Raw genomic sequence first — 114428 nt, 5'->3', positions numbered from 1 at the left:
GGGCGACCGCACGCATATGCCTGCCGGCAAATTCACTGCGATCGTTCGCAAGGTGTCGGAGCACGTCAAGCTCGATGGTTCCGCCAAACTCACATTCGAGGTGAGCGACGGCGTGCAGCCCATGCAGCTCTATTGCGCCGGAACTCTGCAGTTGCTGGAAAATCAATGGCATGTCCAGCTTGAGCCCAGACCTGCAAGCTGCAAACCACGCGACCGTTGGCTTGCCGAGCAGACCGCTGCCAGCGCCGGATGCTGTGGATCGAATGTTCACACTTCGGATGTTGAAGCAAAGTGCTGTGGGTGAGGCGCAGCGTCAGTTCACAATTAGCTAGACTTTTAACGATCTCGTCACCGGACCGTTAAGAGCGGGTGGCTAATACTTGGTGATCATCAATCCTCGAAATGGGGCCGGCGATGGCGCTTTCCACTCCTGCTCTTATCCTGCTGATTGCCAATCTCGGCCTGATATGGCTGCTGCTGGCCGCACCTATCGGGGTGCGGACAATCCGCATGCGCCGGCTTTTTGATGCGAGCCCCGAGCGAATCTGGAGCATGGTCTATCCCTTGGGCCGCGACAGGCTGTGGTTTCCCTCTGTGCTGTCGAGCGAACCTGGGGCGCAGAAGGGCAGGGTAGTGCAGCGCTTCGCCCATTCCGACCGGCGTGGCAACCCAATCAGCCGTACGCTGGCCATCGACACAGAAGAAGCCGCCGGCCATCATGCCTATGAGGCGCGGGTGGTGGAGGACAGCGCGCTCGATCCGCGCTTCTGGGTCAATTACCGCGAGCGCCGCATCGTCGAGGCGAGCAGTGCCGGCACCGAACTCATCGTCGAGCAGACCGACCGCTATCGCGGCCTGGCCTTCATCATCTTCCGGTTTTTCATGTTGCGCCGGGAGATGAACCAGGCGGATGTCTTTCTGCGAACCGGCAAGGCGGAGCGCTCGGGTGCTTTCGAGCATCCGCTGACGCAGGCGGCGCTGGCCGTGTTCTCGACATTGCTGCTCTGGCCGTTCTTCGGGCTGACAGCCTGGGGTCTGGCGCTATCCACCATGCTGACGTTGGTGATCGCCTTGCATGAACTCGGCCATCTCACGGCCTATCGCGCTTTCGGCCACAAGACGGTGCGAATGATCTTCATTCCGCTGCTGGGTGGCGTGGCGATCGGCGGGCGCCCTTATAACAGCCATTTCGAGGTTGCCGTCTGCGCCCTGATGGGCGCGGGTATGTCGACATTTCTCGTGCCGATCCTGATCGCCATCAACACGGCGGGACAGGGCACGTGGGTCGCGGGGTCGGTGATGGTGTTCCTGCTGATCCTGGGCGCCTTCAATTTTCTCAATCTGCTGCCGATGTCGCGCTTCGATGGCGGCCAGGTGCTCAGGCAGGTGTTTCCAGCCCACGACGCGCTGATGGGCGCCACCTTCCTGGTAACGGCTGGAATTCTGTGGACGGGGTGGCGCGCGGGCATTCCGGTCGAAGCGCTGTTCGGCGGTCTGGCGGTTATGGCGCTACTAAGCTTCACCGGCAGTGGTTCGGTCAAGCCGCGCGAGGCACTTGACGAAATGTCGGGCACCGAGCGGCTGGCAGCAGGGCTCGCATACTACGCTACCCTTGCTATTCACGCCTACGCGGTGATCTACGCCTGTGACCGGATCTTTATCCTGCACTGATCAGAAGGCGAAATAGCCCGCAACCGGCACGTGATCCGATGGCTTTTCCCAAGCCCGGACATGCTTTTCGATCGCCGTCGAGGAAAGCTTGTCGGCCGCTTCCGGCGACAGCATCAGGTGATCGATGCGGATGCCCCAGTTCTTCTGCCAGGCGCCGGCCTGGTAATCCCAGAACGTATAGACTGGAACGTCGTCCGTCGTTGCACGCACCGCATCGGTGAGGCCGAGATTTTCAATGCGCCGGAAGGCGTGGCGGGTGGGCGGCAGGAACAGCGCATCGCGCTCCCAGACCTTGGGATCCCAACAGTCATGCGGCTCGGGGATCACATTGTAGTCGCCGGCGAGAATCAGCGGTTCTTCGAGCGCCAGCCGTTCGCGGGCATAGGTTTCGAGACGGGCCATCCAGGACAATTTGTAGGGGTACTTGACCGGATCTTCAGCCGGATTGCCGTTGGGCAGATAGATGCTAGCAACGCGGATCACGCCACCTTCGACGGAGAAAACCGCTTCGATAAAGCGGGAATGCTCATCTGTGTCATCGCCGGGAAGACCCCGCATGACCTCGTCCGGCTTGATCTTCGACAGGATGGCGACGCCATTGAAGCCCTTCTGACCATGCGTCTCGGCGTGATAGCCGGCCGCTTCGATTTCCGCGCGCGGGAACGCGTCGTCCTGGCATTTGATTTCCTGGAGACATACGATGTCCGGGCCGGATTCCTTGAGCCAGGCAACAAGATTGTCGATCCGCGCACGCACGCCGTTGATGTTCCAGGTGGCGATTTTCATGCGTGCGTGGCCTCTCGGTCAGGTCAATGATTAAACGGCAAAACTCGTGCCGCATCCGCAGCTTGCGACGGCATTCGGATTCTTTATCTGAAACGACTGGCCCATCAGGTCATCGACGAAATCGATCTCCGAGCCTTCCATATAGACGACCGACATCGAATCGATCAGCACGCGGGCATTGTTCCTTTCGATCACCAGATCGTCGTCGGCGCGGTCATTGACCAAGTCGAACTTGTAGGAAAAGCCCGAGCAGCCGCCGCCTTCGACGGAGACGCGCAGTGCAGTCTTGGTCTGGTCCCTGGAAACAATTGCCGCGATTCGGCGCGCTGCCGCTTCGGTCAGCGATATGGTCTGTGTCGTCATAGTCCTCTCCAGCCGGGTTCAAGGTCCGTGGGGCGGTTATATCATGGCTAGATTTAAGCGACTGACAACGTCATGCTTTCACTAACCTTCCTCTATAGGTATGAAGACCGCAACGTGGCGTCAATGGGTGGAATGATCTGGAATGACGATTGACAAGAGTGCATTGGGTTTTGGTGTTGGCGAATTGGCGGTCTATGCCGCTAATGCGTGGCAGACGCGCGGCCGCCTTTATCCGGAGGGATCGAGCCCGACACGCTCCGATTTCCAGCGCGACCGCGACCGCATCGTCCACACCACGGCCTTTCGCCGCCTCAAGCACAAGACCCAGGTTTTCATTGCCGCAGACGGTGATCACTACCGCACGCGACTGACCCACACGATCGAGGTGGCGCAGGTCGCCCGCGCTCTGGCGCGTGCAATGAAGCTCGATGAGGATCTGGCGGAAGGCGTGGCTCTTGTGCATGATTTCGGCCACACGCCCTTCGGCCACACCGGTGAGGACGCATTGCATGCGCTGCTCGAACCCTATGGGGGCTTTGACCACAATGCCCAGTCGCTGCGCATCGTCACCAAGCTCGAGCGCCGCTATGCTGAGTTCGACGGACTGAACCTTACCTGGGAGAGCCTGGAAGGCCTCGTCAAGCACAATGGGCCGCTGATCGGCCCGGACGGAGAGGGCGTGCGTCACCCGGTTCCGCAGCCGATCCTCGATTACTGCGCCCTCCATGATCTCGAACTGCAGAACCATGCAAGCCTCGAAGCGCAGGTTGCAGCCATTGCCGACGATATCGCCTATAACACCCACGACATCGATGATGGCCTGCGCTCCGGCTACCTGACTTTCGAGATACTGGAAGACGTTCCGTTCCTATCCGCCCTGATGCGCGAGGTGCGTGACCTCTATCCAGGCCTGGAGCCCAGCCGCTTCACCCACGAAATCATGCGTCGGCAGATCACCCGTATGGTCGAGGACGTCATCGGCGTCACGCAGGAGCGGCTGCGCAGGGTCCAGCCACAAAGCGCCGACGATATCAGACAGGCCGGCCTGACATTCGCGGGGTTCTCCGAGGAATTCGCGGTCACCGACAAGCAGATCAAGCAACTGCTGTTCACCCATATCTATCGAAACGCCGATATCATGCGCATCCGTGCCGGTGCCGCCCAGATCGTCACCGATCTCTATCATGCCTTCATGGCCGAGCCGAAGGAGATGCAGAGCCACTACTGGTTCGACACGATCGGCAGCATGCCGGAGCATGTCAAGGCGCGCCATGTCGGCGACTATCTCGCCGGGATGACCGACACCTACGCAATCGCTGCCCACAGGCGGCTGTTTGACCATACACCCGATTTGCGCTAGGCACCGCCAAACTCACATGAATGCGACTGACAGGACCGGGGCGACGGATGCTCGGGGCTCCGCCAGCCGGAAGGATAGCGCCATGAACCTTTTTGCGGAATTCGAATCCCGGATCAAAGCGACGCTGACCGAGAAGGTCATCCCCGAAGACAAGCGCGAATCCGCCGATCTGACCCGCATCGTCGTCGAGCCGCCGCGTGACGCCTCGCATGGCGATCTGGCGACCAATGCCGCCATGGTGCTGTCCAAGCAGATGGGCATGGCGCCGCGGGCGCTGGCCGATGAAATCGTGCCGCACCTGCAGGCCGATGCCGACATCGCTGAGGTGACGGTTGCCGGACCCGGATTCATCAATATCCGCCTCTCGTCGAGCTACTGGCAGAAATTCCTGGGCGGCATGATCCGTCTGGAAGGCGCTTATGGCCAGTCGTCGCTTGGTGGCAGCCGCAAGGTCAATGTCGAATATGTCTCTGCCAACCCGACCGGACCGATGCATGTCGGCCATTGCCGTGGTGCCGTCGTGGGTGATGCGCTCGCCAACCTGCTCAAGGTTGCTGGCTACGACGTCACCAAGGAATACTATATCAACGATGCCGGCTCGCAGATCGACGTGCTGGCAAAATCGGCTTTTCTGCGCTATCGGCAGGCGTTGGGCGAGCAGATCGGCGAGATCCCGGAAGGTCTCTATCCCGGTGACTACTTGATCCCGGTTGGCGAGGCGCTGAAGGCCGAATTCGGCTCCAAGCTGCGTGGCATGACCGAGGCTGAATGGATGCCCATCGTCAAGGACCGGACCATCGACGCGATGATGGCGATGATCCGCGAGGATCTTGCTGCGCTAAACGTCCATCACGACGTGTTTTTCTCCGAGCGCACCCTGCACGCAGGCAATTCCGGCCCGATCCTGGAGGCGATCAACGACCTCACGTACAAGGGTCACGTCTACAAGGGCAAGCTTCCGCCGCCGAAGGGCCAGCTTCCCGAGGACTGGGAAGACCGCGAGCAGACGCTGTTCCGTTCTACAGAAGTCGGTGATGATATCGACCGCCCGCTGATCAAGTCCGACGGCAGCTATACCTATTTTGCCGCCGACGTTGCTTACTTTAAGGACAAGTTCGATCGCGGCTTCTCCGAGATGATCTATGTTCTGGGCGCCGATCACGGTGGATATGTCAAACGGCTGGAGGCTGTCGCGCGTGCCGTGTCGGAAGGCAAGGCAAAGCTGACGGTGCTGCTTTGCCAGCTTGTAAAGCTCTACAAGAATGGCGAGCCGTTCAAGATGTCGAAGCGCTCGGGCAACTTCGTCACGTTACGTGACGTGGTGGACGAAGTTGGTTCAGATTCCGTCCGCTTCATGATGATTTATCGAAAGAATTCCGAGCCGCTTGACTTTGATTTTGCCAAGGTCACCGAGCAGTCCAAGGATAACCCGGTCTTCTACGTGCAGTATGCGCATGCCCGTTGCGCGTCTGTCTTCCGGCAGGCCATGGAGGCATTCCCGGACCTCGATACATCGACTGAAAATCTCGCCGATTTGGCCGGAAAACACATTGATGATGTGAGTGAGTTGCAGCTTGTCGCAAAACTGGCAGAATACCCCCGGGTGATCGAATCAGCTGCAGGTGCAATGGAGCCTCACAGGATCGCATATTACCTGTATGATCTGGCAAGCGAGTTCCATAGCCACTACAACAAAGGCCGGGATAATCCGGAGTTACGATTTGTTAAGGCTAACAACAGAGAATTGACGCAAGCCAGGCTTGGGCTGGTGCGTGCTGTCGCTGCGGTATTGAAATCCGGTTTGTCAATAACCGGAACTTCTGCTCCGGAAGAAATGCGATAGTTGTCACCATTTCCCCACAATGCTCTGGCACTTGGGCCCCTAGAGCGTAGTTGAGTGGTATAGATGGCAGATAACCAGCTTTTGCTGAAGAAGAACGCCGATGAAGGTTTCTTTGCGGACGATGATCCGCTCGCGGAGCTTGCCCGCATCGTCGGTTTCGAGCCTTCCACCGAAAACCAGGTTCGCCCCGCCACCGTGCGGCGCGAACCGGAATTCGATCTCGAGGACGAGTTGCTCAAGGAATTCGAGCAATACGATGCGCCTGCGCGTCAAGATGCGCCTGAGCCCTACGAAGCGCCCGAACAAATCGAAGCATCACAGGAACCTGAAGTCGCTGCGTCGGAACTGCCGGCCGAGCAGCCCTTCGTTGCGCCTCTAGAACCGGAACTGCTTTACGTTGCCGAGGCCGTCGAGGAAATTGCTCCCGCCGAGGACGCCGCACCTGCCTATGCGGCGCCCGCCATCGAGCGACCCGTGTTGGAAGCCGTGACAGCCGCTCCTGTCATCGCCGATCCGGTTCGTCCGGCGTCGCATCCTGTTTTCGAGCTTGAAGACGAAATTCTCCGCGAATTCGCCGCTTTCGACGCTCGCCGCCCCAGTCAGGTGGCAGAGGCGCCGGCGCCCCAGAGCGCTGATCTGATAGACCAGCTGATTGCGGAAATCGTGCCGCAGAGCGCGGTTCCGGCACAGGTTGAGCCTGAGTCTGTCGCGATTCCAACGCTCCACAACGACGAGTCCGTTGCCGACACCATTCGTTTCGCCGATCAGCCAGAAGACGCGCATTTTGCCGATCAATGGCAGGAAGCCAACCAGGAAGCCGAGACGAGCGCCGCAACAGCTCCGTTCGGGAGCGACTTTGACGAGTTCATGGGCGAGCCCGTGCATGTCGAGGCTGATTTTTCCGCCGAGCAGGGCTGGAATGACACCGCAACGGCACCGTCGGCGCACGACGATGCCACGGCTGTGGCGGACGAGCACTTCCATCAGAACGAGGAATTCGAAGCGGAGCAAGATGCCGCTGTCGCCTACGTAGCGGTTGAGCCCGAAGCCGTTGCGACGCCGGCCGTCGAACCTATCCATGAACATGTGAGGGACCGGGACTACGGTCTCGACGAATTGCTGGGCGAAGTCGAGCGTTATCCGGTTGGCGGCCCTGTCGTGCAATGGCCGCGCAGCACACCAACGTTGGTCGAGCCCAAGGCCGCAGTCACCCAGGAGCCGGAAATCGTTGCCCCGACTGCCGCCGAGCCCGAATTGCCGCTGGTCGAGCCGCTCGAACTCACCGTCCCGGCCATTGCCGAAGCAGAAGAAACCGCACCCAACGCTGAGGATGTTCACGCCCACGAAGCGTTCGACGAAGGTGCGTTTGAGCTGGACCTCAGCGAGATCGAACTTGATCTCCTCGAAGTCGAAACCCTGACCGACACGATCGCTCATGCCGACGCCGTATCGGCCAGTGCTGCCTCCATGGCTGCGATGGCCGAGACGGTTGTTGCCGAAAAGCCCATCTCGGCAAGCGAAAGGGCAGCCGAGCCGTTCGTGTCCGACGTGCGGTTGGTCGAGGACTATTCTGCACTGCCGTTTGATCCAACCCAGATTGCTGGCGAAGAAGATCCGGTCGAAGCAATTGCCGACATGGACGTGCCTGAAATTCCGCAGGATCACTCCGCGGTGCCGCCGACCGTCCAGCCCGACTATGACATCGATATCGACGCCGAAATGGCGCATCTGTTCAACCGCGGGGCCCCGGCGCCGGGCCGCTCGTCGGCTGCCCAGGCAGTTGCTGCTGCCCCGGCAAATCCTGCGTCCGTTGCACCGGCGTCAACGCTGACGGATCTCGACGATTTCGAGCGTGCGCTGGAAGAAGACTTCCGCAAGTCGATGACCGAAAACCGCGCTGTCCCCAATCCTGACAGGGTTGCGTTGTCGCCGGCAGGCTATCCCATCAACGGCAATGATAATTCGGCGAGCCGACGCTTCATGATGCTGGCGGCCTCGGTTGCTGCCATCGTTCTGCTCGGCGCTGCCGGCGTCTATGCCTTCATGGGCGGCAGTTCCTCCGCGCTGCAGACGGCGAGCGAGCCGAAGATCATCCTGGCCGACAAGGATCCGGTGAAGATGGTTCCGGAAGACAAAGGCGGTCAGCAGGTCCCGAACCAGGACAAGGCGGTCTATGACCGCGTTTCCGGCGAGAAGGCCGATCTGGGCAAGCAGGAACGTCTGGTGACCTCCAACGAGGAGCCGGTCGACGTCGTCCAGAAGACCCTGATGCCCGAAAACATACCGATGGATGACGAGGAAGGCGCAAATACCACCGATACGTCTGACACATCGGATCCGCGTCTGCTGCCGGACGGTGCGGACAAAAACGTATCGACCAGCGAAAAGGTGACGAGCGGCGTCGCGCCGCGCAAGGTCCGCACCATGGTGGTCCGCGCCGACGGTACGCTCGTGCCGCGCGAAGAGCTTGCCGACGACCAGCCCGTTGATGATCAGCCTCAGCTGAAGGAACGTTCCGTCGAGGTCGCCAAGGTCGAGCCGGTCGTGCCGGAACGCCTCGCTGAAAGCGCCACCGATTCCATCGCCTCGCAGATCAACGCGGCCCAGCCGCTGGAACCTGTAGCGCAGGAAAAGGCGGCTGATCCCGTTGTTGAGAAACCTGTCGTCGCTGAAGAAAAGCCGGTGGTGGCTGAACAGCCGGTGGTAGCTGCCGAGCCCGTTAAGGTCGAGGACGCTGTCGTAAAGTCGGAGATCAAGCCGGCCGCTAGCGTTGACGATACGGAAGACACCGCTGCCGCGGCAAAGCAATCCGCTGCGGACACTGAGGCAGCGCTGGCCAATGCCGCCAATGCCGAGGTGGATGCGCCGGTGCGGTCGGTCAAGACGACCAAGATCGTCAATGCCAACACGCCGATCCCGGAAAATCGTCCTGTCGAGCAGCCCGTCAATGTCGTCGGCACTGTCAGCGACAAGGGCAAGGTCCAGCAGGACGCGAACAAGACGCAGGAAGTCGCCGCTGCCGATCCGGTTGTCAAACCAGAAAAGGTCAGCGCGGTTCCTGCCGGCTCCTATGTGATCCAGATTGCCTCGCTGCCGTCGGAGGCCGAAGCACAGAGCTCCTACGACAAGCTCTCGTCTAAGTTTTCCAGTGTCATCGGCGGCAGGGGCGTCGATATTCGCCGCGCCGAGATCAAGAACAAGGGCACCTACTACCGTGTCCGCATCCCGGCCGGCACCAAGCAGGAAGCCGCTGCTCTTTGCGGCCAGTACAAGAAGGCCGGCGGCAGCTGCCTTGTTTCCAAGTAAAGCGATTTTTCGTCTGATATGAGCGGCAGGGCCTATTCGGCCCTGCCTTTCCTGTTGGTGGCTGCGCTGTAGTCATCGCCTTTTCAACCCATTCTCCTATCATCAGAGCCATGAGCGAATCAAAAGCAGTCATCCTGGGTGTCGGCGGCCTTGAACTTACCGCCGAAGAAAAAGCCTTCTATCGTGGCGAACAGCCCTGGGGCTTCATTTTGTTTGCCCGCAACATCGGCGAACCGCAGCAGATCGCCGACCTCGTCGCGTCGTTGCGCGAGACGGTGGGCGGCCGCAATGCGCCCGTGCTCATCGATCAGGAAGGCGGCCGCGTCCAGCGCATTCGCGAGCCTATCTGCCCGCGCTATCCATCAGGCGCAGACTTGGGGGCGATTTATCGCGAGGATGCGGCGAAGGGCAGGCGGGCCGCCTGGCTGATGTCACGTCTGCATGCCTTCGATCTTCTGAAATTCGGCATCAATGTCGATTGCCTGCCGGTGCTCGACGTGCCGGTGGAGGGCGCGAGCGATGTGATAGGCAGCCGCGCCTATGGCAAGCAGCCCGGCATTGTCACGGAAATGGGCCGCGCCGCCGCTGATGGCCTCAAGGCTGGCGGCGTTCTGCCGGTCATGAAGCATATTCCCGGCCACGGTCGTGGTTTTGCAGACTCCCACCATGAGTTGCCGGTCGTGGAAACGCCGCTCAGCGAGCTGATGGCGCATGATTTCCCGCCCTTCAAGGCGCTTGCCGGCGAGCTGATGGCGATGACGGCGCATGTCGTCTACACTGCGATTGATCCGACCAGCCCGGCCACGACGTCCTCCAAGGTGATCAGAGAGATCATCCGCGGCGAAATCGGATTTGATGGGCTGTTGATGTCGGACGATTCCTCCATGAACGCGCTGGCGGGCACACTTGGCGAGCGGGCGCGCGCAATCGCCAACAATGGCTGCGATATCGTCTTGCATTGCAATGGCAAGATGGACGAGATGATCCAGGTCGTCGCCGAGGCCAAGATGCTAGCGGGCAGGGCGCTTGAACGGGCACGCCGGGTCGAAGCGGCCTTCGGCTCGGTCGACAAGCTTGAGGAGGCGGCTGTGCGTGCGGAATTCAATTCTCTCTTGCCCAGCGTATGAGGAGCTGAATGGCGGGACCGTCGAACAACACTCCTGCTGCATCTGCGCCCCTTGAAAAACTCTGGGGCGAGGCGGAAATCCGTGCCGTCGAACCCGACGAGCCTTCGCTGGTCATCGACGTCAGTGGTTTTGAAGGACCGCTCGACCTGCTTCTGCATCTTGCCCGTAACCAGAAGGTCGATCTCGCCCGCATCTCGGTGCTGGCACTGGCTGAGCAGTATCTTACCTTCATCGAGCAGGCGCGCCGCGTGCGGCTGGAACTGGCCGCCGACTATCTCGTCATGGCGGCCTGGCTCGCCTATCTCAAGTCCCGCCTGCTGATCCCGCAGGCTCCGAGAGATGAGGGTCCATCGGGCGAGGAACTGGCTGCGACGCTAGCGTTCCGGCTACGGCGGCTGGAGGCGATGCGCGATGCGGCGAGCCGGCTCGTCAATCGTGACCGGCTGGGCCGCGATTTCTTCGCTCGAGGCGCGCCGGAGCTCATTCCGGTCGAGAAAAATTCTGACTATGATGCCAATCTCTATGACTTGCTATCGGCCTATGCATCTCTGCGCCAGCGCCAAGCCGTCACCAATGTAACGATTGCCCGCCGCAGGGTCTGGTCGCTCGCTGAAGCGCGGCTGATGCTGGCCCGACTGGTGGGTGATCTCCCTGAATGGACGGCGCTCGACCGCTTCCTGGTGCGCTACATGAGCGATCCGGAGGAGCGGCCGACGGCCATAGCCAGCTCGTTTGCCGCGACGCTGGAACTGGTGCGGGAAGGGCGGATCGAAATCCGTCAGGATGGCGCATTCGCAGACATCTATATGCGCACCGGTGCCAAGCCTTTGACCGAAGCCGATATTGTGGCGATGGAGGCGGGCATTGACTGACGAGCCCAACGCTTCGGCCGACCTCGGCGCCCTGCTGGCAAGCGATGTCGCGCGGGCAGCGGAGGCGCTGATCTTCGCCTCCGCCACGCCCGTGTCGGAAGCCTACATCGCCGAGCGCGTGCCGGCGGGCTCGGATCTTCCGGCTATCCTGAAGGCGCTCAAGCTGTCCTATGAGGGCCGTGGCATCAATCTCGTCGTTGTCGATGGCCATTGGGCGTTCCGCACGGCGTCCGACTTGTCTTTCGCTTTGCGGCAGGATGAGCATGAGGTCAAGAAGCTGTCGCGCGCCGCACTCGAAGTGCTGTCGATCATTGCCTATCATCAGCCGGTGACTCGCGCTGAGATCGAGGATATTCGCGGCGTGCAGACGTCGAAGGGCACGCTCGACGTGCTGCTCGAAGCGCACTGGGTGAAATTTCGCGGCCGCCGCCGGACGCCGGGCCGGCCCGTGACCTTCGGCACCACGCGGGATTTTCTCGATCACTTCGGCCTCGAGGACATTCGTGATCTGCCGGGCGTCGAGGAACTCAAGGCCGCAGGCATGCTCTCCGGGCGCATCCCGGCCGGTCTGTCCGTGCCGATCCCCAAAAGCGACGACGATATGGGGCAGGAAGAAGACCCGATCACCCAGCTCGATCTCGAGGAACTCGGCCTTCTGACGCCGGGCGGAGGCGACGAGGAATAGGCGATTGCACTATTTCGCCATGCGACCTGGCGTCGCCATTCCATGCGCAGAGGCGGGAAAACGCCGTATTGCCGGACCATCGGGATTGCGGGGCGGCGGCGTTTCAGCTAACGAACATGACATATCGCATTTGAAAAAGCCGCAATAAATGACTAAATCAGGTCAGGCGTGAAATCTGGGAGTATAAAAGTATGGGTTCTCTAAGCGTATGGCACTGGCTGATCGTCCTCGCCGTCGTCCTGATCTTCTTTGGCCGTGGCAAGATTCCCGAATTGATGGGTGATGTTGCCAAGGGCATCAAGAACTTCAAGAAGGGCATGGCTGAGGAAGAAACCGCCGATAAGTCCACGACCGTCGATCACAAGGTTGATGAAGTCAAGTAACCCCGAGATCGCAGCTCAAGCAGCCTCAGGGCCGCTTCCGGGCGCAGGAATAGTGCGAAATGCTTGAAGTCGGCTGGAGCGAGATCCTTGTTATCGCGCTCATTCTGATCATTGTCGTGGGGCCGAAAGAGCTTCCTGGCATGCTGCGAACCTTTGGGCGTTTTGCCACGAGACTGCGCGGCATGGCCAACGAGTTCAAGGGCCAGTTTGACGAGGCCCTCCGCGAGGCCGAGCTTGACGATGTCCGCAAGGGCATCAGTGAAGTCACCAAACTCAATCCGACCAATTCGCTGCGCGAGGCCATCAATCCGCTCCGCCAGCTCGGTCAGGACATCAAGACCGACCTGCAGAAGGCGTCCGATATCAGCCTGAAGCCGGATGCCCCGATGGTTGCTGCGGCGGAAGACAAGGTCCCGGAAACGACCACCACCCTGCAGCCCGCGGAACCCATTGTTGCTAAGGTCGAAACACCTGCCGTGGCACAGCCGCTCGCGTCGCCTGTTTCCGAGCCCGCAAAGCCTAAGGCTACTCGTAAGAAGGCCGCCGCCGCAGTGGTGCCGGAACCGGTCGTTGCCGAAGCCGCACCTGTCAAGAAGCCGGCCACGCCGCGCAAGAAGGTCGCCGAGCCTATCGTTGTCGCTGAAGCGCCGAAAGCGGTCGCGAAGCCCAAGGCTGTTACGCCCACGGCCATCGAGCCCAATAAAGCCGCCCCGCGGAAGAAGGCCGTGAAAGCGGGTGATGCATGAGCGCCGATATTGAAGACAAGCCGCAGCCGCTGATCGAGCATCTCATCGAGTTGCGCCGTCGGCTGATCTGGGCCGTCGTTGCCTTCTTCGCTGCATTTCTTCTCTGCTTCGCCTTCGCCAAGCAGCTTTTCAATGCGCTCGTCATTCCCTATCAGTGGGCAGTGATCTGGTCCGGCATGGATCCGGAAAAGGCGCAGTTGATCTATACTGCCCCGCAGGAATTCTTTTTCACGCAGATCAAGGTGGCGATGTTCGGCGCCTCGGTCATCGCCTTTCCGGTGATCGCCACGCAGATCTACAAGTTCGTTGCGCCTGGTCTCTACAAGAACGAGCGCGCGGCATTCATGCCGTTCCTGGTGGCGTCGCCCGTGCTCTTCCTCATAGGCGGCGCGCTGGTCTATTTCTTCTTCACGCCGATGGTCATGTGGTTCTTCCTGTCGATGCAGCAGGTCGGTGGCCAGGGCCATATTGCCATCTCGCTGATGCCGAAAGTGTCGGAATATCTCGGCCTGATCATGATGCTGATCCTGTCCTTCGGACTGGTGTTCCAGCTGCCGGTCGTCACCTCACTGCTGGTTCGCGTCGAGCTTCTGACGTCGCAGGGGCTTGCCTCGAAGCGCAAGTATGCCATCGTCATCGCGTTCGTGGTCGCGGCCGTCCTGACCCCGCCCGATCCGATCTCGCAGCTTGGTCTCGCCCTGCCGACGATCCTGCTTTACGAAATCTCGATCATCACCGCGCGGATGATTGAAAAGACCCGATCTCGCACCGCGATCGAAGACCAGGCCGCCTCTGCCGAGTGAGGCGGTCGCGGGCGCGATCGATTGCGGCTTGTCTTTGCACGCGCTTCGCGTCAAAACCCTTCAAATGACGGGAATCGTCCAGAGATTCCCGCTCTCCCTGTTTTAGATCAACGGTGTTCCGATGCTCGATATCAAATGGATTCGCGACAACCCCGCGGCTTTGGATGCCGCTTTGCTCAAGCGTGGGGCCGAACCGCAATCTGCCGCTCTCATCGACCTTGACGAGAAGCGGCGCGCCATCGTCCAGAAGGCGCAGGACATGCAGTCGCGCCGCAACACGGCTTCCAAGGAAATCGGCGCCGCCATGGCGCAGAAGAATTCCGAACTGGCTGAAAAGCTCAAGGCCGAAGTCGGCGATATCAAGACCTTGCTGCCTGCCGCCGAGGAAGAAGAGCGCAAACTCAGCGCCGATCTGACTGACGCCCTGTCGCGGCTGCCCAACGTTCCGCTCGACGACGTGCCGCAGGGCAAGGACGAGCACGACAACGTCCTGAAGCATGCGGTCGGCCTGAAGCCCGGCTGGAACCATCCGGCCCGCGAGCATTTCGAGATTGGCGAAGAGCTCGGCTGGATGGATTTCGAGGGCGCGGCCAAAATCGCCGGCGCACGCTTTACCATCCTCAAGGGCCAGCTCGCCCGGCTTGAGCGCGCGCTCGGCCAGTTCATGCTCGACACGCACACGATGGAGCACGGCTATCTCGAAGTCCAGCCGCCTTTGATGGTACGCGACGAGGCCGTCTTCGGGACTGCACAGCTGCCGAAGTTCGCCGACGACCTGTTCCGGACAACGGACGGCCGCTGGCTGATTCCGACGGCGGAAGTGCCGCTGACAAATCTCGTACGCGACGAAATCCTCGACCAGGAGAAGCTGCCGCTCCGCTTCACCGCGCTCACACCTTGCTTCCGGTCGGAAGCGGGTTCGGCCGGTCGCGATACACGCGGCATGCTTCGTCAGCACCAGTTCATGAAGGTCGAGCTCGTCTCGATCACCGATGCCGAAAGCGCGATCGCCGAGCACGAGCGCATGACCGAATGCGCAGAAACCATCCTGAAAAAGCTTGGCCTGCATTTCCGCACCATGACACTGTGCACCGGCGACATGGGCTTCGGCGCCCGCAAGACCTACGACATCGAGGTCTGGCTGCCGGGGCAGGACACCTATCGCGAAATCTCGTCGTGCTCAGTTTGTGGCGATTTCCAGGGGCGCCGGATGAACGCGCGCTATCGTGACAAATCGGATAGGAGCCTGAAATTCGTCCACACGCTCAACGGTTCGGGCACCGCTGTCGGCCGCGCACTGATCGCCGTTATTGAAAACTATCTCAACGAAGATGGTTCGGTCACAATTCCGGATGTGTTGCTGCCCTATATGGGCGGCATGACCAAGATCGAAAAGGCGAGCTGACACGTGCGAATCCTGCTGACCAATGACGATGGCATCCATGCCGAGGGGCTTGCGGTTCTCGAGCGCATCGCCCGGACGATCTCCGACGATGTCTGGATCGTGGCGCCCGAGACCGACCAGAGCGGCCTCGCCCATTCCCTGACGCTGTCGGAGCCGCTTCGCCTTCGCAAGGTCTCGGACAAGCACTTCGCGCTGCGCGGCACGCCGACCGATTGTGTCATCATGGGCGTCAAGGAAGTGATGAAGGATCACAAGCCCGATCTGGTCCTTTCCGGTGTCAACAACGGCGCCAACATGGCCGACGACGTCACCTATTCCGGCACGATCGCCGGCGCCATCGAGGGCACGCTGCAGGGCATCAAGTCCTTCGCGATTTCGCAGGCTGCGATCTATACCGAAGGCGAACGCGCCATTCCCTGGGAAGTCACGGAAATGCATGCGCCCAAGCTGCTCAAGCAATTGCTCGATGTTGAGATGCCGGACTGGTCGTTCATGAATCTCAATTTCCCGAACTGCAAGCCGGACGAAGTGCAGGGCATTGCCGTCACCGCGCAGGGTAAGCTCGATTTCGGCATTAATGTCGAGCAACGCAGGGACGGTCGCGGGCTACCCTACTTCTGGCTGAAATTCGATGGCCGCACCGGCGACTTCCGCGAAGGCACGGATATCCACGCGGTGAGGGAAAATAAGATCTCGGTGACGCCACTGAAGCTTGACCTTACCGATCATAGCCTGCTTGATCGCATACAACAGGCTGTGGCTTAGCGACTCAGGGGGCTGGAATGCCGCAAAACAGGATCGGCAAGGAAGGTTTTGCAGCACTTTGCCTGAGGCTCCGCGCCCGCGGCATCAACAATGCCGATCTCTTGAACGCAATAGAACAGACGCCGAGGCATCTGTTCGTTCCTGCCGAGTATGCCGCGCAGGCCTGGTCGTCCCGAACCCTGCCGATCGAATGCGGCGCGCTGATCGAGGGCGTCGATCTCGCCGCTCGTATCCTCGACGCCATGAAGCTCAAGCCCAGTCATCGTGTGCTCGAGATTGGCACAGGCAGTGGCTTTACCGCCGCTGTCATCGGACGGCTCGCCGAGCGCGTGCTGACTGTCGACCGCTACAAGACGCTGGTCAATCTGGCACAGGAGCGCATGGACAAGCTCGCGCTCCGTAATGTCATCGTCCGCCAGGCCGATGGCAGCAACGGATTGCAGGGCGAGGGGACGTTCGATCGCATCCTGGTCACGGCAGCCTTCAGCAGCTTTCCGCGCATTTATGCCGAGCAACTCGTGTCCGGCGGCGTCATGCTGGCGCCGGTCGTCGGAGAGGGCGGCGTTGCGAAGATGATGAAGCTCACCAAGTCCGGCAGCCGCTTCGAACGCGAGGATCTGTTTGAGACGCCGTACCAGTCCATGGTGCCGCAAGTCGCTCTGATGCTGTGAGCACGAGACGCCACTTTTGGTAAGGTGTCGTTAAGGTTATCATTTTTCAGCTTATTTTTGCGGTTTCGCATGTGCGTTAACCCGGCAGTAACTCTAACGCGCTTTAATCTCATCAAGTAAATGCGTTGGGTAACAGTCATGCGTAACTTCGAAATCATCAAATCCAGAGTCTCGCCTCTCCGTCTCGTCTCCGCATTCCTGCTCGCAGGCGCGGCGTCTGGATGTAGCTCAGATGTCACCCGTTTCGACGGGATCTTCTCCTCAAAAACCGATAATCTGACCACCAACTCCGTTCCTCATCGGGCGAACGAGGTGAACGGCAAGTTGCCGGTGCCGCGTGCGAATATCGCCAACGCGGACACGGATGTTTCCGGTGATCAGGCACTCAATCAGCCTTATCCCGCGAACGATCCGCTCAGCACCTCGACAGTGTCGGATGCGACCCCGATCCGGGTCCAGCGCACAGAGCTCTCGACGCCTTCGGTCAAGGTTCAGGAAAAGGTGGCGCTCGCCCAACCTTTCCCGACCAAGGCAAAGGTCAAGTTCGAAGTTGGTGCCGACCCGATCAACACCGGCACGATCAAGGGTGCCTGGCGGATTTCCGACAGCTCGCCACGCATACAGATCAAGAGCGGCGAGACGCTTTCGGGCATCTCCGTTCGCTACGGGGTGCCGCAAGCTGAAATCCTCAAGGCCAACAAACTCAGTTCGGCTGCCGACCTGAAATACGGCCGCACGATCGTCATCCCGGTCAAGGGTGATCTGAAGGGCAAGTCGGTCCCGATGGAACTTGCCACCAACAGCAAGAAGAAAATCCCGACACCGGATAAGTTGCCGGACGACAAGGCGATCCTGCCAACGGCTTCTGCCCGCGACAAGGCAAAGGGCGATGCTTCCAAGCTCGCCAGCAGCGATGCCGAAGGCTCGAGCTACGTCGTCCAGCCCGGCGACTCGCTTGCAAAGGTCGCCAGGACCCACAAGGTCAGCATCGAGAGCCTGAAGCAGGCCAACGGCATGAACACAGCTTCGATCCGCATTGGCCAGAAGCTGGTCATTCCCGGCCAGGACAACATCAAGACAGCGTCGATCCCCAAGGAAAGCGCGATTAAGCAGGTTGCCGACGCCAAGCCGAAGACCTACACGCCGCCGGTCGCCGACAAGAGCGTCGATGAAGTGCAGAAGACGGCCGACAGCGGCGAGGACGCACCCGACGCCACCGGCATCGGCAAGTATCGCTGGCCGGTTCGCGGCGCGGTGATTGCCGGCTACGGCCAGAATGTCGAAGGCACCCGCAACACCGGCATCGACATCTCCGTGCCGGAAGGCACGGCGGTCAAGGCTGCGGAAAACGGCGTCGTCATCTACTCGGGCTCCGGCCTCAAGGATCTCGGCAACACGGTGCTGATCCGTCACGACGACGGCACGGTCACCGTCTACGGCAATGCTGCCTCGCTCGACGTCAAGCGCGGCGACAAGGTCACCCGTGGCCAGGTGGTCGCAAGCTCTGGCATGACCGGCGCGGCCAAGCGTCCGAAGCTGCACTTCGAAGTGCGCAAGAACGCGGTTGCCGTCAACCCAATGACTTTCCTCCAGTAAGTAGTGCGTCTGGGGGAGACACGAAAAGCCCGGCGGAAGTCGGGCTTTTTGTCATTTAGCCTTGCGGCTTTCCTCCAGCTCTCGCAGTCTTTGGATTTGGCTGGGGAACTGCTGATGCGGCAAATAGGATCTATGTTAACGACTGTCGCGTTGGCTTTGCTTTGCATTGCGCCGAGTGTCGGCGCCTGGGCAATGTCGGCCAAGGAAAGAGTCTATCTCGGCTCAAGTACATATATTGCCAAAGCTTTTCTATGCGAGGTTGGCACCGGCAACCGCTCGTACCTGCCCAAGGCGGTCGAAGATAGCCGCCAGCGAATGATACGCGCCGGCTATTCCAAGACGGATGCAGATGACCAGATCAACAACCTGCTCAAGAAGTTGACTGCAAATAGGAAGAAACTCGGCATCGTTCCCGTGGATGATAGTCTTTGCCGGAAGATGCTCGCGGAACACAGTGAGCATTGAGATCGACCGTTAGATCGCCTGCCTGAGCCGTCCCGCTAGATCCTGGATATATTGCCAGGCGACGCGACCGGAACGGGAGCCGCGGGTGGTTGCCCATTCCAGCGCCTCGAAATGCAGCTTCTCGCGATCGATCTTGAGCTTGAAATAGTCGCTGTAGCCATCGACCATCGCCAGGTAGTCCTCCTGGCTGCATTTGTGGAAGCCGAGCCACAGGCCGAAGCGGTCAGACAGGGACACCTTTTCCTCAACGGCTTCTGACGGATTGATCGCGGTCGACTGCTCGTTCTCGATCATGTTGCGCGGCAGCAGGTGCCGGCGGTTGGACGTGGCGTAGAAGATAACGTTATCCGGCCGGCCTTCGATACCGCCGTCGAGCGCTGCTTTCAGCGACTTGTAGGACGTATCGTCATTGTCGAAAGAAAGGTCATCGCAGAAAAGGATGATCCGGTGTGGCGCCGCCTTGAGGAGGTCCATCAGCGTGGGCAACGTCTGGATGTCCTCGCGATGCACCTCGACCAGCTTCATGGCCGACTTTCTGATCTCGTTGATATCGGCGTGGATCGCCTTGACGAGCGAGCTCTTGCCCATGCCACGCGCGCCCCAGAGCAGTACATTATTGGCGGCAAAACCTGCGGCAAAGCGGTCGGTATTGTCATGCAGGATGGTTTTGACATGGTCGACGCCGCGGATCAGCGAAAGATCGACCCGGTTCGGCCGCTTGACCGGCGTCAGCGTTTGCCGTTCCGGACTCCAGACGAAGCAGTCCGCCGCGTTCCAATCGATAGGCAGGGGGGCGGGACCGGCCGTGCGATCGGCGGCATCGGCCAGTCGTTTCAGCTCGCCAAGGATGGATTTCAACAGGTCTTCAGTCATGGCAATGTCCTCGCATATTCCGATTGAGGTGCGGGTAACATGAGGCCGTCGGGTCGAAAAGGTCGGATCGCGCCCTAAACGGTGGTTTCAGTGGCAAAAATTCCAATGCGCTGTTGCAAAGGATAGGCATATTCCTATATTCCCCCGGCCAGAAAGCGGCCTGGAGTCTGCCGCGCCATAGAATTGTCCGGGAGTAACTTATGTTCTTCACTGAAGCCTTTGCCCAGTCGGCAACGCCATCTTCGTCGCCGCTCGGTTCGGGATTTGACATCGTCATTCTCTTCGTGCCGATGCTGGTGGTCTTTTACTTCCTGATCTTCCGGCCGCAGCGTCAGCAGGCCAAGAAGCGCGAAGAGATCTTGAAGAACATTCGTCGCGGCGACCAGATCGTTCTCGGTGGCGGCCTGATTGCCAAGGTCACCAAGGTGATCGATGACAATGAGCTGGAAGCGGAAATCGCAGACGGCGTTAAAGTGCGCGTTGCGCGCGGCATGATTGCCGAAGTCCGGGTCAAGGGCGAGCCGGCCAAGGAACCCACGGCCGCCAACAAGCCCTGATTTCATGATATGCGGCCCTTGGAGGCCGCATTTGTCCGTCTGACGCCTGACCAAAACGCGCATCGAGAACACCATGCTCTATTTTTCACGCTGGAAAGCAACCCTGATATGGCTGGTGACCGCGGTCAGCATCCTGGTCGCCGCACCGAATTTCTTTCCGAAGTCTGTTCTCGACAAACTTCCGTCCTGGTTTCCGCACAGCACCATGACGCTGGGCCTCGACCTTCAGGGCGGCTCACATATCATGCTGAAGCTGGAGCGGAACGACATCATCACCGAACGCCTCAACACGGCGCTTGATGATGTTCGCAGCAATCTGCGCAAGGCGAATATCGGCTACACCGGCCTCAATGGACAAGGCCAGAAGATCACCTTCAAGCTGCGCGACATCACGCAGATTGATGCCGCCAAGACCGCGCTCAAGGATTTGACGGCACTCGTCAGCACCGGCGGTCTCACCGGCGGGACGTTGCAGGAAGCCACGATGTCGAGCACGTCGGATGGCGCCTTCGAGATCCTCCTGACCGACCAGGGCATCAACTATCGCGTCCAGTCAGCCGTTTCCCAGTCGATTGAAGTCGTTCGCCGCCGCGTTGACGAACTCGGCACCACCGAGCCGCTCATCCAGCGCCAGGGCTCCGACCGCATCATCGTTCAGGTGCCGGGTCTTCAAGACCCGCAGCGCCTGAAGGCGATCCTCAACCAGACTGCAAAGCTGACGTTCCACCTCGTTGACAATTCGATGCCTGCGCAGGAAGCCGTCAATGGACGTCCGCCGGCCAACTCCGAAATCGTCTATTCCAACGACGATCCGCCGGTGCCGTACTTGCTGGAAAAGCGCCCCATTCTCTCGGGCGACAACCTGGTCGATGCGCAGCCCGGATTCAATCAGACCAATAACGCGCCGATCGTTTCCTTCCGCTTCGATTCCGCCGGCGCCCAGAAATTCGGTCGCGTAACCCAGGAGCATGTCGGCGAGCCCTTCGCCATCGTGCTCGACAAGCAGGTGATCACCGCACCGGTCATCAACGAACCGATCCTCGGCGGTGCCGGCCAGATTTCCGGTAACTTCACGGTTCAGTCCGCCAATGACCTCGCGGTCCTGCTGCGCGCCGGTGCGCTGCCGGCGACGTTGACGGTGGTCGAAGAACGCACGGTTGGTCCGGGCCTCGGCGCCGACTCCATCCGCGCCGGCTTCATCGCTTCCATCATCGGTCTGCTCGCCGTTGTCGCGTTCATGGCCTTCTTCTACGGCACGCTCGGCATGATCGCCAATGTTGCCATGGTCATCAACGTCGCCATGATCTTCGCTGTTCTGTCATTGCTGGGGGCAACCCTGACCTTGCCGGGCATCGCCGGTATCGTGTTGACCATCGGCCAGACGGTCGATTCGAACGTGTTGTTCTACGAACGTTTCCGTGAAGAAGTGAAACAGGGCCGTCCTATCATCCAGGCGATGGAGGCTGGGTTCCAGAAGGCGTTTGGCACAATCATTGACGCCAATCTCACGCACTTCATCGCGGCCGCTATCCTGTTTTATATGGGCTCGGGCCCGGTCAAGGGCTTCGCAATCACGCTCTGCATTGGTATCGTCACCACCGTCTTCACGGCCTACACCGTGTCGCGCCTGCTGATTTCCATCTGGCTCCGCCGGACACGTCCAAAGACACTGCCGAAGGGTGTTCGTACGGGCTTCTTCGATTTCGCCCAGATCCGGTTCATGGCGATCAAGAACTACACGTTCATGGCCTCCGCGGCGTTCGCACTCATCTCTGTCGTCGGCTTCGCAACCATCGGTCTCAACCTCGGCATCGATTTTACCGGCGGTTCAATCATCGAGATGCGGGCCAAAGAGGGTGCGGCTAATCTGAGCGACATCCGTGGGCGTCTCGAAGGGCTGAACCTTGGGGCTGTCCAGGTGCAGGGCTTTGGCGATCCGAGCGACGTGCTGGTGCGCGTTCAGGCACAGGGCGAGGGTGAGAACGGGGAGCAGTCGGCCGTCACCAAGATCCGCAACGATTTCGGCGCACAATATGACTTCCGCCGCGTTGAAGTCGTCGGCCCGTCTGTGTCGGGTGAACTGGCGATGACCGGTATCATTGGCATTGGTCTCGCGCTGCTGGCGATCATGGCGTACATATGGTTCCGCTTCGAGTGGCAGTTTGCAGTCGGCGCCATCACCGCGACTTTGCACGACGTGCTTCTGACCATCGGCTTTTTCGTCTTCACACGTATTGAGTTCGATATTACCAGTATCGCGGCGGTGCTGACCGTTGTCGGCTACTCACTCAACGATACGGTTGTGGTCTACGACCGAATGCGAGAGAACCTCAGGCGTTATAAGAAGATGCCGCTGCCGCTGCTGATCGACACCTCGATCAACTCGACGCTTTCGCGTACCATCCTCACCTCGATGACGACGATGATCGCCATCCTGGCACTGGTGTTGTTCGGCGGAGAAGTCATCCGCGGCTTCACGATCTCGATGCTGTTCGGTGTTGCTGTCGGTACCTTCTCGTCAATCTACATCGCGGCACCGGTATTGATCCTCTTCAAACTCCGTTCGGATACGTTCGACAAGGACAAGGATGAGAAGAAGCGTGCGCCCGAGATCGAAAGCCCGGCGGTGTAATGGCCAAGGGGATCGTCATTCGGGAACAGCATTTCCCGGGCAGGGCGCCGATCGACACCTATGGCAATGGCGGCTTTCGTTTTGCCGATATGAGCCATCGCGGCTCCATCCTCTGCCTGCCATCCGGCATCTACGGCTGGCATGCGGAGGAGGGCAGGCAGCTGACGCTCGCCGACTTCGAACGGGTGATTGCCGAAGCCGGCGATATCGAGGTCCTGCTCGTCGGCACCGGCAGTTCGATGCAGCTTCTGTCGAAGGAATTGCGAACGGCCTTCCGTGAAGGCGGCATTTCGGCGGATTCCATGACTACCGGCGCTGCGGTCAGGACGTTCAACATCCTGCTCGGCGAAGAGCGCGCGGTTGCGGCAGCATTGATCGCGGTGGAGTAGGGGCTATGGCGATGAGCCGCGGCGAGGCCTATGAGGCCTGCCTCACGACCCTGAAGACCACGGACATCGACCGCTACCTCGCGTGCCTGCTGATGCCCGAGGCTAAGCGCGGCGCGGTCGCAGCACTCTATGCCTTCAATGCCGAGCTCGCCCGCATTCGCGACATCATCCACGAACCGCTGCCGGGTGAAATCCGCCTGCAATGGTGGCGTGATGTGCTGGAAGGCGGCGGCGAGGGCGACAGCATGGCCAATCCCCTAGCCGCCGGTCTCGTCTACGCCATCACCGAACATAGCCTGCCGCGCGCAGCGCTGATCGCCATGACCGAGGCGCGTATTTTCGATCTCTACGATGATCCTATGGGCGATATCGCGATGTTCGAGGGCTATGCTGGCGAGACGGCCTCGACGCTGATCCAGCTTGCCGCGATGATCCTCGATCCCACCAACTCGCAGAAGCTCGCCGATGCTGCGGGCCATGCCGGCATCGCCCAACTCACAGCCGGCTGCCTGCTGTTGCTGCCGCTGCATACGCGCCGCCGTCAGGTCTATATCCCGCAGAGCATCCTTTCCGCCACGGGCCTGAACGCCGGCGCCTTTCTAAAGGGCGAGGATCGCGCCAGGATAGAGGCGACCCTGGCGGCCTTCATGGGCTTTGGCCGCGACCATCTCGCCAAGGCGAGGGCTGCCGCCAAAGGCCAGCTCACTACCGAGACGAACCTCGCCTTCCTCGGCGTTTCCCTGGCGGAAGGTATCTTCGATCGCGCAGGCAAGGCAGGTGCCGGGCTGATGACACGTTCCATCCAGGCCTCCCAGCTTGTCCGTCAATGGCGGCTCTGGCGGGCATCCCGCCGGCAGATGTTCTGATACAAAACGCCCATTGGTCTGATACTGCTAATTTTACGCTTCGCTAACCAATCGCACTTTAGAGTGGCTGCTGGATAACCGGCTTTCCGGGAAGTGTGGCCAATGAGTATTGCGTTTGGTATCCGGCGGGCCGTCCTGCCGTCTCTGCTGACATTGGCGCTTGCCGCTTGTTCCGGACCGATGACGCCGCCTGCTGACGTGGGCGCCGATGAGACCGTTTCCTCCATCCGCCCGATGCGCGAAACCCAGACCGCCAACTACCCCGCGCCCGAAGACCAGACGACACAGTCGTCAGAGAATGTCGACACCAGTCTCGACAATCCCAATCTCGCCGGTGTTGACGCCGAACAGGCCCAACAGCAAAAGTTGCCCACCATTGATGGCGAGCCTGTTTCGCGCCTCGACCAGCAGCAGACAGCGTCCAACCAGAGCGACATTCCCGAAGATGGTGTCAATATCGATTCCGCGCTTGGCGTCGCTCCTCAAGAGGAGCTGGCGACGATCGATGGCGAGCCTGTGACGCATATCGAGCAGAATGAAACCGGCAATCGCCCGGTCGGCCTTGCGGAAGAGCAGGCGCGCGATATCGCCGAGGGCAATACGGATCAACCCGTTGTCGACAATATCGGCATGGAGCAACCGGTCGGGCGCCAGCAGAAGGCCGCCAATCGCAACAACGATATCACCTTCGACGCGGCCGACACAGCGGACGAGGTCACGCTCCCGACGCGCCGCCGCGCGACCGAGGACGAGACCAAGGTCGCCTTCGTGCCGCGCTTTTCCAACCCGGAACAGGTCCCTGAGAGTTTTGGTGGATTGACCTCGGCCGATCGCGCCTGCCGTGCCGAACTGACCAAGCTCGGCGTACGTTTCCGCGAACTCGAACCGATTTCGCAGGGGCCGAGCTGTGGTATCCCGCATCCGATCGAGGTCACGGGCTTTGCCGGCGGCATCCAGCTGAAGCCGGCCGCCAAGCTCAATTGCAACATGACCCGCGTCTTTGCCAAATGGGTGCGGAACGAACTCGTACCTTCCGCCCAATACCGTTACTTCTCCGGCGTCAAGACCATCTACCAGATGTCGTCCTATTCATGCCGCAAGATGAATTCGCGCTCCAACAATCCTTGGTCGGAACACGCCAAGGGCAACGCTATCGATATCGGCAAGTTCGTGCTGAAATCCGGCAAGGAGATCGACGTGCGTAAGAAGGGTTTCTTCGCCTTCCGCGAGAAGGGAATGCTGAAGGCCGTGCGCGCCGATTCCTGCAAATATTTCAATACGGTGCTCGGCCCGGGTGACGCCTATCACGGCAATCACTTCCATTTCGATCTTCGTTATCGGAAGTCAGGATACAGGCACTGCAGTTTGTAGGAGCAACGGCTGGTTGCTCCCACTGCTCTGTTTCGGGCGTTGCGATTAGCCGTTCCGCATGCACTCAAGAACCGACAGCAGAGCGGAAGAACGAGTCCAGCTGATTCCGATCTGGGATCTGGCCCTGCGGTGTCAGTTTGTCGACGACACCGGGAAGCACGCGCGACAATTGCTCGAGGAGCTCAGACTCGCTGACACCGGCCTTGCGGGCGAGGTCACTGATGGTCTGAGACCCCAGCGCATCCTGTAGCTGGCCGGGCGCTATTGGCTTGTTCTCGCCGGGACGCACCCACGAGTCGACGGTGTTCTGGTGGCCGTTTGCGCCAAGCTTCTCGAGCAGGCCGCCCAATCCACCCATCAGTCCGCCGTCATCGGCGGTGTTCGTCTGCGTCGATTGCGTGGGCGTTTGTGGTTCCGCCGCCCCTCCGAGCCCGCCGAACATCTTGCCGACCAGCAAGGCGCCAAGCGCGATCATAATTGGCTTTGCGATATTTCCACCTGGTACTGCATCATCGAACAAACCCATGGAAGCCTCCTGTGGCAATTCGTGGATCGAGCGTTAGCCTGGCTGCAGCCATGACGATACATCTTGATTTATTGATATGCAAAACTAATAGTGAGGTGTGACGGCAATTTGCAATCAATGAGGAGTGCGTGGCATGTCTGTTATCGCGTGGATCATATTGGGGCTGATCGCAGGTTTCATCGGCAGCAAGATCGTCAACAAGTCAGGTCAAGGGATGATAATCGACATCGTTCTCGGCATTGTCGGAGCGGTCGTCGGTGGCGTCATCTTCAACTTTTTCGGCGCGTCCGGCGTGACGGGCTTGAATATCTACAGCCTGGTGGTGTCCGTTATCGGGGCGATCATTGTGCTGTGGGTTTATCATCGGGTTGCCGGTCGGGCACGATAGAGGCAGGCATCGACAACCCTATAAATGCCATATCGCTGGAGGCAACGACGCAGATGAGCGCGTCACATGCGGAATGGTCGGCAGCAGCGCGTGGAGGCAGTCGTCGCGGTGCTTTCGTGTGGAATTTGCCCCATAGCGACTCCCTCCAGGCTTGTGAGAAGATTGCACCACCAAAATACGGGATTTGATATCTAGCGCAGAGAGCTATGTGCTGACCAATGGTCTGCGATCGCGCGTTCTCGCAAAAAAAGAGGGCCACGAGAAAACTCGGGCCCTTGGTAAGTGTGAAGGTAATTATACCTCCAGAGGGGAACAGTTGACACGGTGGCACTGGGAGGAAAGCCACCATCTGCATCAACTGACTGACATATGATGATTGTGCTAGCGGAATTCAAGGATGCTCGATGCATGCCTGCCGCACATTGCACATCAGCGGTATCGCGCATCGATTTCAAGCCTTGGATTGGGACTGCAATGCGACGATCACCCGATCGGCCATGGACACACATCGGGCACCATCGAAGGGAAATAGGGCGGAGAATGCTCCGGTAAGTTGCCTTTCGATGGCGGCCCGCATCAGCTTTCGCGCCCTGTGCAGGCGGGTCTTGACCGTCTCGATCCTGATATCGAGATGTGTGGCGGTTTCCTCAGTGCTCATGCCTTCCACATCGCGGAGAACGAAGACGGCGCGGAAATCGACCGGTAGCCCGTCGACCGCATGCTCCAGCAATCTTCGAACCTGGCTGCGTGAAAGTTCCGTTTCAGGGTCGGATACCGAAGGCGACATTGGAAACTGCAACACCTGGCCTCCATGGTTGTTCAGTTGCATGTCGATATCCTCAAGCCCGGTGGTCTTCCGCTGCCGGCGTATGCGCCCGAGCGCTTCGTTAAGGGTTATTCTCGTCAGCCAGGTGGACAGCTGCGCCTCACCTCGAAATGACGCCAGGTGCGTGAAGGCCTGAACATAGGCCGCCTGCACGACATCCTCTGCCTCTGCGTCGTTGCGAACGATAGCTCGCGCCGTCCGGAACAGGCGCTGATTGTAGCGCTGGATGATCATGCGGGTGGCGCTCTCGCTGCCCTCCCGTGCAAGGTCGACGAGCTGGGTCTCGCTGAGCGCAGCCGTTTCGACACCTCGTCGTCCGGCCGTAGCCGATGGTGCAATCATGACTTTTCCACTTTTCACCTGCCTCAAGGCAACGCCCAGCTTTATGGCTGGACGTCCAGTCTTCCCACCATCGCAGGGTGGAAGCGGCAATAGAACTCGACCGCTCCGCCCTGCTTGATGGTCATTCGGCTCTCCGACTTCGGCGGAAGATCGACGTCGAAGCTCTTGTCGCGCGCCGTCGCCGTATGGCGGAAGATATCATCGTTTCGCCAGACGATCACGTCGCCCACATGAAGCACCACGGACGGGATGCTGAATTTCATCTTGGCGATCGCGACCTGATATTCTGCTGCCAATACGGCAGGCGATGCCAGGGCGAATGATGTCGTGACTGCCACGGCGAGCAACACTGTTCTGAGTGCCGAGCCCATCACTGTGCCTATTTGATCATCGAGGCCAGGTGCTCGGCATGCATCTTGTGCTCCTTGAACAGGGTCAGGCCGGTTTCCAGCAACGCCTTGAGTTCGGCATTTTGTGCGGATGGGATCAGCGCGTCTGCCAGTGCACCGTTGACTGCCTTGTGATAGGCGACCTCGTTTTCGACATAGGCCTTGTCGAAGGCGGCGCCATCGAGCGCGTCGAGAGTGGTCAGCTCCTTAGCAGCCCGCGTCGACAGGGACTGGCTGATGGCGTTGTCTTCCGGGGTGACGTTCAGCTTCTTGACCAGCGCCAGCGCCTGGTCGTTGACCGCCTTGTGATCGCGTTCCATGACCTTCGCGAATGCGATGACATCCGCATTCTTGCTCTTTTTCAGAGCCTGCGCGGCGGCGGTCACGTCGATCTGCCCTGCAGTGTAGGCGATGTGGGCGATTTGCGGATCGGTCGGCTTGGCATCGTCAGCCATTGCTGTTGTGCCCAATGATGCTGCCAAGAAGGTTGCTGCCAGAATTTGTTTCAACATGACTTAACTCCCTGAGGTCCAATTGTCGCGTAATCGCGCTGAAACAGGTGACGCCTGCGTTCAGAGACGGATATTGGATGCAGCATCCTCAGAAAGGTTCCCGGAAAAATTTGACAAGATCCGCGCAGCGGCATCGTGGCCGCGACCAACTGGTCACCATGCGCCGTCATATGCCAGTTCTTTGCATTCAGTGGGCGAGTTGAACCGCGACTGCGGCGATCAGCCGAACTTCTGCATTTCCAGCTGGACGGAGGCCTGGAACGAAAGGATTTCGGCACGGACGCGCTCTTCAGGCCAGCCGATCGCGAAAAGCGGATCTGCGATCGATCGGATCGCCGCTTTCCAGTAGGTAGCTGCGGCGTCGCCATGCGTGTTGTATAGCGTCTCCGCAGCGGCGCGCACCTGTGACACACGGCGGCTAACCGGAAACAACGCGGGCTTGGCCTGTTGTGATGACATCTCTCGCTCCCCCGGTATCACTCCGAATCCGCCTGGAGCGGAGGCGCGAAGCTAAGCCCAGGAGGGTTAATAAAGGCTTTCTGTCATGGCGCACACCGTTTGCTCAGGGAGTGAACCAGTAGCGCGTGATGTGGAAAAACAGCGGTGCGGCGAAGGTGATGGAATCCAGGCGGTCGAGCACGCCGCCGTGGCCTTCGATCACATAGCCCCAATCCTTGGCCTTCAAATCACGCTTGATGGCGGAGAGAACGAAGCCGCCGAAGAAGCCCGCAACAACGATGACGGTGCTGACGCCGGCCGATTGCAGCGGTGAGAACGGGGTGAGTGGATAGAGCAGCGTTCCGACCAGGATCGCCGAGGCGCCGCCGCCGACCAGCCCTTCGACCGTCTTCGACGGACTGATATTGGGCGAGAAGCGGTGCTTGCCGATCAGCTTTCCCCAGACATACTGGAAGACGTCGCTGAGCTGCACGACGATCACCAGATAGACCAGCAGAAGCGTTGGCGAGGTCTTCGTGTCGAGCATCAGCAATGCAGGTGCGTGGCTGATCGAATAAACCGTCAGCATCAACCCCCATTGCACTTTTGCGCTGCGTGCGAGGAACTCAGTCGTATCGCCTGCCACTGTCGCCACCGCCGGCAGGATCAGGAAGGCGTAGACCGGAATGAAGATCGAGAACAGGCCGTACCATGCGGTGCCGACCAGCACATAGTGCAATGGCAGGACGACGAAAAACGACAGGAAAAGTGCGAGGTGATCGCCGCGGTTCGACGGCGTCAGCGTCCAGAATTCGCGTAGTGCCATGAACGACAGCAGCGCAAACAGCACCGTGGTCTCTGTCCGGCCGAGCAGAATTGCGCCGCCGAATATCACCACCATGATCCACCAGGATCGTATTCTCGCGTTGAGGTTTTCGACCGTCGCAATAGCCGCTGCGTCGGTTGCGCGTTGTTGCAGGACAAAGCCGATCAGCGATGCTGCGGCAAGCAGGACAAGAATGCTACCCAGGACAATGGAGAACGTACTGGTCATGATGCTGCATTTCCGTCGGCCAGAGAAACCACTGCCTCGCGTGCACGTGACAGGAACGCGTCTTTTTCCTCGCCGGGTCCGACGCGCAGTGGTGTTCCGAAACGCGCCGTGCAGGTGATCGGCACGATGAGCCAGCTTCCCTTGGGCAGGATGCGGCTGAGATTGTCGAGATAGATGGGTACCAGTTCGACATCGGGGAAGCGGGATGCCAGCCGAAAGATGCCGCTGCGGAAGGGCGCGATCTCGTCTGTACTGCCGCGCGTGCCCTCGGGAAAAATCAGGATCGAGCGGCCCTGCTCAAGCAGACCTTCAAGCGGAGCAAGCGGGTCGCTATTTGGCGGCGGCTTCCGGTCGATCAGAACCGCCCGCAGGCACTTCTCCGCGATAAACCTGCGCAAGGGGCTGATGCCCCAGTAATCGCGCGCGGCCACTGGATGGGTCAGGCGGCGAACTTTCCAGGGCAGGGCTGCCATCACGGCCACGGTGTCGAAATGGCTGCTATGGTTGGCGAAATAGATGCGGCGATGGGTATCGGGCTCACAGCCCCGCCAGTCGCTGCGCGCACCAACGAGGATGCGAACGATCAAGACAAGCAAGCGGCGGATGAGCGCGATCATGTTCGCTCCAGTGCGCGTGCGATGGAGATCGTGCGGGTGGCGCAGGTGATCAGACTGCCGACAGCAATGATGGCGCAGGCAATGATGAGCGACCAGTGGCTGCCGAACAATGGCGCCTCGATGCTCTGGGCGACGAGGCCGACCGTCAGCGTGGCCATGCGGCGCTGCTTTGCCATGACGCCGCTGAAATCCTGCGGCAGCCCGACAGATCCACCGAACACCCTGACATAGGCCGTCAATGCCGCCAGCAATGCGCATATCCAGCCGAGCCACGGGATGCCGGCCGCATAGCCTGCCGCGATGAGGAGAAGGCTGTCTGCTATCCGGTCCGGGAACTCGTTGTAGAGGGCGCCGGTCTTGGTTTTTTTACCGCCTTCGATCGCCACCATGCCGTCGAGAAGATTGCAGATGAGGCGAAGCTGTATGCACGCCGCTGCTGCAAGCCACGCAAGTGGATGCGCCATGAATGCCATCAGCGCGCCGCCGATCCCGGCGAACACGACCGAGGCCACCGAGATGCTGTTTGGCGTCACACCGGCGCGGCCGAGATATTTGGCGGTGCCGATCGCCCAGAATGATGATCGGCTGGCGATCGGCCGGCGCACGCCGTCACCGTCTGTTGAATTCATATGCATCCCCGAATGACCAATTTCACACACAGCGCCTTCTTCAATTGATGTAAGGACGTGTATTGTCTAGCACTTATTCGAGCGGAAGCGTTTCTCGGGACTGTTCACCAGGAGTGGTTGTCACCAGGCGGCGCGACGCCGGCTGCTGGCGCAGCGAGATATTGCGTGCAGACCCCACAGCCGATTCAGCCCGGCCTTATTTCCGACCTCGATCGGCCGCGCTATTTCGAAGATTGAGCATCAGGGAAGGGGAGCGGATGTCGAACGCACCCTCTTCCCCTTCTGGTTCCAGGTTTCGGGCCGTCTATTTCGCTCTAAATTGGATTGTAGTGGCAGTATTTGCTCAGGTGAGAGAAAACTGAAGCACAAAATAGAGCAAATTGCGACATTTCTAGTCAAGCGAGTCCGGACGTGACGTTCGCGTCGTACGGGTTGGTCGCAAATTCATTCCTGTAGCCGCAGTTGCGGCCGTTCGAAACCCGCTTACTGCATATCAGCGCTTGATAAATTAGGTTAGCAGGTAAGGTTACTTTGCTAAACGGTTTGCATCAGCAAGTGCTAAAGCGCTAAATCCTCGCATCCGGGCGGTGGTGATTTCTTCGCCGCGATCGCCAGGCAGGCGCCCCTAATCGCCCGCCGCCATAAGCGGCCGCCCGGAACCTATCGCGGTCGGGGTGTGGGGGCGGACGGTACCTGCGACGGCAGCGCCAAAGCCGCCCAGAGGAGACGCTGACGTCCCAAAAAGGATGTGAGCTGCCCGGCTCGCCCAAAATCAGAATAAGAAATCCCGCGCCGTCAAATCTGAAACGTGAACGTCGCTGAGTACAATTTGGCCCGTGCCATCCTTTATCACCACATCCTCTCCGACCTGATGCATGTGATGCTGCTTCAGATCCGAGAAGCTTGTGATTGCTGTTACGTCGGCGAGGTCCACGATATCATGTTTGGAGCCTTTCGTTGCGAAGTCAGTAATCGTGTCGGAACCGTGTCCATTCGCAAACACGAAGACGTCGCGCGCTCCACCCCCGGTCAGTTGATCATTGCCGCTGCCACCAGAAATGTGATCTCGACCTGCACCGCCAATGACAAAGTCTTGGCCAGCCCCTCCCGAAATCGCATCGGCGCCCGCGTCGCCATGAATCATGTCGTTTCCGGCACCGCCACTGACAACGTCATTGCCTGCACCCGCCAAAATTTCGTCACCTCCACCCAAGCCCGTGAGAGTGTTTCCAGTTGAATTGCCTGTAAGCGTATTGCTGAGCTTGTTTCCATGCCCATCGATCGCGGTGGAGCCTGTGAGGGTCAGGTTTTCGAAGAAGTCCCCGAGGCCGTAACTGGCAGAACTGAAGACGGTGTCCGTACCGCCGTTCTGAAGTTCCACAAGATTGAGGGGGGTCGCATCTATGTGGAAGACATCGTTTCCATTGCCCCCGAAAACGCTGCCGGTAACGGTGCCGCCGTCCGATATGAAAGTATCTGCACCGCTGCGCAGATAAACATCACCGACAAACTGGCCCTCATTCCGTATGTGTTCCGAGGCATCATTTCCCACATAAGCGTACTTTGGTCCCTCGATAGTGCCGGTGTTCAGGAGATCGAAACGACCGGAATGCGCGTTAACTGCCACACCAACAAGCCCGACAATTGTTCCATCGTTCACCACTTTGCTTTTAGCGCCGCCGAATGTGACGGCGGTATGGTCCGACGTTATCGATCCATCGTTGAGAAGGTAGCCGCTTTCTCCGTAAATCCGCACGCCGAAATTCACCGCATCAATCGTTCCACTGTTGAACACCTTGCAATGATCGCCCAGCATATGGATGGCGTCCTTGACAGATTGGATCGCACCGCCGCCTGCAACAGTCACATTTGTATGGTCCGCTTTCAGAAGAAACGTGTGGAAATTTCCGGTGGTCTCGACGGTGCCGTTCACTATGAATGAACAATGCTCGAAAGACTTCACACCAAAAAAAGCATTGCTGTTGGCGACATTGACCGTGACGCCGGCAAAAACCACCCATCGATCATTGTCGGCAAGCGTGACAGTCCTCACCGTCTTGTCGGTTGTGATATTGTGCGTGGTCATCTACAAATTCTCCTCGGTCAGGCGAAGACACTGCGGTGAGAGGATTGTGCTGGATGCGCTGCTATCTTGACTGGAATTCTACGCCCATACAGTCCCTAGGGGCAAGCCGCATCCTGGACGCGCAGTATTAGATGCACTTCCCCGTTGATTATCTTTGCAACCGAGAATATTGTATAATACGATGCAGTACATCTCCGTATTTGTCCATTGGACAATTGGGTTTGAGCATCACGGGCGTCCGCGGTACACTGTTGATTCAGCCTCACCGCCTTGTATCGACTGGCACTGGACGGCTGATCTGCAGATCGTGTTTATAAATATACGCACGCCGGATGTCCTCGATACCCGTATGCCGTTGTTTTTTGCTACCGCAATTTGTGTCCGATCTTCGAGGCGTTGACGCCACTCCTGTCGCCCAGCATCGCCATCATCCCTAGGTCTTACTCGACAGAATCCACCCACTCCAATATATGCATTTTCAGATAATGGAGGGGAGGTTCTCTTGGTGACAGGCAGCGGTAGACCGGTCGTTTTGGTCACGGGTGGCGGAAGTGGCATAGGTGCTGCGACCGCGTTGCGGCTGGCGCGTGAGTATGACGTCGCCATTTGCGGTCGGCGCAGCGAAGCACTGAACGCGGTCGCGAAGCGGGCTCAAGGCATCCATCCCTTCGTCGCCGACATCGGCGATCCAGCGGTCGCCAGTGAATTGATTGGCAATATCGTGGCACGGTTCGGCAGGCTGGACGCGCTGGTGCTGAATGCCGGCATCGTCATTACCAAGTCGTTCGCGGAGACCTCGCTCGACAACTGGAACCAGCAGATTGCGATCAATCTCACGGGCCCCTTCGTGCTGGCGCAGACGGCCCTGCCGCATTTGCTCGAAGGCAAGGGTGCCATCGTCTCGGTCAGTTCGGTCGGCGCGGTCCAGACCGGTCCGGGACTTGCCGCATACTCCGCTTCCAAGGCCGGCCTCACCCTGATGACCCAGGCGATCGCCTATGAACATGCCCGGCACGGGCTGCGTGCCAACATCGTCGCTCCGGGATGGATTCGCACCGAGATGGGCGACGAGGAAATGGCGACCATGAATATCGCCGAGGATCTAGAGGCTGCCTATGCCAAGGTGAGCGAGGATGTTCCTCAACGTCGGGCTGGAACGGCCGAGGAAGCCGCCGAAGCGATCGCCTGGCTGCTGTCACCCGCAGCATCCTTCGTCAACGGTGCCGTGCTGGCAGTGGACGGCGGATCATTGATCGCCAATGTGGGCATGACCTTCTTCGACAAGATCTCATAGCGCAGAGTATCGTCGGCGCCTTCTGTCAGAGATTGAGGAGTGACGATCTGCCGCCGAAGTCGCGGTGCACGGCCGCCAAGCTCGCCCTTCTGCCACTAGGCAAACTCATGCGGCGCCCTGAGCTCCCTTGTAGTAGGAAATGATCGCTCTCGGCTTCATGGGCTCATGTGATTTTCGGCCGTAGAAGAACACACCGCTTGCGCCATCTTGCGCATAGGCCGGTGGAATGAAACGGTCGAGGTATTGCGTCCAGAAGAATGCAAATTTTGCAACCTTTCCGGCTGTTGTTGAGCGGAACACGCCTCTGACCAGATGGTCGATCGACCACATGAACTGAACGCCGGGTCCACCGTTTGGACCGGACGCGATGCCCTCGAAATTGCGGAAAAGATATCTATGACCGCTCTCGGTAAAGCGCGTGAAATCGAAGGCACCCTCATGAACCTGCTGCATGAAAGGTGTTTCAGCGTAGACGAGGCCCGCATCGCGCAATACTCGCCAGATCTCGGACACGACTTGAGAGGGTTGAAGCACGTGTTCCAGCACTGCCTGGATCACGACGCCGTCAAAGAAATCGTCCGGTAGCGGAATATGATGGCCGTCGGCGATGAACTGGACATGGGGTGAATCGTAGACATCGAAGCTATAGATCCGAATATCCGGGTGGTCGTACAACTCATCCATTCCTTGGCCGATGCTGCCGCCGCCTACCATCAGGAGCCGTGCGGGCCGGCCTAATTTTTCCAGGTCAGCAATCAGACGCCGCACGTTTTCCAGGGTGTCTTTCTTCTGCGGGGACAGTATTCTTTTGATGCGCCCCTTAAGACCGCTATAGTTGTGTCGGACGATGGGGCTGTCAGCCTTGGATTTGAGGATTTCATCCTCAGAAAGCACGGAGTCGGAGAAATCGACCAATACCGGCTTGCCATGGACAATGGGGTACTTGTGGCCAGCGACACACGTTAAAGTCTCAGGCGTTGTTCTTTCGAGTAAATCTTTCGTACGCGGGCAACGAAGATCTGGAATGCAATCCTGCACGGCAACCAACATAGCATTGCTCCTTCGGGAGAGCTAGGTCATCATCAAGTAATACTAGACGTTTCATAATTTACATTCAACTGATTTGCACGACGTCCTTCAATTCTGATCCCTGTCGTGCGAGGTAAATCGCGCGGAATTCGTTGACCGGTGCGACGAAACGCTCAGGGACGCTCTACCTATCTTGGCATTCGGTTGCGCGCGCGCCGCGGCTTATAAACGAACTCGGCCAATTGCTCGCGCCAGCCCCTTGTGTCGCTATTCCCTGGCAATCTCGAATTCAATCTACGTGTTGTTCACTATAAAGGGTCGCAACCACTTTGGCGAACGAAAGCTATCCTGGCTGCCAAACTGATGTATACTGTCGTATCTAATCGGACGCCATTTATGAATCTGATCGCACAACAAGAATGGCCTTGGTTCTCTAAGTGCAAAGATCTGCTGTTCGGATCTGTGCCCGAACGGCTGATAGCGTTTTCCAGGCTGATTTTTTGGTGCTTTGCTCTCTTCGCAGTCTACATTGACCCAACAAAACCAGCAGCCTATCTCGATGAAACATTTGACCTTCTGATCATATACCTGATTTATTCCGTGCTGATATTGTATGTTTCCTCAACACGGAAGCTCGGTTTTCCGATACAGTTCTTGATACATATCATCGATATAGCCGTGTTATCTCTCGCGGTAATTTTGACGGACGGCGTAGCAAGTCCCTTTTTCACATTCTACTCGTTCACCGTCTTTACCGCGACGATGCGCTGGGGCTGGAGAGGCGCTTTCTCGACTGCAGCTCTGCTCGCGGTTCTTTTCGTGGCACTGAGCTGGGACGACATAGAGTTCAGTTTTTCCCGGGATTCGCGGATGAACATCCTTATCATACGGGGGGCGTATCTTTTTGTCACCGCGGCGATGCTTGGATACTTCGGTGCCTACATGGAGCGAAGCCGACGGCGGCTTTCACGCCTTGCCGCATGGCCTGTCGAAGATGGTGCAGTAAGCACTCCTTCTCCCGTAGGCCCGCTTCGACATGCGGCAAACGTTCTTGGCGCACGTCTGGTGCTTGTCGTCTGGTGGGATAATCTCACAAGGGCGAAGCGGGCGGCCTACTGGTCTCGAGAGGCCAGCGGGGTCGCCGAAATTGAGAGGCCAACGGCGTGGATTGTTTTTGCCGAACGGCAGGTTCGTGCGAACTTCTTTTCTCTGGATGCGATGGATGGAGGAGATTGGACGGGCTCGCTCGCCGAACTTACCTCACGCATTGAACTTCATCACGAGAATTCGCCCCGCGAAAAGCCTCGGTCCTATGCCGTTGCACCATTTCGCGGGCTTCATTTTTCAGGCTGCGTTATAGTGGTCGATCCTCGGTATCATAGCGAGGATATCGTTTCGCTGACGGAAATCGTGGCAGCGCGCATCGGCTCCGATCTCGAGCGGGATGCGCTCACCCGGGAAGTTGCGGAAGCGGCCATTGCGCAAGAGCGCGCCCGCATGGCGCGCGACATGCACGACAGCGTCCTCCAGGATCTTACTGCAGCGAGCCTCATGCTCAAGTCGGCCACAGCGCATGCGGACGACGGTTTGAATGCGCCTCTTAAAGAGATTGGATGGCTTCTTGCGAACCAGCAGAAGCGAATCCGGAACTTTATCGAAGGAACGAACAGCGGCACAAACGCAGTTCCTCAGGTGCTGTCGGAGCAGCTCGGCGTGCTTCTCGCAACCCTGGAGCGCCAATGGCGTTGCAAGCTCAACACCACGATCGTGCCCCCGGAGCTTCGCCTGGATGGGGCGATGTCGACGGAGATATTCCAGCTCGTTTGTGAAGCAACCGCGAATGCGGTTCGCCACGGCAAGGCCCAAACGATAGACATTGAGATCAGCGACACCCTGGATGGATTGCAGATCCATATTGATGACGATGGCATAGGCCTGCTGAGAGATAATGACGGATCGATACTGGTCGAGCCGCGTTCGATTGGCCGGCGCGTTGCCGATCTCCACGGCACACTCAGTCTTGAGAGTACCCAGGTTGGTGCGCACCTTTCAATCTGGATCCCCGCCCAATGACGGGCGCCCCCACTTCAGTGGTTCTGGCTGATGATCATCCTCTCGTCCTGCGCGGGCTCGTGGATTTGCTGTCAACCGAAGAAGACTTCGCCGTCGTCGGAACTGCGGTGGACGGCAAGGCTGCGCTCGACGAGATCGTTGCCAAGAAACCTGACATCGCGTTGCTCGATATGGTCATGCCATCCCTTAGTGGCCTGGATATCCTTCGAGAGTTGACGCAAATAAACTCCGCGGTGAAAGTAATCTTCTTGAGCGCGCTGATCACCGAGGAACAAAGCCTTCAGGCGGTCGCCATCGGTGCATGGGGCATTCTGCTTAAAGAGAGTGCTCCGGAGGCTCTCATCGAATGCATGCTGTCGGTTCGTGCCGGCAGACGATGGCTTCCGAGCAACTTGTTCGACGCTCGAACGCGTCAAAGCTCCGATGGCAGCCCGTCCGGAGTTCTGACAAGCCGGGAATGGGAGATCGTAAACCTGGTTGCCGAAGGACTATCCAACAAGCACATCGCGCGCCTTTTGAACGTATCGGAAGGAACCGTGAAGATCCACTTGCACAACGTCTTTTCCAAACTCGAGATCACCAACAGGACGGCGCTCGCAACGAAAGTGATTTCGACAAGGAAGCCGTTATAGACCACCACGGGAGCATGTTCGGATGACATTTGCAGCGTACCTCGTCTTCAGGCGAGTGGCAAAATTAAATGCCTGATGAGATTCCAAAGAAATCCGGGGCGCTGGCAAACTGGCTGCAAGTCGGGCTTGGCTTGGTGCTGGGCATCACGTTTATCATGCTGGTCGTTCAGAATGTTAACTTCTCGGACGTGTATGCCTTGATCGCACGCGCCAGCGCCTTGCCACTTATTGTTGCCACGATCGCCTTTATCGTCGACTTTCTGTTGCGGGCCGTTCGGTTCTGGGCGATGCTCTTGCTGGCGACCGGCCGCCGCCTGCCATTGAAGCCGACGATAAGCCCCTTCATCGCCAGCTTCGGAATGAGCGATGTCCTTCCCCTTCGTGTTGGCGACGGTTTTCGGGTGATATGGTTCAGCCGGCATTTCCACATACCTGCAGGCACTGTCATCGGCACGATGGTCGTCGAACGTATCCTGGACCTCGCGACCATCGTGTTTCTGGGGGTTGTAGCCCTTGCGCTTGTTGATGAAGATGCACCTGCGGTGCTGGTTCGAAATTTTCAGTTGGTGTTGAGTTTGGCGGCTATCGCCAGCTTCGCATTGTTATTTGCGCCGTTACTCTTGTGTCGCCTGCTTGAGAAAGTCCTTGGCCGGTTCAATTTCAAATGGGTCGGTGTGTTGGCGGGCGCGCTTCGAGCGACATCCGCGGCAGTCGTTCAGATAGGCTCCTGGCAACGACTAGCCTGGCTGGCGGCTATGTCGCTGGCACTCTGGCTCTTGGAAAGTGTGGTTCTGATCGGCGCGTGGATCAGCCTCGGAGGCTCGACCTCTGCCCTGCTGAAGCCCTTTACGGCCTTTGTTTTCAGCACCCTGGGAACGTTGGTGCCGAGCCTTCCGGGACATTTCGGATCGTTCGAGTATTTCGGCGTTCAGGCATTCTCGCTCGCCAAGGTCGATGCCGCCACTGCTGTGGCCGTAGTGCTTCTGGCACATCTCATCCTTTGGGCGCCAACAGCAATATTCGGGGTTTGTTGGCTGTTGCTGGGGCTGCAGCGGAAGCGCCGCAACACGGTCTAGCAAACAACATGCTACAGATGCTTCATGAGCTTCAGCGCGCGCTGGCCCAGCGGGGAGCGGTGCGGCGAACCGTTGTGCGTGATCCGTGTTTCAGCTTGCGCGCAGTACCACTCATAGCTCTCGCGCAACATCTGCGTATTCGAGTAATGCGGTCTCCACCCCATGTCGAGGAGAGGTCCGATATCGAAATAGCAGTCTCTATGGTAGGTCAGATAATGCCAGGGAACGAGCGGTGAGAGCCGTGCGTGATAGAGCACGCGCAGTGCATTAATCGCCAAACTTTTCGGAAGGTGGCGTATTTTGGATGTGCTGCCAGCATGGACAATGAGGTCCTGAAGTTCTTCGCCGAGAGTTCCGAAACGGTCTGTTCCGACATTGTAAGTGCCCGCTCGCCCCGAGGCGAGCGCCAGCATGTAGAAATCCATCAAATCGGTTGCATGAACGAATTGCACGAGGTTCGCTCCGCTACCGATAACATAGACGTTTCGATGTTCCCGGATCCATTCGAAAAGTATCTGGAATATGCCGAGCCGGCCTGCGCCAAGCGTAACGCGAGGCCGAATTGTGAGCACCGGAATGCCGTGGCGCTCGCAAATATCCTGAAGGGCAATTTCACCCGCCAGTTTTGATCTGCCGTAAGGTTCTATCGGCTTTAGGGGAGTAGAGGCGGTAATGGCACCAGTCGGAGGCAATCCATAAACGGCCGTTGTGCTGAGGTGAATGATGGCCTTGACGCCCGCCTTGGCCGCCTCCTCAGCGACAATCCGCGTACCCTCGACATTGACGTCCCAATAGTGGCGCCCTGCGTCAGCCTGTGCGACGAGTGCGGCGTTGTGGTGGACGACATCGATACCGCGCATTGCAGCCGCAACATTGTCGCGGTTAAGCACGCTGCCGACTACCATTTCGATTTCGGATGACTGCTGCGGATCTGACCATAGATCGAGAAGGCGCACCGCTTCACCACGTTCTCGAAGGCGACCGCCGACAAGACTGCCGATGAACCCGGAACCGCCTGTAATCAGGTGTCTCATCTCCTCAAACCGCCTTCCACGGGCTGCCATCGGTCAATGCAAGCGATTTTCGATCGCGTGCATTGCGTTGCGGTGGCTTACCGCCATGACGGTGCCCTGAGGATTCACGCCGGTAGCGGTGCAGAGCATTGAAGCGTCGGCGATATAGAGCCCCTCGGTTCCATGCACGCGACCGTACGAATTGGTGGCGCAGATGGCTTCATTCTCTCCCATGGGACAGGATGAGAAGATGTGCACGGACGTGATGCTGCCGTCAGCGCCAATCAGAGAATCGGGTAGCCTGTTTGCATCGTCAACATTTCGTAAAACGGGATAGCCCGCGAGGCTGGGATAGACAGCAATGGCACCTGCTGCGAAAAGTGCCTTCGACAGAAGCTTCAATCCTTTCGCGAGTGTCGCCATTCCCGCGGCACCGGGCTTCATTCTCACCAATGGATCGCGGAAGAACGGCAAATTCCTTACAGATGACACTCCCTCCGTCGTCTGCACATAATAAATCCCCATGCGTCGCCAACTGTTCGCTACATCAGGCAAATATTCGGGGTGGGTGGCCATTGCCATTGATAGCATTGGGAGGCTGCTTATCGAGCACCCCATGCCGATCTCGGGCTCGAACTCCTTGATCTGGTGGACTGGGTCGAGGTCTCCAGGGCGGTTCACTTCGCCTTCGAATTCCGCAACGACTTTCACCATTGGATGGAAGCGCAGGGTATTGCCAATGTTTCTGGTAAACCCAGATCGACGCAAGAGCGCAGGCGTCTGCACAGCGCCGCAGGCCACGAAAACGTGGTCTACGGATATCTCTATCAGGCGCGATGGCTCTTCGCCTGGGCTGTGCCGAGCCGACACCCGCCATTTTCCACCAGAACGGGCCAATTTGTCGACACGGGTGTCGACGATCAAACGGCCGCCTGCAGCAAGAAACCTCGGAATAAAGGTCTCCGACATCGATTGCTTTCTTCCTCCGTCGCTCTTGCTCGAATAGCTGTAGAGGCGGGGCGCTTCAATTGCACGCCACCCGAGGTTATTGGCTCCCTCGAACAGTCGTGTAGACACGATTGGGGCTGGTCCTGCGAGATACTGCACGTGCGCCGTCGCCTCGCAGGCGGCGAAGTGGGGTGCCATACTGTCGTGCGAGAGATCGTCAACGCAGAAGTCCGCTCTCCATCGTTCCAGCAGGGAGGCCGGAGCCCGATGATATATTCCGCGATTGATCTCGCTGCCGCCGCCGACACAGCACCCTTCGACATAGGCAATCTTGGGATCGCCGAAGGCAAGCGTAATCCCACCATTCCGATATTTCTGAAGAATCTCCTCGTGCGAAAAGTGGGGCGCAGACTGGATCGGAAGATTTGGTCCTTCCTCGATCATCAACACCGATTTTCCCGCCTCTGCGAGCAACGCCGCGGTTACCGCTCCGCCAGGTCCCGATCCGAGGACCGCGACGTCGGCCGTCATCACAGCTGAAACCGGGTCAGACCTGTTTCTGGTAAGCAACAATGCTGCAGTCCTGCGTGTTGGGTTCGGAAAAGAGACGGAAGATCACTAGCGTGCGGTAAAACGCGATCAAAGAACGCTTGGTGCCGATGTGGGAATGCTCCCAGCCGCTCAGCAGGCCGGCTCGTTGCTGAAAATCGAGCCGATGAAATGGCTTTCCTCTGGTCAGACACGGCCAGCCGTCAAACGCGAGCACAAGAACATGAAAGGCCAACCGAATATAATCTGGCATCTTTAGGTGCGTTGCGATGAGGAACGTGGAAACAGTTTCCACATTCGCATCGGATGCCTCCGCAGATGTGCCCCGTCCAATCATCGTACTGGCTATCGATCGAACGCACTTCTCAAAACTCGGCAAGTTAATCGCTATGTCGACCAAGCGTGATGCTCCCCTGTCGACCGGTTCAGTGCTCCGAGCCATCCCGCTGGCGCCAAACGTCGTCGGTTGCGAGAGGTGCTGGATGTGGCGCGTTCCGGTCATTTTTTTTGGCTTTCCTGATGCATTGCGTAGATGCGTCCGTCTGGCTGATCGACGACCTTCTCGAGTGAAAGGCGTTGTTTCAATTCTTCTTCCGTCGCCAGGTAGGGGCGCCAAACCACATTGTTGAAGATGACGACATAGGATTGGCCTCGCGCCATCTTCGTGCGCAATTGCTCCATCTGCTGCTCGAACGGCCTGTTGGGATTATCGACACCGGTTCGCAGTTGGACACGTTCGGGAATGAAGGAGGCCGGCCGCTTGAGAATGTAGGCAATGGCGTCGGCGCCGTTGCTGTAGAGGGCCGCACCGGGCGGCAGCATGCGTATTGCGGCAATGGTGGGTGAGTTGGCCCAGGCCCGGCTGGCATAGCCGACACCCGAACGAAATACTTCCTCAGAACGTACAACGGTTCTGGTCGCGTGGCTGGCAAGCACGACAACCGCGAGGCCCATGAGCCCATAACGGACGGCTCTCGCAGGCCCTTTGGCCCGGGCGAGGTTCGCCAGCACAATCGTCACCAGCAGAACTGTCGTAACATATATCGGAAATGCGTAGCGGCTGTTGAGCGAAAGGTTCGCCTCGAGTGAGGTCGAGAGCACCATAAAGCCCAGGTAGAAAATAAAGAACAGTCCGAGTGTGACCGGAAGCAAGGCATCAACGACCTTGGAAGCATGCGCCAACCGCAGCGTTTCGCGCGCGTGTATCACGGTCAGTCCGGCCACCGAGACTAAGAAAACCATGAATATCAGGACGCGCGCTGCGAAAGGTACCTGATCCGGCAATAGCCATGCTGTCAAAGCTTCAAGGCTGGTGAGCCACTCCTTCACGCCCATATTGCCGTAGAACCAGAGTGCACGGCCTATGGATCGGCCAACCATCAGCTGGCTCAGCAGCGTCCATGAAAGGAAAATCGAAGCGCTGACGACCGTAAAAAGTGCAGCGTCCGCGATGCGGCGTGTCACGCGATGCCGAGGGTTGAGGAGAATGCAAATCGCGATCGCAGCGCCGAGCGGCGGTGCAGTGAACCGGGCAAGCGTGGCACAGCCGAGCGCAACGGCACAGGCGGCGAGCCAGGTTCGGCGCTCCGTTTCCAGATATCTAAGGAAGGCAAGAATGGTAAGAAGGATAAAGAAAAGAAACAGCGGCTCGGACATAGCTGCCGAGTGCAAAGCCACGAACTGCGGAGCCAGTATGATGAGCAGCGTGCCAACCAGCGCGTATGGATAACGATTGGTGGCGCGCACCAGCAGATGCCAGATCAAGGCAGTGTTTGCTACAACCAGGATAAGGCCGATGAGCTTGGCGCCGTCGTCGACCTCGAAGCCGATGGCGGTCGCGAACTGCAGCAGAATTGGATAAAGGGGCGCGTCGTAGGGGCGTTCACTGATCCCCATATAACGCGTGCTATCAACGAAGATGCCTATTCCCTGGTTCGTATTGATAAGAAAGATAGCGATGGAGAGCAGAACGCAAATGCCGCCTAGCAGGAAGTAAAGCCGATCCCTTTCGGCAACCCTTGCCTGTCGACCATTGTTTGTGAGGTCATCTGCACAATCGTAGTACATCTTGCTCATCTCGGCTCTATGGAGTGGGCTTCATGTGCGGTCCTGGAAAACGCGTTTGATGTTCTTGGTGATAAATCGAACCGTCGCGTCAGTGACGCCGCGGGTCAGAACGTCGTCGAGCGCAGCGATGAGTTTATCGATCTGGTGCTCCCGCACGACGAACGGCGGCATGAAATGCAGAATGTCTCGCGCGCCCGGCTGGAAATGTACCAATATATCGTGCCGCTCGAAGAGTTCGCGGGTGACTGCGCCGATCAGCACCGTCTGGTAGGTTTGAAACAGGCTGTTGTTGGCGACGTCAACCACTTTCGATGCCAGGTTCTGATGGAAATTCAGGCGGATCGCCTGGAACATGCCGCGCCCCCTGATGTCGAGAATCTGCGAAGGATGCTTCGCCTTCAGCCTATGCAACTCGCTGGAGAGATAATCTCCCATCTGTTCGGCATTTTCCATCAGGCCTTCGTCCTGGAGGATGTTGAGCGTCTCGATTGCCACTGCACAGCTTTCGCCCAGTCCGCTGAAACTCGAACTGTGCAGGTTGCAATCCTGCTTGTTGCCGTAAGCGTGGTCGAAAAGTGCCTGCGACGTCATCATGACAGCGACTTCTCGCTTGCCCCCACCCAACGTCTTGGCGAGGGTGACGATATCTGGAACGACATCCTCATGCTGGAAAGCACAGAACCGGCCGCTCCGCCCCATTCCAACCTTCACCTCGTCGAATATCGAGAGAATATCGTGCTTGCGGCAGAGCTCCGCAAATTCCGTGAGGTAACCGACCGGCGGAATTTCGCATGTGGTGCCGTGGATGGTTTCGACCATGGCGGCGATAATGCTGTTGCCGCCGCTCGAGTCCGTTTCTGTACGAATGGCCTGACGCATGGATTCGATATCGCCGTAGGTCACGTAAATCACGTTCTCTTTCGGCACGCCGAGCAGGAAGCCGGATTGGACGTCGGTTGCCGTCGTAAGTGAAAGCGGTCCATGCGTCTTGCCGTGGAACGCACCGCGCATGCACAGGAATTTCCGCTTGCCCTTCGGCGTCTGGACACGTTCGGCGAGTTTCATCGCGGCCTCATTCGCTTCGGCGCCGGAAACCGCGAAAAAGGAGATATTCAGTGGATCTGGCAAGAACAGCGAGAGATTGTATGCCAACGCGCCCTGCAGTTTGTGCGGCGCGAGCTTGATGCAGTCGATGATCTTTCGGTCATGACACTTGCGCTCCGCTTCGATAATGCGCGGGTGGTTGTGGCCGAGACCCAGAACGCCAAGCCCGCCGGAAAAGTCGAGCAGTGTTCTCCCGTTGGTCAACCAGATTTCCGCACCTTGGGCGCCTTTGATGTCCATATCCTTTAGGCCAAGGATGTCGAAGATCTGGAGCATGTATTTGTTGAGATGCCGCGCGTAGTACGCGTTCGCAGCTTCGATAGGAAGATCGAGAGATTGATCTAGCGACAGCAACGGAAACTGTCCGCCTTTCACCTGTCCTAAGACTTCCGCTATCGATACAACTGTCATTTCGCGTTCCTCACTGAATAGAAACCTGCGGAAACGTATAACAGAAACGCGGCTGGATATGTATTCATCATCAGATATACAAGATCAAAAATTTTCAGGCTCTGCGAAAACAAGCTGCACCGCACAAAATTCTTTGCGTTCTTGCATGTCGAGAGGCGGCATACTTAAAAAAAGGATATCGGTGGTTGCGCCATTGCGGACGATGGTTGCGGCGTGCACTCCGCGCATACGCTTCGCCGCGATGCGAGATGCGGGGCCGTATGTTCGAATGTATATCCAACGGCAATAGGCTGCGGGTGGATATATTGCGGCGCATCAAGCGAGACGTAGCAGTCTCCAAGGCGGACGTTGGATTTTACTTGCAGCCCTAAGTACCTCTAGTTGAATATTCAAAATTCAAGGTCATCTTCAATTGTGCCGTCCCAAATCTGACTTTGCCTTTTTAACTAAATCATGATTAATAAATGCAGCTACGAGAATTTCTGAGGGAAGTAACGAGTACTTCGAATCTTGGGAGAAGCGACATGGTTGTCCACATTTCAACGAATACGACCACCGGTATAGACGTCATCACGGACGGCGAGACCTACATTCTCGACCCCGGCATATCTGTCAGCGCCACCGGTATCGACAATGCCTTCTTTGGAGCGGCGTCGTTTACAGGCAATACGATCCGGATACAGGGGACTGCCGAGTCAACAGACGGTGCCGCCATACTTTTCAAAGGCAAGAATACAAAGATAGACATCGACAATGCGGGGGCTGTCACCGCAACCAACCAAACGGCTATACGGCTCGAAGGTAACAATTCCAGTGTCGTAAGCGATGGGGAGATCAATGCGGCGTTCTTTGGAATTCAAATGCTGGGCACTGGAGCCACCGTCACGAACAACGACACGATAACGTCCGCCGGGACCGGGATACGCTTTGACGGAGCCAATGGGCACATCGAAAACCAAAGCGGCGCGACTGTCAGCGGCGTGGTTGGTGTGAACGGAGAGTCTGCCACAGGAACGTTCTCGCTTGTGAACTTCGGCACGATCACCGGCTCGGTGTTCGCGTTCGATGGCTCAGCCGCAACTGATACCGTCACGAATCGCGGCACTATGAATGGAGACATTATTCTCCGTGGGGGCAACGATTCCATCGACACGATACAGGGTACTGTAAGCGGTTCCATTCTCGGCGGCGCCGGCAATGACACTTACAAGGTCGCGAATGCCGGCATTGCGCTCGTCGAGCTTGCAAGCGAGGGCACCGACAAGATCGTGTCCACAGTCTCCTATGTGCTCAAGGCGAACTTCGAGACACTGCAGCTTTCCGGTGCTGCCGACATAAACGGTAAAGGAACGAGCAAGGCGGATACGCTGATCGGCAATAGCGGCGACAACAAGCTTCTGGGTCTGGGTGGCAGTGATCACTTGGCCGGTGGCAAGGGAGACGACATCCTGACCGGGGGAACCGGTAGAGACACTTTCGTCTTCGCAAACAATATGGGTTTGGACAGGGTGACGGACTTTGTGGCTACGGGTACGCAGCATGACTTCATTGACCTGCGTGCCGTTAGCGCAATCGATAATTTCGCCGATCTCAAAGCCAACTTCATGTCGCGAGACGGGTCGGACGTGGTGATTGAAGTCAGCAGTGGAAATGTTATCAGAATTGAAGACGTTACGCTCAATAGCTTGAAAACAGGCGATTTTCTTTTCTAGCAGCGGGCCGGACTTGCAAAGCTGACCGTTCGCCGCATACGTAAGGGGAGGCACGCGCTGGTAAAATCCACCATCCAGCGCGGCCGATCTACAATCCTGTGATATCCATTGTGACCGGCGTTTCCTGTGGCGACTTGCAGGCGGCGACGTCAAGCTATGGATCGAGGATAGCCCCAGCCGGAGGGTCATTCCATATCATCGCTCCTGATTTGACGCGGGGAAGGCTGGCGCAGATGGCGCGCTTCGCAAACAAACGCTAAATTTCTGGCTCAACGGTACCCTTAAGACGCTTCGGCGATAGTGGCTCGCTCTCAAATTGCACGACCATTTTCCCTCGGTCTCTACGGGAAGATGCTGTCAGCGGGACAATAAATATGTTGTACTAATGTCGACCCCTCTTCGTATCCTCAATAGGGATGCCAAAGGAAGCTTGGGGCGTGCATCGGGAGGAGGGGGTAATGCAAGGAGTAAGCGATTTTCTCTTGGTTGACATTCGAATTATGAAGGACGCGCTGGCCGATCCGATTTTCTTCGCGCTTGTCGCCTTCACGTTGATCGTGGGTTTGCGGTCAAGCTGGTTTGCAGGGATTGCGAGCATATTGGTTTTCGCTTTTGCTGCCACAGCGCTTCGGGATTGGAGAGAGTTTGTTCCGGGACTGCCGCCATCTCCTGTCCTTCCGAACGTATTTACAGGCACGCTGTTCCTTTTGTTCGCTGTTCTTGCAATCACAAGAGTATTGCGTGCAGTTAGAAACGCCTGGGGACTAGCGAACTGATTTGACAGCGACGTTGTCCTGTTGCGGTTGGAGCGCGACCGGCTCTGGAGTCAATCTCGACGCCTGGCTTTGGAATCGGCGGCTCGCGTGAGCATCGACTTTCAAATGGCGATCGTTCTCTGCAGTGAGCTGTGTCCGGACCAGGGCTTCTTGCTGGAGCCGTACACGGACGCGCCGCCTTAGCAAGCTGCGCTCCCTGCGATCACGATGCCAGATGGGCAACATGTTCGGCAGGGTGAAGGACTTGAGGCGCACCGCAACACCATAGGGCCGACGCGCACTTCTTCTAAGTAATCTCCGTTCCCGCAACCTGTAGTTAATATTCCACTCAGTGTCGCGGCTTGGCGCAGGCCGCCTCTCAAAGCTGCTGTTGTGTTCTGATACGATAGAACCTCTCGCATTCGACCGTCCGGCAATTTCGTGACATCGCAAAAAACGTGGAAAAACAGCAGTGTTAGTTGGCATCTAAAATAGAATAAAAACTATAGAAATACTTCTACTATAAGAACGTGTGGTTGTAGGCGTTGGCGTGCACATGTGTCTCAAGCATGGACTGTTAATTTTGTGATAAGAGCGTATATTAACCAATGAGCTTTCTGCTTACGCTCTTGCGAAATAAGCATCTTTACCAAACTTGCACATTGCCCACTTCTAAATAATAAACTCGTTTACAAGTATTTAACTATGTGACAATCTTCTTAGGAATTTGCGGGAATTGCATCAGTGATGGGCGCGTCAACCTCGGATTGTTCTACGGTTGAACTTCGTTCCTGGTAAAATACATGACGCGTTGACGGCATAAGACAGCATATGGTTGCGTCCGTGGTGAAAGTCGCGTGAACTGATCATTGCGTTAGCCGTTCAAGGGGGTCTTTATGAGCCGCATTGAGGTTAATGACAGATCGGGCAAGCCCACAGAAGAGTTGTCCCGCGCTGAGACCGTTGAGACGTTAGAGTCTCAATCTCTTCGCGCGGCATTTGTGCTGAATGCACTTCAGTTCGCCAAAAGGCGAATTAGAACAGCGTACTATTGTGTACGGAACTCGTTCAAGTTGTTCGTCGCCGACATGGTTGCAGCCTTGCTCGCGCTGCTGTTCGCATTTGTGCTTCGTTACAGTTTCGACACGATTACGCTAAGGCCGGATCTCGTCAAGTCGCTCCTTATTGCCGGCCCACCGTATATCGTGTTGTGCGCGATTGTCTTTCCGTTGTCAGGTCTTTACAGCCGAAACTGGCGCTATGGCTCCGTCCCGGATCTGATGACAATTATCCGGGCTGTGGCAATCACTACCCTGATGCTGGTATGTGTCCTGTTCTTCGCGACGAGACTTCAGGATGTGCCGCGAATTGCTGTTGTCGTCGATGCCCTGCTTCTGACCATATTTCTTCTCGCGTCCCGCCTGAGTTTCAGGCTCGACGAGTTACATTTGCTGGGTGCCGAATTTGCGTCGACCGGCGGGATTCGCGACAAGAGAATCCCAGCTTTGCTGGTAGGAGCGGGTGGTGCCGCGGATCTGTATTTGCGAGCGATTAGCCGCGACAGAAACTGTCAACACCGCCCAATTGCTTGCCTGGACGTCAATTCGCAACACACTGGCATGACTTTGAGAGGTGTACCCATTGCGGGGTCTCTTGATGAATTCAGCGAAGTCATGGATGAGTTGAAGCGCGAAGGGCAGATGCCGCGGCATATTATTTTCACCGAGGCACCATCTGCTTTCGGCGAAGAGATGTCCGAGCGGCTCCTTCAGAAAGCGGAAGCTGCTGGAATTACCGTTTCTCGACTTTCACACATGACTGAGTTGAGGAATGCCAAGAAGGAAAGCCGGTTCGAACTCAAGTCGATCGAGTTGACCGATCTGCTTGAACGTTCGCAAGCCTCGCTCGACCACGATGCTATCGTCAGACTTATTCACGGCCGGCGCGTGTTGGTGACCGGCGCAGGAGGGTCTATCGGGAGTGAGCTCACTTTGCAGATTGCAGCATGTGAGCCGGCTGAGATCGTTCTCATCGAGAATAGTGAGTACAATCTTTACGCTATCGACATGGAACTGGCGGAGCGATTTCCGAATCTCCCGCGCGCTGCTCATATGTGCAATGTTCGTCGCGCCAAGCGCGTCGATGACGTATTCGATCTGCATCAGCCGGAACTGGTCTTCCACGCTGCAGCGCTCAAGCATGTACCGATGGTCGAACTGAATCCGTGCGAAGGGGCCCTTACCAATGTGATCGGTACGATGAACGTGGCAAACGCCGCGAAGCGCACCGGTGTCTTGGCAATGGTTCAGATCTCAACGGACAAGGTGGTCAATCCCACAAGTTTCATGGGCGCGACCAAGCGTCTGGCCGAACTCTATTGCCAGGCTCTGGATTTGAAAGGCTTTGACGAGCACGACGGCCCACGTTTCATGACTGTCCGCTTCGGAAATGTGTTGGGCTCCAGTGGCTCCTTGATACCGCTTTTCAAGCGCCAACTTGCAAACGGCGGTCCGCTTACCGTAACTGACGCTGAAATGACGCGGTTTTTCATGACGATACGAGAGGCAGTTGAACTGACACTGCAAGCGTCGTCCTACGGACTGGAAGGTGAAATCGGCCAAGGCGAGGTCTTCGTACTTGACATGGGAGAACCGATCAAAATCATCGATATCGCGCGACGGATGATTACCCTCGCCGGGCTTACACCGGACGAGGATATCGCGATCAAGATCATCGGGCTTCGCCCAGGAGAGAAACTCTACGAGGAGCTGTTCGATTCCGACGAGCGCAGGGTGGATTTGCCCGTGCCAAGCGTTCTGGGGGCGGTTCCCTCGCCAGTGCCTCTCGCAAAGCTGGAGGAGGGTTTTGCTCGACTTCAGCTTTATAGCGAATTGGGGGACGAGGCACGTGTCGTGCAGATCGTGAGCGATCTAATTCCCTGCTACGAGCGAAAGACGCCGTCGGCTATGCAGCGGTTCGCACATGTTCCTGCCAATGAACTTTCTAAAGCAGAGACCGGCTCGAAATCGCAACGCATCGGTCCGCCGGACCTTGCCGCAGCAGCGAGGAACTGAGGCACGACGCTGGTTTGCCACAGTTCGGAAACCCCTGAATGAGATTGTGCTGCGTTGCAAAAGTATCAGGTGCTCAACTGCATAACGGACCTAAACATAGGCGGCGCCGAACTCATGCTTGCCCGGTTCGCGCGAAGCCTGCTTTGCACCAATTTCACGCCCCGCGTATTGTCGCTGATGCCGCCGGGGTCTGCTGCGGCCTTATTCGCCGAGGACAAGGTGCCCATCGATACCCTTGATATGGAAAAGGCGCGACCCTCCGTCCGCGCAGCCCTGTGCTTGCGGCCCGCTGTGAGAAGGGGCAATGCCGATGTGCTTCATGGCTGGATGTATCACGGAAATGTTGTTGCCTCCCTCGGAGCCTTCCTGGATCGTCGGCAACCGGTTATTTGGAGCGTGCACCACTCGGTTGACGATGTAAGAGCGGAGAAGAGACTGACACGTCTTATGATCCAGCTGTCAGCGCGGCTGTCCGGCCGCACGTTCGCAATTTCCTATTGCTCCCGGGCCTCTGCCGACCAGCACGAGAAACTGGGTTTCGATCCGTCCAAGCGCGTTGTGATACCGAACGGAATTGATTGCGAGGAGTTTCGTCCCAGAGCCGATGCCCACGCTCGGCTGCGAGCCATGTTCGGCATACCCAATTCCCGCCTGATCATCGGCAATGTCGCGCGGGCGCACCCCATGAAAAACCATGAGGGATTTGTTCGTACTCTCGCCCTGTTGCGCAAGGACGGCTGCGATGTGCATGGCCTGATCATTGGGGACGGTCATGAGGAGGGGGTTGCACGCCAAACGGCCCGTGACCTTGGAGTCAGCGACTATTTGACGACACCTGGCCTGCGCTCTGATATCGCCGAGGTACTTCCGGGCATCGATGTTTTCTTTCTTTCCTCTGCCTGGGGGGAGGCATTTCCGCTCTCGGTCGGTGAAGCGATGGCGTGCGGCGTGCCGGCTGTCGTGACCGATGTAGGTGACTGCGATTGGCTGGTCGGTGACCCGAAGATGGTTGCGAAGCCAGATGATCTTGAAGAGCAGACGGCTCTCGTCCGCAACATCGTGAATATGACCGACACCGACCGTCGAGAACTTGGTGCTGCCGCGAGAGCCCGAGTTCTCCAGAATTTTTCGCTTCAAAAATATACGGAAAGCCATATCCGCCTTTATGAGGCGGCGATTGATGAGCGAACTCGGCCAGGAGGGGCGAGATGAGCAATGTCGATGGATCGGAACACTCCGCAGAAAAAGTCGAAACCGTCGTTGCCCGCGCGCAAACGGTAGCGCGGCATGAGCCGAGAAAAATAGTGGTGATTGCCAGCTACACACCGTCACTGACGAACTTTCGTTTGGAACTGCTAAAACGGCTCGTCGAGCATGGCCATGCGGTAACCGCATTTGGCCCTGAGGATGATCCCGTCGTGAAGGCGGATCTTGCACTTATCGGTGTCGATTTTGTGCCGATGCCAATGTCGCGGGCTGGTCTCAACCCTATGGAAGATTTGTCGACTTTGTGGTTTCTCATACGTCAACTCCGTCGACTTCGACCGGACGCGATCATTCCGTATACAATGAAGCCTATAATCTACGGTGGCATAGCTGCAAGAATAGCGGGAATTCGCCAGCGCAGCTTCCTCGTTACGGGATTGGGACATGTTTTCTCAGACGCTGGCGGTAGCACTCTCAAGGGCCGGATGGTTCGTGCGGTTAGCGTCGCGCTCTACAGGGTCGCCTTCTCGTCTGCGCAGATCGTCTTCGCCTATAATGACGCCGATGCGGAAGACATTCGACGTTATCGTATGCTGAAAGACAACTCTCGCCTGCAACTCGTTCCCGGATCCGGTGTTGATATTGAACGCTTTCCCTTCAAAAAGGTGACGAGCGAAAAGCCGGTTTTTCTGCTCATCGCCCGGTTGCTGAAAGACAAAGGCATCATGGACTACGTGGAAGCGGCGCGGATGGTGAAGCAGCGGTTTCCGGACGCTGAATTTCGACTTCTCGGCCCTTTCGATCCAAACCCTGCCGCTATCTCTGCCGAACAAATTCAAGCCTGGGTCGAGGAGGGGATTATCAACTATCTCGGCGAAACCCGCGACGTGCGCCCCTACTTGGCCGACTGCAGCGTCTTTGTCTTGCCCTCATACTACAGGGAAGGCATCCCGCGCAGCATCCTGGAGGCTTTGTCGACCGGCAGAGCTGTTATCACGACAAACCTCCCAGGATGCAGCGATACGGTGGAGAGCGGCGTGAACGGCTTTCTGGTGGCGCCGCAAAGTCCTCGAGATCTCGCCGAGGCCATGCTCCAATTCGCACAGAATTTCTCTTTGGCGCAGACGATGGGACAAAAGTCGCGGCGCATTGCCGAACTGAAATTCGATGTCCACCGCGTGAATCGATTGCTGCTGGCAAAGATGGGCTTAGCGTAAGGGGACGCGATCGTACTTCGCTCGCTCGACCTGAGAAACGTGGGCATAGCAGAGCGCTACCGCGAGGATTACCGGGACCGACCAGAAGCGACCGTACACGCTGGCAAACGCATTCACAGCCATAAGAAACAGAGCAACCGTACTTATGGCGCACGCAGCGTAAGGCCGCCCGCCGACTTGATTCCAGACGCTGATTGCCGGGCCTATCCCCGCCAGAATCATGATTATGAAGCCGATCATGCAAAAGATGCCGCCCTCGGTCCAGAGCAAGAGATAGAGATTATGGACAGGTTGCGACAAGAAGCTCAGCACCGCATACTGGTCCGCGCCCAGACCGAGCAGGATGGTCGAATTGGCGCGATGGATGGCTTCATAGATAAGGTCAAGCCTGTGATCAAAAGTTCCAGCTTGTCCGATGTCACCGGTTTCCAATGCGCCCAGCACTCTTTTTTGAAATATTGCCGGGAGGTAGTCACGCCCCCAGCGATCGATCGAAAGAAGCAGTGCGATGAGCGCCGTTCCTGAGGCCAGCATGAATTTCCAATTGAACGCCAACAGCGCAAACGCTCCAACAGCGAACCCAAGCGATGCCAACCCCGTATTCGACCCGGTCAACATGACCCCGTAACCCATGACCACAAGCCATAGCAGTGCCAGCTTCGAAGATTTGCCCGTGCTGCAAAGTAGAAGCAGCAAGGGTACCGAAAGCGCAATAACCGCTGCACATTCGTTCTCGCGTTCTACGAATCCTGTAAAGCGACCGTTGCCGGTCACGAAAGCCGTGTTGGTCCGCCCATCGAAGTGAATTAAGTAAACGCCGTGAAGGCACATGATAAACACAGCGAGAAGATAGAATTTAGCTAATATGACCAACTGCTTTTCTGTCTTTCCGGCTATGACAACAAGCATTACCAGATATGCGAAGAAGTATTGCAGGATATACACAAGGCCGCGGAAAGCGTCCCCATTGATCATGCTGCTGAGCAGCAGTGTCAAAAGCAACATCGTCAGGCCCACGACCCAAAAAAAGGTGCTGATCGGGCCTATCGGCTTTCTAGACACGCGGCCTTGTACGAGCAACATAAACAGCGATATGCAAGCCAACGCGTCGCTAAATGTAAAATAGAAGTATGGAAGCCTGAGTACATTCACCGGCGAAAAGAAGACCGCGCCGGCGGTGACCGCGAATTCGATCTTTTCGTAGAGATTGCTCTTTGATAGCGATTGATTTGCCGACGTATTGGTCATCCCGGGATAGGGCCAGGGCGTATCAAAATGTTTGCGGCTCTGGTTGTCTTGATACATTTTGCCCTCATTGACTTTGGATGTATCGTCCAAAGTCGTCGTTGATCGACGGACAACGTCTTGCGATCGTATATGAGCGTTTTGAATTAACGATACTAGACAATATCACGTCAAGTTTAGAAAATGCACACTTTATGCTTTGACTCTTGGGCTGTTTCGACGCCAAGGTAGTGGCTGGTTTCAGATCACGATCTGCTTGGCCTTCATCGGGAAGATGAGGAGAACGGCTGTTTGGAGGCATGATGCTTACGTCTGAGCGCCTGAATGATGCCCTTTTGATGCGCAATCAGTTCAATAGCGGAATTGCGCCACAGGCAACTCATGTTGCGCGCTCTTATGGCGTTTCCGATACGTGGCAGCTGATCGTTCGCTACCGGCATTTTATCGCAAGCTTCGTCATCCTCGGCACCCTGCTTTCACTAATCGTGTTGATGTCGCTTACCGAAATTTACTCGGCGACATCGGCTATCGTGTTCGATCGCAACGATACGCGCCCCTACGAGGCGGTTGTCGAAGCGCAGAAGCAGGAACGCGACAAATCTGCCATGGAAACCGAACTCGACATCATCCGCTCGCGCGTGTTTGTCGGGATCGTTGTGGACGCCCTTAAGCTCACTGAGGATCCGTTTTACAACACCTATTTGCCGCCGGTCGAGGTCCCAAGTGAAAGCTGGTTACGCTCCAGGTGGAAGAGCCTTACGGGTGCGATCTTTGGAAAGAGTGAAGCGTTCCGCGACAAACGTGTTGTCTCCCAGAACGCCCAGCGGGACCGCGCGATAAGCACTTTGCTCAACACTTTCACAGTGGATCGAAAGGGCGAGAGCCTCGCGATGTCGATCAAGGTCGATCAACCCGACCCTGTAAAAGCGGCCTTGATTGCGGACGCAATTGCTCAGCGATACGTTAATTGGACATCACATCTCAAAGAGATCGCAACCGACGACACCGTCAAATATCTGCAGCAGCAGGCGCGTCAGAGCGCTTTGACCATCGCAACCAAGGAGCGGGAGATTGCGGCATTTACCGCGGTGAGCGATCTTACATTCGAGCCCAAGGACGATCTCCTGCGCGCACGCATGGAGCAACTCAACGAGCAATTTACTCTCGCCCGTGTGGATGAGGCTGGCGCCCAGGCAAAAGTGGCAGAGGTAAAGCAGCGGCTGCAATTGACCGGAGAGGATGGTGTGGGAAAGGTCGTCACATCGGAACTGCTCACGAGCCTGCGGACCGAAGAGGCGCGATTGGAACGTTTGCGTGCGCAGCTTGTTTCCAAATTTGGAAGAAATCATCCCCTTGTCATGGATGCGGATGCAGAACTGACTTCAAATCGGAGCATGATTGACGACGAAGCAAGACGAATCCTCCTTGAGCTCGAGAACACGGCGAAGGTTGCTTCTGTTCGCGTGAACAAGTTCGAAAACGAAGTCAATATATTGCAAGAACGGATGAAGGGCCGCAACCTCGCAGAGATCCGCAGACGCGAACTCGAGCGCGATCTGTTGAGCGAGCAGAAGCGATATGACGCCGTGGTCCTGCGTCTGAATACGCTCAACCCCGAGCAACAAGAGGTCAAGGCTACAGCCACAGTGGCCTCATTCGCAGAAGTGCCGGTGCGACCTTCCTTTCCTGAACCGGTCTTCGTCATCGCTTCGGGGATTGTCGGATCAGCAATTCTGGCCTTTCTGTTGATGATAATTGTCGATGCCCTGGACGATCGCATTCACAGGCCCGCTGCGATCGAAGAATTGTTGAGCAGGCCTAATCTCTTGACCCTTCCGAATTACAGGAAAGGTCGCTACCCGTCATCCGATCCCTATGCAGTCATGCTGCGTTTCCCGGATTCTCCGTTTGCCAAGGCCATACGCAGTCTGTGTCTTGCCTGGCGGACGATCGACAATTCCCCGGGTGGTAAAATCCTCATGTTTGCCTCGACATCGGCAGGCGACGGCAAGACGACGCTCTGTCTCTCAATGGCGGCGGTCGCCAAGTCGAACGGCTTGCGCACGCTTGTCGTCGACATGGATCCTTCGGCACGCGGAGCAGCGAGCGTTGCCGGCGTCAAGATCAAGGAGGGTGTGCTCGACAAGTTCTTGAATGGCATTGGAGAATTCAAGGACGTCGTAAGCGTTTCACCCAACTACCCGTTCCTGGAAACCATCGTCGCTCGCCTGGCCTTGCAGGACTACGAGCGGTTCTTCCGTTCTCTAAAGGACAACTACGATCTGGTAATCGTGGACACACCGTCGATCGAACAAACCGACGATGCCATTTGGCTTTCATCCTACGTCGATTCCATCTTGGTTGTCGCTTCGGCAGGTCGGACGAAGCAAAGGCGTTTGGCTGATGCAGTAGGGCGCTTCAATCTCAACAACGCGCTGCTGATAGGCAGCGTCATGAACTGCTATGGAAAGCCCAAGGCAGGGCGGATCGCTTTCAGGAAAAGCAAGCCAAAGACGCCGCAACAGGCAAGCGCTCCAGCTGCATAGACTCAGGCCAATTCATCTTGGTCGGCGAGTTGCCGGCTTTGCCAGCTTTGTCGAATGGCTTTGCGATAGTTGAACATCATCATTGTCATCCAGATGAACGCCATGACGATATGGGCGATGTTTGCACCCATCGCCCCGATCCATGGGATAAGGCTGATTGCAGTTATGTGAAAGCCGGCAGTCGATATCAAAACGCCCCTCAAGACTGCGCTTTCCAGTCCCATCGACAATAGCGCCGAGCGCATCACGGTTCCGCAGAGCGTCATCGACACGGCGAAGGCCTGCACGGTGACGAGAGGTGCCGCCGCCATGAAATCCGCGCCGGCCGTCCACAGCAACAGGGGCTTGATGGTCGCGTAAACGAATACTACGAGAACGAGCCCGCAGGCGAGCAACATAAATTCAGTGTCGCGAACGACTTTCCGGAACTTCTCGATGGCACGCGCGGCCCACAGTTTCGCCAGTTCGGGGTAGACGACCGCTTGAACCTGGACGCCGGCTTGCTGCGCTATGCGACCGATCCTTTTGGCAATGTGGTAAAGCCCTGCAGATGCAGGATCAGCGAGGTAGCCGACGAGTAGGGTGTCGAGTTCACTTGCACTTGAACGGATAGTCAGCGAAACGTTGGCCGACAACGCAAACCGCCATAGGCCGGGAAAACGCCGGGTAATTCCCTCCAGAGGGGCCGCGAGAATATTGCTGACGCGCTGCCTGCGCAATTCAGCAAAAGCGAGCAGCGTCATGCTCATCGAACTGAGAATTTGCATGCCCATCCAGATCAATGTGAACTCGAAAAGTCCCCAGGAGAGGGCGATGCCGATTGCTGAAAGGATGACGCGGATAATGCTTCCGATAACCTGGCTATAGGCGAGTGCCGAGTAGCGGCCGTAGAGCCTCAGGGTCGCCGTCGACATCCCCGAGATCTGAAAAAGCAGGACCGTGCAGTAAATCAACGCGTAGTTACTTGTCGCTGCGCCAACGCCTATCAAAGGTGCGGCAAAGAGGATCAAGACCACCGCCACTGCCCAGGCGAGCGCGGCCGCTCCGATATCAAGAAGCAGTCCGAACTTCAGCAACTGGCGTAGATCATCGATCCTCTCGTCATCCAGGGCCGCGGCACCGAACTTGATCAATGGTTGCCATGACTGAAAACTGACAAGTCGTTCGACCGCCCGGGCGAACGCGAAGCACAGGGCCAGAATCCCGTAGTCGGTTGGCCCGAGCGCCCGCGCCGTAAGAGCAAAGGCCGCCAGACCAATAAACGAACTCGTGAAATTGCCGGTCAGAAGATGCGCGATACTCTTCAGTCGGACGGACAACTCCTTCTGGGCACGCCACTTCTGAAGGTATTTCTCCAGTTTTGTTTTGATGCGTGTGAACAATATCAGACGCGTCCTTTCGGCGGTGCCGCACTCGTAAGTATTCGAGTATTGAGTTCCCACTAGTTATGCGGCCAATATAGCAGCAAAATAACGCGTGGTAACCGCGTGTAAGATTTATTATTTTTCGGCTATTGTCAAAATTCCCCGTCCAACTGATAATGAAGCCGGGACCGAGAATATAGAGTTAAAATGCTTACTCAAGGTCGAGGATTTGATGTGGGAAATCCAGCTGTAGCCGAGCGCAGGATTCTTTCGGTTGTCCCTGCTTGCATGTTCCTGTTGGCATTGTTTTTCGCTGTGTGGTGCACGCCGATGAGTGCGTTCGCGGGCGCGGATGACTACCGAATATCTCCCGGCGATGTCCTGACATTCGATTTTCTCGACGATGCCGAACTCCCGGTCACGCTAACGGTTACGTCCGATGGTGACGTGCAATTCCCCTTGGTAGGTGCAGTTCGGATTGCCGATCTCACCATTTCTGAAGCGCTGTCCAAGCTGAGAGCAGCTTACAAGGACGGTGAAATAATCAATAATCCCAGAATTGCACTCAATGTGACGACCTTTCGTCCGATATTCGTTCTTGGTGAGGTCAAAACTCCCGGCTCGTTCGCATACTTTCCCGGCTTGACTGTCGAACAGGCAGTCGGCCTCGCTGGGGGATTTCAAACGGCTGTCAATAATGCGTCAGACCGGGTTCTCACCCGTGCACGTCTGCGTGGCGATATGGATGGAGCAGATGTGGAGATCGCACACGAGGCTGTCTATGCCGCTCGACTTCTTGCGCAGTTGAGCGGGAAGGAGAAGGTCGATCTCAACGACGTGCCCGAAGACGCCAAGAAGTATGTGCAGAATGCCTCTCTCCGTTCTGTTATTGAAATAGAGCAGAAAATACTTGATACAGATCGCCAAACCAATAAATCTCAGGCAGAAATACTTACTCAAGGTATTGTTGAGGGTGAAAATCAGAGCAAAATTCTAGACCAGTTGGCACAGCAGCAAAAGACAGTCGTGGACTTGAATGATCAGGACCTTACCCGAGTTCAAGATTTGCGCGACCGCAAGCTGAACACAGTTACCGAGTTGCTGCGCGCCAAGGGAGCTGCGGCGAATGAAAAGGCTCGTCTTCTGGAGATCTATGCAGAGATGTCACGATCGAGGCGAGACCTTGGCGCTCTTCGGCTCCAACTTGCAAAACTTACGGCCGATCGGGAGAACAACATCCTGCAACTCCTTCAGGAACGCGAGATCGCAATCAAAAAGCTTATTACGACGCGGCATGCCGCAGAAGAGCAGTTTTTCCTGTTGGCAACGGTTGCAGCAGAGGAGTCAAAGAAGAATACGATCTCCTACAACTATCTTATCCGCCGGGAGGCCGAAGGCAAGCGGCAAGCAATCAAGGCTGATGTGCTTTCCGAAGTCAGACCGGGAGATGTACTGATGGTTTCGATTGCCGGACTGTAGATTTAAAAGGCGGAAGCGGGCCCCGCATTTATCGTCTCCGGTATCCGAGCATGCTCCTAGCATTAACCTGTCACTGAGATCGCGGTCTACTGACGAGGGCTTGAAGTTGAGTTCTATGGACATGGAGTGTGGCGCAAAGAGGGTTGAGCGGGCAGACATTGCCCCATCGACTTTGCTGAAGAGGCTACTCGATATCGTACTGGCTGTGTGCGTATTGGTGGTTTGCCTCCCGTTAATCTTGTTTACGGCGTTGGTAGTGGGACTTGCCCTTGGTCCTCCGCTTCTGTTCCGACAGGAGCGGGCGGGAAGGGCGATGACGGCTTTTCAGACCGCGAAGTTTCGGACAATGACCGATGCGCGCGATCAAAGTGGGAATCTGCTGCCTGACAACCAGCGTCAAACGCCGCTGACTAAATTTTTGCGAAGGTACCGGCTCGATGAACTGCCGCAACTTTTTGCAGTACTGCGTGGAGATATGTCCTTCATTGGGCCGCGGCCGCTGCCGTTAGCCACTTTGCTTGGCTCTGGTGAGCCTGGTGAGATCAGGTGTTCGGTCAGGCCGGGGATGACGGGTTGGGCGCAGGTAAATGGAAATACCCTCCTCTCGAACGAACAGAAGCTGGCCCTGGATGTGTGGTATGTCGACCATCACAGCGTCATGTTGGACGTTCAGATCGTCGCCCTCACTTTAAGGACGTTGGTGAAGGGCGAGAAGCTCAATGTGGCGAATATAGAGGATGCTCTCGCCCATCTCCACAGACGTACCGCTTCAGTCAACAGTCAAAGCTGAGAGCGCTCCGGATGCGGATTGTTTTGGTCGGAGCCGTAGAGTCGACAGAGGTGGCGTTCAAGACGCTGGTCCAGATCGGTGCACCGCCATGTGCGATCGTTACGTTGCCGCCCGAAGTGCTCACTCGTCATTCGGATGCAGTGGATTTTTCGGGACCTGCACGGAAGGCGGGAGTTTCCATCATTCATTCAGCGGATATCAACCGCGCGGAAACCCTGGCATTGCTGACGGAACAGATGCCTGATCTGATCCTGGTCGTTGGTTGGTCGCAAGTTTGCAGGCGGGCATTTCGCGACGTCGCCAGGCTTGGCTGCGTAGGCTTTCATCCGTCCGCGTTGCCGCGGTTACGGGGACGCGCGGTCATTCCCTGGACGATACTCACGCGCCAGGCAACGAGCGGCTCGACCTTCTTTTGGCTCGATGATGGCATCGATACCGGCGACATCCTAGCCCAAAGGGTTTTCACCGTTGATGAGGATGAAACCGCGCGGTCGCTTTACGACAAGCAAATGGAGTCCATTCGGATCCTGCTGCCGAGCGTGATTTCGCAGTTTTCCTCCGGAAATCCCAACCGGCAACGGCAGGAGGATCACGATGCGAGCTATTGCGCCCGCCGGGGGCCCGAAGATGGGATCATCGATTGGCGCGAGACGGCCCGTGACGTACTGGCTCTGATAAGAGCAGCCGGCGACCCTTATCCCGGCGCCTTCACACTCGACCGGGGCGGGCGTCTGGTCATTGGTGCCGCGCGCTATTTTCCCGATGGTGGCCGCTATATCGGAATGGTGGGCCAAATCCAGACTTTTACTGAAGAGGGATTTGTGGTGCGATGCGGTGATGGCGCCTGTATCGAAGTTCTGGCCTGGAAGTCGTGGGACGGCAAAAAGCCCGCGCGCCATGCTGTTCTAGGGAGAAGTTGATGGCCTTTTCGCCGGAAATGTTTGGCCGAACCTTGGTGATTGCGCCTCACCCGGACGATGAGGTGCTGGGTGTTGGCGGGACGATTGCCCGGCTGGCATCTGCGGGCAACGAAGTCTACGTGGCTGTCGTGACCGAGGGTAAGGCCCCCGCGTTTTCGCACGAACTGGTCGAGAGCGTGCAGGCAGAGGCTCGTCAGGCGCACGCGCTGCTGGGAGTGACGGAGACCTTCTGGCTGGGATTGCCGGCGGCGGCTCTGTCGGAGACTGCCGTTTCGACTGTGAACGCTGCCCTTCTCGATATTATCTCGCGGCTCAGGCCCAAAACCGTGATTATGCCCTTCATCGGCGATATGCACGTGGATCATCAGTTGATCTTCACCTCCGTGCTGGTGGCCTCGAGGCCGCATCATGAAGGCTATCCAGAACTGATCCTCGCTTATGAAACGCTTTCCGAGACCAACTGGAACGCGCCATATCTTACCCCGGCGTTCACCCCGAACGTCTTCGTCGATATTTCAGCGTACATTGAGTCCAAGTTGGCTGCGATGCAGTGTTTCGCGTCGCAGCTTCGCGATCCACCCCATGAGAGGTCGCTTGCGACCTTGCGCGCCTTGTCGGTTCTCCGCGGGGCGACGGTTCTGAAAGAGGCGGCAGAGGCGTTTGTGCTGATCCGCCATGTGTGTTGACGGATCAAGATCAAGTAACACAAGGAAGCAGGAAAATGGCACGTTGGCCTGTTTATGACGAGCAGCAAATCGAAGATGTAGTCGCAGTCCTGCGTTCGGGAGAGGTCAACTCCTGGACCGGACCGCATGTGAAGACTTTCGAGCAGGCCTATGCGCGCTATCTTGGCAATCGCCATGCCATTGCGCTTGCAAACGGCACGGTCGCGCTCGACTTGGCCCTTTACGCGCTCGGAATGGCGCCCGGTGACGAGGTGATCGTGACGCCGCGCAGCTTCGTGGCTTCCGGAGCATGTGTGCCATTCAGCGGCGGCGTGCCGATTTTTGCTGACGTGGAGCCAGATAGCCAGAACATCAGCGCGGCCACCATCGAGGCGAAGCTCTCGCCACGCACGAAAGGAATTATCGTCGTGCATCTGGCCGGCTGGCCGTGCGACATGCCGGAGATAATGGCACTGGCCGCCAGGCATGGCCTATGGGTCATCGAGGATTGCGCACAGGCCCATGGTGCGGAAATCGACGGAAGACCGGTTGGAAGTTTCGGCGATATCGCCGCTTTCTCTTTCTGCCAGGACAAGATTATCACGACGGGTGGGGAAGGAGGCTTGATTTCCATGAACGACGATCGCCTCTGGGAAAGGGCCTGGAGCCGAAAGGATCACGGCAAATCCTACGACACTGTCTTTAATAAGCCTCATCTAGCTGGTTTCCGTTGGCTGCATGAATCGATCGGAACCAACTGGCGCATGACCTCGATCCAGGCAGTTCTTGGGCTGCGCCAATTGGAAAGGCTCAGCGAATGGCACAAGATACGCTCGCGCAACGCAGAGATTCTGGGACGCGCCATAGTCGATCTACCGGCACTTCGCACACCCATGCCTTCGCGACATTATCGGCACGCATGGTATCGCTTCTACACATTCGTCCGGCCTGAACAGCTGAAGAGTGAGTGGAGCCGTGACCGGATTGTTGCCGAGGTGAATGCAGCAGGTGTTCCCTGCTTCACCGGCAGCTGTTCGGAGATGTATCTTGAAAAGTGCTTTGTCGATCTGGGTCTGACTCCCAAGGAGCGACTGCCCGTCGCCAAACAGCTTGGCGAAACCAGTATCGCCTTGTTGACCGATCCGACCATCGACGAGGCAACGGCGGGGCGCAACGGAGCCGTGCTTCGGAGAGTCATCGAGGACGCAACGCTTGACGTACCCGTCCTGTCGAGGGTGGGCACCTGAGCATGGTAAAACCAGTCTTCAGTCGCTTTAGCGAGCTTACACCCGTATCCGTCAATGTTGAGTATCAGGTGCACACCACCTGGACCGACGGCAAAGCGGCTTCGCACGAAATCCTCCAGGTTGCATCGGATCGCCGCCTTGGGGCAATTGCCTTTACGGAACACGTCCGCAAGGACACGGATTGGTTTGCGGGATTTGTCGACGAGATACGCGATGTCTCACAGCTGCAGCCCGCTATGAAAGTCTATGTCGGGTCTGAGACCAAGGCCATGGACGAGAACGGCACGCTCGACATCAACGACGACATATTGAAGGCGAGTGACATTGTCTTGGGTGTCGTGCACCGTTTCCCGGATGGGGCAGGGGGATATCTCGACTTCAAGAATCTCTCGGCCGAGGAGACCGCAGATATCGAATTTCGTCTTTCCATGGGAATGATCCGGCATGCCCCCATCGATGTTCTGGGACATCCCGGCGGCATGTATCAGCGTCGGCACGGTGCATTTCCTGAGCACTATTTCCGCGAGATGATGCGCGCCACGCTTGAGCGCGGAATCGCGATAGAGATCAACTCATCCTATCTCGTCAACATGGATCGGTTCATCTCATTGTGCCGGGAGATCGATCCGATCGTCTCGATTGGCTCTGACGCCCATCACCTCGATGAACTGGCGAAATGCCGCGATACGCTTTTGCAAATGGGGATTGGTCAGCCTTGAAGATTTTCATCACCGGCGCAGGCGCGCTGCTTGGGCAGGGCATTATCAGGGCATTGAAGCGATCGACGCTTGAGGCAAGGATCGTCACGGCAGATCCAAATCCTCTATCGGCGGGTCTCTATTGGGGCGAGCGGGGGCATCTCCTTCCAATGGCAAAGGAGCCGTCGTATCTTGATCGGCTGAGGGAGTTGATCGGCATCGAACGTCCTGATGTCGTCATCCCCGGAACCGATGTCGAGCTTCACATTCTGGCGGCAAACCGACAATCCATCGAGCACGATTTCGACACGCATGTCATCGTCAGCTCGCCGGACGTCGTTGCAACCGCCGATGACAAATGGCTGACCGCCGTGTTCCTGGAACAGCGGGGCCTTGGCCACGTTCCATCTTGCTTGCCCGGAGACGAGGATGCTTTGATCGCTGCAGTCGGTTTTCCGTTGATCGTCAAGCCCCGCGTCGGTGCCAGATCGATCGGCTTCAGCGTCATCCGTAATATGGATCAGTTGCAGCGCGCCATTCGCGAGCAGCCCGATATCGTCATCCAGAAATATGTCGGAAGCGACGCAACGGAGTATACTGCAGGAACGATTACCTTTAACGGGCGTTGCGACGCGTCGATCGTCATGCGGCGCGATCTGCGGGACGGCAATACCTATCGCGCCTTCGCCGAAACCCATGGTGAGTTGAACACGTTCGTAGAGACAGTCGCCAACGCGCTTCAGGCTTACGGGCCGGCCAACTTCCAATTTCGTCTCGACGAAGGCGTGCCACGTATATTCGAGATCAACGGGCGCTTTTCCGGCACCACCGGGGTGCGGGTTCACGCGGGGTTCAACGAAGTCGAAATGTGCATTCGGCATATCCTTTATGGCGAGCCTGTCGTGCAGCCGGTCATCTCGCCAGTGACCATTCTCCGGCACTGGTCGGAAACTGTTTTGCAGCCCGACGAGATCATAAAAGCCTGAGGCCGATGAGATGAACAATGGTGTAAAGCGGATTGCGATTACCGGCGCGACCGGCTTTATCGGATCGCGACTGGTCGACCTGGCGCTTGCACGAGGGACCGAGGTCGTGGCGTTGGTTCGGAATACCGAGGCAATGGTGCATCTCGAGCGACCAGGTCTGTCCGTAAAGGCCTGGCAGTTCGGTGCTGCTTTGCCAGATTTGGGAGAGGTGGACGCCGTCTGTCATCTCGCAGCGTTCATTCCGCCAAATTTTATCGATCCCAGGCATGCTCAACCATGCTTTGAGTTGAATGCGATCGGTGCTTTGCATCTGGCGGCACAGGCGGCAGATCAAGGGATAGGCCATTTCATTTATTTCAGCTCGGGACAGGTTTATGCGCCCGGCCAAAGTTTGGCGGCAGAAGATTCTCCTACATATCCCGCGCACCGAGCGACCTATTATCTTGCTAGCAAGCTCGCAGGAGAACTTTGCGTACAGGCACTTTGCAGCGATCGAGCTCTCACTGCGACGGTCTTGCGACTGGCCTCGGTTTATGGTCCCGGCATGCATGGCAAAGGCATGCTGCCGACCTATATTACACGATTGTCCCGGAACGAAACCGTGACGGTCATGGACGGCGGCTCCTACTGCGTCGACTTCGTCTATGTGGATGACGTCGTGGCGCTTGCCTATCGTGCTGTTGAAGTCAGGGCGTCCGGTGTGTTCAACGTTGGCACCGGGGAAGCGCGCTCATCGCTTGAGGCAGCTCAAATCGTCGCGCATACCATCAGTTCCGGCATGGATATGATTGTCGTGGAAGGCGCTCGGGAGAGACATGGGTTTGCTGCGCTCGATATAGCCAAGGCTTCGGCTCAACTATCGTTCAGACCGCGACGGCTGGAAGAAGGTCTTGCCGCCTGGCGTGAAACCGGTCAGATCAGGAACTTCAATAGATAATCCGACAGACGGTGTGCAAGAGCGACTATGGTTATCGTTGGTGTATCGTTTCCCACCGTCGGGAAAACCGAGCTGCCAGCCACAAAAAGATTGCCGACGCCGTGAACTTTGCAGTTGGCATCGACGACGCCCTTCTCTGGATCCACATGCATCCGGGTCGTGCCCATGTGATGCCATGTCCACATCGGCTTTTCGAGCTGCTCCCATTCCTCAGGTCTAACCTCCAGGTATCCAAGTCCCGAATGCTTGAATTCGCGCTGGAAAATGCTGATCGTTCGCCGAAGACTCTCCAGAGTGAAATTGGACAAATGCCATGACAGCGATGCCAAGGGCAAACCATGCCGGTCTCTCGTCGACGACAAGGAAACCGCGCTTTTCTCATAAGGCTCCGGCTCGATGATGTGATGCAGGCGGAATGCTCTGACCAGCGGCTGCGGCCGGACAATGTGCATGGCCTTTGTCCAACTCATGCTTTTCAACAACCAGCTTAGTCCGAATGCCTTCCCGCTGAGGATTGATTGATCTCGATAGTCGAGCAATGACAGCCGAAGTTGCTCCAGTGTGGTCGAATCCTGCCCAACGTAACAAGGTTCAACCCAAGCTCTGTGGTTGAGTAGCTTCTCTGATTCCTGGATTTCGAAGGGCAGCGTCAAACCTCGCACGCGGAAACGGTGCTCCTTTTCCAGTTTGAGCCGCCGTACGACACGTTGGCGGCGTGCGGTGCGAATACGGTCGAAACGTGCCAATACGTTTCTAATGTTGCCGTCGGCAGGTGTTAACGTGCCTATGGTAAAGCGCGGGTGATCCATGAAATAGCGTCCGACAAGCCCTTGCGGACGCCTTGCGGCCTCGCTGGTGAGCAAAAGGAGTCTGGCATTTTCGATGCCGCCGGCGGCGAGCACGAAAGCCTTTGCGACAACATGAAATCGCCGGTCTGCGGCATCGACGCAGACCGCAGCTCGAATGCTCGTTCCCGTGCTGTCAAATTCCAGATTCAGTACGGTCACTTTCGTCATCACTGTGACGCAAGAAGAGGCTGCGACCGGCTGCTTCATGTGACGCCCCAGTCGGTAGTGTCTGCAGAGCTCTAAATTGTCGGACGATATGAGCCTGGAGCGATCTGGAAAGATGCATTGGCGCTTGGCAAGGGCGTCTATTTCACCAATACCAAGCGTTTCTCGCGCCCGTTCGTAGTAGGGCTTCAAATGGCCGGAATCAAACGGCCAACCACTGTTTTCTACCCATGGTCTGTCTGCAAAGTCCGCAGGATCAAGCGGCTTGCACAACCCTCCCCAGCCAAGTGCTTGTGTGCTTCCTCCGAAACCCTTAAGTCGGCTCGTAGAAAGGGGTGCATAGGGCATACCAGTCTGAGGTTCTTCTCCTCCCTCGGAGGCAAGTGGTCTGTCGGCTAGGCCACCGCTCTCGAGGATGCCAACTTTCCGCGTATGAAGGAAGTTCGAGGCGATCGTCAATCCGCTGGCGCCGGCACCTATGACACAAATATCGAAACACATGACGGCTGGCACGTCCCTGCCGACGATAATCGCCATGCCCAACGCCTCCCACGATGTCGCGCAAAAACCAGCAAGTTCTTCCGCGCTGGCCAACTATAAGGATATTTTGCTGCGCTGAAGCGCAGTATCAGATTCCACCCATATTGACTAATTCTCGGATATTCCGCGCTGTCAAGCTCTACTTGACCTCATTCATTCTGGTTGACGGCAACGTGTCATTGTAAGCGGATGTGAAAGATCACCAAAATCTGCTGCGGGACGCCACGAAGCACTCGATAATGCTCAATCCGGCGCGTTTGCAAACATAGCTACTGGTCTGCTTACGTTTGACGAGGCTGCTTATCCGGCTCAGAAATGCAAGGATTCTCCTGTTAACCCGACGGCTGAAACGCAGACAGAAGATTGGTTCTCGCTGTTTTATAATATACTCTTGCACCAAATGCATGATGTACTGAGGTGCATCGACAGTTGGCATTGCATATCAACGAACGAAGGGATTCCACATGCGCCTAGTGATGATCGGCTCAGGTTATGTTGGCCTCGTATCAGGGGCATGTTTTGCAGATTTCGGCCACGATGTGGTCTGCGTGGACAAGGTTGCGACAAAGATCGAAGCACTGAACAAGGGCATCATGCCGATCTATGAGCCAGGCCTGGCTGCAATCGTACAAAGCAACGTGGCTTCCGGCAGGTTGCGGTTTTCCCTCGATCTCGAAGAAGCGGTCAGGGATGCCGATGTCATTTTCATTGCAGTCGGTACCCCCTCCCGGCGTGGCGATGGTCATGCTGACCTGGCATACGTCTACGCGGCGGCTGAAGAGGTTGCACGAGCCTCGACCGGCTACACCGTGATTGTTACGAAGTCCACCGTCCCGGTTGGGACTTGTGATGAGGTCGAAAGGATAGTCAAACGAGTTAATCCGAATGCCGAAATTGATGTTGTGTCGAATCCGGAATTCCTGCGCGAGGGTGCCGCGATCTCGGATTTCAAGCGCCCTGATCGTATTGTGATCGGCACCAGCAGCGAACGCGCTGCCGAAATCATGCGCGAAGTCTATCGTCCTCTCTACCTTAACGAGTCTCCGATCTTGGTCTGTGAGCGGCGGACGTCGGAACTCATCAAGTATGCCGGCAATGCCTTCCTCGCCATGAAAATCACGTTCATCAACGAGATCGCGGATCTTTGCGAGAAGGTCGGTGCCGATGTTCAGAAAGTAGCGAAGGGGATCGGGCTCGACAAGCGGATCGGCGACAAGTTCTTACACGCCGGACCCGGTTATGGCGGCTCGTGCTTCCCCAAGGACACGCTTGCCTTGGTGAAGACGGCGCAAGACAACGACATTTCTCTTGGTCTTATAGAAGCAACGGTCAGCTTCAATGACAAACGCAAGCGTGCGATGGCTCGGAAGGTTGTGGCAGCTTGCGACGGTAGCGTGCGCGACAAGAAGATTGCCATTCTTGGTCTCACCTTCAAGCCAAACACGGATGATATGCGCGAGTCTCCGTCCCTCTCGATAATTCAGGCGCTTCAAGATGGCGGTGCGAAGATTTTCGCTTATGATCCTGAAGGGATGGAGGCAGCCAGAAGCCAGCTCAACGATGTTTCTTACGGAACGAGCGTCTATGACATCGCCGCCGATGCGGACGCCATAGTGATCGTCACCGAATGGGACGCCTTCCGAGCATTGGATTTCCTGCGCCTCAAGAGAGTGATGAAAAGCCCTGTGCTGGTTGATCTGAGAAACGTCTATAAAAGCGAACAGGTGCAGGCGCTTGGCTTTAGCTACGTCGGCATTGGCAGGGGCGCGACAACATGAAGTACTTCATCACCGGAACCGCTGGCTTCATCGGTTTTCATCTTGCCAGACGGCTCCTCGAATCCGGCCATATCGTTTCCGGCTACGACGGGATGACCCCATACTACGATGTGCGATTGAAGCAGGCGCGGTGTGCCGCCCTAAATCAGTTCCCTACATTCGTTAATCATGTTGCCATGCTCGAAGATCGAGCGCGATTGGAGGATGCTATTGGGGCCTGCCAACCCGCTGTGATCGTCCATTTGGCGGCCCAAGCTGGTGTTCGTTACAGCCTCGAAAATCCGGACGTCTATATCGAGTCCAATTTGATCGGGTCCTGGAACATTCTCGAACTGGCGCGCCGAGTCGGTTGCAAGCATCTGCTGCTTGCGTCAACGTCGTCCGTTTACGGATCCAACGACACTATACCGTTCCGCGAAACGGACCGGGCGGATGAGCCCATGACAATCTATGCTGCGACCAAGAAGGCCATGGAGGTGATGGCGCATTCGCAGTCGCATCTCCACAAAGTACCAACCACTGTGTTCCGGTTCTTCACAGTGTACGGTCCTTGGGGGCGCCCCGACATGGCACTGTTCAAATTCGCAAAGGCCATTCTCGAGGGTCGGGAAATCGAAATCTATGGCGAAGGTAAGATGAGCCGCGATTTCACCTATATCGACGATCTGATTGAGGGAATAGTTCGGCTGGCGGATATCATTCCGAATGAAACAAACCGCGTCACCAACCCGAGCGGTGTGGAGACTTTGTCGGCAGTCGCCCCGTACCGGGTCGTCAACATCGGGGGAGGCCAGCCGCAGCAACTAATGGATTTTGTGGCGATACTGGAGGAGACGCTCGGAAAGAAAACGCATCATAAGATGCTGCCCATGCAGAAGGGTGATGTTCCGAGAACGTTTGCTGCACCGGACTTGCTGAACGCACTGACCGGGTACATTCCGAAGACTGACCTGCGGACGGGAATTGCCGAGTTCACGCGGTGGTACAAGGACATCAGGGCCGAAATCGATCTTTAAATTAGCGGCGCTCAACTGCGAGGAATGTCGAGCTGCTTTACGCGCTGTCCCGAGATCACGAACCGCCCCTGTCGGTTTCATCGTGGCCAATCAAATGCAGGAATTTATCCTTCGGCAAAAACAATGGGGCGATGGTTTTGAAACCCTCGACGCTGTAGTAAATACGCTCGCTTTCAATGGCTAGGATTGTCAGACGACGCCCAGTGCGTTTGGACTGGTAAGCCTCACCAACTCTCAGAAAATCGTGCTCGTTACTCATCAATTGCGCCCGCCGCAGAAGGGGCTTCGAATGCTTGTCTGCAAAACCCTTTTCACGAGCTAACATCTGGCATTCTCCAGGTAAACCAATGGTTCCCAACCCCTACTCGGTTGGGAAGGATATCCCCAATTATCGAAACGGGTTTAATGTCATTCCGCCAAGGAATGGCGCAACAAGGTTGCGCGAAGCTTGCGGCCGTGCACATGTAGATACCTCAGGCGCGAGAAATCCCGCCTGTGCTCTGAAGCCGCTTATGTTTTCGTTCGACCCGGCATTGCTTCACGGGCAATGCAACGCCAACACGCTGTTTTGCTGATTTCCCCAATCGGTCACTTACTGCAATGCTTAGTACTAAATGTTCGAGTAAGGGCTTCCGCCTATACTTGCAGGAGAAAGATTCCCTTTCTCCACATTACCCTCTCGCCCCAAGGGTATTCTTTACCTGACTGTTGCAGATAAACGACAAATTCTGTCGTCACCATGCGATGAGTCGATTCAAGCGTCAACTGGCAGTTAATGCTCTACACTGCTTTTTTAGCGCTTCCTGTTAATGATTAAAATGTCTCTGTGCTCAAGCTTGAGTAGGTCGCACTTCCCGGCGATAGAACGGATTACAACGCAACACGGCAGTCTGTTCGAAACAGCGGCGCAAGCTGGCCAGATCAGTTATGTCAAGCGAACATCCGGGTGCGGATTATGGCGCACAGTCCATCAAGCAGGCTTCGATCACCATTGCCATTTCGGCGGGTTGGTGGCCCAGCGTATGGAGATGCACTCAGCATTCATATCGCCGAAGATGTCGCTAGCGCTTGCGATATCCATCAGAAATACCCCTCGCGCTTCTCCAGCGATCCCGCTTCGTCCTTGTCGCTCAGGCATCGATATGGCGAGAAGGCGTGACGTGTCGCAGCCAGCCGGAAAGATCCTGCTGAACAATCGAGCCTAGCTTCTCCACTTGCGGCGTATAGTAGTCTACCAGACGCCCACGCAGATCATCGCTGAGCGGCGCGTATTCAGGCTCCTGCGCGATGAGCGCGCGCGCATTCTTAAAGAGCGTGCTCTGGCGGAAAGGGCGCACCATGGATTTCAATGGAGCTAGCACTTTGCGCAGTTCAGGGCCGACGACTGCCTCCGTTTTGTCTTTCACCTTTTCAGTGACTGGTGGCACTTTCAGACTGTTATCTAGTCCTAGGAAGGCCTGTACCACATCCAGTTGCTTTTGAGGCTCCGTCTTGATGTTTTCGTAAAGCAGGACGAGGAGCCGTTCGGTCGGGAAAAGATCCAGGTAGCCGCGGAGCTGGTCGTAATAAAGCCCACCATTAAGGAATCTGCCACCGCCGCCATTCCGGGGATCGAGATATTGGACGATGTCCTTGCCAACTTCTCCCCGGCGATAGAGCATGCAATAGTCGGAGTAGGCGCGCTCGATCGGATTGCGGAGCTGGGCGATTAGCCGGACATTCGGCAAATCCTCTCGGATGCGGGATGCCGCCTCCCGGGTGTCCATGTAGGAGTTCGACTTTTCCCCTACCAGCTTCGGGTCGGCGCTGCTTTCGAAATGCGATAAATACCAGGCTGCGCCCTTTTCATAGTGGCGGCTGAAATAGTGGATCTCGGGATCGGGCATGTAGACGCCGGGCTGCTGTTGAAGGGACTGCTGCAACCAGGTTGTGGCGCTCTTTGCCGCGCCGATAATAAGAAAATCAATCTCCTGCAAATGCTGCATGGGCTATCCCCTGTTGTCAGGTATCATCTTGCCGCGGAAGATCTTGCCAGCTCTCCATATATATTCATGACACCTTTTATATGCGCGTCTACCCCATAGTGGCAGAGCGCTTGCTTTTGGGCGGTTTCACTGATGCGCTTCCATTCGGCGGCGTCGGACAGGAGGCGGTGGAGGGGGGCAACGAACGCTTCAGGGATTTCCGGGGGAACCAGATACCCGTTGACACCATCGGTGATAGCTTCGGCGTTGCCGCCATGATCCGTGGCGATCACGGGTGTCCCGAAGAGCATCGCTTCTATCAACGTTCGGCCGAAGGGCTCATTCACGGCGGGCACCAGCAAAGCCTCGACCCCGCACATGAGAGGAGCGATCGGCGATCGGAACCCCATGAGGTGAATTCGGTCAGCAACCCCCAGTGCCTGCGCTCTTGCGGCAACGGCCTCATCCAGCGGCGGCCCGCTAGGCTCTGGTATTCCAAACAATAGGCCATGCAACGGGGGATCAGGAAACTGATCACGATATGATGCGATCACTTCTACGAATTTTAGCGGCCGCTTGCGTTCATTCAGGACACCGAAATAACCCACGAAACGCGCATCGTCTGTCAAACCAAGTTCCCGTATCAGCAACAAGCGGCACTGATCCCGGTTTGGAATGGAAGACGGATGATCAAAAGGACTGTGGAGGACCGTGACCTTGGATTTGGTCGGCATGATCGGTCGACTCGGACGTGCAAACCTCGAAACCGTTAGAATATGGTTCGCCAGAATCGGAGCAAGAAAATTGGCGCCACGCGCCATCGGGTCTCCGCGGTGGTGCCAGAGAAGCTTTGCCCCGGCGAGTCGCGCCGGGATTGCCCATGTGGCATGAATCTGGCCATCGTTGGTATGTACGATCTCGACGTGGTGTTGCTTCAGAAAGCGAACCAATCGGGGCAGCGAGGCGACATAGTCGAGTGCCATCACGATCCGACCGTCCTTGGGGGAACGATGACGTGGAACTAAAACCCGGCTACGGGGAGCGGTCACGAAGGGTATGGCGCGCTCCACCAGATATCGCGAAAGTACGCCGTCTGATTGATGGAGAACAATGAGCGGCCGAACTTTGGCAGGGTCCAGACCGGCAATGAGATTGATGGCGGATATGTGGCTGCCGCCAATTTCGTCACCAATAAACGGAAACGCTACTACGATTGGCTCGGTTTTCACGCAGTTCTATCCTCTATGCCGTTTAGCGATGTCGCGCATCGATTTACCAGTTCCGTGAACTGGCAATCGGGCGTTTTCGTAAGCGGCGCTTACAGAAAAGAAAACTCTTGGCTCATCATGATTTCGCTGGCTGCCGAAAGTCAATGATAAGTTCCGGACCTGCTGCTATTCTAAGGGTCGTGACACAAAATGCGGCAATCGCACCATGCGACCCGGCGTGTACGTTTCATAGCGATACATACTGTGCTATGACGCAGTATTAATATATCGAATTATCATTTGTGTTGAACGCTGCAAAAACCATACTATACTAGGGTCGCCAGCGATGCATGCAAGTGATCGCTGCCTGTGTCATTGCACTTCGAGCACTATCAGGGCGTCCTCTATGAGTATCCTGCGTAGCAATGAAATTTTTCGTTACCTGGTTGCAATATTGTTGATGGTATTTGCTTCGGTTTCAGCAGTATTGGGAGCTGAGGCTGAAGTACTTTCATTTCCAGGCGCTCAAGGCCATGGGAAGTTCAGCCAAGGCGGTCGCGATGGTGCGATTATTGAGGTGACCAATCTGTCCGACAGCGGCCCCGGAAGTTTTCGTGACTGTGCCGAAGGGCATGGACCGCGAAACTGCGTGTTCAGGGTCGGCGGCGTGATCCACCTCAGAACACCGATCATGATACTCGGGCCTAACAGCTTCCTTTCCGTTTTGGGGCAAACCGCGCCGGGCGGCGGAATATTGATCACGATCGATGAGGTCAACGAGAGAAAGATTCATACGCCGCTCATCGTCAAAAAGGCGAGCGATGTTATCATCCGCCACATCAGGATCCGGCCGCGCTTCCCCAATTCGGTGAGAAATGTCGATGCGCTCACGGTCGAAAGCAGCACCAGGGTATATGTGGATCATATTTCCGGATCCTGGGCCACAGACGAAAATTTCAATTCCCACGCAAACACGACGGACCTGACGGTAGCTTACTCGCTCTTCGGTGAGGGCTTGAACAAGCACAGCAAATGCGCGCTACTGGGCTCGGATCCGAGAATCCCACAGAAAATCACCTTCTGGAAGAACGGGTGCATTTCAAACCGCGATCGAAATCCAGACGACAATCACTACGGCGGCTCCTGCATCGACATCATCAACAACATCTTCTTCAATGCGATGTCGGAATGGGGCGAGGTGTTCTCGCAATTTCCGGGCGGAACGCCGATCTCGTTTGTGGGAAACTATTTCAAAGCGGGGCCGAGCACCGACGGCACGACATACGCGATCAACTGGAACGACACCTTAAGCATGGACGGACCGCAGATATATCAACGCGACAACGAGGTATGGAGTCCAGCGTCTAAAAATATTGTTCTGATCGCAGAGGACACGGAACAATTTCTTGTCAAGGAGCCTCCGTGCCCCCTGTCGGTGGACAAGACTGAAACAGCCCTCGAAGCATATGCGGACGTGCGCAAGAATTCGGGCGCCTTCCCCCGAGATGCCGTTGACGCCAGGTTTATCGAAGGGATCGGTGCCGTGGGAGAGAAAGGCGATGGCGCGATGGTCAAGGCGCCTGGAGAGCTTCCGCCGATAGAATCCGGCACTGCCTATGTCGACGCCGATGAAGACGGCATGCCGGATAGTATGGAGACTGAATTCGGTGCGAAGCTCGGCACCAAAGACACCTGGGAGGATTCGAATGGTGATGGTTGGTCAAACTTCGATCAGGTGATGCAGCGGCTTTCCGAACAGCGTATCGCGGGTTTGCAGCCGGGCTGAAGGTTGATGTCGGCTACAGGCATACACCGCCCATGCGTCTCTCCTGGCCAATTCATAAGAGCAGCGCGGCCCCTCGTTACGAACGGGTTGTTTCCGTCGCCTGAATTCCAAATCTTGTAGGATGGGCAAAATTTTCCAATTGTAGGGTACATCAGTATATTCACTTGCGATTAAATAAATAGTTGGTTAAATTGGATAATTGATAGATGAAGGCCCTGCGTGGAAAGTCTTTCATGGTGATGTAAAGCCAAGATCCGAGGGGTCGAAGCGCATGCCGATTGCCGCAGTTTTTGACCGGGTTGAAGCGAGGGCAGGGCGGACGTCCCTCCTGTATCTATTTTTCGCTGCGCTTAGTGTCGGACTGTTCGTAATCAGCACGCATCATGGCATTGGAATTTTGCCGGACTCGACGCGCTATATGCAGATAAGCCCGGTACCCTATGACGCGCCGCTCTATTCGTGGCTTTTGCAATTGGGGCCGTTGATGGGTGCCGGGCATGATGCTGTTGCTTATGCCGCCGGCCTTTTGCTCTACGTCGCCAACACGCTTCTGCTGGTTTACATATTCAATGCGGCGGTCGGGAACCGGTTCTATCTTGTGATCATGGCGATGTTACTGACGGTGCTGGCGCCTCAGTTCGTCCGGGCTCACATCGTTGCCATGTCCGAGCCGCTGTTTCTTTTCCTCATCCTCGCGACGATATTGTTGCTGGTGAGATTCATCGAAGAGGGTGACATACGGGTATTGGGTTTGGCGGGCATATCGCTCGGCCTGTGCATGCTGACGCGTTTCACAGCTGCTCCATTCGCCTTGGCGTTCGCAACGCTGCTGCTGATATGCGATGCAAAGTGGAGCCTTGCTCGCCGCATCCGTAACATTCTATTGCTTGGCGCGGTCAGCGGCGCCATTTTTACCTTGTGGGCGGTTGCCAGCAAGGTGATGACAGGACGGGCGACGGGGCGCTCTTTTGCTTTGAATGGCAATCCAGACGACGAACGTTGGCTTTCCGGTGTGGACAGCCTGTCGGCATTCATGATTCCCACGCTTGTCCCCGCCATCATCCGCTACACCCTTACTCTCTGCCTGATCTTGGGAGTCGCCTACTTGACTTGGCGCGCTTGCATGCGGGTGGCAAGAGATGGCAGTATTTCGAGACCCGACGTGCTCTCAGCCGTTTTCGGCCTGTCGGCTGCTTGGTACCTCGCTTTCCTGATCGTTGCGGTCAACATTGAAGCAAACCTCCCTCTCAACGGGCGCTACCTTTTCCCCGTATACATCGCTTCTATCGTGGTTATTTTTTCCGCCCTGGGAGAGCGCCGACATAGTTGGCCGCCAATGGCGGAACTTGCCGTCGTCCTGCTGATGATTGTCGTGATCGCGGGCCATGCCGTTAGGACGGGCAGCCAAACGCGAGAGGCTTATCTCGATGGACTCGGGTATCAGGGGCCAAAATGGCGAAGCTCGCCGATTATCCTTGCGGTGGAACGCTTGCCGCGCGACGCACAGATATTCAGCAATGCGCCCGATGCTATAAATTACCTGACCGGCAGGCACGCCAAAATGGTGCCCACCAAATTCGAGCGACGAACCGGCGTAGAAGATAACGACAATCCCTATGCAGCACAGATCACCACTCTGAGGGATACCCTTCAGCAGGGCAACGCCTACGTGGTTTTTGTCGATAACGTCGACTGGCGCTTCTATCTGGCGGCGGAGGACGACCTCCGCAAAGACGCCGCATTGAAACAGATGCAGATTCAACCTGATGGTAGGATCTACGGCCCCTAAATGTTTGGCGACACGCGCTGACGATCCTGGAGGATACGCAATGGCTTTGGAAGGCAGCTTGAGGAAAAGTTCTCCGGTGCGTCGAGGTACGATCAAGGATTATATAGCGATCGCCAGATTCGATCACATGACGAAGCACATCTTCATTGTGCCGGGCATTGTCCTCGCTTACGCCTTGCAACACGCTCAAGTAACCAACCTGGTTTTCTCTGTCGTCGTGGGCCTCTTCAGCGCCGTCTGCATTGCGTCCGCGAACTATGTGATCAACGAGTGGCTGGACAGGGAGTTCGATGCCGCTCACCCGACAAAGTCACAGCGCAGTTCCGTCGTATCCGTACTCGACCCTCGCTTTGTCTATGCCGAGTATGTGATTCTGGCTCTGGTTGGTCTGCTCGCGGCCTATTTCGTCGGCAAACTGTTCTTCTTCACATCATTGGCGTTCGCCGTTTCGGGGCTGATCTACAATGTTTCGCCCGTGCGCACCAAGGACAAGCCTTATCTCGATGTGCTGAGTGAATCGATCAACAATCCGATCCGGCTGCTGCTTGGCTGGGCTATGGTCGATGGGAGTACATTGCCGCCGAGCAGCGTGTTGCTCGGCTATTGGATGGTCGGCGCATTTCTCATGTGCGCCAAAAGGCTCGGCGAATTCAGGGAAATCGTGGCGACCTCGGGTACCGCGGTGCTGGGTTTCTATCGCCGCTCGTTCCGGTTTTACACTCAGGAAAGCCTGATGGTTTCCTGCTTTGTTTACGCGATGATGTCGGCCTTCCTGCTGGGCGTCTTTCTCATCAAGTACCGCATCGAATACATAATCGTCTTTCCGTGCATAGCCGGGCTTTTCGCTGTCTATTTGTGGCTTGCCACGAGGCCGGGTTCGGTTGCGCAGCGACCCGAGCGGCTGTTCCATTCGCGCCGCCTCACGGTGATGCTGGGGGCGACTGTTGTCGCTTTTGTCGTTGGCACGTTCGTGGACATGCCTTTCCTGGACTACTTCACATCCGCATCTTTCATCAGTTTCCCAGCGTCTTGGTAGAGCTAAAATGCCGCTTGTAAATGGCCCCTTGGACTGGAGCAGGATCCAACTTATCGTTTTTGATGTCGACGGAACCTTGTATGATCAGCGGCCGATGCGGATTTCAATGCTCGCGTCTTTGCTGGTCCATGTAATGAAGTCGAGAAGCTTTGATGTGCTGCGCATCCTGCGCGTTTTTCGACAGCTTCGCGAAGAACTGGCAGAAAGCATGGCGCCGAATTTCGTCGACCGCCAATATGAACTCGTGGCAGAACAATGTGGTTGCGACGCTTCCACGGTGCAAAAGGTGGTGGACGAGTGGATGGAACGCAGACCACTTCGGGTGCTGCTTCGCTATCGCTTGCCAGGTCTGGCAGAGGTGTTTCGAGCGGCTGCTGAGCAACGCAAGACCATCGGAGTGTTCTCCGATTATCCGGCTCGCGACAAGATGGAGGCCCTGCGCCTTGATGCGGATATCGTCGTTTCGGCTGGCGACCCCGAAATCGGCTTCCTGAAGCCGCATCCGCTCGGGCTGCACCGTTTGCTGCAGCTAGGCAATGTCCCTGCAGAAAGCGCGATCATGATCGGTGACAGGGTGGAACGAGATTGGGCCGTGGCAAACAAGCTGGGTGTTCGCGCCTTGATACGCACGGCGAAAAGTATTCCGGGCGTCGACACGTTTACTAGCTACAAAGACAGTATGTTCCAAGATCTGCTGCGCGGAGCGGGAAAGTGAAGATGAACCATATCAGGCTTGCTTCGATCTTCGAAACGTCCATGGTTCTCCGCTACCTCACGGCTGGCGCCATAGCAGCCGTCGTGCAAATAGTCGCATTGTTCCTTCTCGTTCAATCAATCAGAGCTCCAGAAACCGCGCTGTCATGTGCAGCGTTTGTCGTGGCCGTGGTCGTAAACTACTTGCTCCAGAGGACGTTTACGTTCGGCTCCGACGCTCCGCATAGTATCGTATTTCCGCGATTTGCAACCGTTGCTTTTTTCGGGTTTTTTCTTAACGCTATTATCTTCTATGCTTTTTCGCACGCCATGAACTACTTGTTGGCGCAGTTCTTTACCATACTGATCGTTTTGATATTCAACTTCGTGATGAACAAGAAATTCGTATTTTCCTACAAGCAGTGAAGGAGGTTCGGCTCTTGGCGCCAATGTGCGGAACGAACATTAAGATCATGCGGTAGTGCGCATTTGCACTTCTAAGAACGCAAGAGGATGGAAATGCGCATTGCGATCGTGCAGGCAGGCTTGAGCGCCGGGGGGACAGAACGTGTCGTCAGCCTCTTGGCGGGCGACAGATGCAACCGAGGCGACGAAGTACATGTCTTCGCCTTTGTGCAAGCAGATGAAGAAAGCTATTTCCCCTTGCATCCCGATGCGATGATTCACCGGCTGGTCGAAAACGATACCAGCGGACTTCTCAGGATCGGCTTCATACGGAGTTTCAGGCGTGTCCTGATGTTGAGGGCCGAGTTCAAACGATTGCGTCCCGACCTCGTAGCCTCGTTTCTTACCAAGATTAATATCCTCTCCGTAATTGCTACACGTCGGCTGAATGTCCCGGTGATTATTTCCGAACGAAACAATCCGCAGGTGCAGGAGAGGCACTGGTTGTGGAAAGTAGTGTCAGCTTTCATATTACAGCAGGCAGACGCGCTGGTGATGCAGACAATGGCGATTGCGCAAACGCTTCCTGCAGCGCTGAGGTCGAAGGCCTTCGTCATCGGAAATCCTTGCCAACTACCCGAAAGGAACGGCGAGCCCAACCGCACTCTCGGTCTTGTCGCGGTCGGCCGTTTAGTCGGACAAAAGGGTTTTGATATCCTGATCGAAGCATTCGGCAAGGTCGCAGCCGACTTTCCCGACTGGTCCATGACAATTTACGGCGAGGGTCCCGATCGGGTTGACTTGCAAAACCAAATTACGTCGTCGATGCTGGAGGACCGGGTCCATATGCCGGGTGTTACGGAACGCGCCGGCGACTGGATACGTGACGCTTCGATCTTTGTGTTGAGCTCACGATACGAGGGATTTCCCAACGTCCTGGTCGAGGCGATGGCCGCCGGGCTGCCGGTCATTTCGACCGATTGCGATTTTGGCCCTTCCGAGATCATAGAGGCTGATGTCTCCGGCTTGCTTGTACCGGTCGACGATGCTCACCGGCTTGCAGCCGCCATGCGGCAATTGATGCAAGATGAAGCGCTTCGGCGCGAGATAGCAGAACGGGCACAGAACGTCACCTCCAGATTTGCAAGTGAGGTCATCATGGGCAAGTGGGACGCCTGCTTTCACAGTGTCCACTGCAGCAGGATGGAGCGCCGGGCGAAGAAGGGAATGCGGCTTGGCTCTTGGTGGCAGGCGTTGCGGTAGAGGAGGCGAATGTGGACGAGGCAACGTTGAGTTTCACGAACGATCGGCAGCCCGAGGTCCTGTTGCATATCGGCTATCACAAAACCGGCTCAACTTACCTTCAGAACCACTTCTTCAAACCTGAAAACGGATTTTCCAGTGACGTCGGCGAAAACCGCACGCGCATCGTTCGGGATATTGTCTTTCCCGACAACTTCAAGTTCGACGCCGATCAATGCGCCGCCGTGTACCAGCCGTTTATTGACGCCGCAGCTGCGAAAGCTCTGTGTTTCGTCCTGAGTCATGAAAGGTTATCGGGATATCCTCCAAGTGGAGGCTACGATCGGATGCTGATCGCGCAACGGCTCGCCGAGACGTTCCCAGGATCGCGCGTGCTCATCATTGTTCGCGAACAAGTATCGCTGATACGCTCATTATACAGCCAGTCGATTACCGATGGCGGAGACCTGTCCCTCTCGCGCTTCCTCGAACAGCCTGAGCCGAGACTTGGCCGAATGCCGGGATTTCGCCGGGAAGTGTATGAGTTCGATCTGCTGATCTCTTACTATCATAAACTGTTCGGTGCAGAGCGTGTGCTGGTCCTGCCATTTGAAATGATGGTGCAGGACTTGCCACAATTTCTCCAGCGGATATCCGTATTCGCTCATCGCGAACCACCGTCCTCCATGCCGGCTGTTGTCAGCAATCAACGGCGGCCGGTGACGATGCAACTTGCTCAACGGTGGGGAAATCGATTTTTTAGCAACAACGAACTCAGTCGCGGGGCCCTCATCAATATTCCGCGCTTCCAAAGACGGTTCGCGGTTCTCGAACGGGCATTTCGGCTTGTCACGCCAAAATGGATTGACGACAAGCTTCACAACGCCATCAACACGCGGATCCGAAACTGGGTCGGCACGAGCTACGCCGAGAGCAACAGCCGCACCTCATCTCTCGCCGGAATAGATCTCAGGGCATATGGCTATGTTGTGACTACTGGATGAATCTACTCTATCTGACCATGTGTCTGCGCATCAATACATGGACGGGTCTATCCAAAGCGGCTTCCCTCAGCCTTGTAGCTGGTTTTCAGTGCATATCTGTGAGCGTTCCATTGACGGTGCGCTTACTTTAACAGATGCTTACGGACGGGGAGGACGGCCAATGAAAACGCTTCAGTGGACCGGCGCATTCTTAACAGTCACAATGGTTGATGTTGTCAATCCGGCCAATCCAACGGATGACGTCGTGCAAGATTTTCTCGGCCATGCCAATCCTGATTTCTGGCAGGGTGACCCGAACGGCACCAAGCTTCTCGGAACCAAAGCGAGCGACCTCGTTTTCCTTGACAACAAACTGTTCTCCAGCCCGCGCCTGGAAGACATCACGGTTTTCGATATGCGAGGCGGCGATGACGTGGTGGATCTGAGTTCAAACCGATTCAGCTACGGCAAAGCGAAATTGATCGGAGCTGGTGGCGATGACTGGCTGTTCGGCAATTCCGGCCGGGACCATATCCTCGGTGGAGATGGCGCCGACCGGCTCAAAGGCAATGGCGGTTCCGACGTTATCATTGGTGGGAACGGAGATGACCAAATGTTCGGCGGGGCGCAAAGGGATGTCTTTGTCGTCGACGCGTCAGATGGAAGCGACAACATTTACGATTTTGCGACAAGCGGCAAACAGCACGATGTCGTGGATGTCTCGCAGGTCGCATTTATACGAGATTTCGACGACCTCCTGGCGCATGCCATAATGGAAAACGGCGAGCTGAAGATCACCTTCAATGACGGAAACTATCTGCGCATGTATCACCTGGATAAGAGCGATCTGAGAGCTGACGATTTCCTGTTCTGATATCCATGCCTCGTTTGTTGCAGCGGGCGAACGACGAGAAATGTCATACTTTCTGATGAGACGGGGGGCATTGTATGCCGAATGGTATATTGTCTGAAGAAGAATAGGGGTGCATAGCAAGTAGACGCCGAATGTTCTTGAGAAATGCCCGCTTGTGTCGTGTTCTTCTCCTTCATGGACGAGTAGAGCGAGTGTGCATCTATGAAATCGGCTGCATCGCACCATCGAGGATGAAAGATGGCTAAGCATAAGATTACGAGCAACGCGACATCGGGGTTCAATACTGAGGCCGATTTCGACAGCTGGGTGGTTCTCGCGGGCGTTACCGTGGATGTGGCACACGATCAAGCGTTCTTCGGAGGAAAATCCTGGGAATACAATACCTTTACCATAAGGGGGACAGTCCAGACCACAGGCAATTTCAATGCTTTTCACCTGAAAGCCAACCATACAACCGTGATAGTAGAAGACGGCGGGGCGATCCATTCGGCGAAAAGCGCAATATTGATGCTCGACAATAATTGTAAAGTATTCAATGACGGAACGATTGATGCAATTGATTTTGGTGTGCGCCTTTATGGCGAAGAGAGTCGTTTAACTAATGATGTTCATGGCTCCATCTCCTCCGACAACACCGGTGCAAGCGTCGCTGGGGCCAATAGTGAAGTCAAAAATTATGGCACAATCGAGGGCTTGGTCGGCGTCTCGGTAACGGCTACATCGGGTACATTTGAACTTCTCAACGCCCAAGGCGGAACCATCCAAGGCTCAAAATACGCCTATGCAGGAAGCTCCGAGCGAGACAATGTAGAAAATCACGGTCAGTTTGTCGGTGACGTCTATCTGCGCAGCGGCGCCGATACCTTCATATCTGTGGGGGGAACTGTTACAGGCAGCGTCTTTGGAGGGACGGGTAACGACACTTTTTACATCGATCAGCTTGGCCTGAATCTGGTGGAAATCGCGGGCGGTGGAGCAGACGTTGTCAACACGTCCGTCGGATACACGCTGGGGGATTTCTTCGAGAACCTTGTTCTTACGGGCGCGGCCGCAATAGACGGAACCGGAAACGCCCTCCGCAATAAGATTCAGGGCAACTCGGCGGTGAACAGCCTCTCGGGACTCGGAGGTCGGGATAATATTTCCGCGGGCGCAGGCAACGATCTTGTCAGTGGTGGCACCGGCGGCGATACGCTGGATGGCGGTATCGGCGCGGATCACATCCACGGAGGGGCCGGCGGGGACGTTATCACAGGCGGAAGCGGTCGAGATCACATTGTCGGAGAGCAAGGAAATGACCGGCTGGCGGGAGGCTCGGCTCGCGACCATTTCGTATTTGCAGATGGGCACGGCAAGGACAGGGTCATCGACTTTCATGCGAAGGGCTCGCAGCATGACGTGCTTGATCTCACGGACGTGTCAGCGATACTAAGTTTTAGCGACCTGAAACATTCCCATATACACCAAGTTGGGGCGGATGTAGTGATAACCGATGACACCAGCCAGATTGTGCTCGTGGATGTCCAGTTGTCGGACCTCACGAAGCGGGACTTCCTGTTCTAAAGACTTTCCGCTCACCTCTTGTCACGTGGTTGACAGCGTTGTCACCAGATGTGCTGCGAAGAGGATTCTTGCCGCATGCATTCGTTTGAAAGCTGAGCGTTGCTGACTGGCTGGCTGGGACTGACCGGCTGGATAAGTCCGCTGCGGCAGAATTCGTTCTCCGCTGCGCTGTAGTCAAAGAGTTGCTGGCAGGAAGTGTCGGATGATAACGGCTCTGCCGGTTTTAACATCCGAATATCTGACCTCATGCGACACGTCTCTGGCCAGGTGGGCAAAGAGTCTGCTCAGCGGTGCGAGCACGGAAGAAGCATGCAGGTCTTTCTGTTCGGAGGGTGAGGGTTCTTTTGAGCAACTGCAAGAAAGAAGCCCCGTCGCCGTTGAACTGTACCCGGGCGGTTACTAATGTAACAACGCGAATTTGCGAAACTCGTCAGATGGCGAGGCCATCACGCCCGGATGACTGGATTAATACTGTGGAATTGTTTCATGGAAATGTCGCGATTCTTTGTCGTGTTGGGAAAGATCTGAGGATAGCTTGGAGGCTTCGTGATGGTTTAACGGAAGCGCCAAGTCATCCAAGGGGACAAGACAGGATCGCAGAAAAGCACTGTCTGCAGAACCCGGACCGTCGCAGGGGAGCGAAAATCACGTTGTCTCACGACGCGCTTCTGATGGTCAATGGCAGACCATCCCGGTCCGGGGTATGCTCTCATGCCGGCTACGAAGCCAGACTAGAGTGCTCTGCCTTCGTCACCGATCGCTTCTACAAGCATTGCTAATGTAATGCGGAGTTGCCTTTTTGTCTATTCTTTAAAAGTCGCTGCTTAGCCGCACCGCGCTGTGGTTTTTGAAAAATCCGACGCAAATAAATGATATGAATTGAAAAATGAATGGTGGGCGATGACGGACTCGAACCGCCGACATCTTCGGTGTAAACGAAGCGCTCTACCAACTGAGCTAATCGCCCCCGCGACCCGCTGGGGTGGGGCTGATCTAGAGTGATTGGCCTGAAAAGGCAAGTGCCTTTGCCCGCCTTTTCGATTTTTCCCCAAGCGGTGAAAAAGCAGGCCGAACTCGATCTGCCCAGCCGCATTCCAATCAGCTCGCCGACAGCACGACGATGTAATCCTCGGTCGAGAATGTCAGTTTTGCTGCTTTCGCGGGGTTGATCACCACACCGCCGAGCTTACGGCCGCCGTCTTCCGCGCCCTTGCGGCGGTAGCCGAGCGCCACTTCGCCGCGCTTCACCGCTGCCATGGTGACGGTATAGAAATCCAGCGGCTTGTCGAGCACGACATAATCGCTGGCCGGGCGCAGGTAGATTTCCGAGCCTTCCTCGTCGAGCAGGCTGCCGAAGATCCGCGCCATATATTCATTCTCGGCTGCCTGGGCGAGCATCAGGCTGACCAGCTTGTTGCTGACGACGAAATCGTCGGCCCGGCTGACTTCGGCCAACTCGCGGTTTCTCACATCGATCATTTCACTGACCACGCTGGCGTGCTGGCCGGCTTCCTCGGCGATCTTGCGCAGATGCAGCAGCGTCACCAGCGTGCGGGTGTCGGCGGGCTGCGCCGCCATATGCTCGGTATAGCCCAGCACGAGGATGTGGTCGTAGGAGAGGGGATGCAGCCCGCGCAGCAATTCGCGGTCCGAAGAACTGCCCGCATGCACCTCGAGCGCCAGATTGCCCTTGGCGAGCGCGATCGCGCCGGCCGCTTGCTCGAAGCCGTCGTTGTCGGCGACCACGGTCAACGTCGATCCCGGAGCAACGAAGCGGTCGAGCTCTGCGGCGATGAGAGGCGCCCGCCGGTTCCAGCCCAGCATCAGCGTCCGCTCGGGGCGAATCTCCTTCGGGGTGGCGCTGCGGATTAGCCCGCCATCCACCTTGCCGGTGAACTTCTTCATCAGGATCTTGTCGTCGTCCTCGGCAATCACGATCAGCTTTTCGCCCGCCTTGATCGTGCGATTGGCCTCGGGGTTGAGCTGCACCTCGTTATTGTTGTCGATGATGCCCATCAGTGTGCAGGCTTCATAGCAAAAGGCGGCAAAGGCAAAGCTCTTGCCGACCAGTTCCTTCTCCTCGATCGTGTAGATTTCCGAGCCGTCGAAATCGAGCAGTTCGGTATAGACGCCGGAGAGGCCGGGCTGGCGGCTGGAATGGACGACGATGCGCGAGATCAGGTCGTCGGCGAGCACCAGTTGTGCCTCTTCGCCGCCCACGGTGCGGGCGAGTTCGGCATTTTCGACACTGCGGATTTCCGCCGCGATCTGGTATTTCTTCTTGCGGCGGCCGGGCGCCTGGGTCAGCGCCAGGATCGTCTTGATGACACTGGAATCGGGGTCGTCCAGTTCCGGCGACAGGATGACGATCGAGCGCGACTGGTCGGGATTGACGATGGCGAGATCGTAGAGATCGGCGGGGTCGCCGCTGCGGCAGATCACCTTGGTGTTCTTGAGATCCGCGATCTTGGCGGATATCTCATCCTCCATCTCCACCTTGTCGCGGTTGGCCATGACAACGATGCGCGGCCGCTTGCGACTTTCATTGGCGATCACCAGTTCGGAAATGACGTCGAAAATTGATGCCGACCAGTTGAGAATGATGGTGTGATCCTTCTCAAGCACCAGCGAGCGCCCCTTGCGCAATTCGTCGAGCTTTGCTTCGATGCCGGAGCTTAGCAGACCGATAAGCGTGGAAACGACGAAGATGCCCGAGAGTGTGACAAGCAGCATCAGCCCGCGGAACACCCAGCCGGTGTCGCCACCCATCGTGCCCGAATCCAAGGTGCGCATCAGCGATTCCCACGTTGCTTCGGCAAAGCCGATCGGCTGGCCGTCATCCTGGGCGATTCCGCTGATGGTGATCACCGCGCCGAAGGCCAGGATGATGACCAGCGAAATCACGCCTAGCCATCCTATGAGCGCTGCCGTGCCGGCCGACATGGTCCGGTCGAACCAGTAGCGCAGGCGCGCACTGAGAGAGTGGCTCGATTTCATGCTGTTTCCCCTGGATTCGCGGCCAGAATCATTAGCCGGCTGAACTGGAAATAGAGTATTTTCTGCCCGTGAGAAACGCGGGATCTTCGTTTAGAGTGTTGAAAACAAGAATAGTTTGCGAATTTATGTGCTGAATGCCGGCTTAAACGACAAACGATATCAATCATATCGCACAACGCTGTTTAGTGTCCCTCTCAGGCGCCTGGCCGGCTTCTAAGACAAATTGACCTCTCGACTCATATTTTTGTGCGCCGCACCATTGATTCTTCGCACGGATTTGATAAACATACATGAACGTTTGTAAGTGACGCCGATTATTTTGCGTGCATGCACTTGCGATGCCGCGCTTTCCTCCCGAGATATGGCCCAGCCAATTTGCATGTGGAATTACCTATGAAAATCAATCGCTTTGTTTCCTTCGCCGCGTTCGCCGGCATTGTTGCACTCGCGGGTTGCTCGGAGGATAAGGCGCCGCAGAATGCTGCCGCGCCGGCTTTCCCGCCGACGGCTGTGGCCGTGATGACCACCAAGGCCGAGGCCTTGCCCATCATGAACGAACTGCCGGGTCGTATTGCGCCGACCCGTATCGCCGAAGTCCGGCCGCGCATCAGCGGCATCATCGTATCCCGCGTTTTCGAGCAGGGCGCGGTGGTCAAGAAGGGCGATCTCCTTTACCAGATCGATCCCGAGCCGTTTAAGGTCCAGGTGGCCAGTGCCGAGGCGACGCTTCGACGCGCCAAGGCAGTGCAGTTGCAAGCCAGTCAGGCGATCGACCGACAGCAGGAACTGAAGAAGGCCAACGTTACCAGTGCCCAGAACGTCGACAATGCGGTTGCCGAGCTTGCGACGGCAGATGCCGATGTGGCGTCCGCCGAAGCCGGTCTTTCCTCTGCTAAGCTCAATCTGCAATATGCGAGCGTGACTGCGCCGATCAGTGGCCGTATCGGCCGCGCGCTGATCACCGAAGGCGCGCTGGTCAGCGCCAATGGTTCGGAAAATCTCGCAACCATCCAGCAGCTTGATCCCGTCTATGCCGACTTCACCCAGCCTGCTGCCGACCTTATCCGCTTGCGCAAGGCGCTTGAGAGCGGTGGCGTCATTTCGACGCCGGGCGAGGCGCCTGTGAAGCTGCTGATGGACGACGGTACGCCGTATGCTCATCCGGGACGGCTGCTGTTCTCCGAAGCTGCGGTCGATGCGACGACCGGCCAGGTCATCCTGCGCGGCGAGTTCCCCAATCCGGACGGCGATCTGCTGCCTGGAATGTATGTTCGCGTCGAAATCGAGCAGGGCGTCGAGAAGAATGCCATTGCCGTGCCGCAGCAGGCCGTACAGCGCGATGCCTCGGGTCGGTCGCTTATCTACGTCGTGGGCAAGGATGATGTTGCTGAGCTTCGCCCCGTCGGTGCCGGCCGCGTCATCGGCGAGCGTTGGGTGATCGCTTCCGGCCTCAAGGAAGGCGAGAAGGTTATCGTCGAAGGCTTCCAGAAGATCCGGCCGGGCGCCAAGGTCGCGCCTGCCGACTGGAAACCGGCTGCCGTGGCGGAAAAGCCTGCCGATCAGTCCTCAAGCACGAAGTGAGGACAAACAATGCCTAGTTTTTTCATTGATCGTCCGATCTTCGCCTGGGTTGTCGCCATTCTTATCATGGTCGCCGGCGCGATCGCATTGCCGATGCTGCCGATCTCGCAGTATCCCAAGGTCGCTCCGCCGCAGATCTCAGTCAACGCCACCTATCCCGGCGCCACGTCGGAAGAAATGTATCAGAGCGTCACGCGCCTCATCGAGGACGAGTTGAACGGCATCAACGGCCTGCTTTATTTCGAATCCACCTCGGATTCGTCGGGCGTCATCAGCATCACGGCGACTTTCGCGCCGGGCACCAATGCCGGCCAGGCCGCCGTCGATGTCCAGAACCGCGTTCGCCGAGTAGAGCCGCGCCTGCCAGACATCGTCACCCAGCAGGGTATTCAGGTCGAAGAGGCCGGTGCCGGCTTCCTGATGGTCGTCGCCCTGACCTCCGACGACGATTCGATGGATGCCATCGGCCTCGGCGACTATATGAGCCGCAACGTGCTGTCCGAAATCCGCCGCGTGCCGGGTGTCGGCCGCGCGCAGCTGTTTTCGACCGAACGGTCGATGCGCATCTGGCTCGATCCGGACAAGATGGTGGGCCTTAACCTCACGGCGAATGATGTCACTGCGGCGATCCAGACGCAGAACGCGCAGATTGCAGCCGGTCGCATCGGCGCGCAGCCCAACCCGATCACCCAGGAAATCAGTGCCAGCGTCCTCGTCAAGGGCCAGTTGGGGACGCCGGAGGAATTCGGCTCGATCATCCTGCGCGCCAATCCGGATGGTTCGACGGTCCGCCTGCGCGACGTTGCGCGGATCGAAATCGGTGGCCAGTCCTATAACTTCTCGGCTCGCCTCGACGGCAAGCCTGCCGCTGCCATCGGCGTCCAGCTTTCGCCGACCGCCAACGCCATGGCGACGTCGGAAGCTGTGCAGGCACGCATGACCGAGCTTTCGAAGATCTTTCCGCCCGGCGTCAAGTACGTCATTCCCTATGACACCAGCCCGTTCGTGAAGATCTCGATCGAGAAGGTCATGCACACGCTTCTTGAAGCCGTGGCGCTGGTCTTCATCGTCATGTTCCTGTTCCTGCAGAACTTCCGCTACACGCTCATCCCGACCATCGTCGTGCCGATTGCGCTGCTCGGGACCTGCGCGGTCATGTTGGCGACCGGGTTTTCGATCAATGTGCTCACCATGTTCGCCATGGTGCTGGCGATCGGTATCCTCGTCGACGACGCGATCATCGTCGTCGAAAATGTCGAGCGCATCATGTCGGAAGAAGGACTGACGCCGAAGGAAGCCACCCGCAAGGCCATGAAGCAGATCACCAGTGCCGTTATCGGTATCACGCTGGTGCTCTGCGCGGTGTTCATCCCGATGGCTTTCTTCCCCGGCGCCGTGGGCGTCATCTACCGCCAGTTCAGCTTGACCATGGTCGTCTCGATCCTGTTCTCCGCACTTCTGGCTCTGTCGCTGACTCCGGCGCTTTGCGCGACCTTCCTCAAGCAGATCCCCAAGGGTGACCATGCCAGCAAGCGTGGCCCCTTCGGCTGGTTCAACAAGGGCTTCGACAAGACGTCACATGGCTACAGCTGGTTCGTCGGCGGCCTCGTGCGTCGCACGGGCCGGTTCATGATCGTCTATGGCGCACTGCTGGTCGGTCTCGGCTGGCTGTTCATCCAGCTGCCGTCGTCATTCTTGCCGAACGAGGACCAGGGTTTCGTGATCGTCAACGTCCAGACGCCCACCGAAGCTGCGGCCAATCGCACCAACAGCGTTATCGAGCAGATCGAGGGCATCTTCAAGAAGGAGCCGGCGGTCAATCGCGTCATCGCCATCAAGGGCTTCAGCTTCAACGGCACCGGCGATAATGCCGGATTGGCCTTCGTTTCGCTCAAGGATTGGAGCGAGCGCGACGCCGCCAACTCGGCCGAGGCGATTGCCGGTCGCGCCTCCATGCAGATGTGGGGTGGTATCAAGGACGCGATCAGCTTCGCACTCTCGCCGCCGGCCATCCAGGGCCTCGGCACGACCAACGGCTTCTCCTTCCGTCTGCAGGACAGGGCAGGGCTGGGATCGGCGGCGCTTGCCGCCGCTCGCGACCAGCTTCTCGGCATGGCGTCGCAAAGCCCAATTCTGCAGGGGATCCGCGTTGAAGGCATGCCGGAAGCGGCACAGGTTGACCTGGTGATCGATCGCGAGAAGGCCAATACGTTCGGCGTCTCGTTTGCCGATATCAATGCCACGATCGCGACCAATCTCGGTTCGTCCTACGTCAATGACTTCCCTAATGCGGGCCGCCTGCAGCGTGTGACGGTTCAGGCCGACGAGAGCAAGCGCATGCAGACCGCTGACCTCCTGAAGCTCAATGTCCGCAACTCGAATGGCGGCATGGTGCCGATCTCGGCCTTTGCCACCATCAAATGGTCCATCGGGCCGTCGCAGACCGTAGGCTATAACGGCTATCCGTCGGTTCGTATCGGTGGCGAGGCCAAGCCCGGCTACTCCTCGGGCGATGCCATCACCGAAATGGAACGGCTTGCCGGCCAGCTTCCTCCAGGCTTCGGCTTTGAATGGACGGGGCAGTCGTTGCAGGAAATCCAGTCCGGTACGCAGGCGCCGATCCTGATCGGGCTATCGTGCCTCTTGGTGTTCCTGGTGCTGGCGGCGCTCTATGAGAGCTGGTCGATCCCCATCGCCGTCATGATGGTCGTGCCGCTCGGCGTCATCGGCTCGGTGCTTGCCGTGACGATGCGCGACATGTCCAACGACGTCTACTTCAAGGTCGGCCTGATCGCGATTATCGGGCTGTCGGCGAAGAACGCCATCCTGATCATCGAGTTCGCCAAGGACCTGCACAAGGAAGGTATGGGCCTGCTCGAAGCGACGGTGCAGGCGGCGCATCTGCGCTTCAGGCCGATCCTGATGACCTCGCTCGCCTTCACGCTCGGCGTGCTGCCGTTGGCAATCGCGACTGGCGCTAGTGCCGGCAGCCAGCGTGCTATCGGCACGGGTGTCATGGGCGGCATGATCACGGCGACGTTGCTGGCGATTTTCTTCGTGCCGATCTTCTTCGTCTTCGTCACCAAGCTTGTGACGCGCAGGAAGAAGGACGATGCTGCGCCGATAGCGCCCGCTGTGCCTGAAGCCGAGCCGGCTACTGCACTGGCAGCATCGGCGGAATGAAATACGACAAGACTGGATGCGCCGCTCGCGGCGCATCCTCCTCGCAAACGGGGCCAAGAGGGAGGAGGCAACGGTATGCGCAGAACCAAGGCTGAGGCCGCCGAAACGCGGGCCAACATCATCGCAGCTGCTGAACGGTTGTTCTACGACAAGGGCATTCCCGAGACGACGCTTGAGGACATTGCCCGCGAGGCCGGCGTCACGCGCGGCGCTATCTACTGGCATTTCACCAACAAAAGCGAGGTCCTGCTCGTCCTGCAGGAATGCGTGCCGCTGCCGCAGGAGGACATGTTCCTCCAGGAGCTGCAGTCAAATCCCCCCGATCCACTCGCCTTGATCGAACGAACCAGCCTCGAATGGCTCGACCTGATTTCGCACGACGAGCGCCGGCAGCGCATTTATTCGATCCTGCTTCGATGCGACTATAGTCCAGAAATGGCCGGTATCCTGGAACGCCAGCGTGAGGCGGATGATGTTCATTGCGACGCATTGATCAAGGCGTTCCAGCACGCCAGCGCCAACGGCCAACTGTCGGATCGCTGGACGCCGGAGACGGCTGCCCGGACGTTCATGTGGATGGTGAAGGGCCTCTACGGCGACTGGCTGCGCTTCGGCATGCAGTTCGATCTGGCGGCCGAAGGTCGCCAGAGCTTGTCGCGACTTTTCACCTGCTTCCGGGCGACAGCGAAGGTCTAGAATGCTGCCCGGTTGCCCCAAAGCGCCGAATATCGAGGCGACCTAATTGACGCATAGATACAAAAAAACCGGCGGAATTTCCGCCGGTTTTGTCTTCTGCGATTAGCAAGCATAGAGCCGAGGATTGGCCGATCAGAAGCCCGAGCCGCCCAGCAGTTCGTTGCGAACCGTGCCATAGGCAATCTTGAGATCGAGCATCAGGGAGTAATTCTCGATGTAGTAGAGGTCGCAGGCGATTCGGGCGCGAGACTTGGCCGAGGTGTCGGTCGGGCCGCGCAGCCCGCGCATCTGGGCCAGACCGGTGATGCCGGGGCGCATGTGATGACGCTGATGATAGTGCGGCACCAGCTCTTCGTATTGGACGCCAGCCGCCTTCATGCCGATGGCATGGCAGCGCGGGCCGACAAGCGACATATCGCCCTTCAGCACATTGATCAGCTGCGGCAGTTCGTCGAGATTTGACGAGCGCAAGAACGCGCCGAGTCGGGTAACGCGAGGATCGTTCTTCACCGTTTGCTGGACGCCCGTGGCATCGCCGAGATCGGCGCGCATGGAGCGGAACTTGTAGATGTTGATCCGATTGCAGTCCTTGCCCCAGCGTACCTGGCGGAAGAACACCGGCCCCTTGCTTTCCCAGCGGATCGCGATTGCTACCACCGCGAACAGTGGCAGCAGTATCAGCAGCGCTGTGCCGGAAACCACTATGTCGATGAGGCGCTTGGCTGCCAGCTGTATGGAAATGTCGCTGACGGCATCAGCATGGTCAAAGCCCCGGAGGCTTGTGTTCTTCTCGAAGGCCGCTGCATCGAGCCGCATTCCAAGAGTCGTACCGAGAGTTTCGTTCGAGCTCATCGCTTCGCACCATTTTCGGTTGATCTGCAGATGCGATTTTATATCGCACTTGCGAGAAAAGTCGAGCCTCGATTTAGTATTTTATTCACCATGCATTATTTAGGTAAATATTGATCGGATTAGATGCCATTTGCACGAAATGAGGCAAATAGTGCGTACAAATTATGCAATTTTGTCACAGGAGGGCGCGCAAGCCACGCAGATAGAATTAAATTCTAACCGCGCTCACCGCAATGTCGGTGGTGATTCTGACTATTTTTGGGTGGGATTGTGAAAAGCCCGCATTTCGCAGATGCGAGATGATGGTATGTTTCCACCATTGCCTGCTGACGGCAAACACGCGCTACGACTGCAAAAAGGCCGGGATATCGAGATATCACGACCTTTGCGACGTTGATGTGACAGTGCTTCGCTGCGACTTATATATGATACCAGACGCGGGGATTGCCGGAGGACTGGATCATGTTCCAGGTCAGCCCCGACCGATGCCAGTTGCGGACTGCATTCGTCATGTTGTCGAGCACCATGTCACCCTTGGAGGTGCGGACGATCAGCACAAGATGGCCTTCGCCCCATGAGGTGTGTGCGACAGCAAGTCGCAGTGCCGATGCAGGCCAGCCCTGGCTGATCAAGGCATGGCGTTTGGTGATTGCATAGTCCTCGCAGTCGCCCGACTTTGGGGCGAGGGACCATTCGTCACCACCGATTGCACCGGCGGCGTCGTTCTGCGGGTTGATCTGATAGTTGATGCGCCGGTTGACTTCCATCAGTTCGCGCTTCTTCTCACGGGTGAGGTCGACGCTGTTGGGGCCGCTGGAGCCAGCGCATTCCGATGGCGAGCGCGTGCAGAACAGCACATGCGCGAAGGGCTCGATCGAACGGCTCTTCTCCTTGATGAACAGTGCCTCGACATTTCGCTCGGAATCACGCGTCGCACCACCCAGACCAAACGAATAGGCCGGGCCTGTCGAAATGATCGGCAGGAGCATCATGGCGGCTGCCACAGTCTTCGCAATCTTGTTCATCAGACAAATCCCCGCTCTGTGCGTCTTGTCCGCGGGGCGTTTGTCAACTCGACCAGGATCCCGCGCTTGAGGAGACCCTAGCGAAGGGGGGTTCGAATAAGCTGAAATGAACCGATAAAGTTTTATCGAAATGGCGGATTTGTACCAAATCCATGATGCCAGGCTCGTCAGCTCAGCGAGCCTGTGCGAGCTCAGCGAGCCCGGCGAGAGCTCAGCGAGCTTGTGCGAGCTCAGCGAGGCTGCGCGCTTTCAGTTTTCGCGGCTGATGTGGCGGAGGATACCGACGCGCGCACTGCCGTGCGGCCGGCTGCGGCAACGACGGAGGCGCCCATCAACGCTGCGAAGATCGCGGCCACGGCCGGAACCTGGATGGAAAAATCGATGCTGTTGTGCAGGATCTGGATCAGCAAAACTCCGAGGCCCGCAGCAGGAATCCAGCGGTATTGCCGACGCGAACGGATACCGTGGATCAGATAGAAAAACAGCGTCACGACCACGACGCTGGCGAAAATCACGAAGGGCAGGCCGAGCGTGATCCAGCCCTCGAGATAAAAATCATGGGCGCGGGTCAGTACGCCTTCCAGCCCGCAGGATGGATCGCGATAGGCAGGAAAGACATAGCGGAAGCTGCCGAAGCCCGTGCCGGTCAGCCAGTTGTCCCGGACCATCTGCAGGATGCCGGGCATGAAGCAGAAGCGCATATCATTGCTTCCCTGCACCTGGGCCCGCATCACCACCTGGCCGGAAAATGCGGCGCCGATCACGAGAATTGCAACGAGCACGACCGCGACCCGGAGCATCTTTGTCGATGTCGGCGTGCGCCGCCTTGCAAAACCGGCGGCGATCCGCTTCGAACTGTGTTGGCTGCCGTAATAGGCAAGAATGACAGACAGAATGATCACGCCGAAAACGCCGGCAGCAACGCCGGCGCGTGATTTCGTCAACATCAACGCGACAAGCAGCAGCGCAGCACCAGTGGCATAGAAAATGCCTCGGCGCGCATCGGCTGGTTTGGTCATGCTGGGTGCGCCGATCAGGAAGCGCGTCAACTGTCGCAAGCCGGCATTCTGGATGGAATGAAAGGCAAGTCCGGACGCAAACACCAGCAGCATGGCAAGGTAGGTTGCCGCGGTATTGGAATTGACAAACACCACCGTCAGGCTCTTGAGGTAGAAGTACTTGCGCTCGAACAGCAGCATGTCGGGAAAGAACTCGAACTGTATCAGCCCGATCAAGGCCAGCAGGAAGCCGGGAATCACGACCGCCTTGACCAGCCACAGGCTCCTGTCGTCTCCCTGAAACAGGAAAATCACCGTCACGAAGGTCGCAAAGGGCATCATCGTTGACATCAGTCCCTGCCACGTATCGCCGGGGGCCACCGAGATTGATTTCACCATCGGTCCCAGCAGCCGTTCGGCATCACCCCAGATGGGGTTGGCGAGCGGATTGCCCGCAAAGCCGGTCGCCTGGATCACCATCCACAGAGCCAGCGCTGCGGCGACCGCGACTGCGATACCACCCGCGGCCCGCGCGGCCGTCGGCGATGGAGAGATGACGGCTGCCGCCGCGGCGATAACGAAAAAGACCGTTGCGGCCAGATGCAGCGGCAGATAGTTCACCGAACCGGTGGGAATGAGGACAAGAAACAGCATGGCGACAAACAGCCATCGCAGCACTCTTGCGGCCTGCGCCAAAAAATTACCGGATGCCGGTTTGCCGTCTATCTGCATGAAACTGTGTTCTTAATTCGTGCCCCGCAAGCGGCATATCCGACTTTCAGGCAAAGGAGAAGCCGGCAGTTGGAAGGCTTTTCACTTTAGGTGCTACAATATTTGCCAGCAACGCGATTGACGTAACTTTCGCCTGCCAGTCTGTCGTTGCCAACCGTTTGGTGATGTGCTTGATGAAGTGACATTTGTGAGGTCTGCCGAGGCAATGCTGGATTTGATCCGACGATTTTGGGCCGCGCCGCCCACTCCTATCCAAAAGCGCCCGCGGATCACCATACCTGAGGAGCGCGTGGCGGATATCTACGCGATCGGCGATATCCACGGCCGACTCGACCTGCTGCAATCGGTGGAGAGCCGCATCGTCTTGCATGGCGCTCGACGCCAGCGTCCGGCGATCGTCATGTGCCTCGGCGACTATATCGATCGCGGCCCTCAATCGCGGCAAGTGCTGGATCATCTGATCAAGCCGTTGCCGGCACCCTTCTACCGCATCTGCGTCTGCGGCAATCACGACGACATCTTCCTGTCGTTCCTGCAGGACGATGCCTTCGATCCGCTGTGGCTGGAATTCGGCGGTGACAAGACGCTCGAATCCTACGGAATTGATTCGTCCTACCTGCTCAAGATGGATCCGAGCGGCCGCGACCTGAAAAGCATCGCGCGGCAGACGATACCGGAAGCCCATGTCGAGTTTCTTCAAAAACTGCCGATCGCGGTGTCGATCGGCAAAAACCTCTTCGTTCATGCCGGCATCGTTCCCGGCAAGCCGCTTTACGAACAGTCCGATTCCGACCTCATGTGGATCAGGGAGCCGTTTCTCAGCGAAGGGCCACTTCAGGATATCACGGTCGTGCATGGCCATACGCCGGCCAGCGATTTCCAGTATGGACCCAACCGCGTTGGAATCGATACCGGAGCTTTTGTTTCCGGGCGTCTCAAAGCGCTTTACATCGGCCCAAACGGCATGGCCGAGATCTGAAAATTTGCACGGGCTTAACTCGGGAATTCATCCCGGAGGGAATTTGCCTGGCGGCGCAAAGGCACGTGGATTTTTAGCGGCGACCTGCCTATAGGTCTTGGCAACGATACCGAGGATTCCTTCATGAAGATTGCCATCGCCGGAACCGGCTATGTTGGCCTCTCCAATGCACTGCTGCTTGCCCAGAACAATGAAGTTGTTGCCTTCGACATTCTCGACGAAAAGATCGAAATGCTCAATCGTCGACAATCGCCTATCATCGATCCGGAGATCGACGATTTCCTCGCCAACAAGGCGCTGAATTTTCGCGCCAGCCTCGATCGGGCGGACGCCTATGGCGGCGCCAGCTTCGTCATCATTGCGACGCCGACCAATTACGACCCGCTGACCAACTATTTTGATACGAGTTCGGTGGAATCGGTCATTCGCGACGTCACCGAGATCAATCCGGATGCGGTGATGATCATCAAGTCGACGATCCCCGTCGGCTTCACCGAACGGGCTCGCGAACTCTACAAGACCGACAAGGTCATCTTCTCGCCGGAATTCCTGCGCGAGGGCAAAGCGCTCTACGACAACCTCTATCCCTCGCGCATTGTCGTGGGCGACCAGTCGGAACGTGGCGAGCGCTTCGCAGCGCTGCTGACGCAAGGGGCGATCAAGAAGGATATCCCGACACTGCTGACCGGATCGAGCGAGGCTGAGGCGATCAAGCTGTTTGCCAACACCTTCCTCGCGATGCGGGTCGCTTACTTCAACGAACTCGACACCTATGCGATGATCCATGGCCTTGACACGCGCCAGATCATCGATGGCGTCGGCCTCGACCCGCGCATCGGCAGCCACTACAACAATCCATCCTTCGGCTATGGCGGCTATTGCCTGCCCAAGGACACCAAACAGCTCCTCGCCAACTACCAGGAAGTGCCCCAGAACCTGATCCGAGCCATCGTCGATGCCAACACCACACGCAAGGATTTCATTGCCGACGACATCATCCGCAAGAGACCGCGCACCGTCGGCGTCTTCCGGTTGACAATGAAGGCCGGCTCGGACAACTTTCGCGCCTCCTCGGTACAAGGCATCATGAAGCGTATCAGGGCCAAGGGCATAGACATCATCATCTACGAACCGAGCTACAAGGAAGCCGAATTCTTCCGCTCGCGCGTCGAGGAGGATCTGGACACGTTCAAGCAGATGGCCGACATCATCGTCGCCAACCGGCTGACGTCGGAACTGCTCGATGTGAAGCACAAGGTCTATACGCGTGACCTGTTCGGTGTCGACTAAGCGATAAGAGTTGTGCAGCGCGCCGCAATGGCAGCAGTGTACGGCGCTTGGCGCTGTTGACGGCATGCGCATTTTCGTGGAAAACGCTGCGCAAATCTCATTACCGGAACCAGGAATTCATGCCCAAACTTGTCATCGTCGATTTTGACGGCACGCGCCACGAAATGGAAGCGTCCGCTGGCTCCACAGTTATGGAGAACGCAGTTCGTCATTCCATCAGCGGCATCGTTGCCGAATGCGGCGGCGCCTGCGCTTGTGCCACCTGTCATGTCTATGTCGACGAAAAATTCGCCGACAAGGCTGGCAAGCCGGATCCGATGGAAGAAGACATGCTGGATTTCGCCTATGACGTTCGGCCGACGTCGCGACTCTCCTGTCAGATCAAGATGACCAATGACCTCGATGGCCTGGTCGTTCACGTGCCTGAAAAGCAGGGCTGACGATCCCGGAGCGTCTAGGCTCCCCTTTGCCGTCTCGGCATAAAAAAAGCCTCGCTCTCTTTCGATGAAGCGAGGCTAGATAGACGCATTGTCAACAGGCGAGGGAGGAGAACACCTGTGGCCACTCATATGCGCCTAGGGAAACCACCAACAAACACATCAAACGTTCAACCCGTTACATTTCCGTCATCTGCATCCGTTACTTGAACCGTAGTTTAGCAAACTCGCAAGTGCAATGAGTAGTTTTCACCCGTTAATTAACAGGAATCGCCGATAGCCTCGCGCAAGGCTGGCGTTGCAGACGGCAAAATCCGGTGAAATGACGATGCAAAGCGCGTCGGTTCAGAGCTTCCCGGATTCGATCCGGTACTTTAGCAGCCGAATCATCCGCCGCTGGAAATTAGCGGCCTCGACTCGGTCGAAACGCTGCTGATCCTTGTCATGCGCGACCATGGCCTTCTCGGAGAGTTTGTTCACCTTGGCCTTGAGCGTTGCGCAGTCTCCCGCGGCAGGCAAGGCCAGGATCGCCTGCTCGAGCGAGCGGGCATGATTACGGGCGATCTCGGCGTGGCGTTCTTCGTGCCGCTTGATGTCGGCAGACAGCGTATCCCAGATCAGAGCAAGGTCGCTGCCGGCCTTGCGCCGGTTGACCCAACGCGGCAGCATCAGCTTGGTCGAAAGCGTCACCTTGGCGCCACCGATGCGACAGGAATTGCCTTCGGCGACGAATTTGGCCGATCCCTTGAATTTGATCTGCGTGGCGCCCGGGTGCCGGCGGCCGGTCACCGACGAAATCGGACCAAGCCGTGCCATGTTGCGGTCGATCTCGGCCGCCGTCCTGCCGCCGATGCTGAAATAGGTAGTCTTTTTGAGGATGATCGTCTCGGCTAAGGCTGGTCCGGCGGTCCCGACGAGGAAAAGGCTGGTAAGCAGAACTGCAGTCTTGGTAAGGCGACCGACGCCGATAGATGTCATCTGTTCCTCCGGAAACGATACAGTCAGCATGGGACATTGTCTGATGTCGTGCAATATGCAATCTGCACAAAAACGAATCCGAGCCGGAGCAGTCGCATGTCATCGCCTTTCGACCCAACGCAATGGACACTCGCCCATGGGCGGGTGCTGTGTCTGGGTCCCAGGGCGATCCTGATGGCGATCATCAATGTCACGCCCGACTCCTTCTCCGACGGCGGCGTCAATGCGGAGACAGATCGCGCTGTCGAAAACGCCCTGAAGGCCATCGAAGCGGGTGCCGAAATCATCGACATCGGCGGCGAATCCACCCGGCCGGGTGCTGCCGAAGTCACGGCAGCGCAAGAACAGGCAAGGGTATTGCCGGTCATATCGGCGCTCGCCGCCCGATCGGACGTGCTGATCTCGATAGATACCTATCGCGCCGAGACTGCGCGCCGGGCAATCGCAGCCGGCGCCCATATCATCAACGACGTGCACGGCCTTCAGCGTGAACCGGCAATCGCCGGCGTTGCGGCCGAAACCGGGGCGGGGCTGGTCATCATGCATACCGGCCGCGGCCGGCAGAAACTCCCCGATGTGATCGCTGACCAGCGGGCGTTTTTCGACGTTTCGCTTGAGATCGCCGCCAAGGCCGGGATCTCCCATGATCGCATTCTGCTCGACCCCGGATTCGGCTTCAACAAGGAAACGGCCGGCGAGAATCTGCAGTTGATGGCGCGCATGGAAGAACTCCTCGCGCTCGGCTATCCTCTGCTCGTCGGCACCTCGCGCAAGCGTTTTCTCGGCGGTGTCACGGGGCGCGATGCCGCCGACCGCGATGTTGCCACAGCCGCCACCAGCGCCCTGCTTCGAAAGGCGGGCGCGGCGGTTTTTCGTGTTCACGATGTCGCTTTCAACAGGGATGCGCTTCTCGTGACAGATGCTATGCTGAATGCCGGCTCGACAGTCGGCTCGAACCACGGCAAGGACCCACGCCCATGAACGGAACCTACATCATCACCCTTGCCAACTGTGCGTTCTTCGCCCGCCATGGCGTCATGGACGAGGAGGAAGTGCTCGGACAGCGCTTCTTCGTCGATGCGGAGTTGGAAGTGCAGCCCGCTGGTCCGCTCGAGCACGATGCGCTCGAGTCCACGGTCGACTATGGCGTTGCTTTCAAGGTGATCGAGAAGATCGTCACTGGCCGCCGCTATTTCCTGATCGAAGCGCTGGCAGTCGATATCGCCAAGTCGCTGGAGTCGCAGTTCCCGCAAATCGTCCGCGCCAAGATTACCCTGCGCAAGCCGAACGCACCGGTCGCCGGTGTGCTCGACTATGTCCAGGTCAGTGTCGAGCACCATGCCGGCGCTTGATCTCCGGCGTACTGCCTATCTCGGTCTCGGCGGAAATATCGGCGATCCGGTGGCTGCCATGGCCGAGGCCCTGCGTGCTTTCGACGCCCGGCCGGACTGTTCTGTAGTGGCGGTCTCCCGGCTCTATCGCACGCCGCCTTGGGGAAAGACTGACCAGGACTGGTTCTTCAATGCGGCCGCGGCGATCGAAACCACGCTTGAACCGCATGCCCTTCTCGATCTCTGTCTGGAGATCGAGCGTTCGATGAAGCGCGTCCGTATCGAGCGCTGGGGACCGCGCACGATCGATCTCGATGTTCTGGCCTACGATGATGTCACACTATCCGATGACCGCCTGACGCTTCCGCATCCGCGCATGAAGGATCGCGCCTTCGTGCTGATGCCGCTTGTCGATCTCAACCCCAATCTGCGGGTCGAAGGTCGCGCGGCCGAAGTCTGGCTTCAGGACGCGGACAACAGCGGTATAGAGGTTGCAGACAGCGACCCGACCTGGTGGTCAAGAACCTGACGCTTGCAACGGCAGCGTATCGATCTTGCCGTCCTTCCAGCGATAGCCCAGCCGTTCCGCCATTGGCTTGTGCTTGGCCCAGACTGCGCGTTGCTCGGCTTTCGACAGCAATTCCAGCCCGTGCCAAGGGCGGCCCTTCCAGAAGAAGCGCTCGGCGCGGCCTGGCCGCTCATTGAAGCCGAAGCGCTCCTCGCGCTTTTTGAGCTCGCCGAATGCTGCCTTGTCCATCGCCGCCTCTATCCGAGCAGCGTCGGTGATGCCGAACAATTCGCTGGCGACGATGGGAAACACGGCTTCCGGCTGGAAGAACATGTCCTCGTAGCGAAGCAGCATCAGCGGCATGTCGCGCTGGGCAATCCAGCTTCGGTTGAACGACGACCAGTCGCCGAGCGGCGTTTCGAAATTGGCCGTGCTGTTGCGCGCCATCGCCGCCTTGGGATTGTTGATCATGTCGATCGCGGTGGCCACGCCGACGCCGAAATGATTGGTCAGCGAGGCGCAGACATCGATCGGATTACGCACGACGAGAATCGCACGCAATGCCGCGTCGACAGCAAACAGCACTTCGCCATCCGCGCCTGCATAGCGGCTGTGGGTCTTGCAGAAGATGCGCTGGTTGCCAGCCTTTTCCGAAAGCTTGCGCTGGAACGGCAGACGCCAGGCGTTTGTCCCTTCTGTGGGCGGAGGCGTCTCGCCGGCAAAGGCTGTCGCAAACGTGTTACGCGCGTTGCACTGGGTGGAGAAATTCGCAAAGCTGCCGTTTTCACCGATGACTTCAAGGCCGATCAAGGCGCTGATGAAGGCGCGTAGCCAGGTGTTTCCGGATTTGGGGTAGCTCGCAAGCCAGATGATGTTCTTCATTGCCGATCCAAGGAGCGCCCCGCCATCTCCCGCTCTACGGAAGGGCAAGCAGCAGCATCAATTGTGCCCGATTCGAGAGATTCAGAAATGACAAAGCCGGGCATTGCCCGGCCATATCTAGGAAAACAAACTGTCTCTAGGCTTACTTGATCGAGCCGCTTACTTGATAGAGCCGACTGCGATCTCGTCTTCCTCGCGGTTCAGCGACATGCCGATAACCGGAATCATCTGGTCCTCGACCTTCACGGAAATCGTCACGGTCATGGTGTTCTCGCCTTGCAGGCGGGCAATCATAGCGCCACTGAGCTTGGCGCGGGTGATGCCGACGACCATTTTCTGGCCCGAAACATTGCCCGAGACGATGTCGAGACCCTTGCCTGCGGCGCCGTCAAGGAACTGGCCCTTATAGGTGCGGCCCGCAGATTTGATCACGGCCTTCATCGGCTGCTTGAAGATGCCGACTCGGCAAAAACCATCGAGCGTGATGCCGTTCTCAGCTTCTTCGGCAGTGCCCGTCAGACTGCAGGTGAACTTCGTGCCCTTGTATTTGCCGGCGACGATTTCGCCCGGACCCTTCCATTCCCCGGCGACGCCGCGGAAAAAGGCCTTGTCCCGGCTGCCCGCCTGAGCAGGCGTCACGGCGGCAATAAATGCCACGCCAATGGCGGCGAGCCAAAGAGCTGTCGGTTTCAGAAGCGAAAACATAAAGCTTCCTTTCGGGTAAGCGCGAAGATTCTTTCGTCGCAGTCTTGGCCGAGAATGGTTAATGGAGAGTTTCTCTTAAACACAATTAACCGCTTCGAGCAACGCCCCGCCGCTTGAGAATGTTACTGAATTTCTATCAGGATAGCTAGAATGCTAGCGATGTCGCAGGAGCGTGCCACTTTTGCCACGCTATGCGTTCGGGCCTTTGCTTGACGTGCCGGTGAGATCGCCGATGAAATCGCTGACACCCGGCCGTCGCACGGCCTTGAAGGGTAGGGGACGCAGGAGGTCCATGGCCGCAATGCCGATGCGCGCCGTCATCAGCCCGTTGATCACGCCTTCTCCCAGCCGCGCAGAGACCTTCGAGGCCAATCCATGCCCGAGAACTTGCTGGACGATGCCGTCACCGATGGCGATCGACCCGGTTACTGCGAGGTGGGCGATCACATCCCCAAACAACCGGATCATGCCGAGCCGCCCCGGCCGCGTGCCGTAGGTCTCGGCGACGGCGCGGATCAGCCGTGCTGCCTCGTAGAGCACATAGCCGAGATCGACGAGCGCACGCGGGCTGACGGCGGTGACGATCGAAACGCGCTTGGAAGCGGCCATCACCAGCAGGCGCGCCCGACGGTCGACAGGCTCCAGCAGCTCAAGTTCGGCAAGCCGCAACAGGCCTTCGGAATCGATGATCTCGTCCTTCGTAGCGGCAAGCCGTGCTCGCCCGTTGGCTGTTTCCGGGTTGGATGCCATCATCCCAACCAGCTTGTCGACCACCGACCGCGCATGTGCCGGGCGCCTGTCGAGGGCCGCAAGTTCCGCCTCGTGCTTAAGCGCCTGCACCGAGGCAAGACGTCGCAAGCCGATGAGTTCGCGGCCGACCATGGCGATCACTGCCAGCACGGCGACCGCGGTGGCGCCGATCGCCGCATAGCCCAGCCAGTCGGCGCGGGAATAGAGATCACGGATCAGTCCGTCGATCCACAGGCCGAGTGCCGCCGACAGCAGCAGACCGAAGGCGCTCGCAAACAGCCCGAACCACGGAAACCGCCGTTTGCGGGGAACGGCGACGTCGTTCAGCCCGGCACCCTCGATGCCAAGAAACGGATCATCCTCTTCAGGTGTCAATACGATATCCGTGCCGAAGGACGTGGGCTTTCTGGACGTGGTCTTGGTCGAGTGCCGGTGCTCGGGCTCGAAGGAAAAAGCCTGCGGCTTGCGGCCTGATTTTCCCATGTCGTCGGTCATGCGAGCCGGTCTCCGATCAGGAACTGCAGCGCCCGGTCCAGTCTGATATGCGGCAGTGACAATTTTATGCCGCCGCCGGTATCTACAAGCTCCGGCGGCCGGAAGCGGACGATGTTGATGGTCGGCGGAGCGTCGTTTGGCTTCCTGATCGCCTTATCCGGGAAATAGACATCGGGATTGTCGGGCAGGTCGCCGGGGAAGACGGCCGTCTTGCGCTTGCCGTCAAACATCTCGCCGGCGATCTCCTCGCCCTTGATTGGCGTGCCGACGATGACAGGCAGCGTCTCGCCATCGCGCGTCACGGTGGCCTCGCGTGTCGCGCGGACCGAGGCAAGCGCCAGCACTTCTATACCGGCGCCCGAACGACCAATATTGGCGATGGCCCGATCAACCAACCGCCTTGTGATCGCTTCCAGCCGGTCGTGGCTCTCGTGGTGCAGGTGGTCGGCCTTGGTCGCCGCCACCAGCACCTTGTCGATCCTTCGGGTGAAGAAGGACGACAGGAACGAATTGGTGCCGGGGCGAAAGGAGCTCAGTACATCGCCGATTGCGCTTTCGAGATCGGCCAGCGCTTCCGGCCCGCGATTGATGGCCTGCAGCGTATCGACCAGTACGATCTGGCGATCGAGGCGGGCGAAATGCTCGCGGAAAAAGGGCTTCACGACATGTGTCTTGTAGGCCTCGTAGCGCCGCTCCATCATCGCATGAAAGCTGCCCTTGGCCGGCTTGCTGTCCGGAAATTGGAGGAGTGGTGCGAAGGTGAGCGCCGGCGAGCCCTCGAGATCGCCCGGCATCAGGAACCGACCGGGCGCCAGTGCCGAGAAGGAATGCTCATCGGCCTTGCAGGCCTTGAGATACTCGGTAAAGGCGGCTGCGAGCTCCTTGGCGCGCATTTCGTCGGCTGGTGTCGTCGGGTCGATGGCTGCTGCGAGCTTCATCCAGTCGCTGGCGAGCTTGGCGCGAGCACCCTGGGATGCCAGCTGCGCTGCCTTTTCGGAAAAGGCTTGGAAATCCTGTTCGAGCAGCGGCAGGTCCATCAGCCATTCGCCGGGATAGTCGACGATATCGATCGACAGCTTGCCGGGCGAGAACAGCCGCGTCCAGGCGCTGGCGCTCTCGAATTCGATCGTCAGCCTGAGCTCCGAGATCGCCCGCGTCGAATCCGGCCACAGCCGGTCGCCGATCAGGGCGCGGATGTGATCCTCGTATTGAAAGCGCGGCACGGCGTCGTCCGGCTGCTCCTCAAGCCGCACTGAACGGATTCGTCCCGACCGGCGGGCCTCAAACAGTGGCAGCCGCCCCTCATTGAGCAGATTGTGGATCAGGGCCGAGATGAATACCGTCTTGCCCGCACGGGAAAGGCCGGTAACGCCGAGCCGGATCGATGGATTGAGGATATTCGTGGCGCGATCGGCGAGATTTTCCAGCGCGATCATGGCTTCATCGGCGATATTGGTCGGGGCTGAGGCCAAAATGTCGTCCAGTTCGAATTACGTCTGCCAACAATATAGGCATGCGGGGACCTAAGTTAAGTCCGGCGTGATCAGATGGACAGCGCGTCCCTTGTGGAAAAGAGCCAGGGGCAGGGGCCTGTCGAACTCCAGAGCGAGCAGGCCCGCCGTTGGATAGCCGCCGCCGAGTTGCTCGGCAATCGGCCCGGCTGAGGTGAGCATCGTCGCGAGCCCTTCGATCATCGGATTGTGTCCGACGAGCATCAGGCTTTCACCGTCCCGGTTTTGTCGTATCTGCTCCAGGTATGCTTCCATGCCTTCGGAATAAAGCCGCTCGTCATAATTGGCGGCGGCAACGCCCGCGGTCTGAATGAAGATCGCCGTTGTCTCGTGGCAGCGAAGGGCGGGGGACGAGATGATCTTTCCCGGCTGGATTTCAGCCAGTCTCGCCTGCCGGGCAATGTCAAAGGCCTCGGCGCGGCCGCGCTCATCGAGAATCCTGTCGAAATCCCGCCGGCCCGCTGCGGGCCATGCCGCATGCGCATGCCGCAGCAGGTGGAGCCGGAAGACCTCGCCATTGCCTGTCGTCATTTGGTTGCCGGACCACCTGGATTTGAATTGTGTCTTTTGCGCACAACGTTCCCGATATCGTCTCTCCCGTCAACCATGCAGGCACGGGAGGTAGTTTGAACGTCGTTGATATTACGAAAAAGCCGCCCAAAATCGTTAAGAACGGTCACCGGCGATCATCACGTCCCGCAAGACTTTCGGACGAATCGAGCTCAAAAGCGGAAAGCTGTGGGAAAGTTTCCTGCATCGTTCGGAAAACTGGTGAAAAATTAGCCGCTTAGCATAATTTCATGACAATTTTAAAAATAACCAAATTTACGCTTTGAACTTGAATCTCGTATTTTCTAGAGCTATAGAGCCGCGACATACGGGTTATTCCTCAGGAGAATCGCGTTGAGTGAGAATATCGATCTTGCAGACTATGTTCCCTCGGAAAATGAAGAGTTCATGAACCCAAAGCAACGCAGTTATTTCCGGACCAAACTGGTGGCCTGGAAAAACGATATCCTGCGTGAGGCTCGTGAAACTCTTGGACATCTCGCCGAAGAGAGCGCAAATCACCCCGACCTGGCCGACAGGGCCTCATCCGAAACCGACCGTGCCATCGAGCTTCGTGCTCGTGACCGCCAGCGCAAGCTGATTTCCAAGATTGACGCAGCATTGCAGCGCATCGACGACGGCACCTACGGTTACTGTGAGGAAACCGGCGAGCCGATCAGCCTCAAACGGCTGGATGCCCGCCCGATCGCCACCTTGTCGATCGAGGCCCAGGAGCGCCACGAGCGCCGGGAAAAAGTATACCGCGACGAATAAAGCCAGCGATATCAGCTGGCTTTTGTATTTTCGGGCCTTTTGACATATCTGGCGGCCGGCGGCCGCCAACGGCGATGATTTGAGCCTGTGGCGCTGAACTGCTCCATTCCGCGTTGATGCGATGGTGTATTGGAAGTTTGCCCCATCGGCTGCAGTGCTGTTCAGCCCGATAACTTTCTACCTTCTCTATATTTTGCCATTCGCGGACTTAACACCTCGTCCGAAATCGCTATGATCCGCCGCGCAACAAAGGGAGGATCAGATGAGCAAGGACAATCCAGGATTTTCGACCTTGGCAGTACATGCCGGCGCCCAGCCGGATCCGACCACGCATGCGCGGATCACGCCGATCTACCAGACCACGAGCTTCGTCTTCGACAATGCCGATCATGCCGCCGCCCTGTTCGGCCTGCAGCAGTTCGGCAACATTTATACGCGTATCATGAACCCGACTCAGGCGGTGCTGGAAGAGCGCGTCGCAGCCCTCGAAGGCGGCACGGCAGCTCTCGCAACGGCCTCTGGACATGCGGCGCAGCTGCTGATTTTTCACAACATCATGAGCCCGGGCGACAATTTCATTTCCGCCAAGCGCCTTTACGGCGGCTCCATCAATCAATTCGGCAACGCGTTCAAGAGCTTCGACTGGCAGGTTCGCTGGCGGGACCCGATCGATCCGGCCGCAATGGAAGCGCTGATCGACGAGAACACCAAGGCCGTGTTCATCGAAAGCCTCGCCAATCCTGGCGGCACCTTCATCGACGTCGCGGCAATTGCAGAAATTGCCCACAAGCATGGCCTGCCCCTGATCGTCGACAACACAATGGCAACGCCTTACCTGCTCAGGCCGCTGGAACACGGCGCCGACATCATCGTCCATTCGCTGACCAAGTTCATGGGCGGTCATGGCAATTCGATGGGCGGCGTACTGGTTGATGGCGGGACCTTCGATTGGACGAAATCGGGCAAATACCCGATGCTGTCCGAGCCACGCCCGGAATATGGCGGCGTTGTGCTTCACCAGACCTTCGGCAACATCGCCTTTGCAATCGCCGCGCGCGTGCTCGGCCTGCGCGATTTCGGACCGAGCCTCGCACCGTTCAACGCCTTCCTGCTGCTGACCGGTATCGAAACGCTGCCGTTGCGCATGCAGCGCCATTGCGACAATGCCCTCGTCGTCGCCAAATGGCTGAAGGGCCACGAGAAGATCGCCTGGGTCAGCTATTCCGGCCTGGAGGACGATCCCAACCACGCTCTGGCGAAGAAATACTCGCCCAAGGGCGCCGGCGCCGTGTTTACCTTCGGTCTCAAGGGTGGATACGAATCCGGCAAGACGTTGGTCGAAAGCCTCAAGCTCTTCTCGCATCTCGCCAATATCGGCGATACACGCTCGCTCGTCATCCACCCCGCCTCGACCACCCATCGCCAGCTGACACCCGAGCAGCAGGTCGCGGCTGGCGCAGGCCCGGATGTCGTGCGTCTTTCCGTCGGTATCGAGGATGTCTCCGACATCATCGCCGACCTCGAACAGGGCCTGGCCAACGCATGACATCAAACGCATTGTCTTTCGATCTCTCCAACGTCACTCCGGAAACCGGCGCGCCAGCGCCGGACCGGCTGATAGCGGGCAACCCCGTCTTCACCACCTGGAACATCGAGGAGGCCGATGGCGGCCTCTATGCAGGCATCTGGCATGCAACGCCGGGCAAATGGCGCATCGCCTATGATGAGTGGGAGTATTTCCACATCCTGGAGGGTCACTCCGTGGTGACCGAGGATGGTGGTGTCACAGTTCACCTAAGGACGGGCGACAGCTACATACTCCGCCCGGGGTTTAAGGGGACTTGGGAAGTGATTGAAACGACACGGAAAGACTATGTGATCAGGGTGTAGCTTTCCGCATACGAAAGAACCGGACTGCTGCTCTGATTCCCATCGCGGCCGCAGTCGAAAGGCCGATAGCTGCGAACATTCGTCCAGGCACAGATAGAATCGCAAACCGGAACGGGCCCTGGTATGTCGCCAGAAAGGCGACCAGCAGGCCAGCTTCGAGAATGCACACAGAAACGAGAAGTATTGGTATTCGGCTTTTCGCCGCAAGCAGGATTGCGAAGAACGCCAACACCGGCAGGCTTAAGAACCAGATCCATCCGAGCGTCTGATGATCGAGCAGGCGTCCGAAACCACTGATATGGCCAACCGATTTCGTCACTGCATATGGGGTGGCGCGTTCGGGTTTCCTGCGCTCGATCTCATTGCTGCTGTTGAAAGCGCGGAGACATCGATCGTTGCTGAAGACGTTACCGTTGCCATGAAATTCAGACCATCGGTACGACCAATGATAGCGCTCAAGCTCTCCATTTCGCTGGACCACCAGTTGGCCGTGGTAGTCGCTATTGAAAGCGGTACGCTGCCGGATGCGCATGTTCAGAATCGTCATATCCCAGAATTGCGAGACTATTCCGCTGCTGCTTTCTATGCAAAAGGGTGCGCCGCCGGCAATCTCGCGGGCGCGTGCCTCGACCTGCATCCCACTGGCGGCAGACAGGATTGAAAGCGCTGACCACCCCAGAAAGCTGGCGCCACAGAAGAGCTTCAGGGCGCTAACTCGCCCGGCCGCTCCACGCCAACGAATTGCCAACAATCCATAGGCCGCCAGAAGGATGATCCCGCCTAGTACTACAAGCATTATCACGCCGCTGGCACCCGCAAACCACGCATAGTAGAGAGCAAGGAGCGGGATGGCGAGGGCCAGAAGGATCGCAAAAACGATATCGGGATCGACCCAGAGTTCTTCTTGCTCGACATTCGCCGGTATTCCATGTCGCCGACGCACGGCAACCCGGGCAATTGCCCGTTTCGCGAGGTGCCCGGCGCCCCATCCAAGCGGCACTGTGAACCAGAACGCATACTGTGCAAGTGCGCCAAACCCGAACCGGTCGTCATCGGTATTCCCATAAAAGACACTAAACACGAGTGTCACGATGAGGAACATCACAAGGGCCAGAACCTTGTTCCAGCGAGGAGTAGCGAGAAGCGTCAGGAAGAAAATGATGATGCCAGGCCACGCGGCGAGGAAGAATATAGTAAGCAGCAATGTGCCCAAGGGACGCTCCAAAATGAATAAAGGTCGAATGCACTTTTAAATTGTGGCGACTTTAGGTCTCGCTGACGGAGCCGGATCTACAACGGTTCACACTCGTCTTTCCCATGCGCAGCTATTTCACGGCTGCGCGGAAAATCTCGGCAAACTCCGCAGACGCAATGACAGCCAGTACCTTGCGGATGTCCTCCGACTTCTCCTTGCCGAAGGCATGATCGAACCGCGATTGCGCGTCCTGCCAGCGCTCGACAAGTTCGGCTTGTTTGGCTTCGCCGAGCGCCGTCAACCTGACGCGTTTGACGCGCTTATCTTTGTCGTCAGCGATCAGTTCGACCAGACCGTCGCGGATCAATGGCTTCAACGTATGGCCGAGCGCCGAGAGGTCCATCACCATGGCTTCTGCCAGTGCCTTGAGTGCCGGCGCGCCCTCGTGGCGGATCTGCGAGAGCAGCGTGAATTGCGTGCCCTTCAGTCCGCTTTTGCCCAGCACGTCGTCATAGAGCTGGCCGAGCTGGCGGGAGGCCCGCCGGATCGCGCTGTTGGTGCACAGCATCCATATCCCGTCTTCATTGTCTTTCATCACCGTTCCAATCCTGAGAGGGACAACGTTAGCCGCTTCGGCTCGGCGCTGCACCTCCAACTGCAATTATTTTCCGACGCCCCTTGTCATCAAAATCCTTCCCTCCAATATAGTGGTATATACCAGTAAATTCCAGAAGGAGAACAGAGATGGCAAATACTGCGAAATTGGGTACAGCCTTGGTAACCGGTGCATCGTCCGGAATCGGGGCGGTCTATGCGGCGAAACTCGCCGAGCGGGGATATGACCTGCTACTCGTGGCGCGCGATGCCGGGCGCCTTGATGCGCTCGGGAAAAACCTTGGCCAGAAATTCGGCATTTCGGCAGAGTCCCTGCCTGCCGACCTCTCCAACCGCGAGGATGTAAAGAGGGTGGAAAGCCGGCTTCGCGCCGATGCCAAGATCACGTTGCTGGTCAACAATGCCGGCATTGGTCCCAAGGGGCCGCTTCTGGCGGACGACATCGACTATCTCGACCAGATGATTGTCGTGAATGTCACCGCAGCCAACCGGCTGGCTGTGGCGGCTGCACAGACTTTCGCTGCACGTGGCAATGGCGGGATCATCAACATTGCCTCGGGCGTGGCGATCGCTCCGGAACTGTTCAACGGCGCCTATAGTGGCACCAAATCCTTCGTGCTTGGACTGACCCAGTCGCTCGCCAGGGAGCTCGATGGCAAAAGGGTTAGGCTGCAAGCTGTATTGCCCGGCCTGACGCGCACAGAACTGTTTGATCGCGTCGGCGGCAATGTCGACAACTATCCCAAGGAAATGGTCATGGACGCCGACGACCTGGTTGAAGCCGCACTCGCAGGCTTTGACGCCGGCGAACTCGTCACCATACCGTCGCTGGAAGATATCGGCCTCTGGCAGGCGTTTGAGACGGCTCGCGCCGCTCTCGGTGGCCAGGTCTCACTGAGCAAACCGGCCCCGCGTTATGCAGCCATGAAAGCGGCCGCCTGATCACCATTCAAGCTCAAGACGCTCCAGCCCGTGGAAATGGTAGACATCTTTGACCACGGGCTCCTTTGCGATCCGCATCCCGGGCAGCCGTTCGAACAGGATCGGCAGCGCGATCTGCATTTCGAGCCGTGCCAGCGGCGCGCCGATGCAGAAGTGGATGCCGGCACCGAACGACAGGCTGGTTCCTTCGTCGCGTGTCGGCTTGAAGGCCAGGGGATCGCTGAATTTTCTCGGATCGAGATTGGCAGCGGCGAGGATCATCCCGACCTCGTCGCCCTTTTTCAGCTGGATACCGTCAAATTCGAGATCCTCCAGCGCCCAGCGCTTGAAGATGTGGACGGGCGCCGAGAGCCGAATGGTCTCTTCCGTCGTCAGCTGCGTTGCCCGATCGTCGGCAAACAGCGTCTTGGGATTGAGCCCGGATTGCAGGATGATATTCGTGGCATTGCCGATCTGGTGCACCGTCGCCTCATGGCCGGCGTTGAGGAGCACGATGGCGGTCGAGACCAGCTCTTCCTCGGTCAAGTACTGCCCGTCACGGGCCGGTGACAGCATCAGAGACAGCAGGTCGTCCTTGGGCGCATCACGACGCTCTCTGGCTAGCGCGACGATGTAGTCGGCGAATTCCTTGGCCGCCTGGTTGGCACGGTGCTCGTCTTCCTCGGTCTTCCCGAACATATACATCCGCACATAATCGTGGCTCCAGTCGAGCAGCTGCCGACGCATGTCGAGTGGTACTCCGATCATACTGGCGATAATGGTGACGGGAATGACTTCGGCAAAGGAGTCCAGCAGTTCCGTGCTGCCATCCTTCTCAAAGCCATCGATCAGGCTGTGACAGAGACTGGTGATTTCGGGCCGCAATCGCTCGATCTGGCGCGACACGAAAGCACGATTGACCAGCGTCCGCAACCGCGTGTGTTCCGGCGGCTCGATCGACAGTAGCGACTTGGATTCGGCCCGGTCGAAATCGGCGAGGTGCGGGCAGGGTTGTGGCCAGCCCAGTTCCTCTCGGCTCATCACATGGGTGATCTGCCGGCCAAAGCGCCGGTCGCGCAGCAGAGCGTTCACATTGTCGTAGCCCGCAAAATACCATTGATCCTGCTCGTTCCACCAGAAGGTGGGCGAATGCGCGTGCATCGCTGCGTAACCGGCATTGGGATTGCGGTAAAAGTCCGGATCGCGGGCATCGAGCGACAGGCGGCGGGTGGATGGGTCGAATTTAAAATAGGATGGGGTCATGCTGCCTACTGCTAAGGAAGGGTGCGCAAAGCATAATGGTTGCGGTTGGTCATTTGCAATCCTATTTGAGATGGACTAGACTAACCGGACTAAGTTTTGTGGAGATCTCGCAATGCGTCAAGTTAATATTCATGAGGCGAAAACGCATCTATCGCGATTGGTGGAGGAAGCCTTCGATGGCGAGCCTTTCATCATCGCCAAGGCCGGAAAGCCTATGGTCACAGTCGTGGCTGTGACTGAAACCAACGTTCCGCCCGAAAAACCGACGGCCCCTTCGCCGAAGAAGCAATTCGCCAGCGAACGATTTGGCTTCATGAAGGGCAAAATCAACGTGCCGGATGATTTCGACACCGCGTATCAGGATGAGATCATCAAGATGTTCGAGGGTGAGGAGTGAGACTGCTTGCTGATACACACGTCTTGCTGTGGATGACGATAGACAAGGAACGGCTGTCGAGGAATGCGCTGCAGATACTAGGGGACCCGGAGAACGAAGTCTGGTTCAGCGCCATCAGCATATTGGAAATGGCAATCAAGCAACGTCTCAACAAGCTCGATTTGCACGTTCCCATCGAAGAGTATCGGCGTTCCATGCTTGAGAGAGGTCTGCGCGAGCTACCTGTAGAGGGGCATCAGGCGGCTTATGTTGCGATCTTGCCTTTTCTGCACAAGGATCCGTTCGATCGGCTCCTTGTCGCGCAGGCCACGGTGGAAGGCATGACGCTGATCACCGCCGACGAACAGATTGCCCAGTATCCGGGACCGATCCTCAAGATCTGAGCTTTGCGGTTGTCAGCCCCATTCATCCTTCCTTCACCTTGCCGAGCAATTCCCGGGCAAGCCCTCACTGAGGTAATCCACCTTTAAAGCCGAATCGTACAGTGATCATCCCAATTTCCCGGCATGACTTGAAGTTTGAGGACAGGACACTCTATGTATGGGAAAAGAAAATGGGATGATTCCCGGAAATCCCGTTGGTTCCGGGTTATATGCGAAGGATGCACATGAGTAATCCATTTGAA

At 57.4% G+C, this 114428-nt stretch carries 104 protein-coding genes and 1 tRNA gene (2 of these 105 cut by a window edge); 67 read left to right on the top strand and 38 right to left on the bottom strand.

What is annotated here, in order from left to right; all coding sequences use genetic code 11:
* Together ACXHRN_RS13565 and ACXHRN_RS13560 are read left to right on the top strand one after the other, a co-directional pair.
* A protein-coding gene (locus ACXHRN_RS13565) for a DUF6428 family protein (protein WP_488641901.1) crosses the window boundary here: on the top strand, positions 1-304 show its 3' portion. 233 nt of this gene lie to the left of the window's left edge; the window shows 304 of its 537 coding nt (coding positions 234-537); its start codon lies beyond the left edge, outside the window; its stop codon occupies positions 302-304.
* Positions 305-414: 110 nt separating this feature from the next.
* Positions 415-1671 carry a zinc metalloprotease gene (locus ACXHRN_RS13560; protein ID WP_488636847.1) on the top strand — a complete coding sequence of 419 codons (1257 nt, stop codon included), beginning with the start codon at positions 415-417 and terminating at the stop codon, positions 1669-1671.
* On the opposite strand, the gene xth is transcribed toward ACXHRN_RS13560, so the two are convergent.
* Together xth and erpA are read right to left on the bottom strand one after the other, a co-directional pair.
* Positions 1672-2457: an exodeoxyribonuclease III gene (gene xth, locus ACXHRN_RS13555; protein WP_488636846.1), complete on the bottom strand. Its 786-nt coding sequence runs from the start codon at positions 2455-2457 to the stop codon at positions 1672-1674.
* A gap of 30 nt (positions 2458-2487) precedes the next feature.
* On the bottom strand, positions 2488-2820 hold the full coding sequence (gene erpA, locus ACXHRN_RS13550; RefSeq protein ID WP_488636845.1) for an iron-sulfur cluster insertion protein ErpA: 333 nt from the start codon (positions 2818-2820) through the stop codon (positions 2488-2490).
* 142 nt (positions 2821-2962) lie between these two features.
* On the opposite strand from erpA, the gene ACXHRN_RS13545 reads away from it, so the two are divergent.
* The 14 genes from ACXHRN_RS13545 to ACXHRN_RS13480 all read left to right on the top strand — a co-directional run bounded on the left by ACXHRN_RS13545 (position 2963) and on the right by ACXHRN_RS13480 (position 18847).
* On the top strand, positions 2963-4180 hold the full coding sequence (locus ACXHRN_RS13545) for a deoxyguanosinetriphosphate triphosphohydrolase (RefSeq protein ID WP_488636844.1): 1218 nt from the start codon (positions 2963-2965) through the stop codon (positions 4178-4180).
* Between the two features lie 82 nt (positions 4181-4262).
* Positions 4263-6023 (top strand): arginine--tRNA ligase, encoded by a 1761-nt coding sequence (gene argS, locus ACXHRN_RS13540; protein WP_488636843.1) that lies wholly within the window; start codon positions 4263-4265, stop codon positions 6021-6023.
* Positions 6024-6086: 63 nt separating this feature from the next.
* The gene (locus ACXHRN_RS13535; protein WP_488636842.1) at positions 6087-9329 is read left to right on the top strand and encodes an SPOR domain-containing protein; all 3243 of its coding nucleotides are present in this window, start codon (positions 6087-6089) and stop codon (positions 9327-9329) included.
* Between the two features lie 110 nt (positions 9330-9439).
* Positions 9440-10456: a beta-N-acetylhexosaminidase gene (nagZ, locus tag ACXHRN_RS13530; RefSeq protein WP_488636841.1), complete on the top strand. Its 1017-nt coding sequence runs from the start codon at positions 9440-9442 to the stop codon at positions 10454-10456.
* An 8-nt stretch (positions 10457-10464) separates the two neighbouring features.
* Positions 10465-11328: a segregation and condensation protein A gene (locus tag ACXHRN_RS13525; RefSeq protein WP_488636840.1), complete on the top strand. Its 864-nt coding sequence runs from the start codon at positions 10465-10467 to the stop codon at positions 11326-11328.
* On the top strand, positions 11321-12013 hold the full coding sequence (gene scpB / locus ACXHRN_RS13520; protein ID WP_488636839.1) for an SMC-Scp complex subunit ScpB: 693 nt from the start codon (positions 11321-11323) through the stop codon (positions 12011-12013). Before ACXHRN_RS13525 ends, scpB begins: the two co-directional genes overlap by 8 nt.
* A 191-nt stretch (positions 12014-12204) precedes the next feature.
* On the top strand, positions 12205-12396 hold the full coding sequence (locus tag ACXHRN_RS13515) for a twin-arginine translocase TatA/TatE family subunit (protein WP_488636838.1): 192 nt from the start codon (positions 12205-12207) through the stop codon (positions 12394-12396).
* Positions 12397-12455: 59 nt separating this feature from the next.
* Positions 12456-13142, top strand: coding sequence for a Sec-independent protein translocase protein TatB (gene tatB, locus ACXHRN_RS13510; RefSeq protein WP_488636837.1), 687 nt, complete (start codon positions 12456-12458; stop codon positions 13140-13142).
* On the top strand, positions 13139-13945 hold the full coding sequence (gene tatC, locus ACXHRN_RS13505) for a twin-arginine translocase subunit TatC (RefSeq protein WP_488636836.1): 807 nt from the start codon (positions 13139-13141) through the stop codon (positions 13943-13945). Before tatB ends, tatC begins: the two co-directional genes overlap by 4 nt.
* 121 nt (positions 13946-14066) lie before the next feature.
* The gene (serS, locus tag ACXHRN_RS13500) at positions 14067-15350 is read left to right on the top strand and encodes a serine--tRNA ligase (RefSeq protein WP_488636835.1); all 1284 of its coding nucleotides are present in this window, start codon (positions 14067-14069) and stop codon (positions 15348-15350) included.
* A 3-nt stretch (positions 15351-15353) separates the two neighbouring features.
* Positions 15354-16115, top strand: a complete 762-nt coding sequence (gene surE, locus ACXHRN_RS13495) for a 5'/3'-nucleotidase SurE (protein WP_488636834.1) — start codon at positions 15354-15356, stop codon at positions 16113-16115.
* A gap of 17 nt (positions 16116-16132) precedes the next feature.
* Positions 16133-16786, top strand: coding sequence for a protein-L-isoaspartate(D-aspartate) O-methyltransferase (locus tag ACXHRN_RS13490; RefSeq protein WP_488636833.1), 654 nt, complete (start codon positions 16133-16135; stop codon positions 16784-16786).
* 138 nt (positions 16787-16924) lie between these two features.
* On the top strand, positions 16925-18382 hold the full coding sequence (locus ACXHRN_RS13485) for a peptidoglycan DD-metalloendopeptidase family protein (protein WP_488636832.1): 1458 nt from the start codon (positions 16925-16927) through the stop codon (positions 18380-18382).
* 48 nt (positions 18383-18430) lie between these two features.
* Positions 18431-18847, top strand: a complete 417-nt coding sequence (locus ACXHRN_RS13480; RefSeq protein WP_488636831.1) for a hypothetical protein — start codon at positions 18431-18433, stop codon at positions 18845-18847.
* A 9-nt stretch (positions 18848-18856) separates the two neighbouring features.
* Here the strand turns inward: ACXHRN_RS13480 and ACXHRN_RS13475 are convergent, their stop codons facing one another.
* On the bottom strand, positions 18857-19720 hold the full coding sequence (locus tag ACXHRN_RS13475; protein ID WP_488636830.1) for an ATP-binding protein: 864 nt from the start codon (positions 19718-19720) through the stop codon (positions 18857-18859).
* 200 nt (positions 19721-19920) lie between these two features.
* Here ACXHRN_RS13475 and yajC point away from each other — a divergent pair, with 200 nt between their 5' ends.
* The 5 genes from yajC to ACXHRN_RS13450 all read left to right on the top strand — a co-directional run bounded on the left by yajC (position 19921) and on the right by ACXHRN_RS13450 (position 25535).
* Positions 19921-20277 carry a preprotein translocase subunit YajC gene (gene yajC, locus ACXHRN_RS13470; protein WP_488636829.1) on the top strand — a complete coding sequence of 119 codons (357 nt, stop codon included), beginning with the start codon at positions 19921-19923 and terminating at the stop codon, positions 20275-20277.
* Between the two features lie 73 nt (positions 20278-20350).
* Positions 20351-22909 (top strand): protein translocase subunit SecDF, encoded by a 2559-nt coding sequence (gene secDF / locus ACXHRN_RS13465; RefSeq protein WP_488636828.1) that lies wholly within the window; start codon positions 20351-20353, stop codon positions 22907-22909.
* A complete protein-coding gene (locus tag ACXHRN_RS13460; protein WP_488636827.1) occupies positions 22909-23298 on the top strand; it encodes an Mth938-like domain-containing protein in 390 nt (129 codons plus the stop codon). The genes secDF and ACXHRN_RS13460 overlap by 1 nt, the downstream gene beginning before the upstream one ends.
* Before the next feature lie 5 nt (positions 23299-23303).
* Positions 23304-24164 carry a phytoene/squalene synthase family protein gene (locus ACXHRN_RS13455; protein WP_488636826.1) on the top strand — a complete coding sequence of 287 codons (861 nt, stop codon included), beginning with the start codon at positions 23304-23306 and terminating at the stop codon, positions 24162-24164.
* A 102-nt stretch (positions 24165-24266) separates the two neighbouring features.
* The gene (locus ACXHRN_RS13450; protein ID WP_488636825.1) at positions 24267-25535 is read left to right on the top strand and encodes an extensin-like domain-containing protein; all 1269 of its coding nucleotides are present in this window, start codon (positions 24267-24269) and stop codon (positions 25533-25535) included.
* A gap of 64 nt (positions 25536-25599) precedes the next feature.
* Here the strand turns inward: ACXHRN_RS13450 and ACXHRN_RS13445 are convergent, their stop codons facing one another.
* Positions 25600-26061: a YidB family protein gene (locus ACXHRN_RS13445; protein ID WP_488636824.1), complete on the bottom strand. Its 462-nt coding sequence runs from the start codon at positions 26059-26061 to the stop codon at positions 25600-25602.
* Between the two features lie 133 nt (positions 26062-26194).
* Between ACXHRN_RS13445 and ACXHRN_RS13440 the strand changes: the two genes are divergently transcribed.
* On the top strand, positions 26195-26449 hold the full coding sequence (locus tag ACXHRN_RS13440) for a GlsB/YeaQ/YmgE family stress response membrane protein (RefSeq protein ID WP_488636823.1): 255 nt from the start codon (positions 26195-26197) through the stop codon (positions 26447-26449).
* A gap of 451 nt (positions 26450-26900) precedes the next feature.
* Here the strand turns inward: ACXHRN_RS13440 and ACXHRN_RS13435 are convergent, their stop codons facing one another.
* From ACXHRN_RS13435 to ACXHRN_RS13400, 8 genes are all read right to left on the bottom strand, one after another.
* Positions 26901-27617: an RNA polymerase sigma factor gene (locus ACXHRN_RS13435; protein WP_488636822.1), complete on the bottom strand. Its 717-nt coding sequence runs from the start codon at positions 27615-27617 to the stop codon at positions 26901-26903.
* Positions 27618-27658: 41 nt separating this feature from the next.
* The gene (locus tag ACXHRN_RS13430; protein ID WP_488636821.1) at positions 27659-27988 is read right to left on the bottom strand and encodes a cupredoxin domain-containing protein; all 330 of its coding nucleotides are present in this window, start codon (positions 27986-27988) and stop codon (positions 27659-27661) included.
* Positions 27989-27996: 8 nt separating this feature from the next.
* Positions 27997-28518: a DUF4142 domain-containing protein gene (locus ACXHRN_RS13425; RefSeq protein WP_488636820.1), complete on the bottom strand. Its 522-nt coding sequence runs from the start codon at positions 28516-28518 to the stop codon at positions 27997-27999.
* A 219-nt stretch (positions 28519-28737) separates the two neighbouring features.
* Complete coding sequence (locus tag ACXHRN_RS13420) at positions 28738-28977, bottom strand: DUF6074 family protein (RefSeq protein ID WP_488636819.1); 240 nt, start codon at positions 28975-28977, stop codon at positions 28738-28740.
* 103 nt (positions 28978-29080) lie between these two features.
* Entirely contained in the window at positions 29081-30010 is a 930-nt protein-coding gene (locus tag ACXHRN_RS13415; RefSeq protein WP_488636818.1) for a phosphatidate cytidylyltransferase, read from the bottom strand.
* Positions 30007-30627, bottom strand: a complete 621-nt coding sequence (locus ACXHRN_RS13410) for a lysophospholipid acyltransferase family protein (protein WP_488636817.1) — start codon at positions 30625-30627, stop codon at positions 30007-30009. Before ACXHRN_RS13410 ends, ACXHRN_RS13415 begins: the two co-directional genes overlap by 4 nt.
* Positions 30624-31256 (bottom strand): CDP-alcohol phosphatidyltransferase family protein, encoded by a 633-nt coding sequence (locus tag ACXHRN_RS13405; protein WP_488636816.1) that lies wholly within the window; start codon positions 31254-31256, stop codon positions 30624-30626. Before ACXHRN_RS13405 ends, ACXHRN_RS13410 begins: the two co-directional genes overlap by 4 nt.
* 772 nt (positions 31257-32028) lie before the next feature.
* Positions 32029-33342 carry a calcium-binding protein gene (locus ACXHRN_RS13400; protein WP_488636815.1) on the bottom strand — a complete coding sequence of 438 codons (1314 nt, stop codon included), beginning with the start codon at positions 33340-33342 and terminating at the stop codon, positions 32029-32031.
* A 505-nt stretch (positions 33343-33847) separates the two neighbouring features.
* On the opposite strand from ACXHRN_RS13400, the gene ACXHRN_RS13395 reads away from it, so the two are divergent.
* Complete coding sequence (locus tag ACXHRN_RS13395) at positions 33848-34636, top strand: SDR family NAD(P)-dependent oxidoreductase (protein WP_488641900.1); 789 nt, start codon at positions 33848-33850, stop codon at positions 34634-34636.
* Between the two features lie 105 nt (positions 34637-34741).
* Here the strand turns inward: ACXHRN_RS13395 and ACXHRN_RS13390 are convergent, their stop codons facing one another.
* Complete coding sequence (locus tag ACXHRN_RS13390; protein ID WP_488636814.1) at positions 34742-35686, bottom strand: class I SAM-dependent methyltransferase; 945 nt, start codon at positions 35684-35686, stop codon at positions 34742-34744.
* Positions 35687-36061: 375 nt separating this feature from the next.
* On the opposite strand from ACXHRN_RS13390, the gene ACXHRN_RS13385 reads away from it, so the two are divergent.
* The 3 genes from ACXHRN_RS13385 (at position 36062) to ACXHRN_RS13375 (ending at position 39446) form a co-directional block, all read left to right on the top strand.
* A complete protein-coding gene (locus tag ACXHRN_RS13385) occupies positions 36062-37738 on the top strand; it encodes a sensor histidine kinase (RefSeq protein WP_488636813.1) in 1677 nt (558 codons plus the stop codon).
* Positions 37735-38370 carry a response regulator gene (locus tag ACXHRN_RS13380; RefSeq protein WP_488636812.1) on the top strand — a complete coding sequence of 212 codons (636 nt, stop codon included), beginning with the start codon at positions 37735-37737 and terminating at the stop codon, positions 38368-38370. Before ACXHRN_RS13385 ends, ACXHRN_RS13380 begins: the two co-directional genes overlap by 4 nt.
* Positions 38371-38438: 68 nt before the next feature.
* Complete coding sequence (locus tag ACXHRN_RS13375; protein ID WP_488636811.1) at positions 38439-39446, top strand: lysylphosphatidylglycerol synthase transmembrane domain-containing protein; 1008 nt, start codon at positions 38439-38441, stop codon at positions 39444-39446.
* An 11-nt stretch (positions 39447-39457) separates the two neighbouring features.
* Here ACXHRN_RS13375 and ACXHRN_RS13370 read toward each other — a convergent pair whose 3' ends face one another.
* From ACXHRN_RS13370 to ACXHRN_RS13350, 5 genes are read right to left on the bottom strand one after another with little or no spacing between them, the layout of a single operon-like run.
* Positions 39458-40480, bottom strand: a complete 1023-nt coding sequence (locus tag ACXHRN_RS13370) for an NAD-dependent epimerase/dehydratase family protein (protein ID WP_488636810.1) — start codon at positions 40478-40480, stop codon at positions 39458-39460.
* A gap of 33 nt (positions 40481-40513) precedes the next feature.
* Positions 40514-41938 carry a GMC family oxidoreductase N-terminal domain-containing protein gene (locus ACXHRN_RS13365; protein WP_488641899.1) on the bottom strand — a complete coding sequence of 475 codons (1425 nt, stop codon included), beginning with the start codon at positions 41936-41938 and terminating at the stop codon, positions 40514-40516.
* 16 nt (positions 41939-41954) lie between these two features.
* Positions 41955-42458, bottom strand: a complete 504-nt coding sequence (locus ACXHRN_RS13360; protein WP_488636809.1) for a hypothetical protein — start codon at positions 42456-42458, stop codon at positions 41955-41957.
* A complete protein-coding gene (locus tag ACXHRN_RS13355; protein ID WP_488636808.1) occupies positions 42455-44032 on the bottom strand; it encodes an ArnT family glycosyltransferase in 1578 nt (525 codons plus the stop codon). The genes ACXHRN_RS13360 and ACXHRN_RS13355 overlap by 4 nt, the downstream gene beginning before the upstream one ends.
* A 21-nt stretch (positions 44033-44053) precedes the next feature.
* Complete coding sequence (locus tag ACXHRN_RS13350) at positions 44054-45538, bottom strand: aspartate aminotransferase family protein (protein ID WP_488636807.1); 1485 nt, start codon at positions 45536-45538, stop codon at positions 44054-44056.
* A gap of 524 nt (positions 45539-46062) precedes the next feature.
* On the opposite strand from ACXHRN_RS13350, the gene ACXHRN_RS13345 reads away from it, so the two are divergent.
* From ACXHRN_RS13345 to ACXHRN_RS13325, 5 genes are all read left to right on the top strand, one after another.
* A complete protein-coding gene (locus tag ACXHRN_RS13345) occupies positions 46063-47250 on the top strand; it encodes a calcium-binding protein (protein WP_488636806.1) in 1188 nt (395 codons plus the stop codon).
* 458 nt (positions 47251-47708) lie between these two features.
* A complete protein-coding gene (locus tag ACXHRN_RS13340; protein ID WP_488636805.1) occupies positions 47709-48026 on the top strand; it encodes a hypothetical protein in 318 nt (105 codons plus the stop codon).
* 875 nt (positions 48027-48901) lie between these two features.
* Positions 48902-51079 carry a polysaccharide biosynthesis protein gene (locus ACXHRN_RS13335; RefSeq protein WP_488636804.1) on the top strand — a complete coding sequence of 726 codons (2178 nt, stop codon included), beginning with the start codon at positions 48902-48904 and terminating at the stop codon, positions 51077-51079.
* A gap of 54 nt (positions 51080-51133) precedes the next feature.
* Positions 51134-52291 carry a glycosyltransferase gene (locus tag ACXHRN_RS13330; protein WP_488636803.1) on the top strand — a complete coding sequence of 386 codons (1158 nt, stop codon included), beginning with the start codon at positions 51134-51136 and terminating at the stop codon, positions 52289-52291.
* On the top strand, positions 52288-53502 hold the full coding sequence (locus ACXHRN_RS13325; RefSeq protein WP_488636802.1) for a glycosyltransferase family 4 protein: 1215 nt from the start codon (positions 52288-52290) through the stop codon (positions 53500-53502). The genes ACXHRN_RS13330 and ACXHRN_RS13325 overlap by 4 nt, the downstream gene beginning before the upstream one ends.
* On the opposite strand, the gene ACXHRN_RS13320 is transcribed toward ACXHRN_RS13325, so the two are convergent.
* The gene (locus tag ACXHRN_RS13320; protein WP_488636801.1) at positions 53494-54807 is read right to left on the bottom strand and encodes an O-antigen ligase family protein; all 1314 of its coding nucleotides are present in this window, start codon (positions 54805-54807) and stop codon (positions 53494-53496) included. The two genes, ACXHRN_RS13325 and ACXHRN_RS13320, sit on opposite strands and share 9 nt — an antisense overlap.
* 239 nt (positions 54808-55046) lie before the next feature.
* On the opposite strand from ACXHRN_RS13320, the gene ACXHRN_RS13315 reads away from it, so the two are divergent.
* Positions 55047-57293 (top strand): GumC family protein, encoded by a 2247-nt coding sequence (locus ACXHRN_RS13315; protein WP_488636800.1) that lies wholly within the window; start codon positions 55047-55049, stop codon positions 57291-57293.
* A 2-nt stretch (positions 57294-57295) separates the two neighbouring features.
* Here the strand turns inward: ACXHRN_RS13315 and ACXHRN_RS13310 are convergent, their stop codons facing one another.
* On the bottom strand, positions 57296-58675 hold the full coding sequence (locus ACXHRN_RS13310; RefSeq protein WP_488636799.1) for a lipopolysaccharide biosynthesis protein: 1380 nt from the start codon (positions 58673-58675) through the stop codon (positions 57296-57298).
* Between the two features lie 189 nt (positions 58676-58864).
* On the opposite strand from ACXHRN_RS13310, the gene ACXHRN_RS13305 reads away from it, so the two are divergent.
* The 8 genes from ACXHRN_RS13305 (at position 58865) to ACXHRN_RS13270 (ending at position 66379) form a co-directional block, all read left to right on the top strand.
* Positions 58865-60136 (top strand): polysaccharide biosynthesis/export family protein, encoded by a 1272-nt coding sequence (locus tag ACXHRN_RS13305; protein WP_488636798.1) that lies wholly within the window; start codon positions 58865-58867, stop codon positions 60134-60136.
* A gap of 115 nt (positions 60137-60251) precedes the next feature.
* Entirely contained in the window at positions 60252-60926 is a 675-nt protein-coding gene (locus ACXHRN_RS13300) for a sugar transferase (protein WP_488641898.1), read from the top strand.
* Between the two features lie 11 nt (positions 60927-60937).
* Entirely contained in the window at positions 60938-61846 is a 909-nt protein-coding gene (locus ACXHRN_RS13295) for a methionyl-tRNA formyltransferase (protein WP_488636797.1), read from the top strand.
* Positions 61846-62532 carry a PIG-L deacetylase family protein gene (locus tag ACXHRN_RS13290; RefSeq protein WP_488636796.1) on the top strand — a complete coding sequence of 229 codons (687 nt, stop codon included), beginning with the start codon at positions 61846-61848 and terminating at the stop codon, positions 62530-62532. Before ACXHRN_RS13295 ends, ACXHRN_RS13290 begins: the two co-directional genes overlap by 1 nt.
* A 35-nt stretch (positions 62533-62567) precedes the next feature.
* A complete protein-coding gene (locus ACXHRN_RS13285; RefSeq protein ID WP_488636795.1) occupies positions 62568-63758 on the top strand; it encodes a DegT/DnrJ/EryC1/StrS family aminotransferase in 1191 nt (396 codons plus the stop codon).
* A gap of 2 nt (positions 63759-63760) precedes the next feature.
* Complete coding sequence (locus ACXHRN_RS13280) at positions 63761-64477, top strand: PHP domain-containing protein (RefSeq protein WP_488636794.1); 717 nt, start codon at positions 63761-63763, stop codon at positions 64475-64477.
* Positions 64474-65442, top strand: coding sequence for an ATP-grasp domain-containing protein (locus tag ACXHRN_RS13275; protein WP_488636793.1), 969 nt, complete (start codon positions 64474-64476; stop codon positions 65440-65442). The genes ACXHRN_RS13280 and ACXHRN_RS13275 overlap by 4 nt, the downstream gene beginning before the upstream one ends.
* Positions 65443-65452: 10 nt before the next feature.
* Positions 65453-66379, top strand: coding sequence for an NAD-dependent epimerase/dehydratase family protein (locus tag ACXHRN_RS13270; RefSeq protein ID WP_488636792.1), 927 nt, complete (start codon positions 65453-65455; stop codon positions 66377-66379).
* On the opposite strand, the gene ACXHRN_RS13265 is transcribed toward ACXHRN_RS13270, so the two are convergent.
* A complete protein-coding gene (locus tag ACXHRN_RS13265; protein ID WP_488636791.1) occupies positions 66355-67929 on the bottom strand; it encodes a GMC oxidoreductase in 1575 nt (524 codons plus the stop codon). The genes ACXHRN_RS13270 and ACXHRN_RS13265 overlap by 25 nt on opposite strands.
* 467 nt (positions 67930-68396) lie before the next feature.
* Here ACXHRN_RS13265 and ACXHRN_RS13260 point away from each other — a divergent pair, with 467 nt between their 5' ends.
* Both ACXHRN_RS13260 and ACXHRN_RS13255 read left to right on the top strand, forming a co-directional pair.
* Positions 68397-69710 carry a UDP-glucose dehydrogenase family protein gene (locus ACXHRN_RS13260; protein ID WP_488636790.1) on the top strand — a complete coding sequence of 438 codons (1314 nt, stop codon included), beginning with the start codon at positions 68397-68399 and terminating at the stop codon, positions 69708-69710.
* On the top strand, positions 69707-70726 hold the full coding sequence (locus ACXHRN_RS13255; protein WP_488641769.1) for an NAD-dependent epimerase/dehydratase family protein: 1020 nt from the start codon (positions 69707-69709) through the stop codon (positions 70724-70726). The genes ACXHRN_RS13260 and ACXHRN_RS13255 overlap by 4 nt, the downstream gene beginning before the upstream one ends.
* 55 nt (positions 70727-70781) lie before the next feature.
* On the opposite strand, the gene ACXHRN_RS13250 is transcribed toward ACXHRN_RS13255, so the two are convergent.
* The 3 genes from ACXHRN_RS13250 to ACXHRN_RS13240 all read right to left on the bottom strand — a co-directional run bounded on the left by ACXHRN_RS13250 (position 70782) and on the right by ACXHRN_RS13240 (position 73919).
* The gene (locus tag ACXHRN_RS13250) at positions 70782-71051 is read right to left on the bottom strand and encodes a hypothetical protein (RefSeq protein WP_488641768.1); all 270 of its coding nucleotides are present in this window, start codon (positions 71049-71051) and stop codon (positions 70782-70784) included.
* An 805-nt stretch (positions 71052-71856) separates the two neighbouring features.
* Positions 71857-72711 (bottom strand): sulfotransferase family protein, encoded by an 855-nt coding sequence (locus tag ACXHRN_RS13245; protein WP_488641767.1) that lies wholly within the window; start codon positions 72709-72711, stop codon positions 71857-71859.
* 23 nt (positions 72712-72734) lie between these two features.
* Positions 72735-73919 (bottom strand): glycosyltransferase family 4 protein, encoded by a 1185-nt coding sequence (locus ACXHRN_RS13240; protein WP_488641766.1) that lies wholly within the window; start codon positions 73917-73919, stop codon positions 72735-72737.
* Positions 73920-74304: 385 nt separating this feature from the next.
* On the opposite strand from ACXHRN_RS13240, the gene ACXHRN_RS13235 reads away from it, so the two are divergent.
* From ACXHRN_RS13235 to ACXHRN_RS13195, 9 genes are all read left to right on the top strand, one after another.
* Positions 74305-75684, top strand: coding sequence for a hypothetical protein (locus ACXHRN_RS13235; RefSeq protein WP_488641765.1), 1380 nt, complete (start codon positions 74305-74307; stop codon positions 75682-75684).
* Positions 75685-75955: 271 nt separating this feature from the next.
* Positions 75956-77473: an ArnT family glycosyltransferase gene (locus ACXHRN_RS13230; RefSeq protein ID WP_488641764.1), complete on the top strand. Its 1518-nt coding sequence runs from the start codon at positions 75956-75958 to the stop codon at positions 77471-77473.
* Between the two features lie 127 nt (positions 77474-77600).
* A complete protein-coding gene (locus tag ACXHRN_RS13225) occupies positions 77601-78509 on the top strand; it encodes a UbiA family prenyltransferase (RefSeq protein WP_488641763.1) in 909 nt (302 codons plus the stop codon).
* Between the two features lie 7 nt (positions 78510-78516).
* A complete protein-coding gene (locus ACXHRN_RS13220; protein ID WP_488641762.1) occupies positions 78517-79224 on the top strand; it encodes an HAD family hydrolase in 708 nt (235 codons plus the stop codon).
* 2 nt (positions 79225-79226) lie between these two features.
* Positions 79227-79628 (top strand): GtrA family protein, encoded by a 402-nt coding sequence (locus ACXHRN_RS13215; protein ID WP_488641761.1) that lies wholly within the window; start codon positions 79227-79229, stop codon positions 79626-79628.
* 93 nt (positions 79629-79721) lie between these two features.
* On the top strand, positions 79722-80870 hold the full coding sequence (locus tag ACXHRN_RS13210; RefSeq protein WP_488641760.1) for a glycosyltransferase family 4 protein: 1149 nt from the start codon (positions 79722-79724) through the stop codon (positions 80868-80870).
* A gap of 11 nt (positions 80871-80881) precedes the next feature.
* Positions 80882-81853 carry a hypothetical protein gene (locus ACXHRN_RS13205; protein WP_488641759.1) on the top strand — a complete coding sequence of 324 codons (972 nt, stop codon included), beginning with the start codon at positions 80882-80884 and terminating at the stop codon, positions 81851-81853.
* 160 nt (positions 81854-82013) lie between these two features.
* Entirely contained in the window at positions 82014-82706 is a 693-nt protein-coding gene (locus tag ACXHRN_RS13200; RefSeq protein ID WP_488641758.1) for a calcium-binding protein, read from the top strand.
* Positions 82707-82943: 237 nt separating this feature from the next.
* Positions 82944-84269: a calcium-binding protein gene (locus tag ACXHRN_RS13195; protein WP_488641757.1), complete on the top strand. Its 1326-nt coding sequence runs from the start codon at positions 82944-82946 to the stop codon at positions 84267-84269.
* Between the two features lie 891 nt (positions 84270-85160).
* Here the strand turns inward: ACXHRN_RS13195 and ACXHRN_RS13190 are convergent.
* Positions 85161-85236 (bottom strand) — tRNA-Val (locus tag ACXHRN_RS13190).
* A 131-nt stretch (positions 85237-85367) separates the two neighbouring features.
* Entirely contained in the window at positions 85368-87266 is a 1899-nt protein-coding gene (locus ACXHRN_RS13185) for a CASTOR/POLLUX-related putative ion channel (protein ID WP_488641756.1), read from the bottom strand.
* Between the two features lie 393 nt (positions 87267-87659).
* On the opposite strand from ACXHRN_RS13185, the gene ACXHRN_RS13180 reads away from it, so the two are divergent.
* From ACXHRN_RS13180 to ACXHRN_RS13170, 3 genes are all read left to right on the top strand, one after another.
* Entirely contained in the window at positions 87660-88847 is a 1188-nt protein-coding gene (locus ACXHRN_RS13180) for an efflux RND transporter periplasmic adaptor subunit (protein WP_488641755.1), read from the top strand.
* Positions 88848-88856: 9 nt separating this feature from the next.
* Entirely contained in the window at positions 88857-92030 is a 3174-nt protein-coding gene (locus tag ACXHRN_RS13175; protein WP_488641754.1) for a multidrug efflux RND transporter permease subunit, read from the top strand.
* Between the two features lie 75 nt (positions 92031-92105).
* Complete coding sequence (locus tag ACXHRN_RS13170) at positions 92106-92726, top strand: TetR family transcriptional regulator (protein WP_488641753.1); 621 nt, start codon at positions 92106-92108, stop codon at positions 92724-92726.
* 132 nt (positions 92727-92858) lie between these two features.
* Here the strand turns inward: ACXHRN_RS13170 and ACXHRN_RS13165 are convergent, their stop codons facing one another.
* The 3 genes from ACXHRN_RS13165 to ACXHRN_RS13155 all read right to left on the bottom strand — a co-directional run bounded on the left by ACXHRN_RS13165 (position 92859) and on the right by ACXHRN_RS13155 (position 96333).
* Entirely contained in the window at positions 92859-93542 is a 684-nt protein-coding gene (locus tag ACXHRN_RS13165; protein WP_488641897.1) for a sugar transferase, read from the bottom strand.
* Between the two features lie 455 nt (positions 93543-93997).
* Positions 93998-94603: a transglutaminase-like cysteine peptidase gene (locus tag ACXHRN_RS13160; protein ID WP_488641752.1), complete on the bottom strand. Its 606-nt coding sequence runs from the start codon at positions 94601-94603 to the stop codon at positions 93998-94000.
* A gap of 230 nt (positions 94604-94833) precedes the next feature.
* The gene (locus ACXHRN_RS13155; protein WP_488641751.1) at positions 94834-96333 is read right to left on the bottom strand and encodes an O-antigen ligase family protein; all 1500 of its coding nucleotides are present in this window, start codon (positions 96331-96333) and stop codon (positions 94834-94836) included.
* Positions 96334-96622: 289 nt separating this feature from the next.
* On the opposite strand from ACXHRN_RS13155, the gene ACXHRN_RS13150 reads away from it, so the two are divergent.
* The 3 genes from ACXHRN_RS13150 to ACXHRN_RS13140 all read left to right on the top strand — a co-directional run bounded on the left by ACXHRN_RS13150 (position 96623) and on the right by ACXHRN_RS13140 (position 99042).
* Positions 96623-97312 carry a metallophosphoesterase family protein gene (locus tag ACXHRN_RS13150; protein WP_488641750.1) on the top strand — a complete coding sequence of 230 codons (690 nt, stop codon included), beginning with the start codon at positions 96623-96625 and terminating at the stop codon, positions 97310-97312.
* Between the two features lie 123 nt (positions 97313-97435).
* Positions 97436-98602 carry a nucleotide sugar dehydrogenase gene (locus ACXHRN_RS13145; protein WP_488641749.1) on the top strand — a complete coding sequence of 389 codons (1167 nt, stop codon included), beginning with the start codon at positions 97436-97438 and terminating at the stop codon, positions 98600-98602.
* A 119-nt stretch (positions 98603-98721) separates the two neighbouring features.
* The gene (locus tag ACXHRN_RS13140; protein ID WP_488641748.1) at positions 98722-99042 is read left to right on the top strand and encodes a 2Fe-2S iron-sulfur cluster-binding protein; all 321 of its coding nucleotides are present in this window, start codon (positions 98722-98724) and stop codon (positions 99040-99042) included.
* Positions 99043-99384: 342 nt separating this feature from the next.
* On the opposite strand, the gene ACXHRN_RS13135 is transcribed toward ACXHRN_RS13140, so the two are convergent.
* The gene (locus tag ACXHRN_RS13135) at positions 99385-100017 is read right to left on the bottom strand and encodes a DUF922 domain-containing Zn-dependent protease (protein ID WP_488641747.1); all 633 of its coding nucleotides are present in this window, start codon (positions 100015-100017) and stop codon (positions 99385-99387) included.
* Between the two features lie 96 nt (positions 100018-100113).
* Here ACXHRN_RS13135 and folP point away from each other — a divergent pair, with 96 nt between their 5' ends.
* From folP to folK, 3 genes are read left to right on the top strand one after another with little or no spacing between them, the layout of a single operon-like run.
* Positions 100114-100998, top strand: coding sequence for a dihydropteroate synthase (gene folP / locus ACXHRN_RS13130; protein ID WP_488641746.1), 885 nt, complete (start codon positions 100114-100116; stop codon positions 100996-100998).
* Positions 100995-101369 (top strand): dihydroneopterin aldolase, encoded by a 375-nt coding sequence (folB, locus tag ACXHRN_RS13125; protein WP_488641745.1) that lies wholly within the window; start codon positions 100995-100997, stop codon positions 101367-101369. The genes folP and folB overlap by 4 nt, the downstream gene beginning before the upstream one ends.
* The gene (gene folK, locus ACXHRN_RS13120; protein ID WP_488641744.1) at positions 101332-101877 is read left to right on the top strand and encodes a 2-amino-4-hydroxy-6-hydroxymethyldihydropteridine diphosphokinase; all 546 of its coding nucleotides are present in this window, start codon (positions 101332-101334) and stop codon (positions 101875-101877) included. Before folB ends, folK begins: the two co-directional genes overlap by 38 nt.
* Here the strand turns inward: folK and ACXHRN_RS13115 are convergent.
* The 5 genes from ACXHRN_RS13115 to ACXHRN_RS13095 all read right to left on the bottom strand — a co-directional run bounded on the left by ACXHRN_RS13115 (position 101866) and on the right by ACXHRN_RS13095 (position 106730).
* Positions 101866-102738: a sulfotransferase domain-containing protein gene (locus ACXHRN_RS13115; RefSeq protein WP_488641743.1), complete on the bottom strand. Its 873-nt coding sequence runs from the start codon at positions 102736-102738 to the stop codon at positions 101866-101868. The two genes, folK and ACXHRN_RS13115, sit on opposite strands and share 12 nt — an antisense overlap.
* A gap of 159 nt (positions 102739-102897) precedes the next feature.
* Positions 102898-103443 (bottom strand): hypothetical protein, encoded by a 546-nt coding sequence (locus tag ACXHRN_RS13110; RefSeq protein WP_488641742.1) that lies wholly within the window; start codon positions 103441-103443, stop codon positions 102898-102900.
* A gap of 189 nt (positions 103444-103632) precedes the next feature.
* Positions 103633-104688 (bottom strand): YcjF family protein, encoded by a 1056-nt coding sequence (locus ACXHRN_RS13105; RefSeq protein WP_488641741.1) that lies wholly within the window; start codon positions 104686-104688, stop codon positions 103633-103635.
* The gene (locus ACXHRN_RS13100) at positions 104685-106124 is read right to left on the bottom strand and encodes a YcjX family GTP-binding protein (RefSeq protein ID WP_488641896.1); all 1440 of its coding nucleotides are present in this window, start codon (positions 106122-106124) and stop codon (positions 104685-104687) included. The genes ACXHRN_RS13105 and ACXHRN_RS13100 overlap by 4 nt, the downstream gene beginning before the upstream one ends.
* 87 nt (positions 106125-106211) lie before the next feature.
* Positions 106212-106730: a SixA phosphatase family protein gene (locus tag ACXHRN_RS13095; RefSeq protein ID WP_488641740.1), complete on the bottom strand. Its 519-nt coding sequence runs from the start codon at positions 106728-106730 to the stop codon at positions 106212-106214.
* A 372-nt stretch (positions 106731-107102) separates the two neighbouring features.
* Between ACXHRN_RS13095 and dksA the strand changes: the two genes are divergently transcribed.
* The 3 genes from dksA (at position 107103) to ACXHRN_RS13080 (ending at position 109412) form a co-directional block, all read left to right on the top strand.
* Positions 107103-107522 (top strand): RNA polymerase-binding protein DksA, encoded by a 420-nt coding sequence (gene dksA / locus ACXHRN_RS13090; protein WP_488641739.1) that lies wholly within the window; start codon positions 107103-107105, stop codon positions 107520-107522.
* 262 nt (positions 107523-107784) lie between these two features.
* Positions 107785-109068, top strand: coding sequence for an O-acetylhomoserine aminocarboxypropyltransferase (locus ACXHRN_RS13085; protein ID WP_488641738.1), 1284 nt, complete (start codon positions 107785-107787; stop codon positions 109066-109068).
* Entirely contained in the window at positions 109065-109412 is a 348-nt protein-coding gene (locus tag ACXHRN_RS13080; RefSeq protein ID WP_488641737.1) for a cupin domain-containing protein, read from the top strand. Before ACXHRN_RS13085 ends, ACXHRN_RS13080 begins: the two co-directional genes overlap by 4 nt.
* Here the strand turns inward: ACXHRN_RS13080 and ACXHRN_RS13075 are convergent.
* Positions 109402-110625: a hypothetical protein gene (locus tag ACXHRN_RS13075; RefSeq protein ID WP_488641736.1), complete on the bottom strand. Its 1224-nt coding sequence runs from the start codon at positions 110623-110625 to the stop codon at positions 109402-109404. The genes ACXHRN_RS13080 and ACXHRN_RS13075 overlap by 11 nt on opposite strands.
* A 112-nt stretch (positions 110626-110737) precedes the next feature.
* Positions 110738-111202 carry a MarR family winged helix-turn-helix transcriptional regulator gene (locus ACXHRN_RS13070; RefSeq protein WP_488641735.1) on the bottom strand — a complete coding sequence of 155 codons (465 nt, stop codon included), beginning with the start codon at positions 111200-111202 and terminating at the stop codon, positions 110738-110740.
* 149 nt (positions 111203-111351) lie between these two features.
* On the opposite strand from ACXHRN_RS13070, the gene ACXHRN_RS13065 reads away from it, so the two are divergent.
* Positions 111352-112164: an SDR family NAD(P)-dependent oxidoreductase gene (locus ACXHRN_RS13065; protein WP_488641734.1), complete on the top strand. Its 813-nt coding sequence runs from the start codon at positions 111352-111354 to the stop codon at positions 112162-112164.
* On the opposite strand, the gene ACXHRN_RS13060 is transcribed toward ACXHRN_RS13065, so the two are convergent.
* Positions 112165-113406 carry a cytochrome P450 gene (locus ACXHRN_RS13060; protein ID WP_488641733.1) on the bottom strand — a complete coding sequence of 414 codons (1242 nt, stop codon included), beginning with the start codon at positions 113404-113406 and terminating at the stop codon, positions 112165-112167.
* A gap of 112 nt (positions 113407-113518) precedes the next feature.
* On the opposite strand from ACXHRN_RS13060, the gene ACXHRN_RS13055 reads away from it, so the two are divergent.
* From ACXHRN_RS13055 to ACXHRN_RS13045, 3 genes are all read left to right on the top strand, one after another.
* Entirely contained in the window at positions 113519-113803 is a 285-nt protein-coding gene (locus ACXHRN_RS13055) for a type II toxin-antitoxin system Phd/YefM family antitoxin (RefSeq protein WP_488641732.1), read from the top strand.
* Complete coding sequence (locus tag ACXHRN_RS13050; protein WP_488641731.1) at positions 113800-114186, top strand: type II toxin-antitoxin system VapC family toxin; 387 nt, start codon at positions 113800-113802, stop codon at positions 114184-114186. The genes ACXHRN_RS13055 and ACXHRN_RS13050 overlap by 4 nt, the downstream gene beginning before the upstream one ends.
* A 224-nt stretch (positions 114187-114410) precedes the next feature.
* Positions 114411-114428, top strand: partial view of an ATP-dependent Clp protease proteolytic subunit gene (locus tag ACXHRN_RS13045; protein WP_488641730.1) — the 5' end (the start) only. Its footprint extends 615 nt past the window's final position; only the first 18 of its 633 coding nucleotides appear in the window; the start codon lies at positions 114411-114413; its stop codon lies off the right edge, out of view.

It is taken from the genome of Shinella sp. OV683, from assembly GCF_057787725.1.
This window is presented reverse-complemented; position numbering and strand designations above follow the sequence as displayed.

What these genes read in the sequence shown, in the direction of transcription:
- ACXHRN_RS13145 (WP_488641749.1), top strand. Translation starts at nt 97,436, where the DNA reads ATGAAGATTGCCATCGCCGGAACCGGCTATGTTGGCCTCTCCAATGCA.
- ACXHRN_RS13450 (WP_488636825.1), top strand. Translation starts at nt 24,267, where the DNA reads ATGAGTATTGCGTTTGGTATCCGGCGGGCCGTCCTGCCGTCTCTGCTG.
- ACXHRN_RS13430 (WP_488636821.1), bottom strand. Translation starts at nt 27,988, where the DNA reads ATGGGCTCGGCACTCAGAACAGTGTTGCTCGCCGTGGCAGTCACGACA.
- ACXHRN_RS13055 (WP_488641732.1), top strand. Translation starts at nt 113,519, where the DNA reads ATGCGTCAAGTTAATATTCATGAGGCGAAAACGCATCTATCGCGATTG.
- ACXHRN_RS13235 (WP_488641765.1), top strand. Translation starts at nt 74,305, where the DNA reads ATGAGTATCCTGCGTAGCAATGAAATTTTTCGTTACCTGGTTGCAATA.
- ACXHRN_RS13180 (WP_488641755.1), top strand. Translation starts at nt 87,660, where the DNA reads ATGAAAATCAATCGCTTTGTTTCCTTCGCCGCGTTCGCCGGCATTGTT.
- ACXHRN_RS13170 (WP_488641753.1), top strand. Translation starts at nt 92,106, where the DNA reads ATGCGCAGAACCAAGGCTGAGGCCGCCGAAACGCGGGCCAACATCATC.
- ACXHRN_RS13350 (WP_488636807.1), bottom strand. Translation starts at nt 45,538, where the DNA reads ATGACAGTTGTATCGATAGCGGAAGTCTTAGGACAGGTGAAAGGCGGA.
- ACXHRN_RS13260 (WP_488636790.1), top strand. Translation starts at nt 68,397, where the DNA reads ATGCGCCTAGTGATGATCGGCTCAGGTTATGTTGGCCTCGTATCAGGG.
- ACXHRN_RS13320 (WP_488636801.1), bottom strand. Translation starts at nt 54,807, where the DNA reads ATGTATCAAGACAACCAGAGCCGCAAACATTTTGATACGCCCTGGCCC.
- folK (WP_488641744.1), top strand. Translation starts at nt 101,332, where the DNA reads ATGTCCAGGTCAGTGTCGAGCACCATGCCGGCGCTTGATCTCCGGCGT.
- ACXHRN_RS13410 (WP_488636817.1), bottom strand. Translation starts at nt 30,627, where the DNA reads ATGATCGCGCTCATCCGCCGCTTGCTTGTCTTGATCGTTCGCATCCTC.
- ACXHRN_RS13210 (WP_488641760.1), top strand. Translation starts at nt 79,722, where the DNA reads ATGCGCATTGCGATCGTGCAGGCAGGCTTGAGCGCCGGGGGGACAGAA.
- ACXHRN_RS13325 (WP_488636802.1), top strand. Translation starts at nt 52,288, where the DNA reads ATGAGCAATGTCGATGGATCGGAACACTCCGCAGAAAAAGTCGAAACC.
- ACXHRN_RS13345 (WP_488636806.1), top strand. Translation starts at nt 46,063, where the DNA reads ATGGTTGTCCACATTTCAACGAATACGACCACCGGTATAGACGTCATC.
- ACXHRN_RS13165 (WP_488641897.1), bottom strand. Translation starts at nt 93,542, where the DNA reads ATGCGGCTCGATGCAGCGGCCTTCGAGAAGAACACAAGCCTCCGGGGC.
- tatB (WP_488636837.1), top strand. Translation starts at nt 12,456, where the DNA reads ATGCTTGAAGTCGGCTGGAGCGAGATCCTTGTTATCGCGCTCATTCTG.
- ACXHRN_RS13230 (WP_488641764.1), top strand. Translation starts at nt 75,956, where the DNA reads ATGCCGATTGCCGCAGTTTTTGACCGGGTTGAAGCGAGGGCAGGGCGG.
- serS (WP_488636835.1), top strand. Translation starts at nt 14,067, where the DNA reads ATGCTCGATATCAAATGGATTCGCGACAACCCCGCGGCTTTGGATGCC.
- ACXHRN_RS13100 (WP_488641896.1), bottom strand. Translation starts at nt 106,124, where the DNA reads ATGATCGCGCTGGAAAATCTCGCCGATCGCGCCACGAATATCCTCAAT.
- ACXHRN_RS13070 (WP_488641735.1), bottom strand. Translation starts at nt 111,202, where the DNA reads ATGAAAGACAATGAAGACGGGATATGGATGCTGTGCACCAACAGCGCG.
- argS (WP_488636843.1), top strand. Translation starts at nt 4,263, where the DNA reads ATGAACCTTTTTGCGGAATTCGAATCCCGGATCAAAGCGACGCTGACC.
- xth (WP_488636846.1), bottom strand. Translation starts at nt 2,457, where the DNA reads ATGAAAATCGCCACCTGGAACATCAACGGCGTGCGTGCGCGGATCGAC.
- ACXHRN_RS13420 (WP_488636819.1), bottom strand. Translation starts at nt 28,977, where the DNA reads ATGTCATCACAACAGGCCAAGCCCGCGTTGTTTCCGGTTAGCCGCCGT.
- ACXHRN_RS13525 (WP_488636840.1), top strand. Translation starts at nt 10,465, where the DNA reads ATGGCGGGACCGTCGAACAACACTCCTGCTGCATCTGCGCCCCTTGAA.
- ACXHRN_RS13285 (WP_488636795.1), top strand. Translation starts at nt 62,568, where the DNA reads ATGGCACGTTGGCCTGTTTATGACGAGCAGCAAATCGAAGATGTAGTC.
- ACXHRN_RS13440 (WP_488636823.1), top strand. Translation starts at nt 26,195, where the DNA reads ATGTCTGTTATCGCGTGGATCATATTGGGGCTGATCGCAGGTTTCATC.
- ACXHRN_RS13160 (WP_488641752.1), bottom strand. Translation starts at nt 94,603, where the DNA reads ATGAACAAGATTGCGAAGACTGTGGCAGCCGCCATGATGCTCCTGCCG.
- ACXHRN_RS13360 (WP_488636809.1), bottom strand. Translation starts at nt 42,458, where the DNA reads ATGACCGGAACGCGCCACATCCAGCACCTCTCGCAACCGACGACGTTT.
- ACXHRN_RS13265 (WP_488636791.1), bottom strand. Translation starts at nt 67,929, where the DNA reads ATGGCGATTATCGTCGGCAGGGACGTGCCAGCCGTCATGTGTTTCGAT.
- ACXHRN_RS13220 (WP_488641762.1), top strand. Translation starts at nt 78,517, where the DNA reads ATGCCGCTTGTAAATGGCCCCTTGGACTGGAGCAGGATCCAACTTATC.
- ACXHRN_RS13335 (WP_488636804.1), top strand. Translation starts at nt 48,902, where the DNA reads ATGAGCCGCATTGAGGTTAATGACAGATCGGGCAAGCCCACAGAAGAG.
- ACXHRN_RS13315 (WP_488636800.1), top strand. Translation starts at nt 55,047, where the DNA reads ATGATGCTTACGTCTGAGCGCCTGAATGATGCCCTTTTGATGCGCAAT.
- ACXHRN_RS13445 (WP_488636824.1), bottom strand. Translation starts at nt 26,061, where the DNA reads ATGGGTTTGTTCGATGATGCAGTACCAGGTGGAAATATCGCAAAGCCA.
- ACXHRN_RS13280 (WP_488636794.1), top strand. Translation starts at nt 63,761, where the DNA reads ATGGTAAAACCAGTCTTCAGTCGCTTTAGCGAGCTTACACCCGTATCC.
- ACXHRN_RS13245 (WP_488641767.1), bottom strand. Translation starts at nt 72,711, where the DNA reads ATGCAGCATTTGCAGGAGATTGATTTTCTTATTATCGGCGCGGCAAAG.
- ACXHRN_RS13435 (WP_488636822.1), bottom strand. Translation starts at nt 27,617, where the DNA reads ATGATTGCACCATCGGCTACGGCCGGACGACGAGGTGTCGAAACGGCT.
- ACXHRN_RS13475 (WP_488636830.1), bottom strand. Translation starts at nt 19,720, where the DNA reads ATGACTGAAGACCTGTTGAAATCCATCCTTGGCGAGCTGAAACGACTG.
- ACXHRN_RS13250 (WP_488641768.1), bottom strand. Translation starts at nt 71,051, where the DNA reads ATGTTAGCTCGTGAAAAGGGTTTTGCAGACAAGCATTCGAAGCCCCTT.
- ACXHRN_RS13155 (WP_488641751.1), bottom strand. Translation starts at nt 96,333, where the DNA reads ATGCAGATAGACGGCAAACCGGCATCCGGTAATTTTTTGGCGCAGGCC.
- ACXHRN_RS13490 (WP_488636833.1), top strand. Translation starts at nt 16,133, where the DNA reads ATGCCGCAAAACAGGATCGGCAAGGAAGGTTTTGCAGCACTTTGCCTG.
- ACXHRN_RS13095 (WP_488641740.1), bottom strand. Translation starts at nt 106,730, where the DNA reads ATGACGACAGGCAATGGCGAGGTCTTCCGGCTCCACCTGCTGCGGCAT.
- ACXHRN_RS13295 (WP_488636797.1), top strand. Translation starts at nt 60,938, where the DNA reads ATGCGGATTGTTTTGGTCGGAGCCGTAGAGTCGACAGAGGTGGCGTTC.
- ACXHRN_RS13085 (WP_488641738.1), top strand. Translation starts at nt 107,785, where the DNA reads ATGAGCAAGGACAATCCAGGATTTTCGACCTTGGCAGTACATGCCGGC.
- erpA (WP_488636845.1), bottom strand. Translation starts at nt 2,820, where the DNA reads ATGACGACACAGACCATATCGCTGACCGAAGCGGCAGCGCGCCGAATC.
- tatC (WP_488636836.1), top strand. Translation starts at nt 13,139, where the DNA reads ATGAGCGCCGATATTGAAGACAAGCCGCAGCCGCTGATCGAGCATCTC.
- ACXHRN_RS13270 (WP_488636792.1), top strand. Translation starts at nt 65,453, where the DNA reads ATGAACAATGGTGTAAAGCGGATTGCGATTACCGGCGCGACCGGCTTT.
- ACXHRN_RS13535 (WP_488636842.1), top strand. Translation starts at nt 6,087, where the DNA reads ATGGCAGATAACCAGCTTTTGCTGAAGAAGAACGCCGATGAAGGTTTC.
- ACXHRN_RS13215 (WP_488641761.1), top strand. Translation starts at nt 79,227, where the DNA reads ATGAACCATATCAGGCTTGCTTCGATCTTCGAAACGTCCATGGTTCTC.
- ACXHRN_RS13455 (WP_488636826.1), top strand. Translation starts at nt 23,304, where the DNA reads ATGGCGATGAGCCGCGGCGAGGCCTATGAGGCCTGCCTCACGACCCTG.
- ACXHRN_RS13390 (WP_488636814.1), bottom strand. Translation starts at nt 35,686, where the DNA reads ATGTTGGTTGCCGTGCAGGATTGCATTCCAGATCTTCGTTGCCCGCGT.
- ACXHRN_RS13385 (WP_488636813.1), top strand. Translation starts at nt 36,062, where the DNA reads ATGAATCTGATCGCACAACAAGAATGGCCTTGGTTCTCTAAGTGCAAA.
- ACXHRN_RS13485 (WP_488636832.1), top strand. Translation starts at nt 16,925, where the DNA reads ATGCGTAACTTCGAAATCATCAAATCCAGAGTCTCGCCTCTCCGTCTC.
- ACXHRN_RS13225 (WP_488641763.1), top strand. Translation starts at nt 77,601, where the DNA reads ATGACGAAGCACATCTTCATTGTGCCGGGCATTGTCCTCGCTTACGCC.
- ACXHRN_RS13255 (WP_488641769.1), top strand. Translation starts at nt 69,707, where the DNA reads ATGAAGTACTTCATCACCGGAACCGCTGGCTTCATCGGTTTTCATCTT.
- ACXHRN_RS13110 (WP_488641742.1), bottom strand. Translation starts at nt 103,443, where the DNA reads ATGTTTTCGCTTCTGAAACCGACAGCTCTTTGGCTCGCCGCCATTGGC.
- ACXHRN_RS13135 (WP_488641747.1), bottom strand. Translation starts at nt 100,017, where the DNA reads ATGACATCTATCGGCGTCGGTCGCCTTACCAAGACTGCAGTTCTGCTT.
- ACXHRN_RS13195 (WP_488641757.1), top strand. Translation starts at nt 82,944, where the DNA reads ATGGCTAAGCATAAGATTACGAGCAACGCGACATCGGGGTTCAATACT.
- ACXHRN_RS13375 (WP_488636811.1), top strand. Translation starts at nt 38,439, where the DNA reads ATGCCTGATGAGATTCCAAAGAAATCCGGGGCGCTGGCAAACTGGCTG.
- ACXHRN_RS13175 (WP_488641754.1), top strand. Translation starts at nt 88,857, where the DNA reads ATGCCTAGTTTTTTCATTGATCGTCCGATCTTCGCCTGGGTTGTCGCC.
- ACXHRN_RS13290 (WP_488636796.1), top strand. Translation starts at nt 61,846, where the DNA reads ATGGCCTTTTCGCCGGAAATGTTTGGCCGAACCTTGGTGATTGCGCCT.
- ACXHRN_RS13305 (WP_488636798.1), top strand. Translation starts at nt 58,865, where the DNA reads ATGCTTACTCAAGGTCGAGGATTTGATGTGGGAAATCCAGCTGTAGCC.
- ACXHRN_RS13400 (WP_488636815.1), bottom strand. Translation starts at nt 33,342, where the DNA reads ATGACCACGCACAATATCACAACCGACAAGACGGTGAGGACTGTCACG.
- ACXHRN_RS13415 (WP_488636818.1), bottom strand. Translation starts at nt 30,010, where the DNA reads ATGACCAGTACGTTCTCCATTGTCCTGGGTAGCATTCTTGTCCTGCTT.
- ACXHRN_RS13545 (WP_488636844.1), top strand. Translation starts at nt 2,963, where the DNA reads ATGACGATTGACAAGAGTGCATTGGGTTTTGGTGTTGGCGAATTGGCG.
- ACXHRN_RS13115 (WP_488641743.1), bottom strand. Translation starts at nt 102,738, where the DNA reads ATGAAGAACATCATCTGGCTTGCGAGCTACCCCAAATCCGGAAACACC.
- ACXHRN_RS13185 (WP_488641756.1), bottom strand. Translation starts at nt 87,266, where the DNA reads ATGAAATCGAGCCACTCTCTCAGTGCGCGCCTGCGCTACTGGTTCGAC.
- folP (WP_488641746.1), top strand. Translation starts at nt 100,114, where the DNA reads ATGTCATCGCCTTTCGACCCAACGCAATGGACACTCGCCCATGGGCGG.
- ACXHRN_RS13405 (WP_488636816.1), bottom strand. Translation starts at nt 31,256, where the DNA reads ATGAATTCAACAGACGGTGACGGCGTGCGCCGGCCGATCGCCAGCCGA.
- ACXHRN_RS13065 (WP_488641734.1), top strand. Translation starts at nt 111,352, where the DNA reads ATGGCAAATACTGCGAAATTGGGTACAGCCTTGGTAACCGGTGCATCG.
- ACXHRN_RS13300 (WP_488641898.1), top strand. Translation starts at nt 60,252, where the DNA reads ATGGACATGGAGTGTGGCGCAAAGAGGGTTGAGCGGGCAGACATTGCC.
- ACXHRN_RS13060 (WP_488641733.1), bottom strand. Translation starts at nt 113,406, where the DNA reads ATGACCCCATCCTATTTTAAATTCGACCCATCCACCCGCCGCCTGTCG.
- yajC (WP_488636829.1), top strand. Translation starts at nt 19,921, where the DNA reads ATGTTCTTCACTGAAGCCTTTGCCCAGTCGGCAACGCCATCTTCGTCG.
- ACXHRN_RS13425 (WP_488636820.1), bottom strand. Translation starts at nt 28,518, where the DNA reads ATGTTGAAACAAATTCTGGCAGCAACCTTCTTGGCAGCATCATTGGGC.
- ACXHRN_RS13200 (WP_488641758.1), top strand. Translation starts at nt 82,014, where the DNA reads ATGAAAACGCTTCAGTGGACCGGCGCATTCTTAACAGTCACAATGGTT.
- ACXHRN_RS13365 (WP_488641899.1), bottom strand. Translation starts at nt 41,938, where the DNA reads ATGACGGCCGACGTCGCGGTCCTCGGATCGGGACCTGGCGGAGCGGTA.
- ACXHRN_RS13140 (WP_488641748.1), top strand. Translation starts at nt 98,722, where the DNA reads ATGCCCAAACTTGTCATCGTCGATTTTGACGGCACGCGCCACGAAATG.
- nagZ (WP_488636841.1), top strand. Translation starts at nt 9,440, where the DNA reads ATGAGCGAATCAAAAGCAGTCATCCTGGGTGTCGGCGGCCTTGAACTT.
- ACXHRN_RS13355 (WP_488636808.1), bottom strand. Translation starts at nt 44,032, where the DNA reads ATGAGCAAGATGTACTACGATTGTGCAGATGACCTCACAAACAATGGT.
- secDF (WP_488636828.1), top strand. Translation starts at nt 20,351, where the DNA reads ATGCTCTATTTTTCACGCTGGAAAGCAACCCTGATATGGCTGGTGACC.
- ACXHRN_RS13560 (WP_488636847.1), top strand. Translation starts at nt 415, where the DNA reads ATGGCGCTTTCCACTCCTGCTCTTATCCTGCTGATTGCCAATCTCGGC.
- folB (WP_488641745.1), top strand. Translation starts at nt 100,995, where the DNA reads ATGAACGGAACCTACATCATCACCCTTGCCAACTGTGCGTTCTTCGCC.
- ACXHRN_RS13080 (WP_488641737.1), top strand. Translation starts at nt 109,065, where the DNA reads ATGACATCAAACGCATTGTCTTTCGATCTCTCCAACGTCACTCCGGAA.
- ACXHRN_RS13460 (WP_488636827.1), top strand. Translation starts at nt 22,909, where the DNA reads ATGGCCAAGGGGATCGTCATTCGGGAACAGCATTTCCCGGGCAGGGCG.
- ACXHRN_RS13515 (WP_488636838.1), top strand. Translation starts at nt 12,205, where the DNA reads ATGGGTTCTCTAAGCGTATGGCACTGGCTGATCGTCCTCGCCGTCGTC.
- ACXHRN_RS13370 (WP_488636810.1), bottom strand. Translation starts at nt 40,480, where the DNA reads ATGAGACACCTGATTACAGGCGGTTCCGGGTTCATCGGCAGTCTTGTC.
- ACXHRN_RS13380 (WP_488636812.1), top strand. Translation starts at nt 37,735, where the DNA reads ATGACGGGCGCCCCCACTTCAGTGGTTCTGGCTGATGATCATCCTCTC.
- ACXHRN_RS13340 (WP_488636805.1), top strand. Translation starts at nt 47,709, where the DNA reads ATGCAAGGAGTAAGCGATTTTCTCTTGGTTGACATTCGAATTATGAAG.
- ACXHRN_RS13105 (WP_488641741.1), bottom strand. Translation starts at nt 104,688, where the DNA reads ATGACCGACGACATGGGAAAATCAGGCCGCAAGCCGCAGGCTTTTTCC.